General features: G+C 72.7%; 80 protein-coding genes. 30 read left to right on the top strand and 50 right to left on the bottom strand.

What is annotated here, in order from left to right; translation table 11 throughout:
* Positions 1-479 precede the first annotated feature (479 nt).
* Both LUZ64_RS19055 and ahcY read right to left on the bottom strand, forming a co-directional pair.
* Positions 480-1,094: a hypothetical protein gene (locus LUZ64_RS19055; RefSeq protein WP_095583716.1), complete on the bottom strand. Its 615-nt coding sequence runs from the start codon at positions 1,092-1,094 to the stop codon at positions 480-482.
* A gap of 97 nt (positions 1,095-1,191) precedes the next feature.
* Complete coding sequence (gene ahcY / locus LUZ64_RS19050) at positions 1,192-2,649, bottom strand: adenosylhomocysteinase (protein ID WP_095583717.1); 1,458 nt, start codon at positions 2,647-2,649, stop codon at positions 1,192-1,194.
* Positions 2,650-3,072: 423 nt separating this feature from the next.
* On the opposite strand from ahcY, the gene LUZ64_RS19045 reads away from it, so the two are divergent.
* Positions 3,073-5,073 (top strand): fructose-specific PTS transporter subunit EIIC, encoded by a 2,001-nt coding sequence (locus tag LUZ64_RS19045; protein WP_308251428.1) that lies wholly within the window; start codon positions 3,073-3,075, stop codon positions 5,071-5,073.
* A gap of 168 nt (positions 5,074-5,241) precedes the next feature.
* On the opposite strand, the gene LUZ64_RS19040 is transcribed toward LUZ64_RS19045, so the two are convergent.
* The 6 genes from LUZ64_RS19040 to LUZ64_RS19015 all read right to left on the bottom strand — a co-directional run bounded on the left by LUZ64_RS19040 (position 5,242) and on the right by LUZ64_RS19015 (position 11,239).
* Positions 5,242-6,210 carry a cation diffusion facilitator family transporter gene (locus LUZ64_RS19040; RefSeq protein WP_095583489.1) on the bottom strand — a complete coding sequence of 323 codons (969 nt, stop codon included), beginning with the start codon at positions 6,208-6,210 and terminating at the stop codon, positions 5,242-5,244.
* 98 nt (positions 6,211-6,308) lie between these two features.
* Positions 6,309-7,514 carry a mannose-6-phosphate isomerase, class I gene (gene manA / locus LUZ64_RS19035; RefSeq protein ID WP_095583490.1) on the bottom strand — a complete coding sequence of 402 codons (1,206 nt, stop codon included), beginning with the start codon at positions 7,512-7,514 and terminating at the stop codon, positions 6,309-6,311.
* A gap of 144 nt (positions 7,515-7,658) precedes the next feature.
* Positions 7,659-8,822 carry an SIS domain-containing protein gene (locus LUZ64_RS19030; protein WP_095583491.1) on the bottom strand — a complete coding sequence of 388 codons (1,164 nt, stop codon included), beginning with the start codon at positions 8,820-8,822 and terminating at the stop codon, positions 7,659-7,661.
* An 83-nt stretch (positions 8,823-8,905) separates the two neighbouring features.
* On the bottom strand, positions 8,906-9,094 hold the full coding sequence (locus tag LUZ64_RS19025) for a Trm112 family protein (RefSeq protein ID WP_087927871.1): 189 nt from the start codon (positions 9,092-9,094) through the stop codon (positions 8,906-8,908).
* Positions 9,095-9,331: 237 nt separating this feature from the next.
* The gene (locus LUZ64_RS19020) at positions 9,332-10,690 is read right to left on the bottom strand and encodes a phosphomannomutase/phosphoglucomutase (RefSeq protein ID WP_095583492.1); all 1,359 of its coding nucleotides are present in this window, start codon (positions 10,688-10,690) and stop codon (positions 9,332-9,334) included.
* Positions 10,691-10,753: 63 nt separating this feature from the next.
* Positions 10,754-11,239: a DUF3499 domain-containing protein gene (locus LUZ64_RS19015; protein WP_095583493.1), complete on the bottom strand. Its 486-nt coding sequence runs from the start codon at positions 11,237-11,239 to the stop codon at positions 10,754-10,756.
* Between the two features lie 227 nt (positions 11,240-11,466).
* On the opposite strand from LUZ64_RS19015, the gene LUZ64_RS19010 reads away from it, so the two are divergent.
* Positions 11,467-11,961 carry a metallopeptidase family protein gene (locus LUZ64_RS19010; RefSeq protein WP_095583495.1) on the top strand — a complete coding sequence of 165 codons (495 nt, stop codon included), beginning with the start codon at positions 11,467-11,469 and terminating at the stop codon, positions 11,959-11,961.
* 34 nt (positions 11,962-11,995) lie between these two features.
* Here the strand turns inward: LUZ64_RS19010 and LUZ64_RS19005 are convergent, their stop codons facing one another.
* The 3 genes from LUZ64_RS19005 to LUZ64_RS18995 all read right to left on the bottom strand — a co-directional run bounded on the left by LUZ64_RS19005 (position 11,996) and on the right by LUZ64_RS18995 (position 18,341).
* Complete coding sequence (locus tag LUZ64_RS19005) at positions 11,996-13,582, bottom strand: DUF5719 family protein (protein ID WP_095583494.1); 1,587 nt, start codon at positions 13,580-13,582, stop codon at positions 11,996-11,998.
* Positions 13,579-17,484 carry a glycosyltransferase gene (locus tag LUZ64_RS19000; protein WP_232390150.1) on the bottom strand — a complete coding sequence of 1,302 codons (3,906 nt, stop codon included), beginning with the start codon at positions 17,482-17,484 and terminating at the stop codon, positions 13,579-13,581. Before LUZ64_RS19000 ends, LUZ64_RS19005 begins: the two co-directional genes overlap by 4 nt.
* Before the next feature lie 593 nt (positions 17,485-18,077).
* Positions 18,078-18,341 (bottom strand): WhiB family transcriptional regulator, encoded by a 264-nt coding sequence (locus LUZ64_RS18995; protein WP_004952403.1) that lies wholly within the window; start codon positions 18,339-18,341, stop codon positions 18,078-18,080.
* Between the two features lie 650 nt (positions 18,342-18,991).
* On the opposite strand from LUZ64_RS18995, the gene LUZ64_RS18990 reads away from it, so the two are divergent.
* The 3 genes from LUZ64_RS18990 to LUZ64_RS18980 all read left to right on the top strand — a co-directional run bounded on the left by LUZ64_RS18990 (position 18,992) and on the right by LUZ64_RS18980 (position 21,982).
* Positions 18,992-19,534, top strand: coding sequence for a cysteine dioxygenase (locus LUZ64_RS18990; RefSeq protein ID WP_095583092.1), 543 nt, complete (start codon positions 18,992-18,994; stop codon positions 19,532-19,534).
* A 103-nt stretch (positions 19,535-19,637) separates the two neighbouring features.
* Complete coding sequence (gene cofD, locus LUZ64_RS18985; protein ID WP_095583093.1) at positions 19,638-20,606, top strand: 2-phospho-L-lactate transferase; 969 nt, start codon at positions 19,638-19,640, stop codon at positions 20,604-20,606.
* Entirely contained in the window at positions 20,603-21,982 is a 1,380-nt protein-coding gene (locus LUZ64_RS18980) for a coenzyme F420-0:L-glutamate ligase (protein WP_095583094.1), read from the top strand. The genes cofD and LUZ64_RS18980 overlap by 4 nt, the downstream gene beginning before the upstream one ends.
* Positions 21,983-22,217: 235 nt before the next feature.
* On the opposite strand, the gene LUZ64_RS18975 is transcribed toward LUZ64_RS18980, so the two are convergent.
* The 3 genes from LUZ64_RS18975 to LUZ64_RS18965 form a co-directional block, all read right to left on the bottom strand.
* Positions 22,218-23,120, bottom strand: a complete 903-nt coding sequence (locus LUZ64_RS18975) for a DNA-3-methyladenine glycosylase family protein (RefSeq protein WP_095583095.1) — start codon at positions 23,118-23,120, stop codon at positions 22,218-22,220.
* Between the two features lie 130 nt (positions 23,121-23,250).
* Positions 23,251-24,333, bottom strand: coding sequence for a mannose-1-phosphate guanylyltransferase (gene manB / locus LUZ64_RS18970; RefSeq protein ID WP_095583096.1), 1,083 nt, complete (start codon positions 24,331-24,333; stop codon positions 23,251-23,253).
* Between the two features lie 81 nt (positions 24,334-24,414).
* A complete protein-coding gene (locus LUZ64_RS18965) occupies positions 24,415-25,905 on the bottom strand; it encodes a peptidoglycan recognition protein family protein (RefSeq protein ID WP_095583097.1) in 1,491 nt (496 codons plus the stop codon).
* A 128-nt stretch (positions 25,906-26,033) separates the two neighbouring features.
* On the opposite strand from LUZ64_RS18965, the gene LUZ64_RS18960 reads away from it, so the two are divergent.
* The 4 genes from LUZ64_RS18960 to LUZ64_RS18945 all read left to right on the top strand — a co-directional run bounded on the left by LUZ64_RS18960 (position 26,034) and on the right by LUZ64_RS18945 (position 32,244).
* Positions 26,034-26,786 carry a TIGR03089 family protein gene (locus LUZ64_RS18960; RefSeq protein ID WP_095583098.1) on the top strand — a complete coding sequence of 251 codons (753 nt, stop codon included), beginning with the start codon at positions 26,034-26,036 and terminating at the stop codon, positions 26,784-26,786.
* 125 nt (positions 26,787-26,911) lie between these two features.
* Positions 26,912-28,243, top strand: coding sequence for an LCP family protein (locus LUZ64_RS18955; protein WP_232390151.1), 1,332 nt, complete (start codon positions 26,912-26,914; stop codon positions 28,241-28,243).
* 227 nt (positions 28,244-28,470) lie between these two features.
* Positions 28,471-30,228, top strand: coding sequence for an LCP family protein (locus tag LUZ64_RS18950; RefSeq protein ID WP_232390152.1), 1,758 nt, complete (start codon positions 28,471-28,473; stop codon positions 30,226-30,228).
* Between the two features lie 156 nt (positions 30,229-30,384).
* Positions 30,385-32,244 carry an LCP family protein gene (locus tag LUZ64_RS18945; protein WP_095581573.1) on the top strand — a complete coding sequence of 620 codons (1,860 nt, stop codon included), beginning with the start codon at positions 30,385-30,387 and terminating at the stop codon, positions 32,242-32,244.
* Positions 32,245-32,356: 112 nt separating this feature from the next.
* Here the strand turns inward: LUZ64_RS18945 and LUZ64_RS18940 are convergent, their stop codons facing one another.
* Positions 32,357-33,370 carry a glycosyltransferase family 2 protein gene (locus LUZ64_RS18940; protein WP_095581574.1) on the bottom strand — a complete coding sequence of 338 codons (1,014 nt, stop codon included), beginning with the start codon at positions 33,368-33,370 and terminating at the stop codon, positions 32,357-32,359.
* Between the two features lie 222 nt (positions 33,371-33,592).
* Between LUZ64_RS18940 and LUZ64_RS18935 the strand changes: the two genes are divergently transcribed.
* The gene (locus LUZ64_RS18935) at positions 33,593-35,095 is read left to right on the top strand and encodes an LCP family protein (protein WP_232390153.1); all 1,503 of its coding nucleotides are present in this window, start codon (positions 33,593-33,595) and stop codon (positions 35,093-35,095) included.
* A gap of 235 nt (positions 35,096-35,330) precedes the next feature.
* Here LUZ64_RS18935 and LUZ64_RS18930 read toward each other — a convergent pair whose 3' ends face one another.
* Positions 35,331-35,879 (bottom strand): acyl-CoA thioesterase, encoded by a 549-nt coding sequence (locus LUZ64_RS18930; protein ID WP_095582890.1) that lies wholly within the window; start codon positions 35,877-35,879, stop codon positions 35,331-35,333.
* 120 nt (positions 35,880-35,999) lie between these two features.
* On the opposite strand from LUZ64_RS18930, the gene LUZ64_RS18925 reads away from it, so the two are divergent.
* Entirely contained in the window at positions 36,000-37,289 is a 1,290-nt protein-coding gene (locus LUZ64_RS18925) for an LCP family protein (RefSeq protein WP_095582889.1), read from the top strand.
* Here LUZ64_RS18925 and LUZ64_RS18920 read toward each other — a convergent pair whose 3' ends face one another.
* Together LUZ64_RS18920 and LUZ64_RS18915 are read right to left on the bottom strand one after the other, a co-directional pair.
* A complete protein-coding gene (locus LUZ64_RS18920; protein ID WP_095582893.1) occupies positions 37,290-38,093 on the bottom strand; it encodes a VOC family protein in 804 nt (267 codons plus the stop codon).
* Between the two features lie 152 nt (positions 38,094-38,245).
* Positions 38,246-39,406, bottom strand: coding sequence for an acyl-CoA dehydrogenase (locus LUZ64_RS18915; protein ID WP_095582888.1), 1,161 nt, complete (start codon positions 39,404-39,406; stop codon positions 38,246-38,248).
* 250 nt (positions 39,407-39,656) lie between these two features.
* On the opposite strand from LUZ64_RS18915, the gene LUZ64_RS18910 reads away from it, so the two are divergent.
* Both LUZ64_RS18910 and LUZ64_RS18905 read left to right on the top strand, forming a co-directional pair.
* Positions 39,657-40,997, top strand: coding sequence for a UDP-glucose dehydrogenase family protein (locus tag LUZ64_RS18910; RefSeq protein ID WP_095582887.1), 1,341 nt, complete (start codon positions 39,657-39,659; stop codon positions 40,995-40,997).
* Between the two features lie 97 nt (positions 40,998-41,094).
* On the top strand, positions 41,095-41,475 hold the full coding sequence (locus LUZ64_RS18905) for a VOC family protein (RefSeq protein ID WP_095582886.1): 381 nt from the start codon (positions 41,095-41,097) through the stop codon (positions 41,473-41,475).
* A 15-nt stretch (positions 41,476-41,490) separates the two neighbouring features.
* Here LUZ64_RS18905 and LUZ64_RS18900 read toward each other — a convergent pair whose 3' ends face one another.
* Genes LUZ64_RS18900 through LUZ64_RS18890 form a run of 3 tightly spaced genes read right to left on the bottom strand, consistent with a single transcriptional unit; the run spans position 41,491 to position 44,353 of the window.
* The gene (locus LUZ64_RS18900; RefSeq protein WP_232390154.1) at positions 41,491-42,693 is read right to left on the bottom strand and encodes a dipeptidase; all 1,203 of its coding nucleotides are present in this window, start codon (positions 42,691-42,693) and stop codon (positions 41,491-41,493) included.
* Positions 42,690-43,217 carry a 5-(carboxyamino)imidazole ribonucleotide mutase gene (purE, locus tag LUZ64_RS18895; RefSeq protein ID WP_095582885.1) on the bottom strand — a complete coding sequence of 176 codons (528 nt, stop codon included), beginning with the start codon at positions 43,215-43,217 and terminating at the stop codon, positions 42,690-42,692. Before purE ends, LUZ64_RS18900 begins: the two co-directional genes overlap by 4 nt.
* Positions 43,214-44,353, bottom strand: coding sequence for a 5-(carboxyamino)imidazole ribonucleotide synthase (locus LUZ64_RS18890; RefSeq protein WP_095582884.1), 1,140 nt, complete (start codon positions 44,351-44,353; stop codon positions 43,214-43,216). Before LUZ64_RS18890 ends, purE begins: the two co-directional genes overlap by 4 nt.
* Before the next feature lie 227 nt (positions 44,354-44,580).
* On the opposite strand from LUZ64_RS18890, the gene LUZ64_RS18885 reads away from it, so the two are divergent.
* Positions 44,581-45,093 (top strand): GtrA family protein, encoded by a 513-nt coding sequence (locus LUZ64_RS18885; RefSeq protein ID WP_095582883.1) that lies wholly within the window; start codon positions 44,581-44,583, stop codon positions 45,091-45,093.
* Positions 45,094-45,188: 95 nt separating this feature from the next.
* On the opposite strand, the gene LUZ64_RS18880 is transcribed toward LUZ64_RS18885, so the two are convergent.
* Together LUZ64_RS18880 and LUZ64_RS18875 are read right to left on the bottom strand one after the other, a co-directional pair.
* Entirely contained in the window at positions 45,189-46,445 is a 1,257-nt protein-coding gene (locus LUZ64_RS18880; protein ID WP_095582882.1) for a sensor histidine kinase, read from the bottom strand.
* Positions 46,446-46,499: 54 nt separating this feature from the next.
* On the bottom strand, positions 46,500-47,180 hold the full coding sequence (locus tag LUZ64_RS18875; RefSeq protein ID WP_087927846.1) for a response regulator transcription factor: 681 nt from the start codon (positions 47,178-47,180) through the stop codon (positions 46,500-46,502).
* A gap of 463 nt (positions 47,181-47,643) precedes the next feature.
* Here LUZ64_RS18875 and LUZ64_RS18870 point away from each other — a divergent pair, with 463 nt between their 5' ends.
* The gene (locus LUZ64_RS18870) at positions 47,644-49,182 is read left to right on the top strand and encodes a peptide MFS transporter (RefSeq protein ID WP_095582881.1); all 1,539 of its coding nucleotides are present in this window, start codon (positions 47,644-47,646) and stop codon (positions 49,180-49,182) included.
* An 82-nt stretch (positions 49,183-49,264) separates the two neighbouring features.
* Here LUZ64_RS18870 and LUZ64_RS18865 read toward each other — a convergent pair whose 3' ends face one another.
* The 5 genes from LUZ64_RS18865 to LUZ64_RS18845 form a co-directional block, all read right to left on the bottom strand.
* Positions 49,265-50,518, bottom strand: a complete 1,254-nt coding sequence (locus tag LUZ64_RS18865) for a hypothetical protein (protein WP_372472003.1) — start codon at positions 50,516-50,518, stop codon at positions 49,265-49,267.
* Positions 50,519-50,739: 221 nt separating this feature from the next.
* Positions 50,740-51,669: a COG1470 family protein gene (locus tag LUZ64_RS18860; RefSeq protein ID WP_232390155.1), complete on the bottom strand. Its 930-nt coding sequence runs from the start codon at positions 51,667-51,669 to the stop codon at positions 50,740-50,742.
* A gap of 396 nt (positions 51,670-52,065) precedes the next feature.
* Positions 52,066-52,863 carry an LPXTG cell wall anchor domain-containing protein gene (locus LUZ64_RS18855; protein WP_095581591.1) on the bottom strand — a complete coding sequence of 266 codons (798 nt, stop codon included), beginning with the start codon at positions 52,861-52,863 and terminating at the stop codon, positions 52,066-52,068.
* A 157-nt stretch (positions 52,864-53,020) separates the two neighbouring features.
* The gene (locus tag LUZ64_RS18850) at positions 53,021-53,515 is read right to left on the bottom strand and encodes an ATP-binding protein (protein WP_095581590.1); all 495 of its coding nucleotides are present in this window, start codon (positions 53,513-53,515) and stop codon (positions 53,021-53,023) included.
* A 183-nt stretch (positions 53,516-53,698) separates the two neighbouring features.
* A complete protein-coding gene (locus LUZ64_RS18845; RefSeq protein ID WP_095581589.1) occupies positions 53,699-54,067 on the bottom strand; it encodes an STAS domain-containing protein in 369 nt (122 codons plus the stop codon).
* A 239-nt stretch (positions 54,068-54,306) separates the two neighbouring features.
* Here LUZ64_RS18845 and LUZ64_RS18840 point away from each other — a divergent pair, with 239 nt between their 5' ends.
* Positions 54,307-55,197 (top strand): RNA polymerase sigma factor SigF, encoded by an 891-nt coding sequence (locus LUZ64_RS18840; RefSeq protein ID WP_095581588.1) that lies wholly within the window; start codon positions 54,307-54,309, stop codon positions 55,195-55,197.
* A gap of 112 nt (positions 55,198-55,309) precedes the next feature.
* Here LUZ64_RS18840 and LUZ64_RS18835 read toward each other — a convergent pair whose 3' ends face one another.
* Entirely contained in the window at positions 55,310-55,666 is a 357-nt protein-coding gene (locus LUZ64_RS18835) for a MerR family transcriptional regulator (RefSeq protein WP_095581587.1), read from the bottom strand.
* Positions 55,667-55,725: 59 nt separating this feature from the next.
* Here LUZ64_RS18835 and LUZ64_RS18830 point away from each other — a divergent pair, with 59 nt between their 5' ends.
* Positions 55,726-56,229 carry a nitroreductase/quinone reductase family protein gene (locus LUZ64_RS18830; protein WP_095581586.1) on the top strand — a complete coding sequence of 168 codons (504 nt, stop codon included), beginning with the start codon at positions 55,726-55,728 and terminating at the stop codon, positions 56,227-56,229.
* A gap of 15 nt (positions 56,230-56,244) precedes the next feature.
* On the opposite strand, the gene hutI is transcribed toward LUZ64_RS18830, so the two are convergent.
* The 4 genes from hutI to hutU all read right to left on the bottom strand — a co-directional run bounded on the left by hutI (position 56,245) and on the right by hutU (position 61,800).
* Positions 56,245-57,414 (bottom strand): imidazolonepropionase, encoded by a 1,170-nt coding sequence (gene hutI, locus LUZ64_RS18825; protein ID WP_095581585.1) that lies wholly within the window; start codon positions 57,412-57,414, stop codon positions 56,245-56,247.
* Positions 57,415-57,458: 44 nt separating this feature from the next.
* Positions 57,459-58,799 (bottom strand): formimidoylglutamate deiminase, encoded by a 1,341-nt coding sequence (locus LUZ64_RS18820; RefSeq protein ID WP_095581594.1) that lies wholly within the window; start codon positions 58,797-58,799, stop codon positions 57,459-57,461.
* On the bottom strand, positions 58,796-59,986 hold the full coding sequence (locus tag LUZ64_RS18815) for an allantoate amidohydrolase (protein ID WP_095581593.1): 1,191 nt from the start codon (positions 59,984-59,986) through the stop codon (positions 58,796-58,798). The genes LUZ64_RS18820 and LUZ64_RS18815 overlap by 4 nt, the downstream gene beginning before the upstream one ends.
* Before the next feature lie 155 nt (positions 59,987-60,141).
* Positions 60,142-61,800, bottom strand: coding sequence for a urocanate hydratase (gene hutU, locus LUZ64_RS18810; protein ID WP_095581584.1), 1,659 nt, complete (start codon positions 61,798-61,800; stop codon positions 60,142-60,144).
* Positions 61,801-61,967: 167 nt separating this feature from the next.
* Here hutU and LUZ64_RS18805 point away from each other — a divergent pair, with 167 nt between their 5' ends.
* Positions 61,968-63,404: a type III PLP-dependent enzyme domain-containing protein gene (locus tag LUZ64_RS18805; RefSeq protein ID WP_095581583.1), complete on the top strand. Its 1,437-nt coding sequence runs from the start codon at positions 61,968-61,970 to the stop codon at positions 63,402-63,404.
* Here the strand turns inward: LUZ64_RS18805 and LUZ64_RS18800 are convergent.
* Positions 63,388-63,990: a hypothetical protein gene (locus LUZ64_RS18800; protein ID WP_095581582.1), complete on the bottom strand. Its 603-nt coding sequence runs from the start codon at positions 63,988-63,990 to the stop codon at positions 63,388-63,390. The genes LUZ64_RS18805 and LUZ64_RS18800 overlap by 17 nt on opposite strands.
* 278 nt (positions 63,991-64,268) lie before the next feature.
* Here LUZ64_RS18800 and LUZ64_RS18795 point away from each other — a divergent pair, with 278 nt between their 5' ends.
* The gene (locus LUZ64_RS18795) at positions 64,269-65,579 is read left to right on the top strand and encodes an alpha/beta hydrolase family protein (protein ID WP_095581581.1); all 1,311 of its coding nucleotides are present in this window, start codon (positions 64,269-64,271) and stop codon (positions 65,577-65,579) included.
* A gap of 135 nt (positions 65,580-65,714) precedes the next feature.
* On the opposite strand, the gene LUZ64_RS18790 is transcribed toward LUZ64_RS18795, so the two are convergent.
* Positions 65,715-66,566: a MurR/RpiR family transcriptional regulator gene (locus tag LUZ64_RS18790; RefSeq protein WP_095581580.1), complete on the bottom strand. Its 852-nt coding sequence runs from the start codon at positions 66,564-66,566 to the stop codon at positions 65,715-65,717.
* Between the two features lie 127 nt (positions 66,567-66,693).
* Positions 66,694-68,055: an acyl-CoA synthetase gene (locus LUZ64_RS18785; protein ID WP_372472004.1), complete on the bottom strand. Its 1,362-nt coding sequence runs from the start codon at positions 68,053-68,055 to the stop codon at positions 66,694-66,696.
* 130 nt (positions 68,056-68,185) lie between these two features.
* On the opposite strand from LUZ64_RS18785, the gene LUZ64_RS18780 reads away from it, so the two are divergent.
* Positions 68,186-68,614, top strand: coding sequence for a hypothetical protein (locus LUZ64_RS18780; protein WP_095581578.1), 429 nt, complete (start codon positions 68,186-68,188; stop codon positions 68,612-68,614).
* A 456-nt stretch (positions 68,615-69,070) separates the two neighbouring features.
* Here LUZ64_RS18780 and LUZ64_RS18775 read toward each other — a convergent pair whose 3' ends face one another.
* Positions 69,071-70,465 carry a cystathionine beta-synthase gene (locus tag LUZ64_RS18775; protein WP_095581592.1) on the bottom strand — a complete coding sequence of 465 codons (1,395 nt, stop codon included), beginning with the start codon at positions 70,463-70,465 and terminating at the stop codon, positions 69,071-69,073.
* A 170-nt stretch (positions 70,466-70,635) separates the two neighbouring features.
* On the opposite strand from LUZ64_RS18775, the gene LUZ64_RS18770 reads away from it, so the two are divergent.
* The 3 genes from LUZ64_RS18770 (at position 70,636) to LUZ64_RS18760 (ending at position 74,348) form a co-directional block, all read left to right on the top strand.
* The gene (locus LUZ64_RS18770; RefSeq protein ID WP_095581577.1) at positions 70,636-71,661 is read left to right on the top strand and encodes an SGNH/GDSL hydrolase family protein; all 1,026 of its coding nucleotides are present in this window, start codon (positions 70,636-70,638) and stop codon (positions 71,659-71,661) included.
* Between the two features lie 362 nt (positions 71,662-72,023).
* Positions 72,024-73,244: an acetyl-CoA C-acetyltransferase gene (locus LUZ64_RS18765; protein ID WP_095584790.1), complete on the top strand. Its 1,221-nt coding sequence runs from the start codon at positions 72,024-72,026 to the stop codon at positions 73,242-73,244.
* Positions 73,245-73,517: 273 nt separating this feature from the next.
* Positions 73,518-74,348: a hypothetical protein gene (locus LUZ64_RS18760; RefSeq protein WP_232390156.1), complete on the top strand. Its 831-nt coding sequence runs from the start codon at positions 73,518-73,520 to the stop codon at positions 74,346-74,348.
* Positions 74,349-74,527: 179 nt separating this feature from the next.
* Here LUZ64_RS18760 and LUZ64_RS18755 read toward each other — a convergent pair whose 3' ends face one another.
* Positions 74,528-74,878 carry a hypothetical protein gene (locus LUZ64_RS18755; RefSeq protein WP_232390157.1) on the bottom strand — a complete coding sequence of 117 codons (351 nt, stop codon included), beginning with the start codon at positions 74,876-74,878 and terminating at the stop codon, positions 74,528-74,530.
* A 98-nt stretch (positions 74,879-74,976) separates the two neighbouring features.
* On the opposite strand from LUZ64_RS18755, the gene LUZ64_RS18750 reads away from it, so the two are divergent.
* Positions 74,977-75,207, top strand: coding sequence for a DUF4287 domain-containing protein (locus LUZ64_RS18750; RefSeq protein ID WP_095581739.1), 231 nt, complete (start codon positions 74,977-74,979; stop codon positions 75,205-75,207).
* A 111-nt stretch (positions 75,208-75,318) separates the two neighbouring features.
* Here LUZ64_RS18750 and LUZ64_RS18745 read toward each other — a convergent pair whose 3' ends face one another.
* The 3 genes from LUZ64_RS18745 to LUZ64_RS18735 form a co-directional block, all read right to left on the bottom strand.
* On the bottom strand, positions 75,319-76,182 hold the full coding sequence (locus LUZ64_RS18745; RefSeq protein ID WP_095581740.1) for a Bax inhibitor-1/YccA family protein: 864 nt from the start codon (positions 76,180-76,182) through the stop codon (positions 75,319-75,321).
* A 304-nt stretch (positions 76,183-76,486) separates the two neighbouring features.
* Complete coding sequence (locus LUZ64_RS18740; RefSeq protein WP_232390158.1) at positions 76,487-78,067, bottom strand: AMP-binding protein; 1,581 nt, start codon at positions 78,065-78,067, stop codon at positions 76,487-76,489.
* Between the two features lie 204 nt (positions 78,068-78,271).
* Complete coding sequence (locus tag LUZ64_RS18735; RefSeq protein ID WP_095581741.1) at positions 78,272-78,529, bottom strand: response regulator transcription factor; 258 nt, start codon at positions 78,527-78,529, stop codon at positions 78,272-78,274.
* Positions 78,530-78,761: 232 nt separating this feature from the next.
* Between LUZ64_RS18735 and LUZ64_RS18730 the strand changes: the two genes are divergently transcribed.
* Complete coding sequence (locus LUZ64_RS18730) at positions 78,762-82,787, top strand: type I polyketide synthase (RefSeq protein ID WP_095581742.1); 4,026 nt, start codon at positions 78,762-78,764, stop codon at positions 82,785-82,787.
* A 111-nt stretch (positions 82,788-82,898) separates the two neighbouring features.
* Here LUZ64_RS18730 and LUZ64_RS18715 read toward each other — a convergent pair whose 3' ends face one another.
* Both LUZ64_RS18715 and LUZ64_RS18710 read right to left on the bottom strand, forming a co-directional pair.
* Positions 82,899-83,570, bottom strand: coding sequence for a TetR/AcrR family transcriptional regulator (locus tag LUZ64_RS18715; RefSeq protein WP_170116763.1), 672 nt, complete (start codon positions 83,568-83,570; stop codon positions 82,899-82,901).
* Positions 83,571-83,759: 189 nt separating this feature from the next.
* Positions 83,760-84,146 carry an ArsR/SmtB family transcription factor gene (locus tag LUZ64_RS18710; RefSeq protein WP_308251429.1) on the bottom strand — a complete coding sequence of 129 codons (387 nt, stop codon included), beginning with the start codon at positions 84,144-84,146 and terminating at the stop codon, positions 83,760-83,762.
* A gap of 135 nt (positions 84,147-84,281) precedes the next feature.
* Between LUZ64_RS18710 and LUZ64_RS18705 the strand changes: the two genes are divergently transcribed.
* Together LUZ64_RS18705 and sufU are read left to right on the top strand one after the other, a co-directional pair.
* Positions 84,282-85,478 (top strand): MFS transporter, encoded by a 1,197-nt coding sequence (locus tag LUZ64_RS18705; protein WP_095581744.1) that lies wholly within the window; start codon positions 84,282-84,284, stop codon positions 85,476-85,478.
* 21 nt (positions 85,479-85,499) lie between these two features.
* Positions 85,500-85,964, top strand: a complete 465-nt coding sequence (gene sufU / locus LUZ64_RS18700) for a Fe-S cluster assembly sulfur transfer protein SufU (RefSeq protein WP_095581745.1) — start codon at positions 85,500-85,502, stop codon at positions 85,962-85,964.
* A 140-nt stretch (positions 85,965-86,104) separates the two neighbouring features.
* On the opposite strand, the gene LUZ64_RS18695 is transcribed toward sufU, so the two are convergent.
* A complete protein-coding gene (locus LUZ64_RS18695; RefSeq protein WP_232390159.1) occupies positions 86,105-87,331 on the bottom strand; it encodes a cytochrome P450 family protein in 1,227 nt (408 codons plus the stop codon).
* Positions 87,332-87,657: 326 nt separating this feature from the next.
* On the opposite strand from LUZ64_RS18695, the gene LUZ64_RS18690 reads away from it, so the two are divergent.
* Both LUZ64_RS18690 and LUZ64_RS18685 read left to right on the top strand, forming a co-directional pair.
* Entirely contained in the window at positions 87,658-89,217 is a 1,560-nt protein-coding gene (locus tag LUZ64_RS18690; RefSeq protein WP_095581747.1) for an acyl-CoA carboxylase subunit beta, read from the top strand.
* A gap of 79 nt (positions 89,218-89,296) precedes the next feature.
* Positions 89,297-90,328: an LLM class F420-dependent oxidoreductase gene (locus LUZ64_RS18685; protein WP_095581748.1), complete on the top strand. Its 1,032-nt coding sequence runs from the start codon at positions 89,297-89,299 to the stop codon at positions 90,326-90,328.
* 95 nt (positions 90,329-90,423) lie between these two features.
* Here LUZ64_RS18685 and LUZ64_RS18680 read toward each other — a convergent pair whose 3' ends face one another.
* Positions 90,424-91,887 (bottom strand): aldehyde dehydrogenase family protein, encoded by a 1,464-nt coding sequence (locus LUZ64_RS18680; protein WP_095584545.1) that lies wholly within the window; start codon positions 91,885-91,887, stop codon positions 90,424-90,426.
* A gap of 172 nt (positions 91,888-92,059) precedes the next feature.
* On the opposite strand from LUZ64_RS18680, the gene LUZ64_RS18675 reads away from it, so the two are divergent.
* The gene (locus LUZ64_RS18675; RefSeq protein ID WP_095584546.1) at positions 92,060-92,812 is read left to right on the top strand and encodes an SDR family NAD(P)-dependent oxidoreductase; all 753 of its coding nucleotides are present in this window, start codon (positions 92,060-92,062) and stop codon (positions 92,810-92,812) included.
* A 104-nt stretch (positions 92,813-92,916) separates the two neighbouring features.
* Here LUZ64_RS18675 and LUZ64_RS18670 read toward each other — a convergent pair whose 3' ends face one another.
* From LUZ64_RS18670 to LUZ64_RS18650, 5 genes are all read right to left on the bottom strand, one after another.
* A complete protein-coding gene (locus LUZ64_RS18670) occupies positions 92,917-94,416 on the bottom strand; it encodes a carotenoid oxygenase family protein (RefSeq protein ID WP_170116940.1) in 1,500 nt (499 codons plus the stop codon).
* Between the two features lie 17 nt (positions 94,417-94,433).
* Positions 94,434-96,884, bottom strand: a complete 2,451-nt coding sequence (locus LUZ64_RS18665; protein ID WP_095584548.1) for a KR domain-containing protein — start codon at positions 96,882-96,884, stop codon at positions 94,434-94,436.
* Positions 96,881-98,269, bottom strand: coding sequence for a cytochrome P450 (locus tag LUZ64_RS18660; protein WP_170116941.1), 1,389 nt, complete (start codon positions 98,267-98,269; stop codon positions 96,881-96,883). The genes LUZ64_RS18665 and LUZ64_RS18660 overlap by 4 nt, the downstream gene beginning before the upstream one ends.
* Before the next feature lie 20 nt (positions 98,270-98,289).
* Positions 98,290-104,268 (bottom strand): SDR family oxidoreductase, encoded by a 5,979-nt coding sequence (locus LUZ64_RS18655; RefSeq protein WP_095584550.1) that lies wholly within the window; start codon positions 104,266-104,268, stop codon positions 98,290-98,292.
* Positions 104,269-104,367: 99 nt separating this feature from the next.
* The coding region (locus LUZ64_RS18650; protein ID WP_232398591.1) for an acyl carrier protein at positions 104,368-104,864 on the bottom strand (497 nt) is incomplete at its 5' end.

The raw sequence follows: 104,864 nt of genomic DNA, 5'->3' as shown, positions 1-104,864 counted from the left end.
GCGTTGACTTTTGGCACGCTGTTGAGTTCTCAAGGAACGGACGCTTCCTTTGTACTCACCCTCTCGGGCTTTCCTCCGGGCGCTTCCCTTCGTTGTTTCCAACCTTACCAGATCCGTTTTCCGTTCCGTTTCCGGTCCGAATTCCGTTTCCGGCCCCCTGTTGGAGCGGGGTTTGCCTTCGGGCTTTCGCTCTCCGGCCTTTTCGACTTTATCAGAAGCTTTCCGGGCCGAGCTAATCGGCCTTTTCGCTTCCGATAGGGAATCGAGGTGTTCCGTGCGAATTCAATCCGCCACCGGAACGCTGTAGACACTAACCGTTGCGGCGGAGCCTGTCCAGCTCCCGGCAACCGTTCGAATCTACCTCCCCGCCTCCCCTGTGTCAACAGGTTTGTTGGGGCGAAGAGGACAGTACCAGGTCAGAGGGGCCGGACGCACATCGGCGACTACGGGCTGCGATCGGGACACCTCGTCACGCGAAGTCACGCGAACGAGGACGGCGGGCTCTCCAGCTCCTCCAGCTCGATGCCGGGTGCCGAGAGCACCACGTCACCGGCCAGGTGCACGCTGTACTGCTCCCCCGTCTCCAGGTCGCTCACCTGGTATTCGTCCACCTCCAGCGGACCGCTGTCCGTCTCGTGCGCCGTCCTGCCGAGCAGGGCCCACGCCTGGTCGAAGGTGCGGGGGGCCAGCACCGGGGACGTGAAGCCGACCAGGCGGACCCGCTTGGCGCCCTCCCCGGGCGACGGACGGACCAGCCGGGCCAGCGCCACGTAGAAGGCCGGTGAGGCGCCCGTGAAGGCGTGTGCCGCGACATTGCCCTCCGTGGCGTGCTCGCCGGAGGGATCGGTCCGCACCCAGGTGACGCCGTCGAGGGCGGCGCCCTTCACCTGCCAGCTCGCCGCGTGCAGCTGGACCCGGATGGGCCGGCCGAGCTCGTCGAGGGTGAGGTCGACCGAGCCGGTGTGCTCGCCGGACGGGGCGGTGAGCTGCGAGACGTAGCGCCAGCCGGACGGGCCCGTGGCGCAGTGGAAGTGTTCCGAGCCGAGGGGCGTGTGGTCGTGCGGGTCGTGGAGGGAGTAGCGGCCGCGGGGCATGGTGTGGTCCTTGACGGGAAACGGGGCAGGCCCCCGCCGAGGGCGGGGGCCTGCGTACCGGCTGAGGGTGCCGACGGGGTGCCGTCGGCGGGCCCGGTCAGTAACGGTAGTGGTCGGGCTTGTACGGGCCCTCGACCGGGACACCGATGTAGGAGGCCTGCTCCGGGCGGAGCGTGGTCAGCTTGACGCCGAGGGCGTCGAGGTGGAGGCGGGCGACCTTCTCGTCCAGGAGCTTGGGCAGCACGTAGACGTCGGTCGGGTACGACTCCGGCTTCGTGAAGAGCTCGATCTGGGCCAGGGTCTGGTCCGCGAACGAGTTCGACATGACGAAGGACGGGTGGCCCGTGGCGTTGCCCAGGTTGAGCAGGCGGCCCTCGGACAGCACGATGAGGACCTTGCCCTCGGCGAACGTCCAGGTGTGGACCTGCGGCTTGACCTCGTCCTTGACGATGCCCGGGATCTTGGCCAGGCCGGCCATGTCGATCTCGTTGTCGAAGTGACCGATGTTGCCCACGATGGCCTGGTGCTTCATCTTGGCCATGTCGGCGGCCATGATGATGTCCTTGTTGCCCGTCGTGGTGACGAAGATGTCGGCGGTCTCGACGACCTCGTCCAGGGTGGTGACCTGGAAGCCGTCCATCGCCGCCTGGAGGGCGTTGATCGGGTCGATCTCGGTGACGATGACCCGGGCGCCCTGGCCGCGCAGGGACTCCGCGCAGCCCTTGCCGACGTCGCCGTAGCCGCAGACGACCGCGACCTTGCCGCCGATGAGGACGTCGGTGGCGCGGTTGATGCCGTCGATCAGGGAGTGGCGGCAGCCGTACTTGTTGTCGAACTTCGACTTGGTGACGGCGTCGTTCACGTTGATCGCCGGGAAGAGCAGCGTGCCCTGCTGCTGCATCTCGTACAGGCGGTGGACGCCGGTGGTGGTCTCCTCGGTGACACCGCGGATCTCGGACGCCAGCTGGGTCCACTTCCGGGGGTTCTCGCCCAGCGTGCGGTTCAGCAGCGTGAGGATCTGCGCGAACTCCTCGCTGTCCGCCGTGGACGGGTCCGGAGCGGCGCCGGCTTTCTCGAACTCGACGCCCTTGTGGACCAGGAGGGTGGCGTCACCGCCGTCGTCCAGGATCATGTTCGGGCCGCCGGTGGCGGTGTCGGGCCAGGTCAGCGCCTGCTCCGTGCACCACCAGTACTCCTCCAGGGTCTCGCCCTTCCAGGCGAAGACCGGCACGCCCTGCGGGTTCTCCGGGGTGCCGTTCGGGCCGACGGCGATGGCCGCGGCCGCGTGGTCCTGGGTGGAGAAGATGTTGCAGGACGCCCAGCGCACCCGGGCGCCGAGGGCGACCAGGGTCTCGATGAGCACGGCCGTCTGCACGGTCATGTGCAGCGAGCCGGTGACACGGGCGCCGGCCAGCGGCTGCGCCTCCGCGTACTCCTTGCGGATCGCCATCAGACCGGGCATCTCGTGCTCGGCGAGGGTGATCTCCTTGCGGCCGAAAGCGGCGAGGGAAAGGTCGGCGACCTTGAAGTCCTGGCCGTTGGAGGTGGTGGTCATACGGGCTGCTCCTCCTGAAGGGGCGAGCGAGAGTGGGTACGGCTGTGCACGCGGTCAGGCCGCCTGAACGGGTGGCCGGACGGCAACCGTCCGGGTCCGGTCGGGCGGAGTGCGGACGCACTCGTCCCCTGGCCGCAGCGCAGTCCGTCGGAGGCCCTCTCTCCCTCGGCCGGCCCGTCGCGCGGGCCGCCCGACCGCCATCAGCAGCGACGTCTGGCTCTGGTCACGAATCTACACCTGACGGCCCGGTGAGCCCCAGCCCCTCTCGGCCCCGGCCCGGCGGCCCACCGAGTTCCGCGCGCCCGACGCAGCCTGACGATCCGGCAGGTACGCGCTTTGCTCCGCAGGTCACGTGTTGCAGGATGCGAACAGCGCGGGGACGCGGCACGCTCCCGCGCGCGATGACGTTGTGAGGAGATCCACGTGATCAGTCCAGCCGATCCTCCCGAGGGCGCGGGGGTCCGGGGGCCGGGGCTCAAGCTGCTGGCGGTGACCGCCTGTCCCACCGGCATCGCCCACACCTATATGGCGGCGGAGAAGCTGGCGCAGGCCGCGCAGGTGCTCGGCCACGAGATGAAGGTGGAGACACAGGGGTCGATCGGCGCGGAGAACGTGCTGACCGACAACGATGTCAGAGAGGCGGACGGGATCATCGTCGCCGCCGACAAGGACGTCGACCTGAGCCGCTTCGCCGGCAAGCGGGTCCTGGTCGTGGGGGTCGCCGAGGGCATCCACCACCCGGAGCGGCTGATCGACCGGGTGCGGTCCGCGCCCGTGCACCGGGGCGACGGGGCGGGCGCGGGGGCCGCCGGACCGCCGGGCGCGGAGGCCGGCAGGGAGCGCGGCGTCCTCTACAAGGCGCTGATGAACGGCGTCTCGTACATGATCCCGTTCGTGGTCGTCGGCGGTCTGCTGATCGCCGTGTCGCTCGCGCTGGGCGGGCACACCACCCCCGAGGGGATCGTCTTCCACAGTTCCTTCTGGCAGACCGTCAACGACATCGGCGTCATCGGCTTCACGCTGATGATCCCGATCCTCTCCGGCTACATCGCCTACGCCGTCGGCGACCGGCCCGCGCTCGTGCCGGGCATGGTCGGCGGCTGGATCGCGAGTCACGGGGAGCTCTACGACAGCGAGGCCGGAGCGGGGTTCATCGGGGCGATCGCCACCGGCTTCCTGGCGGGCTACGCGGTCCGGTGGATCCGGAAGGTCACGGTGCCGGAGTTCGTCCGGCCGATCATGCCGGTCATCGTCATCCCGATCGTCGCGACGAGCGCCGTCGGGCTGTTCTTCGTCTACGTGATCGGGCGCCCCATCGCCTGGGTCTTCACGCATCTGACGGACTGGCTGGGCAGCCTGACCGGCACCAGCGCGGCGCTGCTCGGGGTGCTGCTCGGCCTGATGATCGCCTTCGACATGGGCGGGCCGGTCAACAAGACGGCGTTCCTCTTCGGCGCGGGGCTGGTCTCCCGGAACCCCGAGATCATGGGCATGTGCGCGGCGGCGATCCCGGTGCCGCCGCTCGGCCAGGGACTCGCGACGGTGCTGCGCCGCGGGCTGTTCACTCAGCAGGAGCGGGAGACCGGGCTGGCGGCGCTGTTCATGGGCTTCTTCGGCATCACGGAGGGCGCGATCCCGTTCGCCGCCGCCCGGCCGGCCCGGGTCATCCCCGCGAACATGCTGGGCGGCGCGGTGGCCGGCGCGGTCGCGGGCCTCGCGGCGGTGAAGGACAGCGTGCCGCACGGCGGGCCGATCGTGGCGGTACTGGGCGCGGTCGGCGGGGTGCCGATGTTCTTCGTCGCCGTCGCCGTCGGCACGGTGGTGACGGCGCTGGCGACGGTCACGCTGATGGCCCTCGGCGGCGGGGCCGCCCCGCGGATGCCGGGTGCCGTGGCGGCGGCACCGGCGGTGCCGCCGGTGCCGCCGCCGGTGCCGGGCGGCGGGGCCACCGAGGCGGCGGGCGGCGCGTCGGCACTGTCAGGTCACCTCACCGAGGCGTCCGTACGGCCGTGGCTCGCCGCCCGCTCGAAGGAGGCCGCGATCCACGAGCTGGCCGGGCTGCTGGCCGCCACCGGCCGGGTGACGGACCCGGACGGGCTGGTCGCCGCCGTGCTCGCGCGGGAGGCCCTGGGTACCACCGGTCTGGGTGAGGAGATCGCGATCCCGCACGCCAAGACGGACGCGGTCTCGGCTCCGGTGGTCGCCTTCGCGCGGTCCGAGGAGGGCATCGAGTGGGGGGCGCCGGACGGGACGAGGGCGCGGCTGATCTTCATGATCGCGGTGCCGGAGAGGATGGCGGGGGATGAGCATCTGCGGATTCTGGCGATGCTGTCGCGGAAGTTGATGGATCCGGGGTTTCGGGAGCGGTTGCTTTCCGCGGGTGGTGTGGGGGCGGTGGTGGGGGTGTTGGCGGAGGTGTCGTAACCGGCGGGTGCGGGTGCGGGTGAGCGGGGAGGGTGCGGGTGGGGTGCCGCTGCGCGGGGCCTTGTCCCCTACCCGCCCCTTCCCGAAACCGGGGCTCCGCCCCGGACCCCGGTCCTCAAACGCCGGGCGGGCTGAAATTCAGCCCGCCCGGCGTTCCGTGAGTGGCCCTCAGTGCCCGGCCGGGCCCCCCGGTGTCGCCGTCGGGTCCGCGCCCGCCGCCGCTGCCCGTTCGTCGTAGATGTCCGGCTCCAGGTAGATCACCCGGGCGATCGGGACCGCCTCGCGGATGCGGGCCTCCGCCGCGTCGATGGCTCGTGCGATCTCGACGGCGGTGTCGTCGTGCCGCACCGCGATCTTGGCGGCGACAAGCAGTTCCTCGGGCCCCAGGTGGAGCGTGCGCATGTGGATGACGGCGGTCACCGTCTCGCCGTCGACCGCCGCGGCCCGGATCCTGGCGAGGTCCTCGCTGCCGGCGGCCTCGCCGAGGAGCAGGGACTTCGTCTCCGCGGCCAGGATCAGCGCGATCAGGACGAGCAGGGCGCCGATGCACAGCGTGCCGATGCCGTCCCAGACGCCGTCGCCCGTCGCGAGCGAGACGCACACGCCGCCGAGGGCGAGGACGAGGCCCACGAGGGCGCCGAAGTCCTCCAGCAGGACGACGGGCAGCTCGGGGGCCTTGGCCGTGCGGATGAACTGGCCCCAGGACTGCTTGCCGCGCAGCTGGTTGGACTCCTTGATCGCGGTGCGGAAGGAGAAGCCCTCCGCGATGATCGCGAAGACGAGCACGCCGACCGGCCAGTACCAGTGCTCGATCTCGTGCGGTTCCTTGATCTTCTCGTAGCCCTCGTAGAGGGCGAAGACGCCACCGATCGTGAACAGCACGATGGAGACGAGGAATCCGTAGATGTAGCGCTCGCGGCCGTAGCCGAAGGGGTGCTCCTCGCTCGCCTTCTTCTGCGCCTTCTTGCCGCCGAGCAGGAGCAGTGCCTGGTTGCCGGAGTCGGCGACCGAGTGCACTCCTTCGGCGAGCATCGACGACGAGCCGCTGAACGCGAACGCGACGAATTTCGCCACGGCGATGGCCAGGTTGGCGCCCAGCGCGGCGACGATGGCCTTGGTTCCGCCTGATGCACTCATATGTGCGGGTTGTCCCTTCCGCCCCAGCAGTTGCTTTGCTTTTCCTTTACGGCGGGCCATTGTTGCAGCAGCCGGGCGGGGTTTCGGGCCGGATCGCCTCAGAGAGCGACAGTGGCGCGGAAGACGGTGGCGCCGTCGCCGCTGAGCTCGACGCGCTCGTCCGCCCGCGCGAAGGCGGACTCGCCCTGCCGGAGCGTCAACCGGGTGCCGTCGTCGGCGCTCAGGACGGCGGTGCCCGCGGTGCACAGGAGGATCTGCGGGGCGCCCGTGGGCAGGGTGGCGGGGGTCTCCGACGCGGGGGCGAAGACCTGCCGGGAGAGACGGAACTCCTCGACGGGCGTCGCGTAGACCTCCTCCCCGCCGGCGTCGGCCTCGGGGCGCAGGACGGCGGGGACGGTGCTCTCGAAGCGGACGACGCGGAGCAGTTCGGGGATGTCGACGTGCTTGGGCGTCAGGCCGCAGCGGAGGACGTTGTCCGAGTTGGCCATGATCTCGACGCCGAGGCCGTCGAGGTAGGCGTGCGGCACCCCGGCCCCCAGGTAGAGGCCCTCGCCGGGGTTGAGGCGTACGTGGTTGAGGAGCATGGCCGCGACGACGCCGGGGTCGCCCGGGTAGTGGCGGGCGATGGATGCGTAGGCGGCGTACGCGGCCCGGTGCGGGCCGTCCTCGGCGGCGAGCCGTTCGGCCGCCGCGCCCGCGGCCTCGACGGTCTCGGCCATGGCGGTGTGGTCGGCGCCCAGGACGGCGGTGAGGACCTCGCGCAGGGCGTCCGTCTCGGGCCGGGCACGCAGCAGGTCGACGTAAGGCTTGAGGGAGTCGACGTCGAGCGCGGCGAGCAGCCCGGCCGTCTCGTCGGGGGCCCGGAAGCCGCAGAGGCCGTCGAAAGGCGTGAGGGCGACGAGCAGCTCGGGCTTGTGGTTCGCGTCCTTGTAGTTGCGGTGGGGGGCGTCGTGCGGAATGCCGCGCGCCTCCTCCTCCGCGAAGCCCGCCTTCGCCCGGTCCAGGTCGGGGTGGACCTGGAGGGAGAGCGGCGAGGCCGCGGCGAGGAGCTTGAGGAGGAACGGCAGCCGCGGGCCGAAGCGCCGGACGGCGGCCGCCCCGAGCTCGGGTCCGGGGGCCGCGCCGATGACGTCGCAGAGCGGTACGGGGCCGGTGCCGCGGTCGACGCGCGAGGGGGCGCCGGGGTGGGCGCCCATCCACAGCTCGGCCTGCGGCTCGCCGGTGGGGGCGGTGCCGAGGAGCTCGGGGATCGCGGTGGTGGAGCCCCACGCGTAGGGGCGCACGGTGTTGGCGAGGCGGTCCATGGGAGCGGTTCCTGACTGTTCGGTACGGCCTTGGGGCGTCCTTACGGTGGGCCGGGTCCGGATCACCGCCTCCACGGTGCCCCGGTCTCGCGCTCACCGGGCTGCCTGACGGTTCGTTCTAGGGGTTCTTACGGTTCTACGGTTCTACGGGGTGGAAGCGAGCGCCAGGTAGACAGCGGCGAAATCCGTGATGGCGAGCAGCTCCGCGGCGGTCTCCAGCGGGCTCTCCCCGTCACCCGCCTGGAGCTCGCTGACGGGGGTGTCGCGCTGGAGGGCGAGCTCGCGGGCGGCCGGGGCGGGTGAGGTGACGTCCGGCTCCCGTTCGCGGAGGAGTACGACGCGGGCGTGCAGGGCCTCGGGGTCCTCGACCCGGTCGCGGAAGAAGTCCTCCGGGTCGGCGCCCGCCGCGAGGTCCCCGGCGAGCAGGGTGCTGTGCGCGGTGAGGGCCTCGGGAAGCTCGGCGGCGAGCGCGGGGCGGCCGGCGAGCGCGGCCAGGACCGTCGCGAAGTGGCGGCCCGTGGCGCCCGCGAGGTCGCCCTCGGTCCAGATGAGCGGCATGGTGTCGGCCAGCTCCGCCGCCAGGGTCTTGGCGGGGTTGCTGTAGGTGGCGATCGCCGGCCCGCAGCGCTCGGCGACCTGGTCGAGGCGGTCGGCGAGCGCCTCGATCGCGCGGGCGTCCGCGGCCAGCAGGCCGATGCGGTCGGCGAGCGCGAGCAGTGGGGTGAGCAGGGACCAGAGGATGCCCGGGCCGACGGGCAGCGCGACCTTGTGGGCGGGTGCCGCGGGCTCCTCGCCCGCCGCACGGGCCTCGCTCGGCGAGCTGGTCAGGGGGATCGCGAGGCCGCGCGCCTGGGTGGTGGCGTCGGCCAGCGGGGAACCGGCCGGGGTGACGCAGACGACGGAGCAGCCGCGCCTGTACGCCTGCTCGAGCAGGATCGCGAGGCCGGGCTCCGTGCCGTCCGGGCTGGCGACGAGCAGCAGGTCCAGCGGGCCCGTCCAGCCGGGGAGCGTCCAGCGGAGCGCGCCGGGGGCGGGGGCCACGCCGGTCGGGCGGATCAGCGCGACCGGGGCGCTGTCACCGGCGAGGGCGGTGAGCAGATCGGCGGTGCAGCCGCCGGCGGGGCCGGGACCGGCCACCAGGACGGCCCGTGGGCGGCCGTCGGGCCTGAGGGCGCCCACGCCCGCCTCGGAGGTGTTCCGGGCGGCCGTGCGGACCCTGGCGCCGGATTCGGCGGCACCGCGGAGCAGGCCGTGGACATCGGCGCGGGACAGGGCGTCGGGGTCATCGAGGAGCGACTCGTCGAACACCGTTGATCAGCCTCCGATCGCCGTGGCGCACGCGCTCGCCGTCGCGTACGCCGTACGGGTTTGCCTGGGCCGGACGGGCGGGGTCAGGCCGGGCGCCGGGCCTCGTCCACGAGCAGCACCGGGATGCCGTCCCGGACGGGGTAGGCCAGGCCGCAGCCGCTGCCGCCCTGGCACACCAGCTCGGGGGTCTCCTCGGTGGCGCCTTCCTCGCGGAGGGGCGCGTGGCACGCCGGGCAGGCGAGGATCTCCAGGAGACCGGCTTCGAGCGGCATGGGGGTTCCCTTCGGGATGTGCGTCTCTGTCCGGCCAGCCTAGTCGCTCACGCCGGGGGTGCGGGATCGTGGCACGGCCGGGGTGGATCCCGCCGGAGGCCCGGCGGCGCGGGTCGCGCCGCGTTCCGGGGCTCTGCCCCGGAACACCGGTCCTCGAACGCCCCCGGCCACCGCCGGGGGAGCCCACGGGCGGGCCGGATCAGTCCCTGCGCGGGGTCGCGCTCCCGGCGCCCGGGCTCACGCCCGGACGATCGCCAGGACCTCGTCGCGCACCCGCGCCACCGTCTCCGCGTCGCGCGCCTCCACGTTCAGCCTGAGCAGCGGCTCCGTGTTGGAGGCGCGGAGGTTGAACCACCAGTCGGGCGTCGTGACGGTCATGCCGTCCAGCTCGTCGATCGTGGTGCCCTCGCGGCCCTCGTACACGGCGCGGACCGCCGCCGCGCTGGCGGCCTGGTCGGCGACGGTGCTGTTGATCTCGCCGGAGCCGGCGTAGCGGTCGTATTCCCGGACGAGCTCCGAGAGCGCCCCGTCCTGGCCGCCGAGCGCGGCGAGGACGTGGAGGGCGGCCAGCATGCCCGTGTCGGCGTTCCAGAAGTCGCGGAAGTAGTAGTGCGCCGAGTGCTCGCCGCCGAAGATCGCGCCGGTGCGGGCCATCTCCTCCTTGATGAAGGAGTGCCCCACCCGGGTGCGGACCGCCTCGCCGCCGTGCTCCTTGACGACCTCCGGCACCGACCACGAGGTGATGAGGTTGTGGATGACCGTGCCGCCGGGGTGCTTGGCGAGCTCGCGCGCGGCGACGAGGGCCGTGATCGCGGACGGGGAGACGGGCTCGCCGCGCTCGTCCACGGCGAAGCAGCGGTCGGCGTCGCCGTCGAAGGCCAGGCCGATGTCGGCGCCGGTCTCGCGGACCTTCTCCTGGAGGTCGACGAGGTTCTTCGGGTCGAGGGGGTTGGCCTCGTGGTTGGGGAAGGTGCCGTCGAGCTCGAAGTACATCGGCGTGAGCTCGAGGGGCAGGCCCTCGAAGACCGTGGGGACCGTGTGCCCGCCCATGCCGTTGCCCGCGTCGACGACGACCTTCAGCGGCCGGATGCCGCTCAGGTCCACCAGCGAGCGGAGGTACGCGGCGTAGTCGGCGAGGACGTCCCGCCGGGTCAGCTCGCCCGGGGTGGCGACGGGCTCGGGGGCGCCGGAGTCGGCCCAGCCCTCGACGAGGGCGCGGATCTCGGCCAGGCCGGTGTCCTGGCCGACGGGGGCGGCACCCGCCCGGCAGAGCTTGATGCCGTTGTACCGGGCCGGGTTGTGGCTGGCCGTGAACATGGCGCCCGGCATGTCCAACTGTCCGCTGGCGAAGTACAGCTGGTCGGTGGAGCACAGCCCGATCTCGGTGACGTCGACGCCGCGCGCCGCCGCGCCGCGCGCGAAGGCGCGCGACAGGCTCGGCGAGGACGGACGCATGTCATGACCGACCACGATCGCGTCCGCGCCGGTCACCTGGGCGAAAGCGGCGCCGAAGAGCTCCGCGAGCGCCTCGTCCCACTGGTCGGGGACCACGCCGCGCACGTCGTACGCCTTCACGATCTGCGACAGATCAGCCACAGCCAACCCCTCCTGGAGTCCGGTACGGGAAGACAAACCTACCCGGAGGGACGGGAGACGCCGTCAGGAGTCGGGCGAGCGCAGCACTCTGAGGTGGCCTCGGCGGGCGACCTCCATCGGATCGGCCTCGCGGCCGGCCGGGGAGGGGGCGCCGGAGGAACCGCCCGGCGGGGCGAGGCGCTCCTGCGGGCGGGCCGCCTCGCGCACGGCGTTGGCCAGCGCTTCGAGATCGTCACCGCTGGGGCGGGCGGGGCCGCTGTCGAGGGCGAGCCGGACCACGTCCCAGCCACGGGGGGCGGTCAACCGCTCGGAGTGCTCGGCGCACAGGTCGTAACAGTGGGGTTCCGCGTAGGTGGCGAGCGGTCCGAGAACGGCGGTCGAATCGGCGTAGACGTACGTCAGCGTCGCGACGGCCGGGCGGCCGCACGCGGTGCGCGAACAGCGACGTACAGGGCTCACGAGGTTGGACGGTACCGCACTCTTGAGCGGTCCGCGACGACTCTCCCCCGGCTCACTCCTCCGTGTCGTCCCGGTTCGTCCCGTCGACACCGTTTCGCCACCGGGCCGTTGACCTGCGCGGAGACCGTCGAACCGGATTTCGGCGGGTCGAAAAATTGTCATGAAGCCGTCCGTACAGTGTCATTCGGCATGGATCGACCGGTCCGCTACCTGGCCGCAATTGATCGCAGAGATGACCGGAATGTTCATCCGGCGACATGCTGTGGATGCGCGATCACTACGTGCGCACGGCCGACCGGCGGATACCCTCAGGAGTGATGGACAGCCCCGTACCTCCTCGTCACTCCGCATCGCGCCCGCGTCACCGAGACCGTCACGGACGTGGCATGCGCGGTCCGATCGCCCCGCCCCAAGTGCCGCTGTCGGTCAGCCGCGGCGAGGCGTTCGTCGATCTGGTGCACGACTCGGCGGAGCGGCTGGAGCGGCGCTGGCCCCAGCTCGCCGCCGTCGACTTCGTCGTCCGCGAGGTGCCGGTCACCCTCCGCGACGCGGGGGCGCCGCCCGCGGATCCCGACGGGCCGGAGGGCCTCGACGTCTTCGACTTCGACGGTGAGTCCGTGCCCCTCGGGCGGTACGTGCCCGCCCACGGCGACGCCCCCGACCGGATCGTGATCTACCGCCGTCCGGTGGAGATCCGCACCAAGAGCCGCGACGAGCGGGCGCTGCTCGTCCACGAGGTCGTGGTGGAACAGGTCGCCGAACTCCTCGGGCTCGCGCCGGAGTCGGTGGACCCCCGGTACGGGCAGGACTGAGCGGGCCGGGCGGGGCGTTCCGACGCTCCGCCCGTCAGCGGTTCAGCATCGAAAGGTCCTGGCCGACCGCCGGCACCGCCACCGTGGAGCGGTCGTCCGGCACCGGCTGGACCGTGAACATGGGCACGCCGTCCTTCGGCAGCGACAGCGTCCGCGAGACGTGCACCGGGCCCCCCGAGACCTTCTCCACGGTCACCGCGTACGTCCCCTTGAGGCCGGAGGGCTGCGGCGGCTCCACGGCCAGTGTGGTGCCCGGCTTGACCGTGTAGGTCTTGCTCACCGCGGTCCCGCCCTCACTGCCCGCCGACGAGGTGACCTTCACCTCCGCCGCCTCCTTCCCCGGCGCGACCAGGGTGAGCGCGCTGCCCTTGGCGCGGTTGTCGGCGACCGTCCCGCGCCGCTCGACGGGCGCCGTGGCGGGGATGAACGCGGTCTCCTGCTTGTCGTCCTTGCCGCGCGTCACCCGCAGGGCCGCGACGACCGGGGACTTGGCGCCTTCCGCCGTAAGGAGCAGCGACCCCGTCTCACCCTTGGCGACGTCGCCGAGGTCCACGGCCTCCGTCATGCCGCTCTTGACGTGCAGCGTCTCGTGACCGGCCGGGGTGATCGAGCCGCTCGGCCCGGCGAACCGCAGCCTGAGGTCGGCGTCGTCCGTGCCGGGCGCGAAAGCGATCAGCCTTACGGAGGTCGCGTCGGCCGGGATGCCCGGCAGGACGGCGTCGGCGGCCGGTTCGGCGGAGGCCGGCAGCCAGTCGCCGCCGAGCTTCTCGTCGGACGCCTGGACGGCGGCGCCCACCCGGCCGGAGCGGGCGGCGACGTGCAGCGTCGCACTCTCGGCGGGCGCGTCCGCCAGCGTCGACAGGAGCACCGGGACGGTGGACCGGGGCGGAAGGGTGACGCCCTCTCCGGCGGCGGACCTGATCCGGCCGTCCTTGCCGTAGAGCTCCAGGTCGACGACCGCGGCCGTGGTGTCCGGGTTGGTCAGGTGGACGTAGTCCTGGCGCCCCTTGGCGGTGCTCACGCCCGGGAACCAGAAGGACGTGTCGGGGGCCGTACAGGTCAGCCCGTGCAGCCCGCGCCCGCTGCCCGCGCTGACCACGGTGGACTGCTGCACCGTCCAGCCGGGGGCGAGCGCGCCCTCGGCGGCGCCGATGAGGGCGGGCGCGTCGGAGCGGCCCGTACCGGCGGTGGCCGGCTTGCCGGGCTCCTTCGGGGCGAGCACGGACGTGCCGGGGGCCGTCGCGCCCTTGCCGTCGCTCTTGCTCTTCCCGTCCTTGCCGTCCTTCTTGGCGCCGGCCTTGCCCGCGTCCTTACCGGCTTCCTCGGCCGCTTCCGTGACGGCGTCGTCCTTCTTGCCCGGGGCCGCCGCCAGCAGGTCCGCCGCCGCCTTGCCCCCGGACGCGCCGGTGGTCGGCGGCGTGAACGCCGTGTACACGGTCTCCCCCACGTCCGAGGAGGTCGGTGCCGGGCAGAGCGCCGCCGATCGCTGCACGGGCTGCCGGGAGGCCGCCTTCGCGGGCGTCGTGCCCTCGCCGCCGGCGGGCGCGGCGACGACGGCGAGACCCGTGGCGGCGGCGAGCGCCGCGACGGCTCCGAAGAGGGACAGGGTGGTGCGCTTCACTGCTGCTCGCTCCCGTCGCGGTGGGGCGGGGTGCCGCCGCCGTACGTGGTGTCGTAGGGCTGTCCGCCGTAGCTGTACGGGTCGTAGGAACCGGCCGCGTACGGGTCGGCCTGCCGCCCGCCCTGGTAGGGGTCCGGTTGCGGGTACCCGGCCGTCTCCTGGCCCGGCGTGTGGCCCTGCTGCGGATAGTGGGCCTCCTCGTAGGGGACCCCGTAACCGCTCCCGTAGGCGTTTTCCTGGGTGTGCGCGTTGCCCTGGGCGCCCTCGTACGGGCCCTCCTGGTAGCCCTGGGTCGCGTAGTAGCCCTCGTGGGTCGTGTGGTCGGCGTGGCCCGTCCCCCAGCCGTCGCCGGCCTGCTGCTGCCCGTACGGCTGCTGGTGCGGCACGGCCGCGTACGGGTCGGCGGACTGCTGGGCGTAGGGGTCGGCCACCGGCTCCGCCACCGCGGGCGGCGCGGGTGCCGCCGGTGCGGGCGCCCCGCCCCCGGCCTCGGCCGCGGCGCGGAGCCTGCGGGCGCGGCGGCCCTCGCCGGAGCCGGGCCGCGGCGGTACGGGCGCCGCGGTCTCCGTGGCGGGCGCGGCGGAGGCCCCCGGGCTCCCGGCGGGCGCGGCCTCCGGGAGGTCGTCGTCGACCTCGCGGCGGCGGCCCGGCAGGGCGAGGACGACCAGGACGAGGGCGAGCAGCCCCTGCGTCCAGGCCCAGGCCGTGTGCGGCAGGGGGGTCCGGTAGACCAGGGCGATCCGGCCGCCCTCCGGCGGGAGCGCGAAGCCCTGGGCCCAGCCGTCGACGGTGGTGGGCTTGAGCGCCTTGCCGTTCAGGGTGGCCTGCCAGCCGGGGTCGGCCTTGTCCGCGACCCGCAGCACCCGTCCCTCGCCACCGGCGGGGAGCGTGCCGTGCGCCTCGACGGGCCCGGCGGCCACGGGCACCGGGCGGCTGTCCTTACGGCCGCCGCCACCGACCACGGTGACGCGGGCGACGTCCCGGTCGACCCGCCACAGCGAGCTGTTGTCCTGGCGGCTGAGCCGGGTGAGGCCGGTGGTGGTGTCCAGGGCTCGGCCCGTGCTCTTGGGGGCGCTGTCGCGGACGATCACATAGCCGACGGCGTAGTCGGCGAGGGCGCCCGCCTGGTCGGCGCCGGAGCCCGCGACGAGCCCGGCGACGGCGGCGTCGAGCTTCTTGTCGCGCCCGGCGGAGGCGGCGAGCTCGGCGTCACCGAGCCGGGCCCCGGAGCCGCGGACGAGCGCGTAGGTGACGCGCCCGGCCTCGCCGCCGAGCACCAGGGTGCGGGCCTGGTCGCGGGTGGCCGCCTCCTCCGCGACGAACGCGGGCACCTGCGCGGCGGCGCGGCGCTCCAGCGGCCCGTCCGCGCCGCCCACCGCCCACGCGGCCGCGGCGGCCAGGGGGGCGGCGATCGCGGCGACGGCGACGAGGGCCGCGACGGGCTGCCGCCAGCCGAAGCTGAGGGCCGCGACGCGCTCGCGCGCGCCCTCGGCTCCGACGACGGACGCGGCGATGAGCGCCAGGCAGTAGACGAGGGTGGCGGGGCCGGCCCAGCCGGAGGCGCCCCTGGTGAGCACCGCGCACAGCAGGGCGGCCAGGGCAGCGGCCCAGGCGGTGCGGACCGCGCGCCCGCGGTCGGCTCGGAGCAGGGCCGCCAGCGCGGCCAGCAGCACGCCGGTGAACAGGAGACCGCCGAAGGTCTTCGGGCCGCCCGGGTCGCCGGTGAGCAGGTGCCAGGGCGCGGACGCGGCCGGCGCCGGCTCGATGCCGGCCTCGGTGAGGAAGCGGCCGGGGTGCGCGAGCAGCCCGAACGACCAGGGGGCGAGGACGGCGAGCGGGGTGACGGCGGCGGTCAGGAAGCGGGTGCCGTGGACGGCGGGCCGGCCACCGCCGCGCGTGAGGGACCAGGCGAGCGCGCCGAGGCCCAGGACGACGGCGAGCGGCCAGACGACGGGCGTGAAGGCGGTGGTGACGGTGAGCAGGAGGGCGTACGCCCATGTCGCGCGCCAGGTGGGGCGCGCCCCGGGCGTCCGCAGTCCGGCGCTCGCGACGGCCGTGCGCGCCATGGGCGGCAGCAGGACGGCCAGGACCGCCGTGCCCAGCCGGCCGGTGGCGAGGGCGCCGGTGGCGGCGGGCAGGAAGGCGTAGGCGACGCTCGCCCAGGCCCGCAGGAGGCGTGAGGAGACCAGCGTGCGGGAAGAGAAGTAGGCGGTGAGCCCGGCCAGGGGCACCGAGCAGACGAGCAGCAGGGTGAGGGTGAAGCCGGTGGAGCCGAGGAAGAGCGCCGACAGGCCGGCGAGGACCGCGAGATAGGGCGGCGCCGCGCCGGTGGTGCCGGTGCCCACGGGATGCCAGGCGTCGGCGTAGCGGGCCCAGAGGCCGGAGACGCCGTCGGGGGCGGGCAGCAGGGCGCCGCCGGACAGGGAGCCCCCGCCGAGGAGCCCGCGGCAGGCGACGAGCGAGACGAGCAGGAGGACGGCGAAGAGGACGGGGCCGGGCTTGCGGGCGATCCGCTTGAGCCGGGCGAACTGCTCGATCTCCAGGAAGTCGGCGTCCTCGCCGCCGGGCCCGGACTCGACGGCGCCGTGCCGTCCGGCGGAGGAGGCCTCGCCGTCCGGGCGGCCGCCGAGGCCGCTCGCGAGTCCTTCGACGGTGGCCCGGACGGTGGCGCCGACGGGTGGGAAGAGCGGCCGCAGCTCGCTCGGGGCCACGGCCGGGCGGCCGCGTCTCTTCCGTGCGGCGCTGAGCCTGCCGGGGCGCAGCAGGGTGCCGAAGAGGCCGGTGAGCTCGTCCAGGGCCTGTCCGGGCGCCTTGCCGAGGAGGTATCCGAGGGCGCGCAGCAGGGTGCCGAGGACCAGCCGGACCAGGACGTACGGCAGGAGCTTGCCGTGGGTGTTGGCGAGGAGGGTGTGGACGGCGCCCGCCTTGTCGACGCGGTGCGGGCCGGCCGCGGTGCGGCCGGCGCAGTCGACGGGGCGGCGCTCGCGGGCGGCGGCCTCGGCGTGCCGGGCGACGGCGTCGGGCGCGATGAGGACCCGGTGGCCGGCGGCGTGGGCGCGCCAGCACAGGTCGACGTCGTCGCGCATGAGGGGCAGTCGGCTGTCGAAGCCGCCGAGCTTCTCGTAGACGTCGCGGCGGATCAGCATGCCGGCGGTGGACACGGAGAGCACGGAGCGCACCTGGTCGTGCTGGCCCTGGTCCTGCTCGCGGCGCTCCAGGCCGGTCCAGCGGCGGCCGCTGCGGGCGATGGAGACGCCCACCTCCAGCAGTTGCCTGCGGTCGTACCAGCTGCGGAGCTTGGGGCCGACGACGGCGGCGTCGGGCTCCGCGTCGGCGGCGCGCAGGAGTTCGTGGAGGGCGCCGGGCTCGGGGGCGCAGTCGTCGTGCAGGAGCCACAGCCACTGGACGGGTTCGAGGTCCCCGGTGCCCTGGCCGGTCCGGCCGCCGCGGCCTCCGGCGTCGTAACCGTGCGGGTCGTCGGGGTCCTCGCGCCAGGTGCGGCTGACGGGGTCCCAGCCGCTCGAACGCTTGAGGTACGGCAGCGTCTCCGGGTCCGGCGCGGGGACGGAGCGCACGGCCTCGTCGACGGCCGCGCCGAAGCCGGTGCGGCGGGCGAGGTGCAGGACGCGGTCGTCGCCGAGGGCCTCGGCCAGCAGCCGGGCGGAGTCGTCGGTGCTCGCGGTGTCGGCGCCGACGGCGCCCTGCACGGGGCGTTCCTGGCCGAGCAGGCCGGCCAGGGCGTCGGGCAGCCAGCGGGCGCCGTCATGGGCGACGAGCACGGCGGTGACGACGTGCCGGGGGAAGGCCGGCGGCACGGCGGAGTCGTACCCGGGCAGGGGGGTGGGGGCGAACGGAGCGGAGCCGGCCGGGTGGTGGGCCGCCGTGGTGCTGTGCTCGGACATCGGGGTACGGGCCCTCCGGCCGGGGTCCGGAGGTCACCCCCCGGAAGACTGCTGTGCTGGACTGCGGACGGTGCGCCCCAGCGGGGCGGCGGTGCGTCGCGGACGGGCCACCACACTAGTGGCTGCGCACACAGCGGTCCGCCTCGCTCGGGCGGCGCCCGGGAGACGGACCGTTCGTCGGGGGAAGGCTGTCACCGGTCACGGGACCGGTCACTGAGCGGGTCACTGAGCGGGTCACGGAACCGGTCACGAACCGCTCGTGGAGTCGGTCGCGGAACCCGTGGCGGGCCTGTCGCGGGACCTGCCGCGGCACCGGCCCGGACACCGGTGTCGGGAACCGGTCGACGCACCGCTCGGGATACCGGGCGGAGAACCGGTGGGGGTTCCCCTGCGGGGCCCCGGTAAGCGCGCTCCGGCGGAGAAGCCGGTGCGGGTTTGCGGTCCTGAACTCGCGCGGGCCGGACTCTTCTCCGGTTTCCCGGCATGTCTTCCATAAGACCGTTCATCAGATCCATAGGATCTGTATGACCTATCGGGATCCGTGGCGGATCCCGCTCGGATCCGTGCCGGATCCGGCCGCCCGATGCGGACGGTCAGACCGCGGCTTTCTTGAGGCGGCGGCGTTCGCGCTCGGACAAGCCGCCCCAGATGCCGAAGCGTTCGTCATTGGCAAGGGCATATTCAAGGCACTCCGAGCGGACCTCGCAGGCGAGGCAGACCTTCTTGGCCTCGCGGGTGGATCCACCCTTTTCGGGGAAGAAGGACTCGGGATCGGTCTGAGCGCACAGTGCGCGCTCCTGCCAGCCGAGCTCCTCGTCCGCCTCCTCGACCAGCAGTTGCTGAAACAGCTCGGTCATGTGCGCCCCTCGTCTGTCATTTGCGTCCCCGTGATGCTGCCTTCATCAAAGCGGCAGAACGACACGGGTGAAATTACAAGTGTGCCGATCCGGGCCAGTCAAGCCGAGATCTGCTATTGGGCCCCTTATTCACTCTGCGGAACCAAAGCCAAGCAGAAAGTGCCCAAAACAATACAAGTCCGGACACATAGATCTGCTCACCACGACCGCCACGCGACCTCTCCATGAGGTGAGGACGCCACACGCGGCAGTCCCGTTGCACCGTCCGGCCGAACGATGTTTACGGCCCCGACTGGAGCGCCACCTGTCCGTACCCGCACATACGCAAACCTTTCGGCACCCACAGCAACCGGATGAGGTGAAAGATTAGCCCCAAAACGGACACTCGGTTGACAGAGCGAGGTCGCGCCCGCCACCTTGTTTCCATGCCAGCTATCGCCGCCCTCAGCCTGACCCGCGCCTACGGGTCCCGCTGCGCCGTGCAGGCACGCTGTCGCTGTTCCAGCTGTTGATGCCCACGCGCTCCAGCTGACCTTCACACCTCACCGCCCCGCCGAGGGCTCGCGCTCACGCACGCCCGTACGCGGCTCCGCGTCACCCGTTCCGCCTGCTCCGCGCCGCCCCAGCACTTCCGCCGAGGAATCCCGCACATGAACAGCGATGTCCAGATCGCCGGCGACCCGCTCGCCGTCCCGCACCTGATGCCGCCGGTGCCCGCCCACCCCAGCACCGTCGCCGAGTTCGCGGGGCTTGCCCGCGCGGTCGCCGCCGACCGCGCCTCCTGGGCCCACCTCGTCCGGTACGACGCCACCAGCCGCTGGTACCACCGCCTGCGCACCGGCCCCGGCTACGAGGCCTGGCTGCTGAGCTGGGTCCCCGGCCAGGGCAGCGGCCCGCACGACCACGGCCCCTCCTCCGGTGTGCTGACCGTCCTCCAGGGTGAACTCACCGAGATCACCGGGGGCACGGGGCCGCACGGCGGCGCCCGCAGGCGGCTGCGCGCCGGAGCGCAGCGGGTCTTCGCGCCCGGCTACGCCCACGAGGTCGTCAACGACTCCCTCGCCCCGGCCGTCAGCCTCCACATCTACTCCCCCGGGCTCACGGAGATGCCCATGCACGGGAAAACGCACGAGCACGGGACCCGGGGCGCCGCCGCGTCCCCGCTCTCCCTCCAGGACGTGCTGCGCGGCTGACCCTCGCGCCCCCGCCGCCCCCGCCGCCGCCCGACCGATGCCCGGCCGGCGCCCCTCAGGGGCAGACCTCCGGTCTGACGGCCCGCCTGACAGACTGCCCTTCATGCAGCGCATTGTGGTTCTGGCCGGCGGGATCGGGGGCGCCCGCTTCCTTCGTGGCCTCAAGTCAGCAGCTCCCGACGCGGACATCACCGTCATCGGCAACACGGGTGACGACATCCACCTCTTCGGGCTCAAGGTCTGTCCCGACCTCGACACCGTGATGTACACCCTCGGCGGGGGCATCCACGAGGAGCAGGGGTGGGGGCGGACTGGGGAGACCTTCGCGGTGAAGGAGGAACTGGCGGCCTACGGCGTGGGGCCCGGCTGGTTCGGCCTGGGCGACCGCGACTTCGCCACGCACATCGTCCGTACGCAGATGCTCGCCGCCGGCTATCCCCTCAGCGCCGTCACCGAGGCGCTCTGCGAGCGGTGGCAGCCCGGCGTCCGGCTGATCCCCATGAGCGACGACCGCGTCGAGACCCATGTCATGACCGACGACCCGGCGGCCCCCGGCGGCCGCAAGGCGATCCACTTCCAGGAGTACTGGGTCCGGCTGCGGGCAGAGGTGCCCGCGCACGCGATCGTGCCCGTGGGCGCCGACGAGGCCAAGCCCGCGCCCGGCGTCCTGGAGGCGCTCGCCGAGGCCGACGTCATCCTCTTCCCGCCGTCCAACCCCGTCGTCAGCGTCGGCACCATCCTCGCCGTGCCGGGCGTCCGCGACGCCGTCGCGGCCTCCGCCGCGCCCGTCGTGGGCCTCTCCCCCATCGTCGGGGACGCCCCGGTGCGCGGCATGGCCGACAAGGTCCTCGCCGCCGTCGGCGTCGAGTCCACCGCCGCGGCCGTCGCCCGCCACTACGGCTCCGGTCTCATCGACGGCTGGCTCGTCGACACCGTGGACGCCGGCTCCGTGCCCGACGTCGAGGCCGCGGGCATCCGCTGCCGCGCCGTGCCGCTCATGATGACCGACGTCGAGGCCACGGCCCGGATGGCCGCCGAGGCGCTCTCCCTCGCCGCGGAGGTGCGCGCGTGACCTCCTCCCTCCCGGCCCCCGCGGCCCCTGCGGCTCCCGAGACCCCCGCGGCCCCCGGGTACCGCGTCTGGGCCCTCCCCGGCATCCCCGAGGTGCGGCCCGGCGACGACCTCGTCAAGCTCATCGCCGCCGCCGCGACCGCCGACGGACTGCCCGGCCTCGCCGACGGTGACGTCCTGCTCGTCACCTCGAAGATCGTCAGCAAGGCCGAGGGCCGCATCGTCGAGGCCGCCGACCGCCAGGCCGCCATAGACGCCGAGGCGGTCCGGGTCGTCGCGCGGCGCGGCGAACTCCGCATCGTCGAGAGCCGGCTCGGGCTCGTCATGGCCGCCGCCGGCGTCGACGCCTCCAACACCGCGGCCGGCACGATCCTGCTGCTCCCCGAGGACCCCGACGCCTCCGCCCGCGCCCTCCGCGCCGGGCTGCGGGACGCCCTCGGCGTCGACGTCGGCGTCGTCGTCACCGACACCTTCGGGCGCCCCTGGCGCAGCGGGCTCACGGACGTCGCCATCGGCGCGGCCGGGGTGCGGGTGCTGGACGACCTGCGCGGGGGCGTGGACTCGCACGGCAACCCCCTGAACGTGACGATCGTCGCCACGGGCGACGAGCTGGCCGCCGCCGGTGATCTGGTGAAGGGGAAGGCTTCCGGGCTGCCTGTCGCCGTTGTCCGGGGGCTTCCCCATGTCGTCTCCACGGGCGAGGGCTCTGGTGACGACGAGCTCGGAGCGCGTGCTCTCGTGCGTAACGCCGCCGACGACATGTTCCGGCTCGGCACCTCCGAGGCCGTGCGCGAGGCCGTGACGCTCCGGCGCACCGTCCGCGAGTTCACCGACGCCCCCGTCGACCCCGGCGCGGTGCGCCGCGCCGTCGCCGCCGCCGTCACCGCTCCGGCCCCGCACCACACCACGCCGTGGCGGTTCGTCCTGCTGGAGTCCGAGTCGTCGCGCGTGGCCCTGCTCGACGCCATGCGGGACGCCTGGATCGCGGACCTGCGGGGGGACGGGTTCGGCGAGGAGAGCATCGCCAAGCGGGTGCGGCGGGGCGATGTGCTGCGCAACGCCCCGTACCTGGTCGTGCCTTGTCTGGTGATGGACGGCTCCCACACGTATCCGGACGCGCGGCGCAACGCCTCCGAGCGGGAGATGTTCGTCGTCGCCGCCGGCGCCGGCGTGCAGAACTTCCTGGTCGCGCTCGCCGGTGAGCGGCTGGGGTCGGCCTGGGTCTCCTCGACGATGTTCTGCCGCGATGTGGTGCGGTCGGTGCTGTCGCTGCCGGAGAACTGGGATCCGATGGGTGCCGTGGCCGTCGGGCACGCCGCCGCTCCGCCTCGGGAGCGGCCCGCTCGGGACGTCTCGGACTTCGTGTCCGTGCGGTAGCGGACGTCCTTCGGGTCGTACGAGGCCGGGCGTCCGTTCCTACGGGGCCGGGTGTCCGTGGTGCGGGCGCCCGGCCCTCCGGGGCAGGGCCCTGGACCGTATATTTACGGCGCCGTGCGGGTCGCCTCCCGGCCTTCCGCCGGTTCCGCGCCGCGAATACACGGAAGCGTCCAGGGCCCTGCCCCTGCGGGCCCGGCACCCTCCTCGCCGTCGCCCCCTTGACCGGACGTCCTGCTCAGAGTCCTCTGATGTCGTTCACCGACAGTCTCGGTGCTCTTCTCGGCTGTGCCCTCGTCATCAGGAGGATGAGTCTGCACGCCCGGTGCCGCTGGCCCTCGTACGGGGCCAGCAGGTCGAGCATCCCCGCGTCGTCCGTCCCCCTGGCCCCCGTCAGCGCGTAGCCCACCGTCCTCGGCAGGTGCAGGTCGCCCACCGTGACCGCGTCCGGCGCGCCGTTGCTGCGCTGGATCGTCTCCGCCGCCGTCCACGGGCCGATGCCCGGGATCGCCTGGAGGCGGGCCGCCGCCGCGGGGCCGTCCATCTCGGCCGCCTCCTCCAGCCTCGCCGCCGAGCGGGCCGCCCGGACGATCGCCGCCGACCGCTTCCCGTCGACGCCCGCCCTGTGCCACTCCCAGGAGGGGATCAGGGCCCAGGCCCGTGGCTCCGGCATCACACGCATGCGGGGCGCCGGTCCCGGTGCCGGCTCGCCGTGCCGCTGGAGCAGCAGCCGCCAGGCCCGGTACGCCTCGTCGCTGGTCACCTTCTGTTCCAGGACCGCCGGGATCAGCGACTCCATGACCAGGCCGGTGCGGGCCAGGCGCAGGCCCGGGTTGCGGCGGTGCGCCTCGTGGAGGAGGCGGTGGCGCGGTACGAACGCCTCCGGGTCGTCCGTCGCGCCGAGCAGGGTGGGGAGGGTCTCCAGGAGCCAGTCCGCGCCCGGCCCCCACGCCTCGGCCCGTACCCCGCCGTCCCGGGGCACCAGGTGGAGGGTGCCCGGGCCCGCCGGGGTGCGGCTGGCCCGCCAGACCGATCCGTCCGGGTCCTGGCGGTAGGCCGGGTCGCCGGGGCCGCGCCCCAGGACGCCCAGGGTGCGTCCCAGGTCGTACGGGCCCGGTGGGGCCCATGTGCGCGTTGCCATTCGGTCAGGGTACGTCCGAACGGAAAGGGAACGGGATGTTCCGCCTCCGTTTTCGGGGTCGCGAGACGCTGCTGAGAATTGGTGTGAGGAAATCACTCTTGTGAGTGATGGGCTTGCTCCGCCGTGACGGTCACTGGTCCGACGAGAACCGGATGGCCGCGTCCGGGATCCTCGCCCCGCACCAGATCCTCGCCCCGGCCCGCAGCTCGTTGTCGGCGCCGATCTCGGCCCCGTCCCCGATGACCGCGCCGTCGAGGACCGTACGGGCCCCGATCCGGGCCCCCGCGCCCACCAGCGAGTCACGCACCTGCGCGCCCGCCTCGATGACCGCGCCGTCCAGCACCGTGCTGCCGTCCACCTCCGCGCCCGGTGCCACACGGGCCCCCGCGCCGATGACCGTGCCGCCCGTGAGCTTGGCGTCCGGGGCCACCTCGGCGGTGTCGAGGACCAGCCGGTCGCCGCAGCGGCCCGGGACCGCCGGGGACGGCGCCCGGCCCATGACCAGGTCCGCCGAGCCGCGCACGAACGCCTGGGGGGTGCCGAGGTCGAGCCAGTACGTGGAGTCGACCATGCCCTGGAGGTGGGCGCCCGCCGCCAGCAGGCCGGGGAACGTCTCGCGCTCCACCGAGACCGGGCGGCCCTCCGGGATGGTGTCGATCACCGAGCGGTTGAAGACGTAGGCACCCGCGTTGATCTGGTCCGTGACGATCTCCTCGGGCGTCTGCGGCTTCTCCAGGAAGGCCGTCACCCGCCCGTCCGGGTCGGTCGGGACCAGCCCGAAGGCACGGGGGTCCGCCACCCGGGTCAGGTGCAGGGAGACGTCCGCGCCCGCCGTGCGATGGGTGTCGACCAGGGCCTCGATGTCGAGGCCGGTGAGGATGTCGCCGTTGAAGATCAGGACCGGGTCGTCCGGGCCGGAGCGCAGCTTGGCGGCCACGTTGCGGATCGCGCCGCCCGTGCCCAGCGGCTCCTTCTCGGTGACGTACTCCAGGTGCAGGCCCAGCGCGGAGCCGTCGCCGAAGTACGGCTCGAAGACCTCGGCCAGATAGGACGTGGCCAGCACGATGTGGTCGATCCCCGCCGCCCGCGCCCGCGCCAGCTGGTGCGTGAGGAAGGGGACGCCGGCGGCCGGGACCATGGGCTTGGGCGTGTTCATCGTGAGCGGGCGGAGCCGGGTTCCCTTGCCGCCGACCAGGAGGATCGCTTCTGTCACCTTGTCGTCTCTGCTTCCTGCTGGGGCCGGGCCGTGATCGGCGGCCAGTGTATGCAGACCCGGAGTAGGTGGATTGCCAGATCAGCGTCCCTGGAGCCGCGCCGCCGTGGACCGCGCCGTGCCGAGCCTGCTGTAGAGGCGGTCACCGGGGCACTCCGTCGCGTAGCCGTCGCGGTGCCCGGAGATGACCTTGAGCTTGACCGAGGTCCCCTTCTTGAACAGGTTGCCGCCGCCGGACACCAGCGTCGTGGTGCCCCTCGGGTTGGCCCCGAACAGTCCGAGCTTCCAGGCGGTGAGGGCGCCGACGGCGCTCACGGCCGCGGTGGGCGGGCTGCTCTTGTCGAATGTTCCGAGAACGGCGATGCCCATGCTGTTGGTGTTGAAACCGAGGGTGTGGGCGCCCATGACGGCCCTGGCCACACCGCCGGCGCGGCCTTCGTAGATCTTCCCGCACTTGTCGATAAGGAAGTTGTAGCCCAGGTCCCGCCAGCCGCTGCTCACCACGTGGTAGCGGTAGATACTGCGGATGACCGAGGCGGACTGAGCGCAGGTGTAGCGGTTGCCGGAGGCCGAGTGGTGCACGAAGGCGGCCCGCACGGTGTTGGTGTACGAGAAGCCCTTCTCGCGCAGCGACTCGTCGGCCCCCCAGCCGACCCGGGTGACGATGCGCGGGCGCGGGCCGGCGTAGCGGCCGGTGTCGGCCATCGGGTTGTCGACGTCGTCGAGGTCCCCGGGGTACGTGGCGTCGACGGGGTCCCCGTACTCCGAGACCCGGGGCACCGAGGCGTCGTCGGGGTCCATCGGGAATTCCGGGTCGTCGGCCCGATGGCCGCCGCCCCGGCCGGCGCCGGTGGCGGCGATGTCGGCCACCGAGGCGGTCTTGCCCGCCGCCGGGATCTCGGTGGCGCCCAGCGGGACCAGCGGGGCGTTGGCGGCCGAGGTGGCGATCTCCTCCTCGGTGTCCGGCGGCGCGGCGGCGCGGGTGCGGACGGGGTCCTCGCCGGGGTCGACGAGCTCCAGGCGCATACCGGCCGGCAGGGCGCGGCCCTCCGGGGTCCGGTCGGCGACGGCCTCCGGGCGGACGCGGACCTGGATGGCGTCGGAGGCGCCGACCCACAGCGGCGCGGTCGAGCCGCGCAGCCGCCCGCCGCGGCCCTCGGCCGAGTCGAGGTCGGGCCGGTCGTCGTCATGGGTCTGCACGTCCTGCCACTTCGACCAGTCGCCGTTGGCCACCGCGCGGGTGCGCACCTGGGCCAGGCCGCGCAGTTCGGCGGAGGCGTCGTCCCAGACGATGCCGACCAGGGAGAAGGGCTTCACCTCCCGTTCCAGCAAGCCCTGCTCGGGGGCGGGCCCGCCCCCGAAGGCGCGCGCCCGGCCACCGGCGGCGAGCGGGATCAGCGGCACCGACCGCGTCGAGCCGGGGACCGCCCGGGGCGCGGCGGGCGCGTGCCCCTTGCTCCCACGGACCCCCGGGGCGGGCGAGGGAGCCGCCCCGTAAGAGGTCGCGAGGAAGGGCAGGGTGAGGGCGGCGGCGCATGCGGTCACGATCGAGGAGACAAGAAATCCACGCATAAAAGAAATCCTGGACATATACGGGCAGACATGTCCATTCAGCGGGTGACGGCCAGTCGGCCGTGGCGGACGTCCCCGCGAGCCCGTTCCCTCGGTGCGCGACCGGCCCGCCGCGTACCCTGACGGCGATGAACGCCACCGATCGCACCCCCGCCGACCTGCTGCGTTCCGCGCTCGCCGCGGACCCGGCCCGCCCGCTCGTGACCTTCTACGACGACGCCACCGGCGAACGCGTGGAACTGTCCGTGGCGACCTTCGCCAATTGGGTGGCGAAGACCGCCAATCTGCTCCAGGACGCCTACTCGGCCGAGCCGGGCGACCGCGTCGCCCTGCACCTGCCGGCCCACTGGCAGACCGCCGTCTGGCTGCTGGCCTGCGCGTCCGTCGGCGTGGTGGCCGACGTGGGCGGCGACCCGGCCGCCGCGGACCTGGTCGTCAGCGGCCCGGACGCCCTGGAGGAGGCGCGCGCGTGCTCCGGAGAGCGCGTGGCCCTCGCCCTGCGCCCCTTGGGTGGCCGGTTCCCCCAGCCGCCCGAGGGCTTCGCCGACTACGCCGTCGAGGTGCCGAGCCAGGGCGACCGTTTCGCCCCGTACGTACCCGTGGACCCGGACGCGCCCTTCCTCGTCGTGGGCGGCCTGGAGCTGACGGGCGCCCAGCTGGTGGAGCGGGCCCGTACGGACGCCTTCCAGCACGGCCTCGGCACGGGCTCGCGGATGCTCTCCGGCCTGCCGTACGACAGCTGGGAGGGACTCTCCGCCGGCCTCTTCGCCCCGCTGGCGGCCGGTGGCTCCGTGGTGCTCTGCCGCAACCTCGACCGGCTCTCCGGCGGTGGCCTGGACAAGCGCCGGGAGACCGAGCGCGTCACCGTGACGGCCCTCTGACGCTGCCGCATCCGCGCCGCCGCGCGATGATCGGGGGGCACGCACACAGCGCAAGGCGCGGGCCCCCCGCGCGGACCAGGCCCCCTACGGAGGCACGTACCACCCGGTGAGGGAGGGACGCAGCCGTGCACGACAGCATCGATCTCCTCCCGCCCGCGCCCCGGCGGCGGCGCCGCTGGCTGCGCTGGCTGGCCCTGGGCCTGGTGGTGCTGACGCTCGCCGTGGTGGCCGTGGGCTGGCTGCTCTACCAGCGGCTCGACAGCAACATCACCACGGACACCGCGACCGCGAACGAACTGGCGCGCTACGAGAAGGAGCGCCCCTCGGAGCTGGTGGCCGGCGCGCAGAACATCCTGATCATCGGCTCGGACACCCGCGACGGCCCCGGCAACGCCAGCTACGGCGAGGACAGCGGCCAGCGCTCGGACACCACGATCCTGCTGCACGTGGCCGCCGACCGGCGCGGCGCGACCGCCGTCAGCCTGCCGCGCGACCTGATGGCGAGGATCCCGGCCTGCCGCCGCCCGGACGGCACCGAGACCAACGAGCGGTTCGCCCAGTTCAACTGGGCCTTCGAGCTCGCGGGCGCGGCCTGCACTATCCGTACCGTCGAGAACATCAGTCACATCCGCATCAATCACCATGTGATCGTCGACTTCAACGGCTTCAAGCGGCTGGTCGACGCGATCGACGGGGTCGAGGTGTGCCTCAAGCAGGCCGTGGACGACCCTGAGGCGCGGCTCAAGCTCCCGGCGGGCCGTCAGGTGCTCCTCGGGGAGCAGGCGCTCGGCTACGTACGCGCCCGCTACAGCCTCGGCAACGGCAGTGACACCGAGCGGATGGGGAGACAGCAGGAGTTCCTGGGAGCCCTGTTCAAGGAGATGCAGAGCAACGGGGTACTGCTCAACCCGGCGCGGCTCTACCCGGTGCTGGACGCGGCGACGTCCTCGCTGACCACGGACGCCGGGCTGGACACCCTGCGGAAGATGTACGACCTGGTGCGCACCGTGCGCGGCATCCCCAGCGACCGGGTCCAGTTCCTCACGGTGCCGCGCCGCCCGTACCCGTACAACCCGGCCCGTGACGAGCTCGTCCAGCCGGACGCCGACCAGCTCTTCGAGCAACTGCGCCGGGACCGCCCGGTGTCGGTGAGCGCCCACGTCCGGCCCGCGGACGGCAAGCCCGGCGGCAAGCCGGCGGCGGGCGCGGCGGGGCGGTCGTGGAACGGCGCCGAGGTCGAGGCCGAGGAATGGACCCCGGAGCCCGGGAGCCCCGCCGAGTACGACGTTCCCTCCCCCTCCGAGCCCTCTTACGGGCCCGCCTCCTCACCCGCCTACGGAGAGCGGTCCATCGCCCCTCCCGGCGCCTCCCCCATGAGCCCCCCGGCCGTCTCTCCGTCACCTACCGCCCCTCCCACATACGAGGGAACCACCGCAGCACACGGCATCTGTGGATGAATCGCCCGAAGCGTATGATCGGGTTTTTGCGTGGGCGAAGGGATTGGGCAGATTGCCCAGTTGTAGGGGAGTGGAATTTGTCACCGGCGTCGCTTGGCGCTGAACTGGGCGGATAGTGTGAGCGATCCGGTGCGCACGGCCGGCTGACCGCGCACTGCACTGATGACGTGACCGAGCGCCTCTGGGGGGTAGGCGCCGCGTGGCACCGACGGAGGATTCAAGCGACCGTGGACGCGCAAGGCCGTGGGCGGGCGGGCGGCATCGACCCCGCCGACCAGTGGGTCTTCGACCCGAAAACCGGCAGCTACGAGCTGCGTCTTGACCAAGCCGAGGAGGCCGGGCAGGCCTCCGGGCACAGCTCCAGCACTGCTTCCACCGCCGATGCCCCGGCCGCTCCGCCCAAGCCCCGAAGCACCGAGGCGCCGCCCGGCCGCCGCGCCGTGCCGCCGCAGCGCGGCGGTGGCGGCGGCGGGCGGCGGGCGGGGGCCAAGCCGGCCACGGGCCGGCGGCGCCCCAAGCCGAAGAAGAGCACGAAGAAGAAGGTGATGCTGTGGACCGGCGGCACCCTCGCCTTTGTGCTGGTCGGCGGCTCACTGGGCGCGTATCTGCTCTACCAGCACTTCAACAACAACCTCAACAAGATCGATGTCGGTGTGGACAACGCCGCCGTCACCAAGGGCCCCGTCAACATCCTGGTCATCGGTACCGACAAGCGTGACGGCAAGGGCAACCAGGGTTACGGCGACGAGGGCAGCGTCGGGCACGCGGACACCACGCTGCTCTTCCATGTCTCCGAGGACCGGTCGAACGCCACGGCGCTCTCCATCCCGCGCGACATGATCACCGACATCCCGGAGTGCACCACCAAGAAGGACGGCAAGACCACGACGATCCCGGGTTCCACGGGCGTCCGGTTCAACGAGAGCCTCGGCCAGGAGGACCGCGACCCGGGCTGCACCTGGCGGACCGTCGAGGCGCTCACGGGCCTGAAGGTCAGTCACTTCATGATGGCGGACTTCAACGCCGTGAAGCAGATGTCGGCGGCCGTCGGCGGCGTCGAGGTCTGCCTGGCCAAGGACATCGACGACCCCAAGTCGCACCTCAAGCTCAGCAAGGGACGGCACAAGATCCAGGGCGAGGACGCGCTCGCCTTCGTCCGCACCCGGCACAGCGTGGGCTTCGAGAGCGACCTGGACCGGATCAAGCTCCAGCAGCAGTTCCTGAGTTCGATGATCCGCGAGATGAAGTCGGACGACACCTTCACCAACCCCAAGAAGCTCTACAACCTCGGTGACGCGGCGACGAAGTCCCTGACGGTCGACACGGGAATAGGGTCCGTCAGCAATCTGACCAAGCTGGCGAAGGACCTCAGCCGGGTCAACATCAAGAACATCTCCTTCGTGACCGTCCCGGTCAAGGACAACCCCGCCGAGGGCAAGAACCACAAGACGGTCGTCCTCGACAAGACGAAGTCCGATCCGCTCTTCGCCATGGTCCGCGACGACGTCTCCCTCACCGAGGTGAAGGAGAAGGAGAAGAAGGAGCAGGAGAAGGCGGACGCCGCCCAGGACGCCCTCCTCAAGGGGCCCAAGGCCGAGCCCGGGAGCGTCCGGGTGAAGGTCCTCAACGGCAGCGGCCGGATCGGCGCCGCCCAGGAGGCCGTCGTCTGGATGCAGAACACCAAGGGCATGCGCCTGACGAGCAACGGCGGCAACGCCGTCGGCGGCAAGAAGCTGGACAAGACCGTCCTGGAGTTCGCGCCCAACCAGGCCGATCAGGCGCGCCGTCTCGCGGAGGTCATGGGCCTGCCCGTCGAGGCGCTCAAGGTGGGCAAGGCGGACGCCGCCCCGACCGCGGAGATGACTCTCACGCTCGGCGCCGACTACAAGGCCGCGGGCACTCCGGTATCCGTGCCGACGCCCGCGAAGGCGCCGGAAGGCATCCAAAAGGTCGAAGCGGACGACAAGAACATCTGCGCCAAGTGAACCCAGCCCCCGCACACACGCATCTCACTATCGGACGACCGGTCATCTGAGCACGGCACGGCCGTACGATCCGCTCGGAGCGCTCTGCGTGCACAGAGTGACGAGATCAGACACGCCTGCCCATCGGGCCGGACGCAGCAGTTAAGGGGAGGCCCCATGCGGGACAGCAGTGTGCGGGGGCCGCGGGCGCGCGGCCGCGTCCCGGGGGCCCGCGGCCGGAAGGAAACCGGCGCGGCCGGGAAGATCACCGCGAAGACGGCCGGGAAGCCGGAGGACGCGCCGGAGACCGGTGCCGGGGAGAGCGGCGCCGCCGGAACCGGCGGGAACGGGTCCGGCGGCGGCAAGCATTCCGCCACCAAATCCGGCAATGGCAAGCATTCCGCCCCCAAGTCCGGTGACACCAAGACTTCCGGCACCACGGCCGGTGACGGTAAGTCGGGTCACGGCAAGGCCCGTGCCCGGCGCACCCGCGCGGGCCGAATAGCCCGCTGGACCGCGCTCTGCCTCGCGGTCCTCATCCTCGGCACCGCCGCCGCGGGGTACTTCTACTACGAGCACCTCAACGGCAACCTCAAGAAGGACGCGCTCAACCTCGGCGACAAGCGGCTCGACCGCAGCGCCGCCAACGCCGCCGGCCAGCGGCCCCTGAACATCCTGCTCCTGGGCTCGGACAGCCGGAACAGCGCGGAGAACGTCGCCCTCGGCGGCGCCCGCGAGGACGCCGGCCGCAAACCGCTCGCCGATGTGCAGATGCTGGTCCACGTCTCGGCGGACCGCTCCAACATGTCGGTCATCAGCGTCCCGCGCGACACCCGGGTGACGATCCCCAAGTGCACCGACCCGGAGGACGGCAAGGTCTACCGGGAGACGGACCGCCAGATCATCAACACCAGCCTGATGAACGGCGGCCCCGGCTGCACGGTGGCCACCTGGGAGGAGCTCACCGGCATCCCCGTCGACCACTTCATGATGATCGACTTCGCCGGTGTGGTGAACATGGCCGACGCCGTCGGCGGTGTCCCGGTCTGCGTCGACAACAACGTCTACGACGACAAGTCGGGGCTCCGGCTGCGCAAGGGCCGGCACAACGTCAAGGGCGAGCAGGCCCTCCAGTGGCTGCGCACCCGGCACGGCTTCGAGGACGGCAGCGACATCGGCCGCACCCACGCCCAGCACATGTACATGAACTCGATGGTCCGCCAGCTCAAGTCCGGCACCAAGCTCTCCGACCCGGGCCAGCTCACCGACCTCGCCGAGGCCGCGACCAAGGCACTCACCGTCGACAAGGACCTCGGCTCGGTCAAGAAGCTCTACGACCTCGCCGACGACATCAAGCGCGTGCCGTCCGGCCGGATCACCATGACCACCATGCCGTGGGTCTCCGACCCGCAGAACCCGGACGCGCACGTGGTCCCCAAGCCGGGCGACGCGGACAAGCTCTTCTCGCTGGTGCGCAACGACATCGCGCTCGACGGCAAGGACAAGAAGAAGGAGAAGAGCGCCTCCCCCGCGGCCCCGAGCGGCCCGAAGAGCGCCGTCGACGTCACGGTCTTCAACGGCACCGGCACCGCCGCCCAGCCCGTGGCCGTCGGCCGGGGCTCCGACATCGCCGCCTTCCTGGTGAAGCAGGGGTTCAGCAAGGCCACGGCGGACTCCACGCCCCGGTCGCAGGCCGACACGACGCTCAGCTACGCGAAGGCCTCCCAGCGCGGCGACGCCGAGGCGCTGGCCAAGGCCCTGGGCCTGCCGGACAGCGCACTGCGGATGTCCACGGCCGTCGACGGGCTGACCCTGGTCGTCGGCGGGGACTGGCGTACGGGCACGTCCTACCCGAAGGCCGCGGACGACGCGAAGGACGATCCCAAGAAGGACGGCGCCGAGAAGGACGGCGAGAAGAAGGACAGCGAGAAGAAGGACGGCAAGGGCGACGACAACAAGGCGCCCGAGAGCTCGGACCCGCTCAACGGCAACGACACGTCGGCCTGTATGAAGGTCAACTCGCTGAATCGTTTCTGAGCCGCATCGATTCCGAGCTGAACCGATGCCGAGCTGAATCGACGCCGAGCGGGGCCCGTCCGTGGACGGGAAGCCGTACGGGCCCGGGCGGGCCCGTACGGCGGCGCGCCGCCTACTTCGTGACCGCCGGGCGGCGGCTGGCGATGACCTTGCGGGCCAGCGAGCGGGGGCTGGTCAGGAAGCCGAACCCCCACGACATGTGCATCGTCGCCAGCGCCACCGGGATCTGCGCCCGCGCCTTGAGCGGCAGGCCCTTGCCCGCCGGCACCGAGCCCGCGGCGATCGCCGCCAGGTACCCGGCCGGCACGACCAGGCCCCAGGGGGTGACGGCCGCGCCGACCACCACGCCCGCGGCGATGGCCACGACGGCGGTCGGCGGCGCGAGGTAGCGGAGGTTGATCGAGCCCTGGTGGTAGCGGGCGACGACGTGCCGCCAGCGGCCGTAGTCCTTGTACTGCTTGGCGAGCGCCTTCACGCTCGGGCGCGGCCGGTAGGAGACCTTGAGCTCCGGCGAGAACCAGATCAGCCCGCCCGCCTCACGGATCCGGAAGTTCAGCTCCCAGTCCTGGGCGCGGATGAACTCCTCGTTGTAGCCGCCCTGCTGCTCCAGCGCCTCACGCCGGAAGACGCCCAGGTACACGGTCTCGGCGGGGCCGGCCGCACCGCCCGTGTGGAAGGCCGCGTTGCCCACGCCGATCTTCGAGGTCATGGCGGCGGCGACCGCGTGCTCCCAGTCGTTCTCGCCCTCGGCGTGCATCAGGCCGCCGACGTTCTGCGCGCCCGTCTCGTCGAGCAGCCGCACGGCCGTCGCGATGTAGTTCGGCGACAGCATGCCGTGGCCGTCCACGCGCACCACGATCGGGTGACGGGACGCCTTGATCGCGGCGTTGAGCGCGGCGGGCGTCCGGCCGGTGGGGTTGGGGACGGTGTGGACCCGGGGGTCCTCCCGGACGAGCTCGGCGGCGATCTCGTCCGTGCGGTCCGTGGACGGACCGAGGGCGATCACGACCTCCAGCTCGCCGGCGTACTCCTGTTCCAGGATGTGCCGCACGGAGGTGCGCAGATACCGCTCCTCGTTGAGCACCGGCATGATCACGGAAACGGCGGGCGGCTGCTGTTCGGGCATGGTTCCTCGGGGGTACGGGGGTCACTCACCGGACGGGCGGGGGGCGGCGGACTCGTCCGTCACGTTACCGCTAATGGCGGAAGCCGACGCTCCCGGCCGGGTGGCAGGCGTGACCCGAACGGCGTGGGGGCGCGGTCCGTAGATCGTATGGGCATACCGTGACCGCTCCCTGGCCCTTCCGGGTCCGGCCCCGTCCTGGTCCCGTCCGTCGCGGAGGTCCCCATGACCGCACCGGCCCGCAACCCGCGCTCGCGCCGGGCCCGCCACGGCGCCCCCCGCCGGCCCCGCTGGGGGCTGCGGATCACCTCGCTGGCCGCGCTGGCGGTGCTGGGGGCCGGGGGCATCGGGCATGCCGTGGTCAGCGGGATCGACAGCAGGATCGATCGGGTGGACGCCTTCCGCGGGCTGGTGAACCGGCCGCCCGAGACCCGTCAGGGGATGAACGTGCTGCTGGTGGGCACGGACGGCCGGGAGCGGATCAGCCGGGCCCAGCGGGAGCGCTACCACCTGGGCGGTGCCCCCTGCCACTGCACGGACACGCTGATGCTCGTCCACCTCTCCGCCGAGCGCGACCGGGCGACCGTGGTCAGCCTGCCCCGCGACACCTACGCGATGATCCCCGAGCGCACCGACGAGGCCGGCCGCAGGCACCCCGCCCACCCGCAGAAGCTCAACGCCGCCTACGCCGAGGGCGGCCCCAGCCTGACCGTGCGGACGGTGGAGAACCTGACCGGTGTGCACGTCGATCACTATCTGGAGGTCGACTTCGTGAGCTTCATGCGCACCGTCGACGTCCTGGGCGGGGTGCGGGTGTGCTCGGCCAAGCCGCTCCGGGACCGCTACAGCGGGCTGGACCTGCCGGCCGGGCCCAGCGACCTGGACGGTGGGCAGGCGCTGCAGTACGTGCGCTCCCGGCACCTCGACGGCGCCGCCGACCTGGGCCGGATGCAGCGGCAGCAGCGCTTCCTCGCCTCGCTCCTGCACCAGGCGACGAGCAGCGGGGTGCTGCTGAACCCGGTGAAGTTCCAGGAGGTATCCGCCACGCTGCTGGGCTCCGTCCGCGCCGACCGGGGCTTCGGCGGGGACGAGCTGGTCGGGCTGGGCCGGGCGATGCGCAATCTCTCGCCCTCCTCGGCGGAGTTCGTCTCGGTGCCGGTGGGGGTCGCGGACTTCCCCGTCCCGCGCATCGGCTCGACCGTGAAGTGGGACGACGCGGCGGCCGGCAAGCTCTTCCAGGCCCTGCGCGAGGACCGGCCGCTCACCGAGCGCAACCGGCGGGCGCACGACGCCAAGGCGCCGCGCCGGCTGTCGGGGCCGCCGGTGCCGGTCGAGGTGGCGCCCCAGAAGATCCGGGTCCAGGTCTACAACGGCAGCGGCCGCCAGGGCCTCGCCCGCGCCACCGACCTGGACCTGCGCGCGACCGGCTTCAGCACGACGGGCCTGCCGGCGGACGCGCGGGTACCGGTCCCGCAGCGGCGCACGGTGATCGCCTACGACCCGCGCTGGGACCGCTCGGTGCGCTCCCTGGCGGCGGCGCTGCCGGGCGCGGAGCTGCGGCCGGTGGCCCGGCAGGGCCCGCTGATGAAGGTGACACTGGGGCTGGACTTCAAGGAGGTACGGGCGGTGCGGATCGCCGCGCCGGTACCGAAGCGGCGGGGGGCGGCGGCGGTCACGGGCGACCAGGTGATCTGCCCTGAGGGGCCGGTGGGGGCGGCGGGGGTGTAGCGGCGGGCGGGCTTTCCCCTGCCCGCCCCTTCCCGAATGTCCTCAGGCGCCGGACAGGCTGGAGCCCGGTCTCCGGACCTGTCGGTAAGGCCGGCCCGAGCGGAATCCGGCCCGCGGCCCCGGTGGCGAAAGGCCGGCCCGGGCGAAATCCGGCCCGTCCGGCGATTGAGGGCACCGCGCGGCAGCCCGGAAGGGCCCGGGCTGCAGGCCCCGGATCCCCGGGGCCCGTGGACGGTCAGTCCTCGATACCGTCCGCGGCCCGCTTCTCGCGGAGCTCCATGATCGCCCGGCGCCGCGCGAGGCGGTGCGTACGCCGGATCTGCGCCTCCTGGTAGCGCCTGCGGTCCCTCTCCGTCTCCGGGAGCACCGGCGGGACGCGCCGCGGCTTGCCGTCCGCGTCGACCGCGGCGAAGACGAGGTACGCGCTGCCGACCTGGACGGCGGGGGTCGACTCGTTCCACCGCTCGGCGAGCACCCGGACGCCGACCTCCATGGAGGACCGGCCGGTCCAGTTCACCTGCGCCTTCACATGGACGAGGTCCCCCACGCGGACCGGCTCCAGGAAGGCCATCTCGTCCATGGACGCGGTGACCGCGGGGCCGCCGGAGTGCCGGCCCGCGACCGCGCCGGCGACGTCGTCCACCAGCTTCATGATCACGCCGCCGTGGACGGTGCCCAGCAGGTTGGTGTCGCTGCCGGTCATGATGTGGGACAGCGTCGTACGGGAGGCCGACGTCGTCTTACCGGGTATGTCCGTCTCCGGATTCCCGTCCTGAATGGTCATGTCCACCACTGTATGCCGCCCGTCGCGCGAGGGTCGTTCTGCATCAGCTCTGCAACAGCCCTGCCCCGATCATGCCCTCGCCCTGCCGGGCGGCCGGGCGGTCGAGGCACACTGCGTTACATGAGCGATTGGCCGGATGGGCGGACCGACGAGCGGGGCCGGTACGGGCGCGGCAGCACGAATGCCGAGCCCGAGGGCGCCCGTGCCATGCCCCATGTGCGGCGCACGGCGCCACCCCGCCAGTACCAGCCGGTCCCGGGCTACGACGAGGGAACGGCGGTCACGGACCACGCCTCCGGCGGCCGCCGGGACGACGGCTACAACACGGGACAGGTCTACGGTCCCGGCGGCCCGGCCGGCCCGGGGCGCGGCGGCCACGGCGGTCACGGCGGGGGCCCGCGCGGCGGCGCGCCGCGCACCACCCCGCCGAACTGGCGCAAGCGGATCACGGTCGGTCTGACCGCCTTCGTGGTGGTGCTGCTGGCCGTCTCCGTGGGCACGTACTTCTGGGCCGACTCCAAGCTGCGCCGCGAGGTCGACCTCGGCAAGGTCCAGGACCGGCCGGCGGCGGGCGAGGGCACCAACTATCTGATCGTGGGGTCCGACAGCCGCGAGGGCCTGTCCGACGAGGACAAGAAGGAGCTCCACACCGGGTCGGCGGACGGCAAGCGCACCGACTCGATGATGATCCTGCACACCGGTGACAACGGCACCACGATGCTGAGCCTGCCCCGTGACTCGTACGTCACGATCCCCGCCTTCACCGGCAAGGAGTCCGGCAAGAGGTTCCCCGCCTCGACGCACAAGCTCAACCAGGCCTACGCCGACGGCGGGCCGGAGCTGCTCGCACAGACCATCGAGTTCAACACCGGGCTGCGCATCGACCACTACGCGGAGATCGGCTTCGGCGGCTTCCGCAATCTGGTCGACGCGCTGGGCGGGGTGGAGATGTGCCTGGACAAGCCGCTGAAGGACCGGGACTCCGGCGCGGACTTCAAGGCGGGCTGCCAGGAGCTGGACGGCGCCCAGTCGCTGGCCTTCGTGCGCCAGCGCCACCAGGAGGCCGACCAGGACCTGGGCCGGATGCGCAACCAGCAGAAGTTCCTGAACACCCTCGCCAAGCAGGCCGCCTCGCCGAGCACGGTCCTCAACCCGTTCCGCCTCTACCCCGTGATCGGCTCCGGCCTGGACACGCTGATCGTCGACAAGGACATGGGGCTGTTCGACCTGACGTCGATGTTCTGGGCGATGAAGGGCGTGACGGGCGGCGACGGCAAGCAGCTGACGGTGCCGATCGCGTCCGCGAACTTCCCGACCCGCGGCGACGGCGTGGCCGTGAAGTGGGACACGGCCAAGGCCAAGCAGCTCTTCGACCAGCTCAAGAAGGACCAGAAGGTCACCGCCGGGTGATCAGGGGCCCTCGGTGGCGCTGGCGTCGATCACGGCGAAGGCGCCGCCCTGCGGGTCCTGCACGACCGCCATCCGCCCGGCGACCATGTCGAACGGCGGCTTGATCACCGAGCCGCCGGCCCGGGTCACCGCGTCGACCGTGCTGTCGGTGTCGTCCACCGAGAAGTAGGTCAGCCAGTTCGAGGGCCCCTCGGGCGGGGCGGGCAGGGTGCCGAGCGCCTGCATCCCGCCGATGGTCCGGTCGCCCGCGGTCAGCGAGAAGTAGCCGGGCGCGCCGTCCATCGGGGCCGCCTTGAGGCCGAGCGCGGTGGCGTAGAAGCCCGAGGCGGTGGCCGTGTCGTTGGTGTTGAGCTCGTTCCAGATGAACGAGCCGGGTTCGTTGACGACCGTCGCGCCGATGAAGTCCTTGGCCTGCCAGAGGCCGAAGACCGCGCCCGTGGGGTCCTCGGCGACCGCCATCCGGCCGAGGGTGAGCACGTCCGTCGCGTGCATCATCAGCTTGCCGCCGTTGGCGGTGACCGCCCGCTCCGTGGCGTCCAGGTCGTCGGTCGCCAGATAGGTGGTCCACACGCTCGGCGGCGCCGGGTCGGGCGTGCTGCCGTCGGGGTTCATCGCCGTCATGATGCCCGCCACGGGCTTGCCGTCCTTGGCGCAGATCGCGTACCCGCCGGTCTCCGGCGGCCCGGGCTCGCCCTGCCAGCCGAAGAGGTCGCGGTAGAAGTCGAGGGCGGCCTGCTGGTCGGGGACCATCAGGTCGACCCAGCAGGGGGTGCCGGGCGGGTACGGTCCGGTGACGTCGGGCATGTGCGGGGCCTCCATGGCGGTACGGGCGTCCTCCACCCGCAGCTTCGGCGGGTGTGCCCGGCACCGCGAGAGGTGTTGGCCCGTACGGGCGCGAAAGGCCCCCCGGCAGGGTGCCGGGGGGCCTTTCGTCCGTGCGCCTCGCGCGCCCGGGGCTACTTCGGGAGGTTGCGCGCCATGACGATGCGCTGGACCTGGTTGGTGCCCTCGTAGATTTGGGTGATCTTGGCGTCGCGCATCATGCGCTCCAGCGGGTAGTCACGGGTGTAGCCGTAACCGCCGAGGAGCTGGACGGCGTCCACCGTGACCTCCATGGCCACGTCGGAGGCGAAGCACTTCGCCGCCGCGCCCTGGAAGGTGAGGTCGCTGTCACCGCGCTCGGACTTGGCGGCGGCGGCGTAGGTCAGCTGGCGGGCGGCCTCGATCTTCATGGCCATGTCGGCGAGCATGAACTGGATGCCCTGGAAGTCGGCGATCGGCTTGCCGAACTGCTTGCGCTCCTGGACGTAGCCCTTGGCGTAGTCGAGGGCGCCCTGGGCGATGCCGAGGGCCTGGGCCGCGATGGTGACGCGGGTGTGGTCCAGGGTCTTCATCGCGGTGGCGAAGCCGGTGCCCTCCGCGCCGATCATCCGGTCCGCGGGGATGCGGACGTTGTCGAGGTAGACCTCGCGGGTCGGGGAGCCCTTGATGCCGAGCTTCTTCTCCGGGGCACCGAAGGAGACGCCCTCGTCGGACTTCTCCACGACGAAGGCGGAGATTCCCTTGGAGCGCTTCTCGGGGTCGGTGACGGCCATCACCGTGTAGTACTCGCTGACGCCGGCGTTGGTGATCCAGCGCTTCACGCCGTTGAGGACGTAGTGGTCACCGTCGCGCACGGCCTTGGTCTTCATGCCGGCCGCGTCGGAGCCCGCGTCGGGCTCGCTGAGGCAGTACGAGAACATCGCGTCGCCCTTGGCGAGCGGGGCCAGATAGCGCTTCTTCAGCTCGTCGGAGCCGGAGAGGATCACCGGCAGCGAGCCGAGCTTGTTGACCGCGGGGATCAGGGAGGACGAGGCGCAGACGCGCGAGACCTCCTCGATGACGATCACGGTGGCCAGGGCGTCGGCGCCCGCGCCGCCGAACTCCTCGGGGACGTGCACGGCGTGCAGGTCGGAGGCGACCAGGGCGTCCAGGGCCTCCTGCGGGAAGCGGGCCTCCTCGTCGACCTCGGCGGCGAAGGGGGCGATCTTCGCCTCGGCGAGCTGGCGCACGACCTTGCGGAGCTCGTCGTGCTCCTCGGCCGGCCGGTACAGGTCGAAGTCCTTTGTTCCCGCCAAGGCGTACTCCCCTGAGAAGTTAACTACCGTTTAGTAACTCGATTCTAGGGGGCGGCTTCCGAACGGGGATACGTGAGCTTGCCGACAGCGTCGGAACGACGGTCCGCACGGGTGCGCACCGCGCTCGCCACCGTGCCCCGGCCACGCCCGGTACGGCGCCCGATGTTCATGGCGTCTCCCCAGGTCCTTCCCCCGGCGGGCCCCTACTATGCTCGGGCACCGCACCAGCCCGTCAGCACATGGAGCACGCATGGCCCCCAGGATCACCGTGATCGGCACCGGCTACCTCGGCGCCACCCATGCCGCGGCCATGGCCGAGCTCGGCTTCGAGGTACTGGGCCTCGACGTGGTCCCCGAGAAGATCGAGATGCTCGGCCGGGGCAAGGTCCCCATGTACGAGCCCGGTCTGGAGGAGCTGCTGCGCCGCCATGTGGCCGGCATCGAGGGCTCGACCGGCAGGCTGCGCTTCACCACCTCCTGGGAGGAGGTCGGCGAGTTCGGCGACGTCCACTTCGTCTGTGTGAACACCCCGCAGAAGCACGGCGAGTACGCCTGCGACATGACCTACGTCGACGCCGCCTTCTCCTCGCTGGCCGCGGTGCTGCGCCGCCCGGCGCTGGTCGTCGGCAAGTCGACCGTGCCGGTCGGCAGCGCGGCCCGGCTCGCGGGGCTGCTCCGGGAGCTGTCCCCGGCGGGCGACGAGGTCGAGCTCGCCTGGAACCCCGAGTTCCTGCGCGAGGGCTTCGCCGTCCGGGACACCCTGCACCCCGACCGGATCGTCGTCGGCGTCTCCGGCGAGCACGGTGAGAAGCTGCTGCGCGAGGTCTACGCGACCCCGGTCGGCGAGGGCACCCCCTTCGTCGTCACGGACTACCCGACGGCGGAGCTGGTGAAGACCGCCGCCAACTCCTTCCTCGCCACGAAGATCTCCTTCATCAACGCCATGGCCGAGGTGTGCGAGGCCGCCGACGGCGACGTGGTGAAGCTGGCCGAGGCCATCGGCCACGACGAGCGGATCGGCCGGAAGTTCCTGCGGGCCGGCATCGGCTTCGGCGGCGGCTGCCTGCCCAAGGACATCCGCGCCTTCATGGCCCGCGCCGGAGAGCTGGGCGTGGACCAGGCGCTGACCTTCCTCCGCGAGGTCGACTCCATCAACATGCGCCGCCGCGGCCACATGGTCGAGCTGGCCCGCGAGTGCCTGGGCGGCAGCTTCCTGGGACAGCGGGTCGCCGTCCTGGGCGCGACCTTCAAGCCCGACTCCGACGACGTCCGGGACTCCCCCGCGCTGAACGTCGCCGGGCAGATCCACCTCCAGGGCGGCCAGGTCACGGTCTACGACCCCAAGGGCATGGCCAACGCCCGCGGCCTCTTCCCCACGCTCGGCTACGCGCCGACCGCGCTGGAGGCGTGCCGGGGCGCCCAGGTGGTGCTGCACCTCACCGAGTGGGCGGAGTTCCGCGAGCTGGACCCGGCGGCGCTGGGCGAGGTCGTGGCCGCGCGCCGGATCCTGGACGGCCGCAACGCCCTGGACGCCGCCGCCTGGCGCGACGCGGGGTGGGCCTTCCGGGCGATGGGCCGCCCGCAGGCGTAGCCGGACGGGCCCCGGGGAACATGCCCCGGGGGTCCCCTTCCTTACCCCTCGCACCACCCGCAATCGCTCGTACCACCCGCACGTCCGAGGAGTGAGTGTGCCCATCGCGAAGATCTCGGCGACCGTCGTCGACTGCCCCGAGCCGCTGCCGCTGGCCCGGTTCTACGCCGAGGTGCTCGGCGGCCGGGTCGAGGAGGACCCCGAGGAGGACGACTGGGTGGACCTCCATCTGCCGGACGGCGGCAGGCTGGCCTTCCAGCTCGCCCCCGGCCTCGTACCGCCCAAGTGGCCGCGCGCCGACCTCGACTCCCAGCAGCTCCACCTGGACCTCGACGTGACGGACATGGAGTCGGCGCACGCGCGGGTGCTGGAGCTCGGGGCGAAGCCGCTGGACGTGGACGACGACGGGGGCCGGCGCGACTTCCGTGTCTACGCCGACCCCGCGGGGCATCCGTTCTGCCTGATCCTGCGGGCCTGACGGCCCGCCGGGCCGTCAGCCGTCCAGCTGGCCGATCGTGGCGATCGACGGGCCGCGGCGGCCCTGGAGCCCGCGCGCCACGTCCTCCGCGTCGCGCAGCACGCGCACGGCGTTCTTCCAGGTGAGCTTGGCGAGGTCGGCGTCCGACCAGCCGCGGCGCAGCAGCTCCGCGATCAGGTTGGGGTAGCCCGCGACGTCCGCGAGGTCGGCCGGGGTGAAGGCCGTGCCGTCGTAGTCGCCGCCGATGCCGATGTGATCGACGCCGGCGACCTCGCGCATGTGGTCGAGGTGGTCGGCGACGGTCGCGGCCGTGGCGAGCGGGCGGGGGCGCACGGCCTCGAAGGCGCGCTGCACGGCCATGCCCGCGGCCGTGGTGTCCAGGTGGTGCAGGCCGTTGGCGCGCATGTTCTCGTCCGCGGCCAGGGTCCACTCGATGGCGGCCGGGAGGATGAACTTGGGCACGAAGGTGGCCATGGCCACGCCGCCGTTGGCGGGCAGCGCGGCGAGCACGTCGTCGGGGATGTTGCGCGGGTGGTCGCAGACGGCGCGCGCGGAGGAGTGCGAGAAGATCACCGGCGCCTCGGTGACCCGCAGCGCGTCCCGCATGGTGTCGGCCGAGACATGACTGAGGTCGACGAGCACGCCCGTGCGGTTCATCTCCCGGACGACCTCCTCGCCGAAACGGGTCAGCCCGCCCGCCCTCGGCTCGTCGGTCGCCGAGTCCGCCCAGGCGATGTTGTCGTTGTGGGTCAGCGTCATATAGCGGACGCCGAGCCGGTGCAGGGCGCGCAGCGTCGCGAGGGAGTTGTTGATGCTGTGGCCGCCCTCGGCGCCCATGAGCGAGGCGATCCTCCCCTCGGCGCGCGCCGCCTCCATGTCGTCGGCGGTGAAGGCGAGCCGGAGGTCGGCGGGGTGGCGGGCGACGAGCTGCCGTACGACGTCGATCTGTTCGAGGGTCGCGCTGACGGCCTCGTCGCCGGCCATGTCGGTGCGGACGTACACGGACCAGAACTGCGCGCCGACGCCGCCGGCGCGCAGCCGCGGCAGGTCGGTGTGGAGGTCGGCGCTCTGGTCGGTGGCGATGTCGCGCCGGTCGAGGTCGTAGCGGACCTGCTCGCGCAGCGCCCAGGGCAGGTCGTTGTGGCCGTCGACGACGGGGTGGTCGGCGAGGAGCTCATGGGCGCGGGCGAGGTGGTCCCCGGCGGTCACGGCGGTCACTTCCCGAAGCCGAAGGAGTCGTTGCCGCCGGCCTTGGCGCGCAGCCTGCGGCCCTTCTCGGTCGCCTGCTCGTTGAGCTCGTCCTGGAAGTGGCGCATCCGCTCCTGGAGCCCGGCGTCGTGCGCGGCGAGCATCCGGACGGCGAGCAGGCCGGCGTTGCGGGCACCGGCGACGGAGACGGTGGCGACCGGCACTCCGGCCGGCATCTGCACGATGGACAGCAGGGAGTCCATGCCGTCGAGGTACTTCAGCGGTACGGGCACGCCGATGACCGGCAGCGGGGTGACGGAGGCGAGCATCCCGGGCAGGTGGGCGGCTCCCCCGGCACCGGCGATGACCGCCTTGAGACCGCGGCCCGCGGCCCCCTCGCCGTACGCGATCATCTCGCGCGGCATCCGGTGCGCGGAGACGACGTCGACCTCGTAAGGGACCTCGAATTCGTCCAGGGCCTTGGCGGCGGCCTCCATGACGGGCCAGTCGGAATCCGAGCCCATCACGATGCCGACGAGGGGGGAGCTGGTCATTCGGTGATCGTTCCTCGCAGATATCCGGCGGCGTGGCTCGCGCGCTCGCGCACATCCGCCAGGTCGTCGCCGTAGGTGTTGACGTGCCCGACCTTGCGGCCGGGCTTCACGTCCTTGCCGTACATATGGATCTTCAGGCCCGGGTCGCGTGCCATGCAATGGAGGTACGCGGAATACATGTCCGGGTAGTCGCCGCCGAGCACATTGGCCATGACGGTCCAGCGGGCCCGGGGACGGGGATCGCCGAGCGGGAGATCCAGCACGGCCCGGACGTGGTTGGCGAACTGCGAGGTGATCGCGCCGTCCTGGGTCCAGTGCCCGGAATTGTGCGGGCGCATGGCCAGCTCGTTGACGAGGACGCGGCCGTCGCGGGTCTCGAAGAGCTCCACGGCGAGGTGTCCGACCACGCCGAGTTCCTTGGCCACCTTCAGGGCGAGCTCCTGGGCGTGCGCCGAGAGCTCCGCGGAGAGGCCGGGCGCGGGGGCGATCACGGTGTCGCAGACGCCGTCCACCTGGATGGATTCGACGACGGGGTAGGAGACCGCCTGGCCGTGCGGGGAGCGGACGACGTTGGCCGCGAGCTCGCGGACGAAGTCGACCTTCTCCTCGGCGAGGACGGGCACCCCGGCCCGGAAGGGCTCGGCCGCCTCCTCGACGGTGCGGACGACCCAGACCCCCTTGCCGTCGTATCCGCCGCGCACCGTTTTCAGGACGACGGGGAAGCCCTCGCCCTCGGCCGCGAACCGCGCCACGTCCACGGGGTCCGCGACGAGGCGGTGCCGTGGACAGGGCACGCCGATCTCCAGGAGCCGGGCGCGCATCACGCCCTTGTCCTGGGCGTGCACCAACGCGTCGGGCCCGGGGCGGACGGGGATGCCGTCGGCCTCCAGGGCCCGTAGATGCTCGGTCGGAACGTGCTCGTGATCGAAGGTGATCACATCGCAGCCTTGTGCGAAAGCACGAAGGGTTTCCAGGTCGCGATAGTCGCCGATGACGACCTCGCTCACGACCTGGGCCGCCGAGTCCTGCGGGGTATCGCTGAGCAGCTTGAACTGGATGCCGAGGGGGATGCCCGCCTCGTGGGTCATACGGGCGAGCTGGCCGCCGCCGACCATGCCGACTACCGGGAACGTCACGCCCCCAGAGTATCCGTACGCGCGAACCACCCGGGCACCGCGTTTGGAGGATCGTCCGAAGAGACGGTCCGGTACGCGGATGGCCGATATCGCGCCGATATCGCGCGCGTTCGTCTCGCGTTCACCGACTCGGCCCATCGGCCGCCGGAGGCGCTGGATAGCATGAATGCCGCTCTACCCCTTGGAACACTTCCCCGACCGCCCACCGACGGAGCCTGACGATCGTTATGAATCAACGGCGCACAGTGCGATCCCGGCTGGAGCGGCTGGCCCGCGAGATCGCGAAATTCGGCGCGGTCGGAGCCATGGGGTTCGTGGTCAATCTCATCGTCTTCAACATCTGCGTGCACGGGTTCCAGCTCGCGGTGGTGCGCTCGGGCGTCATCGCCACCGCCGTCGCGATCGCCACCAATTACGTGGGCAACCGCTACTGGACGTACCGCGAGTGCGACCGCTCCCGGCGCAGCCGCGAGCTCTCCCTCTTCCTGCTCTTCAGCGGAGCGGGCCTGGTGATCGAGAACGGCATCCTGGCGCTCTCGCACTACGGCCTCGGAATGACCTCGTCGCTCGCGGACAACATCGCGAAGAACGTCGTCGGCCTCGGCATAGGAACCGTCTTCCGCTTCTGGTCCTACCGGACCTGGGTGTTCCGGGCGCTGCCCGCGCGTGAGGCCGTGGAGACTGCTGAATCGTTCCTGGCGACGGCTCCGGAGCGGGCCGGGGCGAGCGAGCGGGCGTAGGTCACGCCGGGGCGGTGCCGTACGGACCCGCGCGGGGTCCGTACGACGCGCCCGGCCGCCGGGGGCACGCGCGCCCGGAGCCGGGCCGCGACGGCTCAGCCGACGCCTTCGCCGTGGTCGTCCGCCTCGCGGCTCAGGAAGAGCGCGAACACCGGCGGGTTCGCCTGGAGGAGCTCCAGCCGGCCGCCGTCCGCCTCCGCCAGGTCGCGGGCGACCGCCAGGCCCAGCCCCGTGGAGTTCCGGCCGCTGACCGTCCGTTCGAAGACCCGGGCACCCAGGTCCGCGGGGACCCCCGGGCCCTCGTCGGTGACCTCCACGACCGCCTGGTTGCCCGTGACCCGGGTACGCAGCGCCACCGTGCCGTCCCCGTGCATCAGGGAGTTCTCGATGAGGGTCGCGAGGACCTGGGAGACGGCGCCCGGGGTGCCGACGGCCCGCAGGCCCGGCTTGCCCGAGCGCACCAGGACCCGGCCCTCGCTGCGCGTCGCGGGCCGCCACTCCTCGATCTGTTGCTTGATGACCTCGTCCAGGTCGAAGGTGACGGCCGAGCTGGACTGGGGGTCGCGGGAGTTCGTCAGCAGCCGCTGGACGACGTCGGTGAGCCGCTCCACCTGGGCGAGGGCGATCGTCGCCTCCTCCTTGACCGTCTCCGGCTCGTCGGTGAGTGTGATCTCCTCCAGCCGCATGGAGAGCGCCGTCAGCGGGGTGCGGAGCTGGTGCGAGGCGTCGGCGGCCAGCCGCCGCTCGGCGGTGAGCATCCGGGCGATCCGCTCGGCGCTCGCGTCCAGGACGTCCGCGACCCGGTCCAGCTCGGGCACCCCGTAGCGGCGGTGGCGCGGCCGGGGGTCGCCCGAGCCCAGGCGCTCGGCCGTCTCGGCGAGGTCGGTGAGCGGCGCCGTGAGCCGGTTGGCCTGGCGCACGGCCAGGAAGACGGCTGCGACCACGGCCAGCAGGGCCACCGCGAGGATCACCAGCAGGGTCCGGCCGACCTCCCGGCTGACCGTGGAGCGGGACTCCTCGACCCGGACGATCTCGCCCTGCTCGCCCTTCTCCGTCGCGGCGATGACCCCGCCCTCGGGGCGGGTGCCGACCTCGATGGAGGGGCGGCCCGGGATGTCGATGCGGGCGTAGCGGTGCTGGGTGATCTGCTCGCGCAGCACGCCCGACTCCACGCGCTCGCGCCCGAGCAGCCGGCTGTCGACGATGCTCACCAGGCGCACGGCCTCGGACTTCACGCTCTCCCGCGCGCTGCTCTCGATCGTCCGGGTCTCGACGAGGACGAGCGAGATGCCGAACACGGCGATCACGACGAGGACGACGGCGAGGGTGGAATTGATCAGTCGGCGGCGCACGGTGCCCTCCGGGCGGTGGTACGAGGAGCAGCCCGGGCGGGCCGCTGCGTCGGCTCAGCTCTTCTCGAAGCGGAATCCGACGCCGCGGACGGTGGCGATGTAGCGCGGGTTCCCGGCGTCGTCCCCGAGCTTCTTACGGAGCCAGGAGATGTGCATGTCGAGGGTCTTGGTGGAGGACCACCAGGTGGTGTCCCAGACCTCGCGCATCAGCTGGTCACGCGTGACGACCCGGCCCGCGTCCCGGACGAGCACCCGGAGCAGGTCGAATTCCTTCGCGGTGAGCTGGAGTTCCTCCTCGCCCATCCAGGCGCGGTGGGACTCGACGTCGATGCGCACGCCGTGGGTCGCGGCCGGCTGCTGGTGGGACTCGACGGCGCCGCGCCGCAGCAGGGCCCGGACCCGGGCCAGGAGCTCGGCGAGCCGGAAGGGCTTGGTCACGTAGTCGTCGGCGCCGGCGTCCAGGCCCACGACGGTGTCCACCTCGTCGGCACGGGCGGTGAGGACCAGCACCGGGAAGCCGTGGCCCTCGGTGCGCAGCCGTCGGCAGACCTCCAGGCCGTCCATTCCGGGCAGCCCGAGGTCGAGGACGAGCAGGTCCACCCCGCCCTTGAGGCCGGCATCGAGTGCCGCGGGGCCGTCTTCGCGGACCTCCACCTCATAGCCTTCGCGGCGCAGCGCGCGCGCGAGAGGCTCCGAGATGGACGCGTCATCCTCGGCGAGCAGTACACGGGTCATGGGGTGATGGTAGTCCGCTCGGGCCCACGTCAGAGGTGCAGTCGGCGCCACCGGGACCAACACTTCACCTCGGCTGAACCGACCCCCGAAAGGGTGTGAATGGTTCCGCATCGGGCTGTGATCCATGTCTCAACTCCTTCCTTTTTCGGGCCAGGTGTGACGTATGGTTACCGGAAGTCTGTAGCACCACCGAGGGACCTTCGGCAGGTTTTCGCACCGAAGGTCTCTGTTGTGCGCGGGGCTGGACCCCCAGCCTTGTTTCACAGTGAATGACCTGGCGGCCGGGTCCGCCGCGCGAAGATGCGCGGTGGGCATGGATCCCGGTGCACCGCCGACCTGCCGGCCCTCACAAGGGCCGAACCCCTGGGGCGTAGGGGGCGGACGGTGCGTGTCCGGTGCCGGCCAACCCCCACCCGGGCGCGCAGCAGCTCCACCGCGCGTCCCGAGCACACAAGGATCGACCATGGCGTCCAGCCTGACGAAGGGCACCGCCGAGCAGGAGAAGACCTCTCCGGGCGCCGGCGGCAGGACCTTCTTCGGCCACCCCCTCGGCCTGGCCCCCCTCTTCCTGACGGAGATGTGGGAGCGCTTCAGCTATTACGGCATGCGCGCCCTCCTCGTCCTCTACCTGATCGCGGGTGGCCCGGACGCGAAGCCCGGCAGTCAGGGCGGCGGTCTGGCGATGCCCGAGGCCGGCTCGGTCGCCATCTACGGCGTCTACGTGGGCATGGTCTACCTGCTCGCCCTGCCCGGCGGCTGGTTCGGCGACCGGATCTGGGGCCCGCGCAAGACGGTCGCCATCGCGGCGAGCGTCATCATGGCCGGTCACCTGTGCCTGGCCATCCCCGGCAAGCCGTCCTTCTTCGTCGGTCTCGCGCTGGTGGCGATCGGCTCCGGCCTGCTGAAGTCCAACATCTCCACGATGGTGGGCCACCTCTACGACGGCCCGCAGGACCCGCGCCGCAACGGTGGCTTCACGATCTTCTACATCGGTGTCAACCTCGGCGCCGGCCTCGCGCCGCTCGTCATCGGCACCGTCGGCCAGACGGTCAGCTGGCACCTGGGCTTCGCGATCGCCGCGATCGGCATGGGCCTCGGCCTGGTCACCTTCCTGCTGGGCACCCGCCTGCTGAGCCCGGAGAGCAGCGTCGTCCCGAAGCCGCTGCCGGCGGACGAGCGCAAGTCCCTCCTGATGAAGGGCCTGCTGTGGCTCGGCATCGCCGCCGTCTTCTACGGCGTCGTCGGGGGCACCGGCCACTTCACGCAGAAGTGGGCCACCATCCCGCTCGCCCTGCTCGGCATGGCCATCCCGGCCGCGGTCCTGATCCGCATCAAGCGTGACAAGGACCTGACCTCGGAAGAGCAGACCAAGGTCACCGGCTACATCTGGTTCTTCGTCGCCGCCGCCGTGTTCTGGATGATCTTCGAGCAGGCGGGTTCGACGCTGTCGACCTTCGCCGAGAAGCGGACCTCGGACACCATCTTCGGCTGGCAGATCCCGTCCACGCTGTTCCAGTCGATCAACCCGATCTGGATCATGACCATCGCCCCGGTCATCGCCTGGCTGTGGCTGTGGCTGGCCCGCCGCGGCAGCGAGCCGAGCTCCACGACGAAGTTCGCGGTCGCCATGGTCCTCATCGGTCTGTCGTTCTTCATCTTCGCCATCCCGATGTCGTCGGCCTCGGAAGGCTCGAAGGCCGGCCCCATGTGGCTGGTGATGATCTACATGATCCAGACCATCGGTGAGCTCTGCCTCTCCCCGGTCGGCCTGTCGCTCACCACCAAGATGGCGCCGGTGAAGTACGCCAGCCAGATGATGGGCGTCTGGTTCCTCGCGGTCACCGCGGGCAACTGCACCACGACCCTGCTGCGCGAGGTCGGCGGCCTCGACCTCAACGGCATCGGCGTGATCCTCGGCCAGGCCACCGCCGCGGTCCTCGCCGCCTTCGCGGTGTGGATGTACCGCAAGAAGATCGAGGCCCTGATGGGCGACGTCCGCTGACGCGGACCGCTGAACAGTGAGGGTGCCCCCGGCGCGATGACGCGCCGGGGGCACCTTCGCGTCCGGGGCCGGTCCGGCGCGCTCACGCCGGGGGTGCCGGAGGCCCCGGCGGGCGGCCGGGCGCCGTGCCCGGGGCGAACCACGGGAGGGGGCGGGGCGGGGAGGCCGCCGAGGAGGCGCTGGAAGGCGGCTCGGAGCCGCCCGGGGCCGCCGGTGAGGGCTTGATGCCCTCGGGCGCCCCAGAGGCCGCCTTACGGGCTTTACGGGCGTTGCGCGCTTTACGGCTCTTCGCGGCCAGACCGGCTTTGCGGGCCTTTCGGGCTTCAGGCGCCCTGCCCGCTTCACCCGTCGCGCCGGCCTTACGGGCCTTACGGGCCTTGGAGGCCGCCTTACCGCGCGCACCGACCTCTCCGGGCCGCAGCCGGTCCACGACCGCCATGCCCGCCCGGAACAGCCCCGCGGGCACCACCACTCCCAGCAGGATCCAGAAGAGCGTCACGCCCCACGGCCGGCTCACGTCCCAGGGCTCTTCGACGAGCAGTTTGTCGCCGTACTTCAGCGACACCAGGTAGTCGCCGTACGCGCCCGCCGCCAGCTCCACGTCCAGCGCGACCTTCGCCCGCCGCCCGGCCGGGACCGTTCCGCGCCACCGCCGCTCCTCCCACGTGGGGGCGAGCACCCCGTGCGACGTGCCGACCCGGAAGACGGGGTTCTCGGCCGCGGTGGTGCCGAGATTGCCCACCGTAAGGACGAGCCGCCGCCTGGGCGGCGCCCCGAACCAGGTGAGGATCCCGCTCGACCCCTCCAGCCGCGCCCCGAGGACGCCGAGGCGCTCCCCGCCGGTCCGCCGGGGCAGCGGGGCGACCGGATGGCCCGCGACGGCGAACGGGGCGTCCACGGCCGCCGCCTCGCCGGTCACGGTCGCCACGTGCACCACGCACGGGCAGGGCTTGGGCGGTGCGGTGACGGGGATGTCCGTACGGAAGGCGCCGCCCGTGCCCGTGGTGACGGTCCGGCCGTCCGCGTTGGCGCAGGCGTTGGTGCCACCGATCATGTTCTGGCCGCAGACGAGCAGGGTGAGCAGCGTTCCCGGCCGCCATCCGGTGCCGCTCACAGTGAGGCTGCCACCCTTGCCGGCCTCCTTACGGTCGAGGGTGACGGCCGGGGTGAGGACCGAGCCGTCGGCGGCGGCCCGGCCGGCGGGCAGCGGGACCAGCGGCGCGGCCGCGAGCAGGGCCACGAGGAGAAGGGCCGGCGCGCGGCAGGGACGCGGGCGGCCGGGGCCCGGGCCCGGGTCCCGGCGGCGGGCCGCGCGGCGGGTTCCCCTCGCGAGCAGGGCCACGAGGAGGACGAGCCGCAGACCGCCGAGGCACGGGCGGACGGGGGCCTTCACGCCCCGGTCGTGACTACGGGCCACGCGGCGGGCTCCCCTCGTGCGCGGAGCTGCGAGCGGAAGGACCCACGCGCGGCCGGGGCCCCGGCTGCGGGCTCCCCTCGCGAGCAAGGCCACGAGCAGAAGGACCCACGCGCGGCCGGGGCGGCGGCGGACCGGGCCCGTCATGGCCGGGTCCCGGCGACGGGGCGCGCGGCGGGCTCCCCGGGAGCGTTCTCCGTGGTGGCCTCCGGGGGTCGCCGCCGGGCCGGGCGGCGGGCGCGCCGGCGGCGGCGTACGAACAGTCCGGCGGCGGCCACCAGGGCGAGGGCGAACCCGCCCAGGGCCGGCAGCGCCCACGGCAGGGGCGTCCAGGCTCCCGTGGCGGAGGCGTGCGCGCCGCCGGGGGCCGTCGCGGTGACCCGGACGTCGACCCGGTCCAGGCGCGGCGCGCCGGGCCACGGCTCGGCCAGCCGCACCCTGCCGCCGGGCGGCAGTCCGGCGGGTACGCCGCTCGCGGCACGGCGCAGGACGGTGCCGAAGAGGCCGTCGGCGCGGATGACCAGGGTCGGGGCGAGCGCGGTGTTGCCGCGGTTGACCAGGGAGTACCGGATGACCGCGCCTGTACCGGCCTTCTCCACGCGGACGTCCTCGACCGCGAGCGCGGCCAGCGCGGGCCCGCCGGTGACACGCAGGGCGAGCGGGACCCGTACCTCCTTGCCGCCGCCGGTCACGACGAGCGCGGCGGGGTGCTCGCCGGGCCGGGCGCCGCTCGGGACGGTCACGGTGAAGGGGACGTCCGCGCGGGTGCGGGGCGGCACCCGCACCCGCTTCGCGGCCAGGGCGACCCAGGGGCCGGAGCCCCGCAGCTCCAGGGAGCGGGGCTGATCCGCGGGGTTGGCCACGGAGAGCCTGTCCTCCAGGACCGCGCCCGGCCCGCCCTCCAGATAGAACGCCGTACGGGCGGGGGTGCTCTTGCCGCCCTCGCCGCCCTCGCCGTTCGTGGCGGGCGCGGCGGTCCAGGGCGGGGGGTCGGCGACGGCGGCGGGGGCGGCGGTGAGCAGGACCGCGGTGGCGGTGAGGGCGCTCAGGGCGAGGCGGGGGCGGGTCGTCATGGGCGGCTCCCTGTACGTGCGCGTACGGCGGGGCGAGGGCGGGGGGCGGGGGGGGCGCCTGCGGCGGGCCTGTTCCCCACCCCGCCCCTTCCCGCTGCATCCGATGTGCGGCTCCGCCGCGTGGCGGGGCTCCGCCCCGGACCCCGGTCCTCAAGCTCCCCGGCTACCGCTGGGGGTGCCCCCGGACGGGCTGATTCGTTGCCCGGAACCGCGAAGGAAAGCCCGCCCGTGGAACCGGGGAAGCGGATCCCGGCACACGGGGAGCGGACCTCCGGCGGGACGAGATCAAGCCCGGCCGGCGATTGAGGCCACCGCGCGGCAGCACGGAACCGGGGGCCCGGGGACCTCCCCGGTATCGGGAAGGGGCGGGGCTGGGGAACAGGCCCGCCGCACCCCCTAACCCGCCGCCCGCTTCCGGCGCGTGAGCCAGAGCGTGCCGGCGACCCCCGCCAACAGGACCGTGCCGCCCAGCGTCCCCAACGCCACCGCGGAATCCATGGGCCCGGTCTGCGGCAACTGGCCGCCGCTGCTGGAACCGGAACCTCCGGTCGTGCTGCCGCCCGACCCGCCCGTGGAGCCGCCCGTCGACCCGCCCGTCGTCGCTCCACCCGTGTCGGAACCACCGGTCGTGGACCCGCCCGTCCCGGAACCGCCCGAGGACGAGCCTCCGGGCAGCTTGACGTCGAGGGTCAGCGAGGGCTTCGGGTTGTTCGAGGGCGTGCACGTGGTCGTCGTGCCGAGCGCCTTGATGGTGAGGACACCCGCGGTGAAGGTGACGGAGCCGGCCTTCTTGGGGGTGTACGTGCCCGACAGGTCACCGATCTTGATGGGCGTATTGGCGGGTATCTTGTCCGCGTTCGGGGGACCCGTCACCGCGACCGTGCCGGACTCCGCGCCGCCGAGCTTGATCAGGGCGCTCGGCTGCATCGCGCCCTTGCCGAGTTCGACGGGGCTGGAGGAGACGCCCTTCTCGAAGGACATGGTGAGCTTGTACGTGTCGCCGCCGGGAGTCGCCTTGATGTCGATGGGCGAGACGGCGCTGCGGTCCCCGATCGGGGTCTTGCACTGGTAGTTCACGTCGACCGTGACGGCGTGCGCGGCCGGGGCGAACAGCAGAATCGTCCCGCCGGCCAGGGCGGCGGCGGCCGCCGTCGCGGCCGTACGGCGCGCGCTGCGGCGTGGTAAGTGGGACACCTCGGGTTCCCCTCTCGTCCGGTGCCGTAGCCGAAATTCACTGACGACACATCAGATCGGGCGCCGACAGTACGCCGGGGACCTTGTGGAGGGAAGACACGGAACGCGCCGCCGTGGACAATCCGGCGGCGCGTTCCGGGGTACGGCGGAGACGGGGTCAGGCGGGAGCGGCGAGCTCCGCCCAGACGGTCTTGCCGGGGCGGCCGTCGTGGCGCACGACCCCCCAGTCGAGGCAGAGGCGCTGCACGATGAACATGCCGTGGCCGCCCGGCCGTCCCGCGCGGTGCGGGGTCCGGGGGGCGGGCTGGCCCGCGCCGAGGTCGACGACCTCCAGCCGCAGCACCTTGCCCGCGCAGCTCACCCGGAGCTCCTCGGGACCGTCGGCGTGCAGGCAGGCGTTGGTGACCAGCTCGGAGACGACCAGCAGGACGTCCTCGGCGGCGGCCCGGTGATCGGCGGTGGCGGCCGGCAGCCAGCCCCAGTCCTGGAGCGCCTGGCGGGCGAAGTCCCGGGACCGGGGCACGGCGCCGCTCACCCCGACCAGGCGCAGGCGGCGGACCTGCCCGGCCGGCGGTGGGGTGACGGGCGAGGCGGCGCCTTCCGCCTCCGGACCGGGCTCGCCCGGCGGCGGGTACGGCCGGGTGGTGCTCATCAGCGCTTCACCTCACCGATTCACCGATTGAGAAATGATGGTCACCTGGCACATTGAACAGATTCAGCAGACTCCTGCCCGACCGAACGAGGGGAACACCCACTTCTTCGGTGCGACACTGTGACGCAGGCAACGCGTGCGTGACACAGGTGACGGGGCGGTGCGGCCGTGGTCACTCGGCGGCTACTCGGTGAGCGCGGCGTCGAGCGTGTCGTGCACGGTGAAGACGGCTTCGGCGCCGGTGATCTCGAACACCCGGGCGACGACGGGCTGCATGGCCGCGAGGTGGACGGCGCCACCGGCGGCCTCCGCGGTGAGGCGGGCGCCGAGGAGCACATTGAGCCCGGTGGAGTCGCAGAACTCCAGCTTCGAGCAGTCGACGACCACCCGGGACAGGCCCTGCGCCACACATCCGTCCAGCGATTCGCGGAGCAGATCGGCCGTGTGGTGATCGAGCTCACCCGCCGGCGTCACGACGGCGCTCTCGCCATGGCGCCGGACCTCAACATTCAGCCGGCCCTTGCTCGCACTGCCGACCATTTCGCGGTCCATGCGCGTCCTTTCTCGTGGGCCTGCGTGGGCGGGGAAAACACTACGCCTTCGCTACGACGTCCGGTAGCCGAACATCCGTTATTTACCCATATAAGAGGACAAGACTCACTTGCTATCCAGTGTGCAAGCCAGGTAGGGCTAGTAGAGGACATCCACCACGGACGGCTTTGGAGGCGCCGCGAACCGCAGCAAGAAGTCATGGCATCGGCGGCCTTATGCCGAGAATGATGGAGGAGACCATGTCACCCCGGCTCGACGAACCGCGCACCGAATTTTCTCGGGAGACCGCCTCGTCGACAACCCCACCCGAGCAGATAGAGCCCGAGAACTGCGGGCTCCCCGACATCCCGCCGTACGACGAGGTGGGACCGGTCGACGCCCGGGCGTTGTCCAAGACGCTCTTCGCGCGGCTCATGGAGCTCGAAGAGGGCACCCACGAATACGCGTACGTACGCAACACCCTGGTCGAACTGAACCTGGCGCTGGTGAAGTTCGCGGCCTCCCGCTTCCGCACCCGCAGCGAGCCGATGGAGGACATCGTCCAGGTCGGCACGATCGGCCTCATCAAGGCCATCGACCGCTTCGAGCTCAGCCGGGGCGTCGAATTCCCGACCTTCGCGATGCCGACCATCATCGGTGAGATCAAGCGCTTCTTCCGCGACACCAGTTGGTCGGTGCGCGTCCCGAGGCGCCTCCAGGAGCTCCGCATCGAGCTGGCCAAGGCCCGCGACGAGCTGGCCCAGCGACTGGACCGCTCCCCCACGGCCGGCGAACTGGCCGAGCGCCTCGGCATCTCCGAGGACGAGGTCCTCGAGGGCATGGCCGCGAGCAACGCGTACACCGCGAGCTCCCTGGACGCCCAGCCGGACGAGGACGACACGGAGGGCGCCCTCACCGCCCGCATCGGCTACGAGGACCACGGCCTCGAAGGCATCGAGTACGTCGAATCCCTCAAGCCGATGATCGCCGAACTCCCGCAGCGGGACCGGAAGATCCTCTCCTTGCGCTTCGTGGCGAACATGACCCAGTCGGAGATCGGCGAGGAACTGGGCATCTCCCAGATGCACGTGTCCCGGCTGCTGTCCCGCACCCTGATCCGGCTGCGGAGGGGACTGACCGCCGAGGAATGACCGCCGCGTTTCCCCGCCGGATACGCGGAGCGCCGCACGGGATTCCGTGCGGCGCTCCGCGCGTCCGCGGCGTTCCCGGCATTCCCGTGTCGCGACGGGAAGCGCGTGGCGGTCACGCCGCCGCCCCCTCCGTCGCCGCGAGCAGACCCGCCAGCGACGTCCGCGCGCCCTGGAGGTCCGCGATGCGCGCGTCGAGACCGTCGAGGTGCTCGCGCAGGTACGTGGCCACGCACGGGTCGAAGGCCGTCGCCTCCGCGCCCCGCACGCACGGCAGGACGTCGCGGATGACACGCGTGGGCAGCCCGGCCGCGAGCAGCACCCGGATACGGCGTACGGTCTCCGGCGCGTCCGCCGCGTAACGCCGGTGGCCGCTGGGCAGGCGGTGCGAGGCGAGCAGGCCCTGTTCCTCGTAGTAGCGCAGCAGCCGGACGCTCACCCCGGTGGTCAGCGCCAGTTCACCGATCTTCATATGACCCGCCCCACATCCTCTTGAATCTCACACGGGTGTGAGAATTTAGCGTTGCGGTCATGACGAACACCGCGGCCGCCACGGCCGATTCCCCTTCCGCCGCTCCCACCGCTCCCGCTGCCCCCTCTGCCGGCGGCAACCCCTTCAACCTCCGCGTCATCGAGGAGTTCCGGGCCAACGCCGGCCGGGTGGGAGGGCGGTTCGCCGGGGTGAAGCTGCTGCTCCTCACCACCCTCGGGGCCCGCAGCGGGCTGCCGCGCACCACTCCCCTCGTCCATCTGGAGGACGGCGCGGGCCGGCTCGTGGTCTTCGCGTCGAACGGCGGGTCGCCGACCGCCCCGGCCTGGTTCCACAATCTGACGGCCTCGCCCGAGGCGATCGTGGAGGTCGGCGCGGAACGCCGTGCCGTACGAGCCCGGCTCGTGGACGAGGCCGAGCACGACGCGCTGTGGGCCCGTCAGATCGCGGTCGATCCGGCCTTCGCGGACTTCCGCGAACGGGCGCTCCGGGCGGGACGGACGACTCCCCTGGTGGCGCTGGAACCGGTCACGCCGTCGCACTGAGGCTCCCGGGCGCCGTCAGAGCTCGCGGACGCCGCGCCGCCACACCGCCGAGACCAGGGGGACCCCCGGGCGGTAGGCGAGGTGGACGTGGCTGGGGGCGTCGAGCAGGGCGAGGTCGGCCCGGGCCCCCGGGGAGAGCCGGCCGATGTCGGTACGGCGCAGGGCCGCCGCGCCGCCCGCCGTGGCGGCCCACACGGCCTCGTCGGGGGTCATCCCCATGTCACGGACGGCCAGGGCGACGCAGAACGGCATCGAACTGGTGAAGGACGAGCCGGGGTTGCAGTCCGTGGAGAGCGCGACGGTGGCACCCGCGTCGAGGAGGCGGCGGGCGTTCGGCCACTGGGCGCGGGTGGAGAACTCCGCGCCCGGCAGGAGGGTGGCCACGGTGTCACCGCTCGCGAGGGCGTCGACGTCGGCGTCGGTGAGGTGGGTGCAGTGGTCGGCGGAGGCGGCGCCGAGCTCGACGGCGAGCTGGACGCCGGGCCCGTAGGACAGCTGATTGGCGTGGACGCGGGGGACGAGGCCCCGGGCGGCGCCCGCGGTGAGGATCGTACGGGCCTGGTCGCCGTCGAAGGCGCCCTTCTCGCAGAAGACGTCGATCCAGCGGGCGTGCGGGGCGCAGGCGTCCAGCATCGGGCCGGTGACGAGGTCGACGTAGCCAGCCGGGTCGTCGGCGTGGTCGGGCGGGACGATGTGGGCGCCGAGGTAGGTGACCTCGTCGGTCTGGGCGGCGGCGATGCGCAGGGCGCGCGCCTCCTGCTCGACGGTGAGGCCGTAGCCGGACTTGGTCTCCAGGGTGGTGGTGCCCTGGCGCAGCGCCTCGCGCAGATAGCGGCGGAGGTTGGCCGCCAGCTCCTCGTCGCTCGCGGCGCGGGTGGCGGCGACGGTGACACGGATGCCGCCGGCGCTGTAGCTCCTGCCGGACATCCGGGCGTTGAACTCGGCGGTGCGGTCGCCCGCGAAGACCAGGTGCGAGTGGGAGTCGACGAAGCCGGGGAGCACGGCCCGGCCCCCGGCGTCGACGCGTTCGTCGGCGGCGGGTGCTCCACCGACCGTACCGACCCAGGCGACGCGGTCACCGTCGACGACGACCGCCGCGTCCTCGATCAGGCCGAGGGGGCCCGCACCGAGGGACGGGTCGTTGGTGACGAGACTGCTGATGTTGGTGATGACCGTGGTCGCCATGGGCGGTCGGTGCTCCTTCGGGTTTCTCGGTGGCTTCCTGGGGCTCAGGCGCGCAGGTCCGCGACGGCCTCGGCCAGCGCCTGCCCCACCTCGGGCACGAGCTGGTGGGTTCCTTCGCGCACGATGTGCCGGCCGCCGACGACGGTGTCCCGGACGTCCGCGTTGGTCGCCGCGAACACGGCCGTCTCGACGGCGAGCTCCGGCGGCGGGCCCGCCGTGCGCACCGTGTCCAGCGCGATCGTGGTGAGGTCCGCGAGCGCGCCCGCCCGGATGCCGCCCGCGTCGTGCCAGCCGAGAGCGGCGTGGCCGTCCGCGGTGGCGGCGCGCAGCAGCTGGGACGCGGTCCAGTGGCCGCGCGTACGGGTGTGCAGCCGCTCGTCGAGCTCCATCGCGCGCGCCTCTTCGAGGATGTCGATGACGGCGTGGCTGTCGCTGCCGAGGGAGAGCGGCGAGCCCGCGCTCTGCAGCTTGGGCGCCGGGCCGATGCCGTCGGCGAGGTCCCGCTCGGTGGTGGGGCACATGCACACACCGGTGCCGGAGTGGCCCAGGAGGCGGATGTCCCCGGGGGTGAGGTGGGTGGCGTGGACGGCGGTGGTGCGGGGGCCGAGCACACCGTGGTCGGCCAGGAGGGTGGTGGGGGTGAAGCCGTGGGCCTCGACGCAGGCGTCGTTCTCGGCGGTCTGCTCCGAGAGGTGGACGTGCAGCGGCGCCTCGCGCTCGTCGGCCCAGGCGGCGACGGTGGCCAGCTGATCGACGGGCACGGCCCGTACGGAGTGGACGGCCGCGCCGATCCGGGTGTTGTCGTCGCCCTTGAGCCCGGCGGCCCGCTCGGCCCACCGCTCGGCGGTGGTGTCGCTGAAGCGGAGCTGGTGCCGGCTGGGCGGCGCGCCGAAGCCGGAGGAGAGGTAGCAGGTGTCGAGGAGGGTGATGCGGATGCCCGCCTCGGCGGCCGCGGCGATCAGGGCCTCGCCCATGGCGTTGGGGTTGTCGTAGGCGCCGCCGCCGGGGGCGTGGTGGAGGTAGTGGAACTCACCGACGGCGGTGATGCCGGCGAGGGCCATCTCGGCGTACACCGCGCGGGCCAGCGCGTAGTAGGTGTCGGGGGTGAGCCGGTCGGCGACGCCGTACATGAGGTCGCGCCAGGTCCAGAAGGTCCCCTCGCCCTGCTGCACGGTGCCCCGCAGGGCGCGGTGGAACGCGTGCGAATGGGCGTTGGCCAGCCCCGGGAGTGTGAGGCCGCGCAGGGTCACGGAGCCCGTCGGCGGCTTCTTCACCCCCTTGCGGACGGACGCGATCCGGCCGTCCGTGCCCGTTTTGACGACCACGCCCCGCTCGACCCCGTTGTCGAGCCAGGCGTGCTCCGCCCAGTAAGTCTGTGCCGTCAGCGACACGCCAGGCCCTCCAGTACGTCGGCGAGTGCGGTCACCCCGGCCAGGCAGTCGTCCTCGTCCGCCGTCTCGGCGGGTGAGTGCGAGACGCCCGTGGGGTTGCGTACGAACAGCATGGCGGTCGGGACGGTCCCGGAGAGGATTCCGGCGTCGTGTCCCGCGCCCGTGCCGAGGACGGGGACGTTCCCGCCCAGGATCCGGCCGAGCTCGTCGCGCAGTGCGTGTTCGAATTCGACGACGGGGGTGAACGACTCCCGGGTGATCCGGACGTCGACGCCGTCGCGCTCGCCGCGCTCGACGGCCGCCTTCTCGATCTCGGCGATCACCAGGTCGAGGGTGTCCTGGTCGGCGGCGCGGGAGTCCAGCCAGCCGCGGACCAGGGACGGGATGGCGTTGACCCCGTTCGGCTCGACGCTGATCTTGCCGAAGGTGGCGAGGGCACCGGCGAGCCGGGCCTTCTTCCGGGCGGCGAGGACGGTGTTGGCGTAGGTGAGCATGGGGTCGCGGCGGTCGTCGATACGGGTGGTGCCCGCGTGGTTGGCCTCGCCGTGGAAGTCGAACCGCCAGCGGCCGTGCGGCCAGATGGCGGAGGCGATGCCCACCCGGTCGCCGGAGAGGTCCAGGGCCCGGCCCTGTTCGACGTGCAGTTCGACGAAGGCGCCGATCCGGGCCAGCCGCTCGGGGTCGGCCCCGATGGCCTCCGGGTCGTACCCGGCGCGCTCCATCGCCTGCGGCAGGGTGACGCCGTCGGCGTCGCGCAGCTCCCGGGCCTTGTCGAGGGTGAGCTGTCCGGCGGCCAGCCGGGAGCCCACGCAGGCCAGCCCGAAGCGGGCGCCCTCCTCGTCGCCGAAGTTGACGACGGCGAGGGGGCGGCCCGGCTTCGCGCCGCGCGAGCGCAGCTCGTCCAGCGCGGCGAAGGACGACACGACGCCGAGCGGGCCGTCGAAGGCGCCGCCGTCCGGGACGGAGTCCAGGTGCGAGCCGGTGACGACGGCGTCGCCGGCGGTGGGGTCGCCGAGCCAGGCCCACTGGTTGCCGTTGCGGTCGAGCTCGTAGGTGAGCCCGCGGGTCTCGGCCTGCGCCTTGAACCATTCACGGCAGTCGGTGTCGGCGGGGGTCCAGGCGTAGCGGCGGTATCCGCCGCTTTCCCGGTCGCGGCCGAGGGGGAGGAGGTCACGCCACATCTCGTGGAACGAGGCGCCACCGGTGGTGGGCACAACCCCACCCGCACCCGGCGACGTACGGTCGGCCCCACCGGGGGCACCCGCTTCCGGTGCGGGCCGGTGGGCCGGTCGCGCCCACCCGTGCCGCCCCGCGGCACGATTGCCCGCGACGTCGCTCACGAGTCCTCCCGCATCGGGACGCGCACGCCCTTGTCCTCCGCCACCGACTCCGCGATGTCGTACCCCGCGTCGACGTGCCGGATCACACCCATCCCCGGGTCGTTCGTCAGCACCCGGCGGATCTTCTCGCCCGCGAGCTTCGTGCCGTCGGCGACCGTGACCTGGCCCGCGTGGATGGAGCGGCCCATGCCGACGCCGCCGCCGTGGTGGAGGGAGACCCAGGAGGCGCCGGAGGCGACGTTGACCATGGCGTTCAGCAGCGGCCAGTCGGCGATCGCGTCGGAGCCGTCGAGCATGGCCTCGGTCTCGCGGTAGGGCGAGGCCACCGAGCCGCAGTCGAGGTGGTCGCGGCCGATGGCCAGCGGCGCGGCGAGGGTGCCGTCGGCGACCATCTCGTTGAAGCGCTCGCCCGCCTTGTCGCGCTCGCCGTAGCCGAGCCAGCAGATGCGGGCGGGCAGGCCCTGGAAGTGGACCCGCTCCCCGGCCATCTTGATCCAGCGCGCGAGGGACTCGTTCTCGGGGAAGAGTTCGAGCATCGCCTTGTCGGTCTTGTGGATGTCCGCCGCGTCGCCGGAGAGGGCCGCCCAGCGGAAGGGGCCCTTGCCCTCGCAGAAGAGGGGGCGGATGTAGGCGGGGACGAAGCCGGGGAAGTCGAAGGCGCGGGTGTAGCCCGCGAGCCGGGCCTCGCCGCGGATGGAGTTGCCGTAGTCGAAGACCTCGGCGCCCGCGTCCTGGAAGCCGACCATGGCCTCGACGTGCCGGGCCATGGACTCGCGCGCCCGGGTGGTGAAGTCGGCGGGCTTCTCGGCCGCGTACGTGGCCATGTCGTCGAAGTCGACGCCGACCGGGAGGTACGACAGCGGGTCGTGGGCGGAGGTCTGGTCCGTCACGATGTCGACGGGGGCGTTCATCGCGAGCAGCCGCGGGAGGAGCTCGGCGGCGTTGCCCAGCACGCCGATGGAGAGCGGGCGGCGCGCGTCCCGCGCCTCCACGGCCAGCTGGAGGGCGTGGTCGAGGGAGTCGGCCTTCACGTCCAGGTAGCGGTGCTCGATGCGGCGCTCGATGGCGCGCGGGTCGCAGTCGATACAGATCGCGACGCCGTCGTTCATGGTGACGGCGAGGGGCTGGGCGCCGCCCATGCCACCGAGGCCGGCCGTGAGGGTGATCGTCCCGGCCAGGGTGCCGCCGAACTTCTTGGCCGCGACGGCGGCGAAGGTCTCGTAGGTGCCCTGGAGGATGCCCTGGGTGCCGATGTAGATCCACGAACCGGCCGTCATCTGCCCGTACATGGTGAGGCCGAGGGCCTCCAGGCGGCGGAACTCCTCCCAGTTGGCCCAGTCGCCGACCAGGTTGGAGTTGGCGATGAGGACGCGCGGGGCCCATTCGTGCGTCTGCATCACGCCGACCGGGCGGCCGGACTGGACGAGCATCGTCTCGTCCTGCTTGAGCGTCCGCAGGGTGCGCACCATGGCGTCGAACGAGCGCCAGTCACGGGCGGCCTTGCCCGTGCCGCCGTAGACGACCAGCTTGTCCGGGTGCTCGGCGACCTCCGGGTCGAGGTTGTTCTGCAGCATCCGCAGGGCGGCTTCCTGCTGCCACCCCAAGGTGCTCAGCTCGGTACCTCGCGGTGCTCGGACGGGTCGCGGTCCTGACATGGTGCCCTGCCTCCCTGGCGCTCCGTAGAGACCACTGAATAGAACACTTCACATCTTGTGGCAGTGAATACCTCCAGTCAACAGGTGTGCGGGGTCCGGCGCCGTCCGTACGAACGGACCGGCCCCGTCCCATGGCACCGCGCCCCGCCGGGTGGTGGAGTGGACGCATGGGTCCGGAGAGCGCGAGCGCGCGCGAGCGACGTGAGGCCGCCGTCCGGGCGGCGGTGCGGGACGGCCTGGTCGACGCGCGGCACCCCGTGGCCGGGCTGCTGGACGTGCGGGGGATCCGCGAGGCCGTCGCCGCGCTGCGGGCCGCGTTCGAGGAGGTCGCGGCGCCCGGCACGGAGGTGCTGCACGCCTTCGCCGTGAAGGCCGCGTCGCTGGTGCCCGTGCTGCGACTGCTCGCCGACGAGGGGATGGGCTGCGAGGTGGCGAGCCCCGGGGAGCTGGCGCTGGCGCGCGCCGCGGGGGTGGGGCCGGGGCGCACGGTCCTGGACTCCCCCGCGAAGACGGACGCGGAGCTGCGCGAGGCACTCGCGCTCGGCGTCGCGGTCAACGCCGACAGCCGCCAGGAGCTGGCCCGCCTGGACGCGCTCGTAAGGTCCGCGCCGACCGCCTCCGTGCTCGGCGTACGGGTGAACCCGCAGCTCGGCCCGGGCAGCATCGGGGCGATGAGCACGGCCACCGAGACGTCCAAGTTCGGGGTGGCGCTGCGGGACGAGGGGGCGCGCGCGTGGCTGGTCCGCGCCTTCGTGGAACGGCCCTGGCTCACCCGGATGCACGCCCACGTCGGCTCGCAGGGCTGCCCGCCGGAGCTGATGGCCGAGGGGGTGCGGACCACGTACGAGCTGGCCGAGGAGGTCAACCGGGCGGTCGGTGAGCAGCGGGTGCGGACCCTGGACATCGGCGGCGGGCTGCCCGTCAATTTCGCCTCCGAGGAGGTGACGCCGAGCTTCCGGGATTACGCGCGGCTGCTCGACGTGACCGTACCCGCCCTGTTCGACGGGCGCTACGGCCTGGTCACGGAGTTCGGCCGGTCGCTGCTGGCCAAGAGCGGCACGGTGCTGGCCCGGGTGGAGTACGCCAAGTCGGCCGGCGGCCGGCGGATCGCGGTGACGCACGCGGGCGCCCAGGTCGCGGCGCGGACGGTGTTCGCGCCCGCCGCCTGGCCGCTGCGCGTGGCCGCCTTCGACGCGGAGGGGCGGCCCAAGGAGGGCGAGCCGGTGCCGCAGGACGTCGCCGGGCCGTGCTGCTTCGCGGGCGACCTGGTCGCGGTGGACCGGCCGCTGCCGCTCCTGGAGCCGGGCGACCACGTGGCGCTGCTGGACACCGGCGCGTACTACTTCTCGAACCACTTCGCGTACAACTCTCTGCCCCGCCCGGGGGTTTACGGCTACGCGTCCGCAGAAGGTCGCACGGAGGATTTCCCCGAGGGGCACGGGGAGCGCGGCGGGCCCGGGGAGCGCGGCGGGCCCGGGGAGCGCGGCGGGCGCCGCTTCGGCCCGGACGTCCGCTTCGTGCCCGTCCGCCGCCCGCAGTCGCTCGACGAACTCGTCGAGGAGAGCGGCGGCACGCTCGCCCCGGGCCTCACCGCGCTGCGCTGACGCCCGTCCGGGAGGCCGCCCGCCGGACCCGGCGGCGGGCACCGCCCGGTGCCGCGTCACCGGCGGAGAGCCCGGTGGTCTCGTAGCCGCGTACGTCCCGCCCGGCGGGGCCGCGCCGGGCGCCGTCCGCCCGCACCCACAGCAGACTCTCCGCCCGCGCCTCCAGCCCGCCCAGCCAGCGGGCCTTCGCCCACAGCCCCGCGCCCGCCCCGGCCATCGCCAGCCCGGCGGTGGCGGGCGCGGCGAAGGAGGAGCCGACGGCGGCCAGGAAGGCGAGCGCCAGCCACGGGCGGGCGGCCCGCCGCCGGTTCCGCAGGGTCACGGCGCGGTCCTGGAGGAAGACGGAGCGGCCCGCCCGCGACGCGCCGCGCGCCAGTTCCTCGTAGCGCCCGCGGCGTGCCGCGAAGACCACGACGGCCGTGATCAGGAACAGCGCCGCGCCCGCCGTCACCCCGATCCGGCGCCCGGTGAGCCCCGGCACCAGGATGCCGACGCCCGCGCTCACCAGTCCCGCCCACCACAGCGGGCCCGCGGTCGCCCTGACGACCACCGCCACCCGTGCCAGCGCATACGCACCGCGCCCCACGACTCACCTCCTCGTCCCCGGGGCCCTGGGCCCCGGTGTGCACCTGACCCGGGCCGGGGCCCCGACGGGGCCCGGCCCTGCCCGGAATCTGCCCGGATTCCGGCCGGAATCCGCGCGGCAGGCTAGCCAACGAATCTGAGTGCGGGCTGAGAAGCGCCGTCCTGGCCGGAACGCGCCTCATACCGGGGTAGCACCCGCGTGTTGGCTCCGCCGTATGACGTGGCGGGGCACACCCCTTCCCTAGAGTCGGCGCACCGGGCGAACGGGAGGGGCGGGACATGGCGGCGCACGAGCGGAGACTGAGGCGGCGGGCCGTACTGGCGGCGGGGGTGCTGGCCGGCACGGCGCTGCTGGGCACGACGGCGGGCCGGGCCGAGGCGCTGCCGGGCACGGACGGCGCGGCGGCCACGGCCCGGCCGCACGCGGCGCTGCCGGCCCCCACCGGCCCGTACGCCGTCGGCACGGCGACCCGGCACCTGGTGGACGCCGCCCGCCGGGACCCGTGGAAGCCGGAGAGCGGGGACCGCGAGGTGATGGTCGGCCTGTTCTACCCGGCGGACGGTGGCGGGCGGGGCCGGACCGCCCCGCACATGGACGCCGCGTCCGCCGGGCACTTCGGGGCGGCGGGCGGCGCGGCGGAGGCCAACTACCGGGTGCGCGCGGGCGCGGCCGACTGGGCGGCCACGCGCACCCACGCACGCGTGGACGTGCCGGTGGCACGCGGTGCCCGGTCCCTCCCGGTCGTCCTGTACTCGGCGGGCCTGGGCGACCCGCGCACCTGGAACACCGGTCTGGCCGAGGAGCTGGCGTCGCGCGGCTACGTCGTCGTGACGGTCGACCACACCTACGACTCGTCGGAGGTCTCCTTCCCCGGCGGGCGGCTGGTGGAGTCCGTGCTGCCCGCGCTCGCCGAGGACCCCCGTACGGGCCCTTCGGAGATCGACGCCGCGCTGCGCCGGTCGCTGGCGGCGCGCGTGGGCGACACCCGGTTCGTCCTCGACGCCCTGGGTGGTGACGCCGGGTGGCGGCGGGCCATGCCGAGGGGTCTCGCCGACGCCATGGACCTGCGGCGCGTCGGCATGGCCGGGCACTCCATGGGTGGTCTGACCGCGGCTCAGACCATGCTGGAGGACCGCCGGGTCCGGGCGGGCGTCAACATGGACGGGCAGATGGCCTTCCCCCTCCCGGACGCCTCCGGGAGCGCGCTGAGCGGCGCCGCCCGCGAGGGCGTGGACCGGCCGTTCCTGCTGATGGGCTCCGAGGGGCCGGGCGCGGCGGAGAACCGGGCGTCGTGGACGTCCTTCCGGCGGCACTCGCGCGGCTGGAACGCCGAGCTGACCATGGCCGGTTCGCGGCACGCCGCGTACACCGACGCCGCGTCCCTGTTGCCGGCCCTGTCCCGGCGGGGCGCGCTGTCCGGGGACGATCTGAGGGAGACCCTGGGGACCGTGCGGCCGGAGCGGGCGGTGGCGACGACGCGGGCGTACGTGGTGGCGTTCTTCGACCGGTTCCTGAAGGGCCGGGACGGTGGCCTCCTCGACGGCCGGTCGGCCCGCTTCCCTGAGGTGCGGATGTCCGGCGGGGCGTAAGGCCGGGTACGGGCCGGGGGTACGCCTGCGGCGGGCCTTTCCCCACCCCGCCCCTTCCCGAATGTCCTCAAGCGCCGGACGGGCTGATTTTCAGCCCGTCCGGCGCTTGAGGACCGGGGTCCGGGGCAGAGCCCCTCACTCCACGAACAGCCCCCGCGCCGCCGCCTTCGCGTCGAACTCCTCCAGCCGCGCCTGCGCGTCGGGCAGCGCGTCGCACATGGCCTCCAGCAGCACCCGCCCCAGCAGCATCGGCGCACACGCCGTGTCGAAGGCGAGGCCGGTGCCGACGGCCGCGGGCAGCAGCAGGTCGCTGTGGCGGGCGACGGGCGCGAAGGTGGAGTCCGCGACGGTGACGACCGTCAGGCCCTCGCCCCGCGCGTACTCCAGCGCCTCGACCACCTCGCGCGGGTGGCGGGGCAGCGCGAAGCACAGCAGGGTGCTCGCACCGGCCCGTACGGCCGCGTCTATGCGGTCGGCGAGGAGCGTGCCGCCCTCGTCGAGCAGCCGGACGTCGGGGTGGACCTTGCGGGCGAAGTAGGCGAAGCCCGCCGCCTGCGCGGTGGCGGCGCGCAGACCGAGCACGGGCAGCGGCCTCGACCGCGCGAGCAGCCGCCCGGCGCGGGCGACGGGCTCGGGGTCGGCGAGCAGGGAGGCGAGGTGGCGGAGGTTGTCGATCTCCGCCTGGACCGCTTCCTGGTACTCGTTGTACGAGCTCTCGCCGGGCTCGGCGGTGGCGGGGACGACCTCGCGCAGGTGACGGCGCAGGGCGGGGTAGCCGTCGAAGCCGAGGGCGACCGCGAAGCGGGTCACGGAAGGCTGGCTGACGCCCGCGAGCTCGGCGAGCTCGACGCTGGAGAGGAACGGCGCGTCGGCGGCCCGCCGCACCACGCAGTGGGCGATCCGGCGCTGGGTGGGCGTCAGCCGGTGCCCTTCGAAGAGCTTCTGCAGGCGTGCCGTGGCCTCCGGCTCGCCTCCGTTGTCACTCATCGGCCCTCCACGTTCTCGGTACGGACCGTCGGCGGGTCCGCCGGCGGGGCCTCGCACGGTCATTCACGGCCCCTGGTCCTGCATGGAATTATGCAGGAGGGCGCTTTCCAGGGGCCGCCGCCCACCGCTACAGCGGCGGGAGGAGCTTCTTCTGCGGCTTGCCCATCGCGTTGCGCGGCAGCGCCTCCAGGAACCGGACGCGGCGGGGCCGCTTGTGTGCCGAGAGGTGTCCGGCCACGAAGTCGATCAGGGTCCGCTCGGACACCCCGTCGGCCACCACATAGGCGACGATCTCCTGCCCGAGGTCGTCGTGGTCCACGCCGACGACGGCCGCCTCACGCACCGCGGGGTGGTCCAGGAGGGCGTTCTCGACCTCGCCCGCGCCGACCCGGTAGCCACCGGTCTTGATCAGGTCGACGGAAGCCCGGCCCACGATGCGGTGCATCCCGTCGGGGTCCAGGGTCGCGATGTCGCCGGTGCGGAACCAGCCGTCCTCGGTGTGCGCGGCCGCCGTCGCCTCCGGACGGCCGAGGTAGCCGGCGAAGAGGGTCGGCCCGGACACCTCCAGCTCGCCGACGCCGTTCTCGGTCCGCGCCAGTCTGGTCCGTATGCCCGGCAGCGGCAGGCCCACCGAGCCGGGGCGGCGGTCGCCGTCGGCCCGGGTCGAGACGGTGATCAGGGTCTCCGTCATGCCGTAGCGCTCCACGGGCCGCTGCCCGGTGAGCGCCTCCAGGTCGCGGAAGACGGGCGCGGGCAGCGGCGCGCTGCCCGACACCAGCAGCCGCGCCTTGCCGAGCTCCCGGGCCGCGTCCGGTTCCCGGACCACGCGGGACCACACGGTGGGCACACCGAAGTAGAGGCTGCCGCCGGCCGCCGCGTACGCCGCCGGGGTGGGCCGGCCGGTGTGGACGAGCCGGCAGCCGGTGCGCAGGGCGCCCAGCACACCGAGGACGAGGCCGTGCACGTGGAACAGCGGCAGGCCGTGGACGAGGGTGTCCTCGGCCGTCCAGGCCCACGCCCCGGCGAGCCCGTCCAGGCCGGCGGCGACGGCCGCGCGCGGGATCAGGACGCCCTTGGGCGAGCCGGTGGTGCCCGAGGTGTAGAGGATCAGGGCGGTGGCCGCGGGGTCCGGCTCGGCCCCGGACCAGTCGGCCCGCTCCGCCGCGTCGACCGGCAGGTCGCCGCCGGTGCCCAGCACCAGGGCGGCCCCGGAGTCGCGCAGGATGTGGTCCCGCTCGGCGGGCCCGGCGTCCGGCGGCAGCGGCACGGCGGGCACCCCGGCGAGCAGCGCGCCCACGACGGCGACGACGGTCTCCAGGGTGGCCTCCGCCTGGACGGCCACGGACGGCGCCCCGGCGATCCGGTGCGCCACGGCGGCCGCGGCGCCCAGCAGTTCCTCGCGCGAGCAGGTCCGGCCGGCGACGGTCAGGGCGTCGGGCAGGTCGGGGCCGCCGGCGCCGCCCGCTCCGGCGGCGAGGGACGTCAGCAGGGGTACGGTCGGTTCGGGCACGGACTGCTCCTTCCACGGGGGCCCGCCGGCGGTCCGGGGACAGCCCCCACTGCGGATACGGGTGCTAGCCCCAACGACCCGGGGCTCCCGTGACCGTATCGTCGTCCGCATGACGGCCCACGACCCCGAGACGAAGTCAGAGATGAAGAAGGAACTCGACGCGACCCTCCAGACCCGCAAGGAACTGGGGCCGGAGTACGAGTCGGAGCTGGTCGACGGCTTCCTGGACAAGGTCGACCGGAAGATCGACACGACGATCGACCGCCATGTGCGCCGCCATCTGGCGGAGCAGCAGATGGCCGCCGCCCGGGGCGCCCGGCCGCGGCCCGCCGACACGGGGCCCGGCAGCTTCGGGGAGCGGTTCGGTTTCGCGGCGATCTCGCTGGTGCTGGCGATCCCGCTGTCCGCCATCGGTGTCGTCAACGCCGGGCTGGCCGGTCTGCTGGTGACGTGGGCGGGCATCGTGGGCGTCAACGCGCTCAATTCGGCCGGGGTCTTCCCCTGGCCGCACCACCGCAAGCCCGACGACGAGCGCTGACGAGCGCCGGCAGGGCCTGACGGGGTGACAGGAACCGACGGGGTGACAGGGACCGACGAAAACGCGCGGGCCCCGGCTGGGCCTCGGCGGAGACGCCGGGAAGCCGCGGGCCCGGCCGGGAGGGATGGGCGGGGGGCCGCCGTACCCCGGCCGAGGCCGGAGTCGGGACGACGGCGGTCCCCCACCAGGACACGGTTCCGGGTCAGGGCCGGTCCATCCGTGTCCGGACGGCCTTGGAAGTCCGGGAGCCGCTCCGGAGGTCCTGCCGCCGCTCTGGGGTGCCGGTCCGGGCGGACCCTCGCCGACACCCCTCAATATGCCGGACCGTTGTTAAGTCCGTGCTGCGGGCGCGTGACGCATACGTACCCTTTATGCGTCATCCGCGTGACTTGACGCCCACTTGGCGCGCGGGGCCCGGTACCCGCCCCCGCGCGCGGTCCGGCGCCCGCCCGGCGCCTACTTGGCGGGAGCGGCGCTCTCGGCCAGGAAGGCCAGCAGGTCCTGGCGGCTGACGACGCCCTTGGGCTTGCCCTCGACGATCACGATCGCCGCGTCGGCCTCGCCGAGGACCGCCATCAGGTCCGCGACCGGCTCACCGGAGCCGACCTGCGGCAGCGGCGGGCACATGTGCTTCTCCAGCGGGTCGCTGAGCGAGGCGCGCTGCGTGAACAGGGCGTCCAGCAGCTCGCGCTCCACGACCGAGCCGATGACCTCGGCGGCCATCACATCGGGGTGCCCCGCGCCCGGCTTGACGATGGGCATCTGCGAGACGCCGTACTCGCGGAGCACCTCGATGGCCTCGCCGACCGTCTCCTCGGGGTGCATGTGCACCAGCGAGGGCATGCCGCCGTCCTTGCGGCGCAGCACGTCGCCCACGCGGGCGGCGTCGCCCGGCTCCTCCAGGAAGCCGTAGTCCGCCATCCACTCGTCGTTGAAGATCTTGCTGAGGTAGCCGCGGCCGCTGTCGGGCAGCAGCACGACGACGACGTCGTCCGGGCCCAGGCGCTTGGCGAGCTCCAGGGCGCTGACGACCGCCATGCCGCAGGAGCCGCCGACGAGCAGGCCTTCCTCGCGGGCGAGGCGGCGGGTCATCTGGAAGGCGTCCTTGTCGGACACCGCGATGATCTCGTCGGTCACCGTGCCGTCGTAGGCGCTGGGCCAGAAGTCCTCGCCGACGCCCTCGATCAGGTACGGACGGCCGGAGCCGCCGCTGTAGACGGAGCCCTCGGGGTCGGAGCCGATGACCTTGACCCGGCCGTCGCTGACCTCCTTGAGGTAGCGGCCGGTGCCGCTGATGGTGCCGCCGGTGCCCACGCCGGTCACAAAGTGAGTGATCTTGCCCTCGGTCTGCTCCCAGATCTCCGGGCCGGTGGAGTGGTAGTGCGACAGGGCGTTGTTGGGGTTGCTGTACTGGTCGGGCTTCCAGGCGTTCGGCGTCTCCTGCACCAGGCGGTCCGAGACGTTGTAGTAGGAGTCCGGGTGTTCCGGGTCGACGGCCGTGGGGCAGACGACGACCTCGGCACCGTAGGCGCGCAGCACGTTGATCTTGTCGTTGGACACCTTGTCCGGGCACACGAAGATGCACTTGTAGCCCTTTTGCTGGGCCACGATCGCCAGGCCCACACCGGTGTTGCCGGAGGTCGGCTCCACGATGGTGCCGCCGGGCTTGAGCTCGCCGGACTTCTCGGCGGCCTCGATCATCCGCACGGCGATCCGGTCCTTCACGGAACCGCCGGGGTTGAAGTACTCGACCTTGGCAAGCACGGTGGCCTGGATGCCTTCGGTCACGCTGTTGAGCTTCACAAGCGGGGTGTTGCCGACAAGCTCAACCATCGAATCGTGATACTGCACGGTGATCTCCGCGGTCAGGGGCACTAGCGCATCGCGTACCCGTATCTCCAGCCTATTGCGCCGTCGAGGGGACACGGCCCCGCGTTGCACGGGGGTGTGCTCGGGGCAACAACCAGTTAGCGGGGTCCGGCGGGGGTGCGTACCGTCGGAGCGGGAGGAGGTCGGGGCCCATGTCCATGTCGAGGGCGAGAGTCGCACGGCGGATCGCGGCCGCCGCGGCGTACGGCGGTGGCGGTATCGGCCTGCTGGGCGCGACGGCGGTCGGCGTCCTGCTCACCGAGGCGCGGCTGGCCAGGCGGGTGGTCGGCGGGGCCCACGGGTCGCCGCCGCACGCGGACGGCCGCTACGGCTCCGCGTTCGTCCACCGGCTCGGCCGGGACCCGCTGCTGCTGGGGGTGCTCGGCGATTCCACGGCGGCGGGACAGGGCGTGCACCGGCCCCGGCAGACGCCCGGGGCCCTGCTGGCCTCGGGGCTCGCGGCGGTCGCCGAGCGGCCGGTGACGCTGCGCAACGTGGCGCTCTCCGGCGCCCAGTCCCACGACCTGGACCGGCAGGTGACCCTGCTGCTGGACGACGGTCCGGCCCCCGACGTCTGCGTGATCATGATCGGGGCGAACGACGTCACCCACGGGATGCCGGCGGCCCGCTCCGTACGGCTGCTGTCCGACGCGGTGCGCAGGCTGCGCGAGGCGGGCAGCGAGGTGGTAGTGGGCACCTGCCCCGACCTGGGCACCATCGAGCCCGTCTACCAGCCGCTGCGCTGGGTGGCCAAGCGGCTGAGCCGGCAGCTGGCGGCGGCCCAGACGATCGGCGTCCTGGAGGCCGGCGGCCGTACGGTCTCGCTCGGCGACCTGCTGGGCCCGGAGTTCGCGCAGAACCCCCGCGAGCTGTTCGGACCCGACAACTACCACCCGTCCGCGGAGGGCTACGCCACGGCGGCCATGGCCGTGCTGCCGACGCTGTGCGCGGCGCTGGGGCTGTGGCCGGAGGACGAGGAGCGGCCGGACGTGGCACGCCGCGAGGGCATCCTGCCGGTGGCCCGGGCGGCCGCGGAGGCGGCGGCCGAGGGCGGCACCGAGGTCACGGCGGCACGCGGTCGCTGGGCCCTGCTCAAGCACCGCAAGCGGCGCCATCTGCCGGCCCATACGGAGGCTACGCCGCATCACGCTTGGCTGCGGGTGGGGCGGGGGTCGTGAGGGTGCGGGCTCGTGTGCGGGTGCGGGTGCGGGTGCGTGGTGGGTCGGGGGCGGGGCGGGGTGGGCCCTCCGGGGCTGCATGATTTACGGGCCCCGTTGCGCGACGTCGAACAGTTGCTCGCCGTACGGCCCGCAAATCACGCGTCACGCCCCTTGCCGGGCCCACCCCGCCCCGCCCCCTCCCGCCGCACCCCGGCCGCCCCCCCCTGAGCGACCGCTTAGAAAAGAGGTCCGCATCACAGCCTCCAAGCCGTGACCGGAGCCCTACGGACGGGTAACTTCCAACAGGCCCTGTCGTCCCGCCGCCCAGGCGCTCGGCAGGCCCGCCTCAGGCCCGCCTTCCCACGCCCACTGGAGCCGTGATGCCCGAAGCCGTGATCGTCTCAACCGCCCGCTCCCCGATCGGCCGCGCCTTCAAGGGCTCGCTGAAGGAGATGCGCGCCGACGACCTGACCGCGACGATCATCGGCGCCGCGCTCGCCAAGGTCCCGGAGCTCGACCCGCGCGACATCGACGACCTGATGCTCGGCTGCGGCCTGCCCGGCGGCGAGCAGGGCCACAACCTGGGCCGGATCGTGGCCGTCCAGATGGGCATGGACCACCTGCCCGGCTGCACGATCACCCGCTACTGTTCCTCGTCGCTCCAGACCTCGCGGATGGCGCTGCACGCCATCAAGGCGGGCGAGGGCGACGTCTTCATCTCGGCGGGCGTCGAGACGGTCTCGCGGACCGTCAACGGCTCCTCCGACGGCATGCCGGGCAGCCACAACGCGTTCTTCGCCGAGGCCGAGGCCCGCACGGCCGCCCGCGCCGAGCAGGGCGGGGACGAGTGGCACGACCCGCGCGAGGACGGCCTGGTGCCGGACGCGTACATCGCGATGGGCCAGACCGCCGAGAACCTGGCGCGCCTGAAGGGCATCAGCCGTCAGGAGATGGACGAGTTCGGCGTCCGCTCGCAGAACCTCGCCGAGGAAGCCATCAAGAACGGCTTCTGGGCCCGCGAGATCACCCCGGTCACCACCCCGGACGGCACGGTCGTCGCCAAGGACGACGGCCCGCGCGCCGGCGTCACCCTGGAGGGCGTGCAGGGCCTGAAGCCGTCCTTCCGCCCCGACGGCCTGATCACGCCGGGCAACTGCTGCCCGCTCAACGACGGCGCCGCCGCCCTGGTGATCATGTCCGACACCAAGGCGCGTGAGCTGGGCCTGACCCCGCTGGCCCGGATCGTCTCCACCGGCGTCTCGGCGCTCTCCCCCGAGATCATGGGCTTCGGCCCGGTCGAGGCCAGCAAGCAGGCGCTGCGCCGGGCCGGCCTGGGCATCGGCGACATCGACCTGATCGAGATCAACGAGGCCTTCGCGGCCCAGGTCATCCCGTCCTACCAGGCGCTGGGCGCGGACCTGGACCGGGTGAACGTCAACGGCGGCGCGATCGCGGTCGGCCACCCCTTCGGCATGACGGGCGCCCGGATCACCGGCACCCTGATCAACTCCCTCCAGTGGCACGACAAGCAGTTCGGCCTGGAGACGATGTGCGTGGGCGGCGGGCAGGGGATGGCGATGGTCATCGAGCGGCTGAGCTGAGCGGAAGCGAGGCGAGGACGTGCGTCGGGTCGCGCGGCTGAGCTGATACCGAACTGTTTTTCCACGGCCCATACGTGACCGTGACCGAATCGCCCCCAGGATGTGACCAACGCCCTGGGGGCGATTCGTTTCCGCAGGTCAGATATGTTGAAGAGGCAACGTCCGGGCCCTAAGTCCCGTCCCCTTCATGACGTTTTGCACTGTGGCCATACAGCATCACGGGCGAAGCTGAGGTAGGAATCTGGGGGACCTATAGCAACCGGGAGTACGTCAGTGAGCGCCTTGTCCCTTGCCCTGCTGCTTGCCGCTGCCACCGCCACGGCGGCGGGTGCCGCCGCCCTCCACAGCACGCGCGGCCTGCGCCGGCAGATCGCGGCCCTGCGGGCCGACCTCGCCGCGGCCGGCGCGGAGCGACGCGAGCGCGCCCAGGTTCCGCACGCCCGGCCCGCCCCCGGTGCCGAGATCGCGGAGATACGGGCCGCCGTCGCCGACGCCCTCGCCGAGGAGCGCGAGCGCGAGCTCGCCGAGGCCCGCGCCTTCTGGGCGGCCCAGGAGGCCAGGGACCCCAGCGGCGCGGACGCCCCGTCGCTGCTCGGCGGCCTGCCCGGGCTCGGTGACGACCTGCTGGGCCCCGAGGGCCCGTACGGCAGCCTCTACCTGCCCCGCCAGGCCGACCTCGTGGGCCTGGAGCCGCTGGGCGAGTCCGCCTCGGCCGCCGAGACGGAGGCCGCGGAGTCCCCGGAGCTGGCCGCCGCGCGCCGCCGGCACCCGTCCCACCCCGATTTCACCCCCGCGGGTCCCGCCGGGGACCACGAGACCACCGTCGAGCGGCTCGCCGAACTCTCCGACGCCCGGATTCCACTGACCGACGTCCGGCCGGGGCCGCTGGGCACCCTCGACGTCTACGTCTTCGCCGACGGCACGACGCTCTGCATGACGCCGGGCCACCGCGAGACGGCGGAGCGGCTGGGGGCGGCGCTGGACGCGGGGGACGCGCCCGTGCTTCTCGGGGGGTCGGGGGTTTCGGGGGCGTACGCGCTGACGTTCGCCTGTGCGGTGGAGAAGATCTACGTCCTGGCCGATCGGGTGATCGCTTCGCCTTGACGGGTCTGTAGGTGCACGGGGCCTTCCCCCGGAACCGGGCACATTCAGCCCGGCCGGCGATTGAGGCCACCGCGCGTCAGCGCGGAACCGGGGGCCCGGGGGCTTGCCCCCGGTCTCGGGAAGGGGCGGGTAGGGGACAAAGCCCCGCGCAGCGGCACCCCCACCGTCCCCACCCCCCGTCACACCACCCCGCTCCGCCTCCCCGCCTCCTCCACCCGGGCCACCGCCTCCGCGACCCCCACCCCCTCCGGCAGGGCACCCTCACCGGACGCCCCCGCCAGGGACAGCGCTTCGGCCAAATCATGGCCCGCCACCGCCACTTGGTCCGCGACCGCGAAGATCCCCGCGTCCGGCATCTCGCGCGGCGGAACCGCGTCCGGTTCCTCCAGCCGCTGGGTCCACGCGGCCAACTCTCGGGCCAGGGCCAGCGCTTCCGCCGCGGCCCCCCTGCTCAGACGGGACTGCGGCAGGGACCGCAGCCGGTCGGCGTAGGCGTCCACGGCGGCAAGAAGAGGCGTCACATCATCCACAGCGCGAGCCTATGCGCCGCCGACGGACTGTTGCCAACGGATGAACACTCAGGCACGGTGACAGGAAGGACCATCAGCCGACGCGTCCGGAGGCGCCGATGTCCCACGTCTTCTCCGACGAGACCCACCGGAATCTGCTCTCCCGTATCCCTCATTGCACCGGCCGTGAAGTCGCGGACTGGCTGCGCACGGTAGAAGAAGGCCCTTCCCTCTTCCGATTCGAGGAGAAGGTGAGCTGGCTCCGTGGAGAGCACGACCTCGCCTACGGCCATGCCAAAGCGATCGTCCACGAGTACGACCTCCGACGGGCCGCGCGGAAGCTCCGGTAGCGGACGCCCACCCCGATCAGCACCGCACAACGGGGCACGTACATGCGAAGGGCCCGGGAAGACGGTGTCTTCCCGGGCCCTTCGTCAGCCGCCGGCCGTCAGGCCGGGGCGCTAGTCGTTGCCGGTGATGGCGGTGACCAGCTGGAGCATCTGGACGTAGATCCACACCAGCGACAGCGTGAGGCCGAAGGCCGCCATCCAGGCGATCTCACGGGGGGCGCCGTAGCGGACGCCGTCCTCGATCTGCTTGAAGTCGATCGCCAGGAACGCCGCGCCGATCAGCACGCCGATGACACCGACGCCGATGCCGAGCGGGCCGGAGCGCAGGCCGAGGCCGTCACCGCCGCCGAAGGCGGCGAACAGGACGTTCACCAGCATCAGCAGGACGAAGCCGATCGCGGCCGCCGTCACGAAGCGGATGAAGCGGCGGTCGACGCGGATCAGCTTCGTCTTGTAGGCGATCAGGACGCCGACGGACACGGCGATCGTGCCGAGCACCGCCTGGACCGGGGCGCCGTCCGCGTAGTGGTTGTACGACCGGCTGACCACGCCGAGGAACAGGCCCTCCAGCGCGGCGTACCCCAGGATCAGCGCGGGGACCGGCTTCTGCTTGAAGGACTGGACGAAGCCGAGCACCATCGCGACGAGGCCCGCGGCGAAACCGACGCCCACGGGGATCTTCGCCGCCCAGCCGATGGCCGCCGCGACGACGACCAGGCCCAGCGTGGTGCCGGTACGCATGACGACGTCGTCCATCGTCATCCGGCCCGGCTGCGCCGGGGCCTGCGGGGCGCCGTGCTGCACGTCGGGGCCCTGCGCGTACGGGTTCGTCGCGTACGGGTTGGTGGGCTCCGCGTAGGGGTTGTTCGCGTACGGGCTGCCCTGGGCCGCGGTCCCGGCCTGCGGGGCACCGTTGAAGCCGGCGTAGCCGTTGTCGCGGAACCCTCGCGAGAAGACCGGGTTGCTGCTCCTCATCCTCACTCCTCCGTGGCCACCCTGCGCGGCCTTGCGACCAGGGTAATGGGTAGGCAAAAGAATGCACTCGTGCTTGGGGACGATCTTTTGGCCGCGTACCCCCACCCGGAGAACGGGAATCCCGCGCCCACGGTTCCCTACCCCCTTCTGCCCCATGCGGAATCCGCTCCGGCCACAGCGGTCACCCCGGCCCCGCGAGGACGAGCCGCCCGGCGATGCCCTTGAGCTGTTCGGGCGCCCCGCACAGGGGCCTCGGCCCGCCGCTGGAGCCTGGCCGGGACCGGGCGGGCCAGGAGGCCGGGTCTCACGAGACGGCCCGCGCGGCGGGGTTCCGGAGCTCGCGGCGCAGGATCTTGCCCGCGTTCGAGCGGGGCAGGGCGTCGAGGAAGACGACCGAGCGGACCTTCTTGTACGGGGCCACGCGGGCCGCGACGTACTCCATGACGGCCTCGGCGGTGAGCGCCGTGCCGTCCCCCGGGCCCGGCGCGGCGACGACGTAGGCCCTGGGGGTCTCCATGCCGTCCTCGTCGGTGACGCCGACGACGGCGGCGTCGGCGACGCCGGGGTGGGTGAGCAGCACGGCCTCCAGCTCGCCGGGGAGCACCTGGTAGCCCTTGTACTTGATGAGCTCCTTGACCCGGTCGCTGATGAAGAACCAGCCGTCCTCGTCCACCCGGGCCAGGTCGCCGGTGTGCAGCCAGCCGTCCTCGTCCACCACCTCGGCGGTGTCGGTGGGCCTGCCCAGGTAGCCGCGCATGACCTGGGGGCCGCGGACCCACAGCTCGCCCTCCTCGCCCGGGGCGACGTCGCGGCCGTGGTCGGGCGAGACCAGCCGGCACTCGGTGGAGGGCAGCGGCTTGCCGACCGAGCCGGGGGGCGGGGTCTGGCCGCGGGGCGGTACGTGGGCGCCGGGGGACAGCTCGGTCATGCCGTAGGCCTGGACGACGGGGACGCCGATGCGCCGGTGGACCATCTCGGCGAGCTCGGGCTTGAGCGGGGCGGCGGCGCTGAGCAGCTGCCGGATCGAGGAGAAGTCGCGGCCCTCCACCAGCGGGTGCTTGGCGAGGGCCAGTGCGATGGGCGGCGCCACGAGGGCGTGGGTGATGCGCTGCCCGGTCAGGACGTCGAGGAAGCCCGCGAGGTCGAAGCGCGGCAGGACCACCAGGGTGGCACCGGAGCGCAGGGTGACGCCGATCAGCGTGCTGAAGCCGTACGCGTGGAAGAAGGGCAGCACCGCCAGCACCCGGTGGTCGGGGGTGACCTCCAGGGCGTGGCTCATCTGGGCGATGTTCGCGGTGACGTTGCCGTGGGTGAGCACCACGCCCTTCGGCGCTCCGGAGGTGCCGCTGGAGTACGGCAGCAGCGCGGTGTCCGCGCTGCCGCGGGCGGCGTCGGCGGCCGGGCGCGCGCCTTTGGAACGGGCCAGGTCGCCGATGCTCCGGTGGTGCTCGTCCGCGTCCAGGACGAACACCTCGCGCACGGTCCCGGCGCCGGCCTCGCGGACCGTGGGGAGCAATGCGGAGACGGTAAAGAGAATGCGGGCTTCCGCATCTTGCAGCTGGCGGGCCAGGTCCTTGGCGGTGGCCAGCGCATTCACCAGGGTGACGGCGGCACCGGCCCGGGCGGCGGCGAGACAGGCCACCGGGTAGAAAAGGGAATTCGGGGAATAAACCGCCAGCACCTCACCCGGCTTCAGCCCGGCGTCGGCGAGCCCCGCGGCCACGGATCCGACCAGCTCGGCCAGCTCGGCATAAGTAATGGTCCGACCGCTCGCCGCGTCGACCAGGGCGGGGTGGGCACCGCGCTCCACGGCGCCCTCAAGAATGTATTCGTCGAGCGGTCGGGCCGGAAGATCTATGTCCTGGAAAGGGCTGCGATAAATCATTTTCGATTCTCCTGCACAGCGGGACGGCGAAAGAGGCGTGACCGGCGGTGCGGAGCGAAGGACGCAACGACGGGACCCGCCTCCCCCTCCCCCCGCCCGGCCGCCGGCCTTGCAAAGGTTTGACGTTCCTCGAACAATGAGGGCCGGGGGCGCACGGCGCGGCGGCCGGTTCCGGCCACCGCCCGGCCCACCGGACTCGGCCGTTCAGCCGGCCTTGACCGCGGCGAGATGGCGCCCTTGCGTCTGGTGGTAGATGTACGAGACGAGACCGGCCTGAAGACGGGATTCCACTTCCAACTTGGTGAGTATGCGGGCCACATGGGCCTTGACAGTGCGCTCCGTGACCTGAAGTCGCACCGAGATGGAGCGGTTGGAACAACCCGCCCCGAGCAGCCAGAACACGTCCTTCTCCCGGATGGACAGGAGATCCACCCTCCTGATCTGCGGCCACCAGTCAGGCATCCGCCACCGACCCCCTCGCGTCGACAACCCAAAACATGGACTCGCGTCTACAACTGGACAGTAGACGGTCTTTGCACTCCGGCGCACTTAATCGTGACCCACGTCTCAGTCAAGGAAACATAAATGCGCAAATGCCGATCAATGCACATATGCCGGTCAGGTGCGCGAGTGGCCGGAGAAGGCCGCCGACTTCTCTCCGAATAAAACATGCGCACTGGTATACATTTGAAGCATGAAGCACCTGAACGGCGAGAACGGGAAAGATATTGCTGTTATCGGAATGGGATGCCGATTTCCCGCCGCAAAGAATATCGACGCATTCTGGAAAATGCTGACGGAGAACACCGACGCGATCACACCGGTGCCCTCCGACCGCTACCCCGTGGCCGACCACCACGACCCGACCGGTGGCACCCCCGGGAAGACCGTGTCGGCCTTCGGCGGTTTTCTCGACAAGCCGTTCGATTTCGATGCCGGATTCTTCGGGATTTCCCCGGTGGAGGCCGTCACCTCGGACCCCCAGCAGCGTCTTCTCCTCCAGGTGGTCTGGGAGGCGCTGGAGAGCGCGGGCGTGGTCCCCTCCCGCCTGGCGGGCAGCCGCACCGGCGTGTTCGTGGGCCAGGCCACCGCCGAGTACGGCGAGACCATCGCGCCGGCCGACCGCACCGTGCGCACCGCCGCCGGCACCCGGCTCCGGGCCATCACCGCGGGCCGCGTCTCCTACGCGCTGGACCTGCGCGGACCCAGCATGGTGCTGGACACCGCCTGCTCGTCCTCGCTGACGGCCGTCCACACCGCCCGGCAGAGCCTGCTCACCGGCGAGAGCGACCTGGCCCTCGCGGGCGGCGTCAACATCATCCTGTCGCCCGAGGACTCCATCGCCTACACCCAGGGCGCCATGATGGCGCCGGACGGCCGCTGCAAGTTCGGCGACGTCACCGCCGACGGCTTCGTCCGCAGCGAGGGCGTGGCCGTCGTGGTGCTCAAGCGGCTCGCGGACGCCGAGCGCGACGGCGACCCCGTCCTCGCCGTGCTGCACAGCAGCGTCTGCAACAACGACGGCCGGGGCTCCGGCCTGCTGCTCCAGCCCGCCGTGTCCGGCCAGTCCGACATGATCCACGAGGCGTGCCGCCGCGCCGGGGTCACCCCCGCGCGGCTGGACTACGTGGAGGCCCACGGCACCGGGACGCCCGTCGGCGACGACGTCGAGCTGCGCGCCCTCGCCGAGGCCGTCGCGGACCACCGCCCGGCCGGACGACCGCTGCCGATCGGCTCGGTGAAGAGCAACATCGGCCACACCGAGGCCACCGCGGGGGTCGCCGGCCTCATCAAGGCCGTACTGATCGCCCGGCACGGCGTCATCCCCGCCTCCCTGCACGTCCGCACGCCGCACCCGCTGCTCGCGCGGGACGACTCGCCCCTCGACCTCGTCCGGGCCAACCGGCCGCTGGAGAAGGCCGGCGACCGGGCCCTGATCGGGGTCAGCTCGTTCGGGCTGTCCGGCACCAACGTCCACGCCGTGATCGGCGAGTACGTCCCGCAGCCCGCCCCCGCCACGGCCGACGACGGCGACGGCCCGCACCTGCTGGTCCTGTCCGCCCGGTCGCACGCGTCGCTGCGGCGGCTGGCCCGCGCGTACGCCGCGCACCTCGGCCCGGAGGGGCCCGGCCGCCGGCACGCGCTCCGGGACGTCTGCGCGACCGCGGCCACGCGCCGCGACGCGCACACCCACAGGCTGTGGGCGGTCGGCACGACGCACGACGGCCTCGCCGCCACGCTGCGGACCCTCGCCGACGGGGCGGAGACCCCCGACGGCGGCATCGCGGAGGCCGGGTTCGGCGGCACCCGCAAGACCGTCTTCGTCTTCCCCGGCCAGGGTTCGCAGTGGCTCGGCATGGGCCGCCGGCTGCTGGAGACCTCGCCCGCCTTCCGCGCCGCCATGGACGCCTGCGACAAGGCGGTGCGGAACGAGCTCGGCTGGTCGGTGACCGAGCTGCTCACCACGGCCACGGAGGAGTTGCCCGACGACGTCGCCGTCGTCCAGCCCCTGCTGTGGGCCGTCGAGGTCGCCCTGGCCGCGGCCTGGCGCGAGCGGGGCGTCGAGCCCGACGTCTGCGTCGGCCACAGCATGGGGGAAGTGGCCGCCGCCCAGGTCGCCGGGGCGCTCTCGGTGGAGGACGCCGCCGCGGTGATCTGCCGCCGCAGCCGGCTGATGGAGCGGGTGGCCGGGCTCGGCGCCATGACGGTCGTCGAGCTCTCGGCGGACGAGGCGCGGCGGGCCGCGGCCGGCTTCGGCTCCCTCTGTGTGGCGGTGGAGAACTCGCCGAGGTCGACGGTGCTCGCGGGCGCCCCGGACGAGCTGCGGGAGCTCGGCCGGGTCCTGGACGGGCGGGGCGTCTTCCACCGCGCGCTGAAGGTGAACGTCGCCTCCCACTCCCCCGACATGGACCTGATCCGCGAGGACCTGCTGACCGCGCTCGCCGGCCTGCGGCCGAAGCGGGTGGAGACCGCGATGGTGTCCACCGTGCGGTGCGACCGGGTCCGGGGGCCGGAGCTCGACGCCGCCTACTGGGCCGACAACCTGCGCCGCCCGGTGGAGTTCGCCGAGGCCGTGCGGTCCGTGGCGAAGGAGGGCGAGCACGTCTTCCTGGAGATCAGCCCGCACCCCGCCCTGCTGACGGCGGTCGACGACGTCCTGAGCGACCTCGGATCCCCCGTGCCGGCGGTCGCCTCGCTGCGGCGGCACGAGGACGAGCGGCTGATGATGGCCCGGTCGCTGGGACAGCTGTACAGCCAGGGGGCCGCCGTGGCGTGGGAGCGCTGGTTCTCCTCCCGCGGCCCGGTCGTCCCGCTGCCCGGCTACCCCTGGGACACCGAGACCTACCGGCTGCCCGCCGGCCCCGCGCGGCCCGCCCCTCGGCGCGAGCGGGTGCGCGAGTTCCCGGTGACCGGGGCGGTCGCGGTCACCTCCCTGCGCGGGCTCGCGCCGATCCCGCCCTCCTACTACATGGCGGCGGTGCTCGACACGGCGCGCGCCGACGGTGAGGGGGACGACGGCCGCCCCGTCCTGGAGGACGTCCGGCTGGGCGAGGAGTTCGTCGACGTGACGGAGGGCTCCGGGGTGACGCTCCGGGTCACGCTCACGGACGACGGCCCGGAGGGCGGGGCACGGGCCCGGGTGGAGGCGCTGCGTCCGCCGGGCGACGCGCGGCCGCCCGTGCTGTGCATGACGGCCCGGGTCCGGCACGGCGAGGAGGCCGGCGCCGGGCGGGGCGCCGACGAGCTGCACGACGCCCTGGCCCGCTGCCGCGCCTATCTTCCCGGCGCCGAGTTCGAACGCCTGGCCGTGGCGCGCGGTTACGAGTTCAGTGCGGCGTCCCGCGCGGTGGCCCAGGCATGGCGGACGGACGGTCAGGCGGTCGCCCGGATGCGGCTGGCGGGGGCGGGGCAGCCGGCCCTGTGGGAGGCGGGCCTCCAGTCCGTCGCCGCGGCCTATCCGCTGGGCGGCGCGCCGTCCGCCGCGACGTGCGCGTACGTCCCGGTGTCCTTCGGCAGTGTGGACATCGCGGGCGAACTCCCGGCGGAGTTCTGGAGCCTGGCGCGGTTCGTGCCGGACCCGGCGCGACCGGAGGGGCGGGCCGAGGTGCTGCTCCTCGACGGCGACGGCACCGTCCTCGCCGCGTTCCGGGGGATCCGGATGCACAGGATCGCCGGGGCCGAGGTGCCCCTGCCGCGGCGGATGGCCTCGCTGCTGCCGAGGCTGCCGGAGTCCGTCGTGAGCGCACCGGCCGTCGCCTCCGTGCGCGGCGGTGCCACGGCGCTGCTGTCGCACGTCGGGAGCCTGCTCGGACAGGTGGCCTCCCGGACCGCGCCCGCCGGGTCCGGGCCGGGTCCGCGCTCCGCGGCCGGGGCGCACCGGCCTCCCGTCGCGCCGCCCGCGGGAATCGCCGGGCCGCCCCCCGTCGCCTTCGCCGTCGCGCCCCCGGCGGCGGAGACGAGTCCCCCGGGCGCGCGGCCGGCCCCGGAGCCCGTCCCGGCGGCCACGGCCGAGGAGCGCTTCCTGGCCCAGGTGGCCGCGGTGCTCGGGCTGCCGCCCGAACGGATCGACGGCCGCCGGCCGCTGCGCGACTTCGGGCTGGACTCCCTGATGGCAGGTCAGCTGCGCCGCAGGCTGCTCACCGAGCACGGTGTCGACCTGGGCATCGGCCGTCTGCTGGGCGAGGACAGCATCGGGAGCCTGGCGCGCTCCCTGCGGTAGCCGCGGCCGGGGTCCCCGTACGGCGCCGTCCGTACGCGGGTGCGCGTACAGGCGTGTCCGTACAGGCGTGTCCGTACGCGGGGTCGTCGTACGGACGTGCCGCCGTGCCCGTCAGGCGGCGCCGGGGGCCCCGCTCGGTTCGGGGGCGGCCGCGAGCGGCCGCTCCACGCCGAGCGCGTAGCCGGGCATGATGCCCCGGAGGATGATGTGGAACAGCTCCCGCAGTTCCACATAGAGGTGGGCGTCCACGCCCTTCCCCTGCGTCCAGCGGTAGAGGGCGCCCAGATAGGCGTCGCGGAGCAGCTGGCCCACCCGCGACGCGTCCACGTCGGGGCACACCTGGCCCTGCCGGATGCCCTCCTCGACGATCTCCGCGAAGATCCCGCTGGAGTAGGGGTCCTCCAGCATCGGCCGGCCGGCCTTCACCCAGGCGAGGAGCATGGCGCGGGTGATGTCCCGCTCCTCCTCGTTGATGTCCACGAGGGCGGACACGCACTGATCGAGACGTGCCACGACATCGCCGCGCGGCACGGGCATATAGCCGAGGCTGGCCTGGAGTTTCTCCCGCCGCAGGTCGCCCCAGGCGATGATGATGTCTTCCTTGCGCTGGAAGTAATTGAAGAACGTGGCCCGCGCGACATCGGCCTCTTCGGTGATCTCGTCGATCGAGGTCTGGTCGTAGCCCTGCTTCGCGAAAAGTGTGACGGCCGCCGCGTACAACCTCTGGCGCACCCGCTGCTTATTCCGCTCCCGGCGCCCTGCGACCGGTTTGGTCTCTATCATCTCAGCTCCTGGATGCGGAGAATTGCGACTTCGCTCCGCACCGTCGACGCCGCCCAGTATGCGCATGTCCCGAAGGCACTGTGCGCCGCCTTTGACGGGAGGTTGGTGCATTTTGAACTATTTTTACACTGCGGCGCAACCCCGCGTTCATCTCACGTACCGCGGACGAAACAAGTTTTAGGCATTTTTTCAGACATCGTTTCCGAGACCGTCCGCGGCAACGCTCCGGGCATCGGCCGCGTCGGGCGCGTCCGTCATGCCCAATTCCCGGGCGCCGCCGAGCACCGCGTCCAGCAGGCCGGAGAATCGGGCATCCAGGTCTTCTCTACGCAATTGAACGAAATAGTTGCGGCCCTCCAGGCGGGTCCGGGTGATCCCCGCCTCGCGCAGCACCCGGAAGTGGTGCGACAGCGTGGACTTGTGGACGCCCACCAGGAACTCCTCCGGGAAGCACGGGTGGTACTCGCCGTCCGCCAGCACCAGGAGCATGCGCAGCCGGACCGGGTCCGCGAGCGCGCGCATGACCTCCACGAACTTGATGCCCACCGCGTCCGGTTCCGCGAGGTAGCGAGCCACCGGGCCTCCCTCCGCCAAGTCGACGCAGCGATTGTATCCGTTGCATGGCGATCAAACTGTACCTTGACATGCTCGCGGGGCGGAGCTCTAGTATGACGACTGTCAAACGATCTGTTACGTATTAAGCGAGGGGAAATGTACAGTCGCCTGCTCTTCCTTACCCTAGGAACCTTCGCGGTGGGTACGGACAGCTTTGTCATCGCAGGAATCCTCCCCGAGATCTCCGACTCGCTCGACGTGAGCATTTCGACCGCGGGCCTGCTCATCACGGTCTTCGCGTTCACCTACGCGATCCTGTCGCCCATCGTGGCCGCCACGACCGCGCACTGGCCCCGCAAGCGCCTGCTGCTGGCCGGTCTGCTCATCCTGGCGATCGGCAACGCGCTGACCGCGGTCCTGCCCACCTTCGGCCTGGTGCTGGCCAGCCGCGCGGTCGCCGGTCTCGGCGCGGCGATGTTCACCCCGACCGCGAGCACCACCGCGGCGGCGCTCGCCCCGCCGGAGCAGCGCGGCCGGGCCCTCGCGATCGTGATGGCCGGCCTCAGCGGTGCCACCGCCCTCGGCGCGCCCATCGGCACGGTCATCGGCAGCCAGGTCAACTGGCAGGCGACGCTCTGGTTCGTCGCGGTGCTCAGCGTGCTCGGCGCCGTCGGCATCGCCGTGCAGATGCCCGACGTCCCCTCGATGCCCCCGGTCAACCTGCGCAAGCGCATGGCGCCGCTCAAGGACGCCCGGGTCGGCTTCACCCTGCTGACCACCGTGCTGGTCTTCACCGGCCTGTACACCAACTACAGCTTCGTGGCCGAGTCCTACGACCGGGCCACGGACGGCGACGGCACGATCCTGGCCGTGCTGCTCTTCGTGTGGGGCGCCGGAGCGACCGTCGGCAACCTCGGCGCCGGCCGGCTCACCGACCGGATCCCGGGCAAGCGCATCATCGCCGTCGCGATCATCGTCGCGGGCATCGACTTCGCGCTGATGCCGCTGTCCAACCGGTACCTGGGCACCGCGATCGTGGCCATCTTCGTCTGGGGCATCTGCGGCTGGGCCTCGCTGGTCCCGCTCCAGCACCGCCTCCTGACGATCTCCCCGGCGCACGGCACCCTCACCATCGGCCTCAACGCCGCCGCCACGTACCTCGCGGTGTCCGCCTCCGGCCTCACCGGCGCCGCCGGCATCCGGCTGGTCGGCGTGCACAACCTCAGTCTCTTCGGGCTCGGCTTCATCGTGCTCGGCCTGATCTCCTCGGGCATCGCGAGCCGGCTCATCAAGAAGGGCGAGGGAGCCCCGGACGAGGCGGCCGCCACCGCCCCGGCCATGTCCAAGAGCTGACGGAAGCCGAGGGAACCCGCCATGAATCTCGACTCGATGTACCGGGAAGTGATCCTCGATCACTACAAGCACCCGCACGGTCGAGGGCTGCGCGACGGCGACGCCGAGGCGCACCACGTGAGCCCGACCTGCGGTGACGAGATCACCCTGCGGGTGAAGCTCGACGGCCGGGTGGTCAAGGACGTCTCCTACGAGGGGCAGGGCTGCTCCATCAGCCAGGCCAGCGCCTCCGTGCTCAACACCCTCCTGGTCGGCCGCGACCTGGACGAGGCGGAGCGCATCCGGGGCGCGTTCCTGGAGCTGATGCAGTCGAAGGGCCGGACCGCGCCCGACGAGGCGGCCGAGGCCGTCCTGGACGACGCGGTCGCCTTCGCGGGTGTCTCCAAATACCCGGCGCGGGTCAAGTGCGCCCTGCTGAGCTGGATGGCCTGGAGGGACGCGACGGACCGGGCGCTGGCCGCCGCGGGCGGACCGGCCCCCGCGTAGCGACGCGGACGGGAACGGGAACGGGGACGGAGCCCGCGTGCGGCACGCGGGCTCCGTCGTCATGGAACAGGTCGCCGGACACGTCACCGAACACGTCGCGGCGCAGGTCGCCGGACGGTTCACAGGGCACGCCACGGCCGTCAGGCCGCGGCCGCCGAGACCTCCCGGCCCCCGTACAGCGGGGCGGGCCCGCCCAGGTCGACCGGGAGGGTGAGCAGGCCGCGCATCGGCATCCCGGGGCGCCAGCGGAGCTCGTCCACCGGGACGTCCAGGGCCAGGCCGGGGAAGCCCTCGAAGAGCGCGCGGAGCGCGATCCGGGCCTCCATCCGGGCCAGCGCCGCCCCCAGGCAGTAGTGGATGCCGTGCCCGAAGGCCAGGTGCCCGCCGGTCTTCCGGTGGATGTCGAAGGACTCCGGGTCCTCGTACACCGCCTCGTCCCGGTTCCCGGACACCAGGGAGACCAGGACGATGCCGCCGTCCCCCGAGACCAGGGTGTCCCCGATCGTCAGGTCCTCCGAGGCGAACCGCCAGGTCGTCGCCTCCACCGGCCCCTCCCAGCGCAGGGTCTCCTCGATCGCCCCGTCCAGCAGCGACCAGTCCCCGCGCACCTCGGCCAGCTGCTCCGGGTGCGTCAGCAGGGCCAGCGTGGCGTTGCCGATGAGGTTGACGGTCGTCTCGTGGCCCGCGAACAGCAGGACGAACGCCGTGCCGCGCAGCTCCTCGTCGCTCAGCCGGCCGCCGTCCTCGTCGGTGACGTGGACGAGCGCGCTGAGGACGTCGTCGCCGGGCGCGCGCCGCTTCTCCGCGACCAGTTCGTCGAGGTAGGCGTTGAGGCGCGCGGCGCTGTCGAAGTAGTCGGGCGTCGGGGCGTCCGAGGAGATCAGCTTGTTGGACGCCTCCTGGAAGCGGTCCTGGTCCAGGGCGGGCACCCCGAGGATCTCGCAGATCACGGCGATGGGCAGCGGGTAGGCCAGCGTCTCCATGACGTCGGCCCGGCCCTGCGCGGGCAGGGCGCCGACGAGGTCCGCGGTGAGCTCCTCGATCCGCGGCCGCAGCGCCTCGATGCGGCGCGGTGTGAACGCCTTGGAGACCAGCTTCCGCAGCCGGCTGTGGTCCGGCGGGTCGGCGCTGAGCATGCTCCGGCCGAACAGCTGGGTGGTGTTCTCCTCGCTGCCGGTGCGCATCCTGCGCAGCTCGGGGGCGGCGAAGGACCAGTCCTTGCGGAGCCTGGCGTCGCCGAGCGCGGCCCGCGCCTCCTCGTAACCGACGACGAGCCACGCCTCCAGGCCGCCGGGCAGCCGCACCCGGTGGACGGGGCCTCTCGCCCGCAGTTCCCGATAAATCGGATAGGGATTCTCGGTAAACACTGGACCAAATTCCTCCAGGTCCACTATGTTGCCGCTCACTGAGGCTCCCTTCCGCGAGTTCGCATTTCCGGCCGGCCTTTCTGGGGCGGACACAACACAAGAGGCCACCGAGCGGGAAGCTAGCACCTGGCGCATGCGTCGTAAATTGAACTTTCGATACATTGCGCGGGACCTGGCCCTGTGCTGACCTCTGTACTTTTGTCCAGTGTTCGGCCCGGAACGATGCGGACCGGGCCGGTTTCGTGTTCGACTGGACGGCCATCGCAATGGACTGCCGATTCTTTTGCAACACCACGGCCTGCATCGGATGCGGAGCGTAAATAGACATGGGTGACGGGACGCTGCACGAGCGGATCGCGGAACTCCGGGAGCTGAAGTCCGCGGCGCGGCTGGGCCAGGACCCCGCGGCCACGGAACGCCAGCACGCCAAGGGCAAACTGACGGCTCACGAGCGCATCGCCCTGCTGCTCGACAAGGGGTCGTTCACCGAGGTCGAGGGGTTACGCCGGCACCGCGCCCGCGGCTTCGGCCTGGAGGACCGGCGGCCGCACTCCGACGGTGTGGTCACCGGCTGGGGCACCGTCCACGGCCGTACCGTCTTCGTCTACGCGCACGACTTCCGGATCTTCGGCGGGGCGCTCGGCGAGGCGCACGCCCAGAAGATCCACAAGATCATGGACCTGGCCGCCGCCGCGGGCGCGCCCCTGGTCAGCCTGAACGACGGGGCCGGTGCCCGCATCCAGGAGGGCGTCTCGGCGCTCGCCGGCTACGGCGGCATCTTCCAGCGCAACGTCCGCGCCTCCGGGGTCATCCCGCAGATCAGCGTGATGCTCGGCCCCTGCGCGGGCGGCGCCGCCTACTCCCCCGCGCTCACCGACTTCGTGTTCATGGTGCGGGACATCTCCCAGATGTTCATCACCGGCCCGGACGTGATCCAGGCGGTCACCGGCGAGCAGGTCAGCCAGAACGGTCTGGGCGGCGCCGATGTGCACGCCACGGTCTCCGGGGTGGCCTCGCTCGCCTACGACGACGAGGAGAGCTGCCTGGAGGACGTCCGCTACCTCCTGTCGCTGCTGCCCTCCAACAACCGCGAGATGCCCCCGCACGAGCTGCCCGCCGACCCGGCCGAGCGTTCCAACGACGCGCTCCTGGACCTCGTCCCGTCCGACCCCAACCGCTCGTACGACATGCGCGCCGTCGTCGAGGAGATCGTCGACGACGGCGAGTTCTTCGAGGTCCACGCCGGCTGGGCGACCAATGTGCTGTGCGCCCTGGCCCGGCTGGACGGCCATGTCGTCGGGGTGATCGCCAACCAGCCCGCCTCGCTCGCGGGCGTCCTGGACATCCACGCGAGCGAGAAGGCCGCCCGCTTCGTCTCCACCTGCGACGCCTTCAACATCCCGCTGGTCACCCTCGTCGACGTGCCCGGCTTCCTGCCCGGCGTCGACCAGGAGCACGGCGGCATCATCCGGCACGGCGCCAAGCTGCTCTACGCCTACTGCAACGCCACCGTCCCCCGGGTCTCGGTCATCCTGCGCAAGGCCTACGGCGGCGCTTACATCGTCATGGACTCGCAGTCGATCGGCGCCGACCTCACCCTCGCCTGGCCCGGCAACGAGATCGCCGTGATGGGCGCCGAGGGCGCCGCCAACGTCATCTTCCGGCGCGAGATCGCCGCGGCCGAGGACCCCGACGCCGTACGGGCGCAGAAGATCAAGGAGTACAAGAACGATCTGATGCACCCCTACTACGCGGCCGAGCGCGGTCTCGTGGACGACGTGATCGACCCCCGCGAGACCCGGTCCGCCCTGATCAGCGGCCTGCGGATGCTGCGCGACAAGCACGCCGACCTCCCGTCGCGCAAGCACGGCAACCCGCCGCAGTGACCGCGTCCCGGGCAGCGCGCACGGCGCGCCCGGGGCACCCGCACGTCCCCGACCACCCGATGCACCGTCAGGAGACTCCATGAAGTTCGGGTACCACTCCGGCTACTGGTCCGCGAAGCCCCCCACGGGTGTGGAGGGTCTCGTCGCGGAGGCCGAGCGGCTCGGGTTCGACTCGCTGTGGACCGCCGAGGCGTACGGCTCGGACGCCGTCGCTCCGCTGGCCTGGTGGGGCGCGCGGACCGAACGGCTGCGGCTCGGCACCGGCATCATGCAGATGTCCGCGCGCACCCCCACCGCGACCGCCATGACGGCGCTCACCCTCGACCACCTCTCCGGCGGCCGGTTCGTCCTCGGCCTCGGCGCCTCCGGCCCGCAGGTGGTGGAGGGCTGGTACGGCCTGCCGTACCCCAAGCCGCTGGCCCGGACCCGGGAGTACGTGGACATCGTCCGCTCGGTCATCGCCCGGGAGAGCCCGGTCGAGTACGCCGGAGAGCACTACCGGCTGCCGTTCCCGGGCGGTACGGGCCTGGGCAAGCCGCTGAAGTCGACGCTGCACCCGCTGCGCCGCGAGATCCCGATCCTGCTGGCCGCCGAGGGCCCGAAGAACGTGGCGCTGGCCGGGGAGATCGCCGACGGCTGGCTGCCGTTCTTCTTCTCGCCGCGCAGCGACGCCTATTACAAGGAGCGGCTGGAGGAGGGCTTCCGGCTGCGGGCCGCTGACCGCTCCCCGAAGGAGGACTTCGAGGTCCTCGTCAGCGCGCCCATCGTGCTCGACGACGACCTGGAGCGGGGCATCGACAAGCTCCGCCCGCTGATCGCCCTGTACGTCGGCGGCATGGGCGCCAAGGGCGCCAACTTCCACGCCGACGTGGTGGCCCGCATGGGGTACGAGGCCGATGTGGAGAAGATCCAGAACCTCTATCTGGGCGGGCACAAGAAGGACGCGATCGCGGCCGTCCCGGCGGCCCTGGTGCAGGACGTGGCCCTCGTCGGCGGCAAGGACAAGATCCGCGACGATCTGGCCGCGTGGGACGAGACGGTGGTCACCACCATGCTCGTCCGGGACGAGGACCCGCGCGTCCTGCGCACGATCGCCGAGCTCATGGACTGAGGCGCGGACGCGCGTACGGAGGCGGGGCGGCCGGGGCACCGGCCGCCCCGCCTCCGCCGTTCCCGGGGACGGGCTCCCCGGGGACGGCCCTCGCGTCAGCGGCCGAGCTCGGCGATGACGCTCTTGGTCTCCAGGTAGTTCTCCAGCACCGCGTGGCCCAGCTCGCGGCCCCAGCCGGACTGCTTGTAGCCGCCGAAGGGCAGCGCCGCGTCGACGGTGTTCCAGGTGTTGACGAACACCGTGCCCGCCCGCATCGCCGAGGCGGTGGTGAACGCCTTGTCGATGTCGCGGGTGAACACCCCGGCCGCCAGCCCGTAGGGGTTGTCCTTCTCGATGGCGACGATCTCGTCGAGGCTGTCGAAGGGCAGCACGACCAGGACCGGGCCGAAGATCTCCTCGGCGACGATCCGCATGTGCGGCTTGGTGCCGGTGAAGATGGTCGGGGCCATGAAGTAGCCCTTGTCCCCCACGCGCCGCCCGCCCGTGCACAGGGTCGCGCCCTCCGCCACACCGGACTCCACGTACTCCATGACGCGGTCGAGGTGCTCGGCGGAGACGAGCGGGCCCATCACGGTGGCGGGCTCGGTGCCGGCGCCCACGGTGATCTGCTCCGCGGCGGCCTTGAGGCCGGCCACGACCTCGTCGTGCACCGAGCGCTCCACGTAGAGGCGCGAGCCCGCGAAGCAGGTCTCGCCCTGGTTGAAGAAGATCGCCTCGGCGGACTTGGCGATCGCCTTCTCCAGGTCGGCGTCGGCGTAGACGACGTTGGGGGACTTGCCGCCCAGTTCCAGCGTCACCTTCTTCACATTGTCGGCCGAGGCCCGGATGATCTCCTTGCCGACCTCGGTCGAGCCCGTGAACGCGATCTTGTCCACATCGGGGTGGGCGACCAGCGCCGCGCCGGTCGAGCCGTCGCCGGTGACGATGTTGACGACGCCGTCCGGGACGCCCGCCTCCTGGATCAGCTCGCCGAGCCGCAGGGCCGTGAGCGGGGTCTGCTCGGCGGGCTTGAGGACGATGGTGCAGCCGGCCGCCAGGGCCGGGGCCAGCTTCCACGCGGCCATCAGCAGCGGGTAGTTCCAGGGCACGATCTGCGCGACGACGCCGAGCGGCTCGCGCTGGGTGAAGGACAGGAAGCGGCCCGGCGACGCGGACGACATGGGGATGGTGTTCCCCTCGATCTTCGTCGCCCAGCCGGACATGTAGTGGAAGGTGTCCGCGGCCATCGGGACGTCGGCGAAGCCGGCGAAGGAGACGGGCTTGCCGTTGTCCTTCGACTCCAGCAGCGCCAGCTCGTCGCGGTGCTCCAGGATCAGGTCACCGATCTTGTGGATGATCCGGCCGCGCGCCGACGGCGGCATCTTGCGCCACGGCGAACCGGGCTCGAACGCCTCCCGGGCCGCGCGCACCGCGCGGTCGACGTCGGCGCCGCGGCCCCAGGGCACGGTGGCCAGCACCCGCTCGGTGGCCGGGTCCACGGTCTCGAAGGTCGCGCCGTCCGCGGCCTCGACCCACTGACCGCCGATCAGCATCCTGCGCTCTTCCGGGCTGTTCGTCATCGAGAAATACCTCCCATGGCACCGGTATCGAGCCCGGCCCAATTATTTGAAATCCTGGCAGCCGCCGAGTCCCGCACCAGCACATACGGACTTCTCAACAGCAATTACCTTCGCTATGTTGTCAACGGTGCGGCGGGCGCCGCCCCTTCACCTTCGAGAAAAGGAGAATCCCATGACCGGGAAACCCGTTTCCGTCGTCACCGGCGCGGCCCATGGAATCGGCCGGGAGACCGCGATCCGGCTGGCCGGGGAAGGCTTTTTCGTGGTCGCCGCGGACCGCGACGAGGCCGTCTCCGAGGTCGCCGAACTGACCGGCGGCCGTGCCGTGCACTGCGATGTGACCGACCCGGAGGCCGTGCAGGAGCTGGCCGACGGCCTCGACCGGCTGGATGTCCTGGTCAACAACGCGGGCGTCTGGGAATTCATCCCGCTCGCCGAGACGACCGTCGAGCGCTATCGGCGGGTCATGGACATCAATGTGCTCGGCAGCCTGCTGTGCCTCCAGACCCTGACCCCGGTCATGGCCCGTAGCGGCGGCGGCTCGATCATCAATCTCACATCCTTTCTCGCCGAGACCACCCGCGCCGAGTCCGGCATTTATCCCGCGGCGAAAGCGGCCATCAACGCCCTCACCCGGCAGGCCGCCGTGGAATACGCGGAACTCGGTATACGGGTGAACGCGGTCGGCCCCGGGATGATCCAGACCGAGGGGGCCGGGGACATGTACGGGCCGACGCGCGAGGAGCGGGACCGGCGTGGCAGCCACATCCCGCTCGGCCGCATCGGCCGTCCCCAGGACATCTCCGGGGTGATCGCCTTCCTCGCCTCGGACGAGGCCCGCTATGTCACGGGCCAGGTCCTCTACGCGGACGGCGGCATCGGCCTCGGCACGATGAAGTACCTCCGCCAGGCCTGGGCCGGCTGACCCGGCCCACCGCCCACCGGCCGCCCGCCGGCCGCTGCCCCGCGCGGGCAGTGGCCGCGCCACGGTCCCCGTCCCCCTCTTCCGGTGCTCCGTCCGGGCTCCGCTCAGCGCACCAGGCCCGCGTGGAACTGGCCGTGGAAGTCGTTCGGGATGTGGTGCGGCACATGGGCGCGCCCCAGTTCCTCGAACGACCGGGCGTCCAGCACGAGCATGAAGGACTTTCCGGTCTTGGCGTCGAGCACGCCCGACAGCAGGACGCCGTCGTCCTCCCCGGTGGCGCCGGGACGCTGGACGAAGACCCCCTCGCTGGGGAAGCAGCCGCGCTCGTACCAGGTCTTGTACGAACCGTCGACGATGTCGATCTTGGAGAGCCGGTTCATCGCCATGAGGCTCTTGGGCGAGGAGCTGATGCCGTAGGCGTAGCGGTACGTCCGGCCGTTGTTGCCCCGGTAGTTGATGGTCGGCATCTCGATGCCGCGCGGGGAGAGGTGCTCCCAGCCGACCGTGTCGCTCGCCCCGGCCATCGGCAGGGTGTAGCGGCGCAGCGCGTAGCCGTAGGCGTCCAGGTCGAACTGTCCCTCGGTGGGCGGCAGGCCGAGCACGGACTCGTACGGGGTGTGCGTGGCGGCGATGTCCACGACGATGTCGTTGCCGATCTCGGCGGCGTTGACGTGGTGGAAGGCGAAGAACGCCTCGCTCTCGAAGGTGCGGGTGACCTTGCCCTCGCGCTTGTCGATCACCAGGAAGCGGGCGGGCCGCTCGGGCTGCCAGCTCATGCAGGCGACGAACGGGTAGCCCGGGTCGCGGAACTTCTCCGTGTCGAGGACGACGGGGAACTCGACGAGGATCACGTAGTTCTCGGTGACGGCGAAGCTGTGCATGTAGCACGGGTCGTCGATGTCGACGACGGCCAGCGGCTTCTGCACGGCCTCGTGCTCGGGGATGTAGAACACCTGGTAGGCGTTCCCGTCCGTCATCTTCGTCGTGTAGTTGATGACCGCGCGCTTGTGGAAGTCGAAGTGCGGGTGCGGGGTGGACACCTCGCCGAGGAACTGGTCCTTGAAGGTGTGCTCGCCGCGCGCCTGGAGCTCCAGCGGGTCGAACTCCATCCACATCGGCGACTCGTTGATCGCGTAGAACTTCTCCGCGACCTGCATCAGGTTGACGCTGGGGTTGTCGCTGATGTTGGGCGAGTACGCGGACATGTGGCGGCCGAACAGCTTCTGGCAGGGGTCGAGCTCCAGGCCGTACTGCTTGCCGTGGAACTCGCCCTTGTCCATCCAGAGGTCGTACGCCTTGGTGCGCAGGTGCCGGTTGACGTAGGAGACCTGGCCATTGGCGAAGGAGTAGGAGTGGAGCATGCCGAGCCCGTTGAACCAGTGCGTGAGGCGGTAGTCGCCCAGCTCGAACCTGGCGGGGCCGTTGCGGATCAGGGTGCCCGTCAGCCACTCCGGGATGCGTCCGGTGACCGGCAGCCGGTCGACGCTGACCTCCTGGTCCAGGGTCCGGTAGCCGGGGAACTCCTGGGGCAGCGGCGAAGGACCGGCCGGGATGGTCATCCGCTGCGGAAGGACCGGCAGATCCGAGCTGGTCTCGGTGCTCATGACTCTCCTTGTGTGCATCACTGTGTGAGGTGTTCGGGCGCGCGGTCCGCGGGCGCCCAGGCCAGGCCGGTCACCCGGAGCAGGGTGCGGTCGCTCCCCGCGTCCGCGATCCGCCAGTCCCGGCCGTCCGGGCCGCCGTGGAGCCGCACCCGGGCGGCGGTCGCGTCGCCTTCCCGGGCCAGGTCCAGGCGGGCGACGGTCAGCAGGTCCACGGCCGTGGCCCGGCCGGCGGTGTGCCGCCAGATGTTCTCCAGGGCGGCCAGCGGGAGCCGGGAGGCCGGCACGGAGGGTGCCGTCCACAGGTCGCCGGGGACGCTCTCGCGGAGCTCGGCCAGCCGGCCGCCGGCGGCGTCCTCGGACCAGCGCGCGAGCGGCAGGACCAGGCCCCGCCAGCGCAGCGGCCCGCCGGTGCCGGGCAGCCGGCGGCCGGCTCCGGCCGCCGCCGGTGCCTCCGCCGGTGCCTCCGCCGCCCGCTCGGTCCGCTCGGGGTCGTGGACCACCCGCATGCGGGCCAGCACGTCCCCGGTGCCGTCGGCGGGGAGGTAGCGGACGTCGACGACCCAGCGGGCGCCCTCGCGGCGGCCGGTCGTCTCGCGGCGGACGAGGAAGCCGGGCCCGGCGAGCCGCAGCGCGCCGACGCGTACGGCCAGGTCCTCGACGGACACCGGGCCGGGCTCCGGGCCGCCCTCGGGCTCCAGCCAGCTCGCCGCCCGTACCGCGTTCTCCAGCAGCAGGGAGACGGGCACCGCCTCGTCGCCGCCGACGAGGAAGTCCCCGAGCACCGGTGCGGCGGCGCGGTCGAGGGCGACCGTCGCCGTGAGGGAGCGGCCGGGCACCTGGGTGTGCGGCTCGCCCAGGTGGAAGATCCGGGGCAGCAGCTCGGCGAAGCCGGGCAGGTCCGGTGCGGCGGGGTAGCCGCGGGCCTGGAGCGGGCCGAGGGCCCGGCCGAGCGGGCCGACGAAGCCGATCTCCCCGGAGGCGCCGGTGACCAGCTCGGTCCGCCAGCACCGGAGGCCCTCGTCGATGTCGAGGGCCGTCATGTAGCGCAGGGTCGCCTCGAAGTTGGCGATCATGCCGACGCGGTCCCAGGTGGGCCAGCAGAGCGTCGTCACCGGGAAGGGGACCTGGTGGCGGGCCCACAGGCCGAGCCGGGCCAGACCGTCGTTGGCCGCGCCGTAGTCGAGCTGGCCCGTCATCCCGCCCAGCCGGCCCGTGAGCGAGCCGACGTTGCAGAAGAACTTCAGGGGCAGCCCGCGCACCTGCTGGAACAGCGTGACGAAGGAGTCGACCTTGGTGGAGACCGTCCGCAGGAACTCCTCGTCGGTCTTCTTCGGCAGCCGCACCGGGGTGTCCACGCCGGCGTTGTGGATCACGCCGGTGAGCGGCCGGCCGAGCCGGCCGAGGAGGTCCGCGACCTGTCCGGGCGCGGTGAAGTCGCAGCGCTCGTAGACCACGTCGAGCCCGGCGCCGGAGACCTCGGCCATATTGCGGGCCAGGTCCCGGAGCGAGCGGACGCGCGCGAGGTCGGCCCGTACGTCCGCGAGGCCCTCGCCCTCCGCGCGGTGGACCAGCCGGTCCCGTTCGTAGCCCTTGAACTCCTCCTCGGTCAGGCCCGCCCAGGGTTCGGTGCCCTCGGGCAGCCGCTGCCGGCCGGTGACGACGACGCGGCAGCCGTACTCCTTCGCCAGGGACTTGGCGCACTCGAAGCCGATGCCGCGCCCGCCGCCCGAGACCAGCACCGTGTCCCCGGGGGTGAGCCGGACGGTCTCGGGGCCCGGCTCCTCCCGCCGGGCGAGCAGGCCGTAGCGCCGCCCGTCCCGGTGGCCGACCTCGTAGAGGCCCCACCGGTACAGCTCGCGGGCGAGCAGGGACGGGAGCGCGCCGGTGGCCCCGGCGGCCTCGGGTCCCACGTCCACGACCCGGGTGTTGCAGTTGGGGAGCTCCCGGTGGAGGGTCTTGGCGAGCCCCGCCCAGATGCCGCCGAGCGGCTGTGCGGGCGCCTCCCCGGCGGGGTCCCCGTAGCCCATGAGGCCGCCGAGGTAGGTGACGGCGACGTAGAAGACGCGGTCCGCGTCCTCGGTCGCGGCCCAGTGCGGGTAGCAGGCCCGGAGCGCGCCGACCGTGCGCAGCAGGGCGTCCCGGTAGTCGTGGTGCTCCCCGGGGACGAACGGCCCGGCGGTGGTGAGGTCCACCAGGCCGTCGGGCACCTCCCCGTCGACCGTCCAGTCGGCGCCGGCCGTTCCCGCCCGCCCGGTCCCTCCGTGCCCGGCCGTTCCGTGCCCGGCCACGACGGCGGCCGCGCCCGCGGCCCGGAGCTCGCCGGCCACCCGGCCGGCGAGCTCCGGGGTGCCGCCGAACACCACGATCCTGGCCCCGCGCAGCCGCGCGGACGGCTCCGGCGGCAGCCCGGGCTGGGCCACCGCCCGCCACACCATCCGGCGTACGGGCGCCACCGCCGCCGTCGTCATGCCGCGGCCGCCCGCTGTCCGTCGTTGTGCCGGACGGTCATCAGGACCTTGGGCTGCGGGCGGAGCGAGACCAGCGCGGACGGGGTGACCGGGTGGCCGGCCACCAGGCTGAGCCGGTAGCGCCGGGTGATCATCGCGACGGCCAGCTGGATCTCCAGGAGCGCGAGGTCCATGCCGATGCACTTGCGCGCGCCGCCACCGAAGGGGAAGTAGTCGTACCGGTCACGGCCGCTCTTCTTGCCCGCGACCGGGCAGAACCGCTCCGGGTCGAAGGCCTCCGGGTCGTCCCAGCTCTCCTTGTTGTGGTGCGCCGCGTAGGTGGGCACCAGGATCGTGCTGCCGGCCGGGATGTGGAAGCCGTTGATGTTGTCGTCGGCCACCGCGTCCCGGGGGAACAGCCAGATCGGCGGGTACATCCGCAGCGACTCGTCGACCACCTGCCGCAGGTAGGTGAGCCGCGGCAGGTCGTCGGCGGTGGGCACCCGGTCGCCGAGCACCTCGTCCAGCTCGGCCTCCAGCTTGCGCCGGACGTCGACGTTCTTGGCGATGGCGTAGAGCGTCCAGGTCAGGGCGCAGCCCGTGGTCTCGTGCCCGGCCAGGAAGAGGGTCTTGAGCTCGGCCCTGATCTGGGTCTGGGTGAACGGTTTGCCGGTGACCGCGTGGGTGGCGCCGAGCAGGGCGGCGACGACGCTCTCGTCGTCCCCCTTGCCCTGCCGGTGGAGGTTGATGATCTCGTCCATGACGCCGTTGAGCACGGCCTGGTAGCGCTGGAGGTCGCGCTGGTACTTGGTGGGTATCCACTTCGGCAGCATCTGCTTGACCTCGCCGGTGAGGATCATCGCCTTGAGCGAGAACCGGACGGCGGGCATCAGGCGGTCGGCGTAGTCCCGGAGGTCGACGCCGTAGAACATGCGGCCGAGGACGCCCATCGCCAGCCACATCATGTCGTCCGTGACGTCGATCTCCTCGCCGGTCCTGGCGGCGCCCTCCCACTTGGCGATGAGCTCGTCGGTGGTCGTGGTGATGACGGCGGAGTTGTTGCGCAGCTTGGTGCGGTTGAAGAACGGCTGGCTGACCGCGCGCCGCGTCTTCCACTCGGGGCCGTCGGTGGTGAGCATGCCGCGGCCGAAGAAGAGGTTGAAGCCGCGGTAGAACTTGCCGCGGGTGTAGTTGGAGCTGTTGTTCTGGAGCACGTGCTTGACGTGCTCGGGGCTGGTCAGCTGGTGGACGAGGTAGGGGCCCATCTTCATCCGGACGATGCCGCCGTACCGCCGCTGCATCTCCATCAGGAGCTTCAGGGTGTCCTTCTTGAAGCTGCTCAGGGCTCCGAAGAGGACGCCGCCTTCGGGGCCGGGCGCCTGCCGGCCGGTTCCGGTCTCGGGCACGGGCTTCTCCTTGGTCGTCATCAGCGCACCGCCGTCGCCGGCTCGGTGAGGGGTTCCTTCTCGGGGGAGTAGAACTGCCCGGTCAGGTGGTCGACGTAGCCGATGACCGTCGCGCGGACGTCCTTCATCTGGGCGACGACCCGGCCCTCGGAGGTGGCGGCCACGAACCGGTTGTCCGGGGCGCTGCCCGGCATGTTGAAGCCGGCCGGGGTGGCGTAGAGCTCCAGCGAGCCGTAGCGCTCCACCAGTTCGGCGTCGTTGGCCCGCTCGTAGAGGTCGATCCGGCGGATCGACAGCGGGGCCGCGATCGGGACGAGGTGCCCGTCGACGAGGTTGAGCACGCCCGTCCGGGCGAGCCCGTCGAGCAGGATCGACGGCGCGGTGAAGCGGGACCACACCGGGTCGCCCGCGGGCAGGTCCACCCGGTAGGTGGCCCGCTTGCCCTGGGAGGTCAGCCGGGTGTCGGTGGTGGAGACGAACGGCCCGGTGAGCGTCACCGGCGAGGCCGGCGCGTGGTACGGGTCGATGACCGGCTGGGCGTCGGAGTCGTCCCACTTCTCCCAGCGCGGCGGCGTCGGGAACCCGGCCCGCAGCAGCACCCGGGCGGTGAAGTGCGTCTTGTCCTTGACCAGCAGCACCCCGCTGGGCGAGACGACGTCGGTGGAGATGCGCACCTCGACCGTCGTGACCTCCTCCGCGCGGTCGGTCACCCGGGCGGTGATCCGCTTCGGGAGGTCCTTGCCCCCGTCGTAGGCGCGCAGGAAGTGCTGGAACTCCAGGTCCTCGTAGGCGAAGACCTGCATGTCCGGGGCGAGGAAGCGGGCGGCCTCGCCGGCGATCTCGGTGACGAAGGTGCCCGGCAGGGTGGGCGCCTCGCGGACCAGGTGGTGGTTCAGGTAGCCGTGCGTCTCCAGGTCGAAGACGCAGCTGAAGACGGCCTCGTCGCGGTCGGCGGAGACCACCTCCCGCAGGTAGAACCCGCGGTCGGCCGGGCCGGCGGACGCCGTGCCCGCCCCAAAGGCCCCGGAGCCGCTGGGGTAGCCCGGGTAGAAGCGCTCGACCGTGGCCTCCTCGGCGGTGCCCAGGTGCACCACGGAGGGGTGCCGGTAGGGGGCGTGCAGCTCCCGTACGAAGTGGTGGGTGCCCTCGGCCACCGCCATGTGGCTGTACGAGCCGGCGCGCTGGAAGTACGCCTTGGTGAGCTCGTTGGCGCCCATGCCGGTGCCGTCCCACAGCGTCCACCCGATGGTGAACTCGCCCGTGCCCGCGCTCCGGGCGCCGTAGGTGGCCGCCGTCGCCAGGAAGTCGTTGCCCGAGGCGTAGTCGGGCTCCCCGACCTGGCCGAAGTAGCCGAGCAGTGAGCCGAAGTTGCACCACATGCGGGGCTGCCGGTCCCCGAACGCCCGCTTGAGGTTGTGGTAGCTGCGCAGCTTCAGGTCGCGGATGGCGGTGAACTCCGCGAAGTTCTTGTCCTTGATGGACGCGGAGCGGTTCCGGCCCGCCGCGTTGATCAGCAGGTCCACGTCGGCGCCGTCGGCCAGGACCTTCGCCACGACCGCCTCGACGGCCTTGCCGTCCTGCCCGTCGCAGGCGAAGTAGGTGACCCGGCCGGCGCCGCTGTGCGCCTCCATGTCGGCGATGTTGCGGCGCGCCGCGCGGGCGTCCAGCATCCGGTCGAACTCGCGGTTGGCCTGGGCGACGTTCTTGCCCGCGCCGATGCTCCTGCGGATGTGCGCCTGGCGGGTGGCGGCGAACGTCTCGTCGTCGCCCTCGAAGACCTCGGCCGGGTAGCTGTCCAGCGGGTTGCTGCCGACCAGGTAGATCCGCGGGCCGAAGTGCTCGGCGAGGCTCTTGACCACCTCGGCGGTGATGCCGCGGGCGCCGCCCATGGCCAGCACCACGGAGTCGCGGGTCAGCCGGGCCTCGGTGGGTCCGGTGAGCTCGACCGGCTCGTCGACGAGCGTGTAGCCCTTGCGGACGCCGCCGTCCTCGTAGACGACCGGGAAGGTACGGGCGAACCGGGTCTCCGCCTCGGCGAGCAGGGCGCCCTTGCGGGGCCCGTCCTCGGCGGTGAACAGGGCGAACACCAGGGCCTTGGACAGCTCCAGGAAGGCGCCCTTGAACAGTCCGGAGAAGAGGCCGGCGAAGGCGTGCGGCACCTCGTCGGCGACGGCGCCCAGCAGCAGGCCGACGACGGAGGAGCCCTCGGTGTCCAGGTCGTCGAAGCGCGCCTGGAGGGTGAGGAACAGCGCGTCGTGCAGCGCGGTCAGCGTGGAGCTGCCGGTGGCCAGCGACCGGGGCAGCGGCGCGGAGCGGTTGAGGTCGGTGACGACCCGGACGTGGCGTACGGGCAGGCCGTGCGCGTCCAGGGCGGCGCGGACCGTCTCCGGGGTGACCTCCGAGAGGTGGGTCCAGCCGGGCCGGGTCACGTCCACCTTGGCGGTGGACAGCACCAGCGAGTCCTTCGGCAGGTGCCGCAGGCTGGCGCCGAGGTCGGGCAGGTCGGTGAGGACGACCACGCCCTGCGGCAGGAACGGGATCCGCTCGCGGGTCTCCGCCGCGGGGAGCTCGGTGAGGACCGGCACCCGGCGGCGCACCTGGAGGGAGCTGCCCGGCGCGTACTGCGCGGAGTCGGCGAACCGCTCCGGGACGAGCGCCGGGGCGCCGTCGGCGGCGGGCGCGGCGGCGGGCGTGCCCGCCGGGGCGTAGGCGCCGGTGACGGTCAGCTGGAGCCGGGTGGTCGCGGCGCCCTGGCCGCAGGTGATGGCCACCGGGCCGGCGGGCCGGTGCAGGGCGTCGAGCAGCGCGAGGCCGCCCGCGGCGCCCAGGTAGCGGGACCGGTCGTAGGTCTCCGCGCCGCACTCGATGGTGTCGGCGCCGGCCCGCTCGTCGTCGACGGTCAGCCCGTCCACGTAGCCGAGGATCGGCAGCCCGGCCTCGCGGGCCTTCGTCTCGGTGGCCAGGCCGAAGAGGAACGCGCCCTCGGCGAGGTCCTTGTCCTCCTCGAAGGACGGGCCGAAGAGGTCGGCCAGCACCGTGCGGTACTCGCGCAGGCTGTTGCCGTTGATGCCGCCGGCGAGCGCGAAGTCCAGCTCGCCGCTGCGCAGGTAGCGGCAGGCGGTCTCGACCGCGGTGAGCGCGGAGGAGAAGCCCGAGTCGAGCGTGATGTTCGGGCCCTTGAGGTCGAAGTAGTTGGCGACCCGGGCGGAGATGACGTTGGGCATCATGCCCGGGAAGGAGTCCTCGTTGGACGGGGGTATCTGGCCGCGCACCCGCTCCCGCAGCCGGTCGACGACCTCGTCCAGCACGCCCGGGGCGGCGCCGTCCGCCTTCTGCCGGAGGGCGTGGGCGATGTCGTCGAGGTAGCAGCGGTTGGCGTAGAGCATGGCCGCGCGGGTCGGGCCCATGTTGCCGACGAACACGCCCGTGGTGCGGCTGTGCTCCTCCCAGAAGTCCGTGAACTGGTCGCGCAGGTCGTGCGCGCACTCCAGGATCATCAGCTGGCAGCGGTCGATGGCGCGCACCGTCTTCGGGGGCAGCCGGACCTTGTTGAACGAAGGCGCGGGGTAGAACTCGCCGAAGCTGCTCTCCGCCTGTGCCGTGCCGTCGGTCAGCCAGCCGCGGACGGCCTCGCGCGAGTCCAGCCCGGGGACGTGCGCGGACCAGGCCACGACGGCGATCCGCTCGTCGGTGGGCGGGGTGAGCGGGCCCGCCGCCTCGGCGCCCGCGGGCTCACCGGCGCGGTGTTCCTGCACGATCAGGTGGGCGTTGGTGCCGCCGAAGCCGAAGCCGGAGACCGCGGCGGACCGGACCTTCCCCTCCTCGGCCGGCCAGGCGACCGTCTCGGTGGGGATCTCCAGCTTGGAGTCCTCCAGGTGGAAGTCCGGGTTGGGGGCGTTGAAGCGGTACTGGTGCGGGATCGCGCCGTGCTCCATGCCCAGGATCGCCTCGATGACGGAGACGACGCCGGCCGCCCAGCCGGTGTGCCCGATCAGCGACTTGTTGGAGGTGACATAGCTGGTGCGCTCGGTGCCGAAGTGGCCCCGGAGGGTGGTGAACTCGGCGAGGTCACCGGCGGGTGTGCCGGTGGCGTGGGCGATGATCCAGTCCACGTCCGCCGCGGAGACGTCGCCGTCCAGCGCCCGCTGCACGGCGAGGTCCTGGCCGGCGGCGTTGGGCGCGTAGATGGCCTTGCCCTTGCCGTCCGAGGAGGAGCCGAAGGCCTTGAGCACCGCGAGGACCTGGTCGCCGTCGCGCTGCGCCTGGCGCAGCCGCTTGAGGACGATCACGCTGGCGCCGTCGGCGAAGATCACGCCGTCGGCGTCGGCGTCCAGGGAGTGCACGGCACCGCGCTTGGAGAGGCCCTGGAGCTTGGAGAAGAGCACCGTGCCGCGCGGGGCGAGGGCGAAGGCGCCACCGCACACGGCGATGTCGTGCTTGCCCATCAGCAGGCCCTTGATGCCGATGTCGATGGCGTAGAGGGACGAGGAGCAGGCGGTGTCGACCATCTGGAGCTCGGTGTTGCCCGGCAGGACGCCGTCCATGGCGAGCTGGCCGACCCGGTGCGGCAGGAACCGGGAGGGGGCGTCGCCGCCCCGCCAGTACCGCTCGTTCAGGGTCTCCTCGATCCGGGCGAGGACCTTCTCGCGCTCGCCCTCGGGGACGTCCATGTCCCGGACGATCTCCTCGGCCCGCTGCCGGATGCCGGTGATGACACCGGCCTCCTCCAGGTGCTGGCTGCCGTCGGGGGTGTAGCCGACGAGGAAGGAGTAGCGGTCGTCCGCGTCGTGCTTCACGCCGTCGAGCGCCTGCACCAGGGAGTGGCGCAGCCACATGGTGGTCAGCTCGTGGTCCGCGGCGTCGCCGAGGCCGTCGAGGGAGCCCTCCTCGGGCTCGAAGCCGGTGATGAAGACGCAGGTGTCCTGGTAGGACTTGTCCTCGGCCGCGGTGTCGGGCGAGAAGAAGGGGGCGCGCTCCCAGCGGTCCTCCGGGACGGGGACGAACAGCTCGTCACCGGTGATGCGCAGCTGCCAGAACTCCGACGGGCTGTTCGCGCCGGCGACGGCCATGCCCATGCCGACGACCGCGATGTCGTCCGGGCCGGCGTCGTCGAAGAGCCCGGGGGCGGCTTCGGCGGCGGGCTCAGGGGCGGCCTCGGGGGAGGTGCCCGCCGCGTCGGCGGGACGGGCATCGACGACCGACGCGGCGGAGTCCGTGGGGGCGGGGGGCGAAAGGAGCGTGGCGCCCAGGGTGAGGCCGCCGTCGGCGAGGACGGTCTGACCGGTGATCCAGCGGGAGGCGTCGGAGGCGAGGAAGGAGACGACCTCGGCGAAGTCCTCGGCGGTGCCGAGCCGGCCCAGCGGGGTGGCGTCGACGATCGCCCGCTGCATCTCCTCGGCGCGCGGGAAGGCGTCGGCGACCTCGCTGACCAGCATCGCGGCGGAGGCGGTGTTCACCCGGATGTTGAGCGGCGCGAACTCCACGGCCAGGTAGCGGGTGACCGCCTCGGCGGCCGCCTTGGCGGGGGCGCAGGCGAGGTAGTTGGCCATGACCATCTGGGAGCTGCCCAGGGCGGAGACGGTGACGATCGAGCCACCGCCCCGGCGGGCCATCAGCGGCGCCGCCGCCCGGGAGACCCGCAGGCCGCCCTTGTAGTTGGTGTCGATGGCGCGGTCGAGGAGCTCGTCGGTGATCTCGTCCACCGGCACCAGGGCGCCGTTGGCGGCGTTGTTCACCAGGATGTCCAGGCCGCCGAAGCGCTCGTCGATCTCGGCGAACATCCGGTCGACCTGCTCCTGGCGGGCGACGGAGGCACGGATGAGCGTCACCTTGCCGCCGGCGGCCTCCAGCTCGGCCTTGGTCAGCTTGGCGGCGTCGGCGGAATGGAAGTAGTTGATGATGACGTGTGCGCCGCGGGCGGCGAGTGCCTTCGACACTGCCTTGCCCACGTTCCTGGCACCACCGGTGACCAGCGCCAGCTTGCCCTTGAGATCTTGCACGAACGTACTCCTCGCCCTTCTACATGGCCTGCCGGAACCCGGGGCGCCGCTCTCGGGCGCCCCGGGCCGGCGGTGGGATGCGTGGTGGTGCGGGGCTGATCAGGCCGCTACGGGGACCGCGCCGGATTCCAGGTTGGTGACGAAGAAGTCGACGACCTTGGCCATGGTGTCGATCTCCACAAGACGGAAACCCGTGTCACGCGGCGGCAGCCCGTAGTGCTCCGACACCCGCGTCAACAACTCCACCTGCTTCACCGAGTCCACACCCAACTCGGCCTCCAACAACACGTCCTCCGTGAAGACCTCTTCCGGGTACTCCAACGCGGCCGCGTAAATGGAACGAATCGCATCCGCGACGGCACCACGCTCTACGGCGGGGTGTTCGGCGAGAAGTCCCGGCGCCGCCTTTTCCTCCGGAACGTCGAGTTCCGCGGTGCCGTCACCGAGGTTCGCCACGAAGAAGTCGACAACCTTGGCCATGGTGTCGATCTCCACAAGACGGAAACCCGTGTCACGCGGCGGCAGCCCGTAGTGCTCCGACACCCGCGTCAACAACTCCACCTGCTTCACCGAGTCCACACCCAACTCGGCCTCCA

Source organism: Streptomyces albireticuli (assembly GCF_021228125.1).
GTDB classification, from domain to species: Bacteria; Actinomycetota; Actinomycetes; order Streptomycetales; family Streptomycetaceae; genus Streptomyces; species Streptomyces albireticuli.
Note: the sequence above shows the minus strand (reverse complement) of the source record. Positions and strands in the feature narration are given on the sequence as shown.

Coding starts and splice junctions, on each gene's coding strand:
- LUZ64_RS19055 (WP_095583716.1), bottom strand. CDS start 1,094: ATGCCCCGCGGCCGCTACTCCCTCCACGACCCGCACGACCACACGCCC.
- ahcY (WP_095583717.1), bottom strand. CDS start 2,649: ATGACCACCACCTCCAACGGCCAGGACTTCAAGGTCGCCGACCTTTCC.
- LUZ64_RS19040 (WP_095583489.1), bottom strand. CDS start 6,210: ATGAGTGCATCAGGCGGAACCAAGGCCATCGTCGCCGCGCTGGGCGCC.
- manA (WP_095583490.1), bottom strand. CDS start 7,514: ATGGACCGCCTCGCCAACACCGTGCGCCCCTACGCGTGGGGCTCCACC.
- LUZ64_RS19025 (WP_087927871.1), bottom strand. CDS start 9,094: ATGCCGCTCGAAGCCGGTCTCCTGGAGATCCTCGCCTGCCCGGCGTGC.
- LUZ64_RS19010 (WP_095583495.1), top strand. CDS start 11,467: ATGGACAGCCCCGTACCTCCTCGTCACTCCGCATCGCGCCCGCGTCAC.
- LUZ64_RS19000 (WP_232390150.1), bottom strand. CDS start 17,484: ATGTCCGAGCACAGCACCACGGCGGCCCACCACCCGGCCGGCTCCGCT.
- LUZ64_RS18995 (WP_004952403.1), bottom strand. CDS start 18,341: ATGACCGAGCTGTTTCAGCAACTGCTGGTCGAGGAGGCGGACGAGGAG.
- LUZ64_RS18990 (WP_095583092.1), top strand. CDS start 18,992: ATGAACAGCGATGTCCAGATCGCCGGCGACCCGCTCGCCGTCCCGCAC.
- cofD (WP_095583093.1), top strand. CDS start 19,638: ATGCAGCGCATTGTGGTTCTGGCCGGCGGGATCGGGGGCGCCCGCTTC.
- LUZ64_RS18975 (WP_095583095.1), bottom strand. CDS start 23,120: ATGGCAACGCGCACATGGGCCCCACCGGGCCCGTACGACCTGGGACGC.
- LUZ64_RS18965 (WP_095583097.1), bottom strand. CDS start 25,905: ATGCGTGGATTTCTTGTCTCCTCGATCGTGACCGCATGCGCCGCCGCC.
- LUZ64_RS18960 (WP_095583098.1), top strand. CDS start 26,034: ATGAACGCCACCGATCGCACCCCCGCCGACCTGCTGCGTTCCGCGCTC.
- LUZ64_RS18945 (WP_095581573.1), top strand. CDS start 30,385: ATGCGGGACAGCAGTGTGCGGGGGCCGCGGGCGCGCGGCCGCGTCCCG.
- LUZ64_RS18940 (WP_095581574.1), bottom strand. CDS start 33,370: ATGCCCGAACAGCAGCCGCCCGCCGTTTCCGTGATCATGCCGGTGCTC.
- LUZ64_RS18935 (WP_232390153.1), top strand. CDS start 33,593: ATGACCGCACCGGCCCGCAACCCGCGCTCGCGCCGGGCCCGCCACGGC.
- LUZ64_RS18930 (WP_095582890.1), bottom strand. CDS start 35,879: ATGACCATTCAGGACGGGAATCCGGAGACGGACATACCCGGTAAGACG.
- LUZ64_RS18925 (WP_095582889.1), top strand. CDS start 36,000: ATGAGCGATTGGCCGGATGGGCGGACCGACGAGCGGGGCCGGTACGGG.
- LUZ64_RS18920 (WP_095582893.1), bottom strand. CDS start 38,093: ATGCCCGACGTCACCGGACCGTACCCGCCCGGCACCCCCTGCTGGGTC.
- LUZ64_RS18910 (WP_095582887.1), top strand. CDS start 39,657: ATGGCCCCCAGGATCACCGTGATCGGCACCGGCTACCTCGGCGCCACC.
- purE (WP_095582885.1), bottom strand. CDS start 43,217: ATGACCAGCTCCCCCCTCGTCGGCATCGTGATGGGCTCGGATTCCGAC.
- LUZ64_RS18885 (WP_095582883.1), top strand. CDS start 44,581: ATGAATCAACGGCGCACAGTGCGATCCCGGCTGGAGCGGCTGGCCCGC.
- LUZ64_RS18875 (WP_087927846.1), bottom strand. CDS start 47,180: ATGACCCGTGTACTGCTCGCCGAGGATGACGCGTCCATCTCGGAGCCT.
- LUZ64_RS18870 (WP_095582881.1), top strand. CDS start 47,644: ATGGCGTCCAGCCTGACGAAGGGCACCGCCGAGCAGGAGAAGACCTCT.
- LUZ64_RS18860 (WP_232390155.1), bottom strand. CDS start 51,669: ATGACGACCCGCCCCCGCCTCGCCCTGAGCGCCCTCACCGCCACCGCG.
- LUZ64_RS18850 (WP_095581590.1), bottom strand. CDS start 53,515: ATGAGCACCACCCGGCCGTACCCGCCGCCGGGCGAGCCCGGTCCGGAG.
- LUZ64_RS18845 (WP_095581589.1), bottom strand. CDS start 54,067: ATGGACCGCGAAATGGTCGGCAGTGCGAGCAAGGGCCGGCTGAATGTT.
- LUZ64_RS18840 (WP_095581588.1), top strand. CDS start 54,307: ATGTCACCCCGGCTCGACGAACCGCGCACCGAATTTTCTCGGGAGACC.
- LUZ64_RS18835 (WP_095581587.1), bottom strand. CDS start 55,666: ATGAAGATCGGTGAACTGGCGCTGACCACCGGGGTGAGCGTCCGGCTG.
- LUZ64_RS18830 (WP_095581586.1), top strand. CDS start 55,726: ATGACGAACACCGCGGCCGCCACGGCCGATTCCCCTTCCGCCGCTCCC.
- hutI (WP_095581585.1), bottom strand. CDS start 57,414: ATGGCGACCACGGTCATCACCAACATCAGCAGTCTCGTCACCAACGAC.
- LUZ64_RS18815 (WP_095581593.1), bottom strand. CDS start 59,986: ATGTGGCGTGACCTCCTCCCCCTCGGCCGCGACCGGGAAAGCGGCGGA.
- hutU (WP_095581584.1), bottom strand. CDS start 61,800: ATGTCAGGACCGCGACCCGTCCGAGCACCGCGAGGTACCGAGCTGAGC.
- LUZ64_RS18805 (WP_095581583.1), top strand. CDS start 61,968: ATGGGTCCGGAGAGCGCGAGCGCGCGCGAGCGACGTGAGGCCGCCGTC.
- LUZ64_RS18795 (WP_095581581.1), top strand. CDS start 64,269: ATGGCGGCGCACGAGCGGAGACTGAGGCGGCGGGCCGTACTGGCGGCG.
- LUZ64_RS18790 (WP_095581580.1), bottom strand. CDS start 66,566: ATGAGTGACAACGGAGGCGAGCCGGAGGCCACGGCACGCCTGCAGAAG.
- LUZ64_RS18780 (WP_095581578.1), top strand. CDS start 68,186: ATGACGGCCCACGACCCCGAGACGAAGTCAGAGATGAAGAAGGAACTC.
- LUZ64_RS18770 (WP_095581577.1), top strand. CDS start 70,636: ATGTCCATGTCGAGGGCGAGAGTCGCACGGCGGATCGCGGCCGCCGCG.
- LUZ64_RS18765 (WP_095584790.1), top strand. CDS start 72,024: ATGCCCGAAGCCGTGATCGTCTCAACCGCCCGCTCCCCGATCGGCCGC.
- LUZ64_RS18750 (WP_095581739.1), top strand. CDS start 74,977: ATGTCCCACGTCTTCTCCGACGAGACCCACCGGAATCTGCTCTCCCGT.
- LUZ64_RS18745 (WP_095581740.1), bottom strand. CDS start 76,182: ATGAGGAGCAGCAACCCGGTCTTCTCGCGAGGGTTCCGCGACAACGGC.
- LUZ64_RS18740 (WP_232390158.1), bottom strand. CDS start 78,067: ATGATTTATCGCAGCCCTTTCCAGGACATAGATCTTCCGGCCCGACCG.
- LUZ64_RS18735 (WP_095581741.1), bottom strand. CDS start 78,529: ATGCCTGACTGGTGGCCGCAGATCAGGAGGGTGGATCTCCTGTCCATC.
- LUZ64_RS18730 (WP_095581742.1), top strand. CDS start 78,762: ATGAAGCACCTGAACGGCGAGAACGGGAAAGATATTGCTGTTATCGGA.
- LUZ64_RS18715 (WP_170116763.1), bottom strand. CDS start 83,570: ATGATAGAGACCAAACCGGTCGCAGGGCGCCGGGAGCGGAATAAGCAG.
- LUZ64_RS18705 (WP_095581744.1), top strand. CDS start 84,282: ATGTACAGTCGCCTGCTCTTCCTTACCCTAGGAACCTTCGCGGTGGGT.
- sufU (WP_095581745.1), top strand. CDS start 85,500: ATGAATCTCGACTCGATGTACCGGGAAGTGATCCTCGATCACTACAAG.
- LUZ64_RS18690 (WP_095581747.1), top strand. CDS start 87,658: ATGGGTGACGGGACGCTGCACGAGCGGATCGCGGAACTCCGGGAGCTG.
- LUZ64_RS18685 (WP_095581748.1), top strand. CDS start 89,297: ATGAAGTTCGGGTACCACTCCGGCTACTGGTCCGCGAAGCCCCCCACG.
- LUZ64_RS18680 (WP_095584545.1), bottom strand. CDS start 91,887: ATGACGAACAGCCCGGAAGAGCGCAGGATGCTGATCGGCGGTCAGTGG.
- LUZ64_RS18675 (WP_095584546.1), top strand. CDS start 92,060: ATGACCGGGAAACCCGTTTCCGTCGTCACCGGCGCGGCCCATGGAATC.
- LUZ64_RS18670 (WP_170116940.1), bottom strand. CDS start 94,416: ATGAGCACCGAGACCAGCTCGGATCTGCCGGTCCTTCCGCAGCGGATG.
- LUZ64_RS18665 (WP_095584548.1), bottom strand. CDS start 96,884: ATGACGACGGCGGCGGTGGCGCCCGTACGCCGGATGGTGTGGCGGGCG.